Raw genomic sequence first — 115,343 nt, 5'->3', positions numbered from 1 at the left:
GCCTCTTTCTGACCCTGGTCGGTACCCCGCTGCTGATCAAGCTGCTCGCGCGCAAGGGTTACGGCCAGTACATCCGGGACGACGGCCCGCGCGAGCACGCCGCCAAGCGCGGTACGCCGACGATGGGCGGTATCGCCTTCATCCTGGCGACGGTTGCCGCCTACTTCCTGTCCAAGCTCATCACCGGCTACCCCCCGACCTACTCGGGTCTGCTGGTGCTCGGACTGATGTGCGGAATGGGCCTGGTCGGATTCCTCGACGACTACATCAAGATCGTCAAGCGGCGTTCGCTGGGTCTGCGGGCCAAGGCGAAGATGGCCGGCCAGCTGATCGTCGGCATCAGCTTCGCGGTGCTGGCGCTGATGTTCCCGGACGCCCGCGGCAACACCCCGGCCTCCACCAAGTTGTCGTTCATCACCGACTTCGGCTGGAAGATCGGCCCGATCCTGTTCGTGGTCTGGGCGCTGTTCATGATCCTCGCGATGTCGAACGGCGTGAACCTCACCGACGGTCTGGACGGCCTCGCCACCGGCGCCTCCGTCCTCGTCTTCGGCGCCTACACCTTCATCGGTGTCTGGCAGTTCCAGGAGTCCTGCGCCAACGCGGGCACCCTGACCAACCCGAACGCCTGCTACGAGGTGCGTGATCCGCTCGACCTCGCGGTGATCGCCTCCGCGCTGATGGGCGCCTGCCTCGGCTTCCTGTGGTGGAACACCTCGCCGGCCAAGATCTTCATGGGCGACACCGGTTCGCTCGCTCTCGGCGGTGTGCTCACCGGCCTCGCGATCCTCTCCCGCACGGAGCTGCTGGTCGCGATCATGGGTGGTCTGTTCGTCCTCATCACCATGTCGGTGGTCATCCAGGTCGGCTCCTTCAGGCTCACCGGCAAGCGCGTCTTCCGTATGGCCCCGCTCCAGCACCACTTCGAACTCAAGGGCTGGTCCGAAGTCCTGGTCGTGGTCCGTTTCTGGATCATCCAGGGCATCTGTGTGATCGTCGGACTGGGCCTCTTCTACGCGGGATGGGCAGCGGAAAAGTGACCTTCTCGGAGTCCATCGACTGGCAGGGCAAGCACGTCACCGTCGCCGGGCTCGGCGTCTCGGGCATCCCGGCGGCCAAGGTGCTGCACGCGCGCGGGGCCGTCGTCACGGTCGTCAACGACGGCGACGACGCACGCGCGCGTGAGCAGGCCGCCGAGTTGGAGGCGCTGGACGTCACCGTCCGGCTCGGCGACGGCGCGACCCTGCCCGAGGGCACCGAACTGGTCGTCACCGCCCCGGGTTGGAAGCCGGACAAGCCGCTGTTCGCGGCGGCCCGGGAAGCCGGCCTGGAGATCTGGGGCGACGTCGAACTCGCCTGGCGGCTCCGCGGCCCCGACGCGGCCCCCTGGCTCGCGATCACCGGCACCAACGGCAAGACGACCACCACCCAGATGCTGGCGTCGATCCTGAAGGCCGCGGGGCTGCGTACGGCCGCCGTCGGCAACATCGGCGTCTCCCTTCTTGACGCGGTGCTCGGCGACGAGCAGTACGACGTCCTCGCCGTGGAGTTGTCGAGCTATCAGCTCCACTGGGCGCCCTCCCTGCGCGCCCACTCCGCCGCCGTCCTGAACCTGGCGCCGGACCACCTCGACTGGCACGGCTCCATGGAGGCGTACGCCGCCGACAAGGGCCGCATCTACGAGGGCAATCGCGTCGCCTGCGTCTACAACATGGCCGACAAGGCCACCGAGGACCTGGTGCGCCAGGCGGACGTCGAGGAGGGGTGCCGGGCGATCGGTTTCACCCTCGGCACGCCCGGCCCGTCGCAACTCGGCGTCGTCGAGGGCATCCTGGTCGACCGTGCCTTCGTGGAGGACCGGCACAAGAACGCCCAGGAGCTCGCCGAGGTCTCCGACGTCAACCCGCCGGCCCCGCACAACATCGCCAACGCCCTTGCCGCGGCGGCCCTCGCACGCGCCTTCGGGGTGCCCGCCAGGGCCGTAAGGGACGGGCTGCGGAACTTCATCCCGGACGCCCACCGCATCGCCCACGTTGCCGACGTGGGCGGGGTCGCGTATGTCGACGACTCCAAGGCCACCAACACCCATGCGGCGGAAGCCTCGTTGGCGGCGTACGAGTCGATCGTGTGGATCGCGGGCGGGCTCGCCAAGGGCGCGACCTTCGACGAGCTGGTCGCCAAGTCGGCAAAGCGACTTCGCGGGGTCGTGCTCATCGGCCAGGACCGTGCCCTGATCCGCGAAGCCCTGGCGCGACACGCCCCGGAGGTACCCGTGGTCGACCTCGACCGGACCGACACTGGGGCGATGCTCGCGGCTGTCCAGGAGGCCTCACGCCTCGCCGTCGCAGGTGACACGGTGCTGCTGGCTCCGGCCTGCGCCTCGATGGACATGTTCGCCAACTACAACAAGCGCGGTGACGCGTTCGCGGAGGCGGTTCGCGAACTCGGCTCCTGACCGACGTAGCGGAGGCGTTGATGCCCAGTAGCCGTAGCGGCGGGCCGCCCGTGCAGCGGGCGCCCCGCCGCCCCGCCGTCTCCCGGCCGCCCCGCGACAACCCCGTACGACGGCTGTACGGCAACGCCAGGCGGGCCTGGGACCGCCCCCTGACCGCCTACTACCTGATCCTCGGCGGCAGTCTGCTGATCACCGTGCTCGGTCTGGTGATGGTCTACTCGGCCTCCCAGATCACGGCCCTGCAGATGTCGTTGCCGGGGTCCTTCTTCTTCCGCAAACAGTTCCTGGCCGCCGCCATCGGTGCCGTCCTGCTGCTGATCGCCTCCCTGATGCCGGTCAAGCTGCACCGGGCACTCGCCTACCCGATCCTCGCGGGCGCCGTCTTCCTGATGGCCCTGGTGCAGGTGCCAGGGATAGGGATGTCGGTCAACGGCAACCAGAACTGGATCTCGCTGGGCGGCTCCTTCCAGATCCAGCCCAGCGAGTTCGGCAAGCTCGCCCTCGTGCTGTGGGCGGCCGACCTGCTCGCCCGCAAACAGGACAAGAAGCTGCTGACCCAGTGGAAGCACATGCTGGTGCCGCTGGTGCCGGTCGCCTTCCTGCTGCTCGGGCTGATCATGCTCGGCGGCGACATGGGCACCGCGATCATCCTGACGGCGATCCTGTTCGGCCTGCTGTGGCTGGCGGGTGCGCCGACCCGGCTGTTCGTCGGAGTGCTGTCGGTCGCCGCCCTCATCGGCATGATCCTCATCAAGACCAGCCCCAACCGCATGGCCAGGCTCGCCTGCATCGGCGCCACCGAGCCCAAGTCCGGGGCCGCCGACTGCTGGCAGGCAGTGCACGGCATCTACGCCCTCGCCTCGGGCGGAATCTTCGGTTCCGGGCTCGGCGCGAGTGTGGAGAAATGGGGTCAACTCCCCGAAGCCCACACCGACTTCATCTTCGCGGTCACCGGTGAGGAACTGGGCCTCGCGGGGACGCTGTCGGTGCTCGCCCTCTTCGCGGCTCTAGGCTATGCGGGTATCCGCGTGGCCGGACGCACGGAGGACCCCTTCGTGAGGTATGCCGCGGGAGGCGTGACCACCTGGATCACCGCTCAGGCAGTGATCAACATCGGTGCGGTGCTCGGTCTGCTGCCGATCGCCGGTGTCCCGCTCCCGCTGTTCTCCTACGGAGGCTCCGCCCTGCTGCCGACCATGTTCGCCATCGGGTTGCTGATCGCGTTCGCGCGCGACGACCCCGCTGCGCGGGCGGCGCTTTCGATGCGGCAACCTCGCTTTGGTAGAAAGCGGGCGGGAGGCGCCGAGTCGGCACGGGCGCCTCGGAGATGGAACACGATGCGACGGCGCGCCCCATCGGCGCGCTCGTCCGGAGAGCGGTGAATTTCGGTGCATGTCGTACTCGCCGGCGGGGGGACCGCCGGCCACATCGAGCCCGCGCTCGCCCTCGCGGACGCCCTGCGCAGGCAGGACCCGGGAGTGGGAATCACGGCCCTCGGCACGGAACGGGGCCTGGAGACCAAGCTCGTCCCGCAGCGGGGATACGAGCTCGCGCTCATCCCGGCCGTTCCGCTGCCCCGTAAACCCACCCCTGAGCTGATCACCGTCCCGGGCCGGCTGCGGGGCACGATCAAGGCCACCGAGCAGGTCCTGGAGCGCACCAAGGCCGACGCGGTCGTCGGCTTCGGCGGCTATGTGGCGTTGCCCGGCTACCTCGCCGCCAAGCGGCTCGGTGTGCCGATCGTGATCCACGAGGCCAACGCCCGTCCCGGCCTCGCCAACAAGATCGGCTCCCGGTACGCGGCCCAGGTCGCCGTGGCCACGCCGGACAGTAAGCTGCGCAACTCCCGCTACATCGGCATCCCGCTGCGCCACACCATCGCCACCCTGGACCGGGCCGCCGCCCGTCCCGAGGCGCGCGCGATGTTCGGCCTCGACCCGAACCTGCCGACCCTGTTGGTCTCCGGCGGCTCGCAGGGCGCCCGCCGTCTCAACGAGGTCGTCCAGCAGGCCGCGCCCTGGCTCCAGCAGGCCGGAATCCAGATCCTGCACGCCGTCGGCCCGAAGAACGAACTGCCGCACGTGCAGCAGATGCCGGGAATGCCTCCCTACATCCCGGTAAGTTATCTGGATCGGATGGACCTCGCGTACGCCGCGGCCGACATGATGCTCTGCCGCGCGGGCGCGATGACCGTCGCCGAACTCTCCGCCGTCGGACTTCCGGCCGCCTATGTCCCGCTGCCCATCGGCAACGGCGAACAGCGGCTGAACGCCCAGCCGGTGGTCAAGGCCGGTGGCGGACTGCTGGTCGACGACGCGGAACTGACGCCCGACTGGGTGCGGGGCAACGTCCTGCCCGTGCTCTCCGACCCGCACCGGCTGTACGAGATGTCCCGCGCCGCCGCCGAGTTCGGCCGCCGGGACGCCGACGAGCTGCTCGTCGCCATGGTGTACGAGGCGATCGCCTCCCACCGACGCCAGTAGCCAGGGAAAAGGGAGTGCGCGTGGCCGGATCGACTACCGCCGAGCGCGGTGAACGTCAGCAGGAGTCGTCCGGCCCGCCTCCCGTCCGGCGGTTGAGGCCGCGTCGACTTCGTACGATCATCATCCTCGCCGTGGCGCTCGTACTCCTCGGGGCGGGTTCCGTCTGGCTGCTGTACGGCTCCCAGTGGCTCCGCGTCGAACGGGTCTCGATCTCGGGAACCAAGGTGCTGACCCCGGCGCAGGTGCGCGAGGCCGCCGACGTCCCGGTCGGATCGCCGTTGATTTCCGTCGACACCGATGCGATCGCGGCACGACTGCGCCGTAAGTTGCCCCGAATTGACGTGGTTGATGTCTCCCGTTCCTGGCCTCATGGAATCGGGCTGAAAGTGACCGAGCGTACTCCGGTCCTACTTGTCGCAAAGGGTCGAAACTTTGTCGAAGTGGACGATGAAGGTGTCCGATTCGCCACGGTTTCCGAGGCCCCGAAAGGCGTCCCCACACTGGAATTGACGCTCTCCCAGCCGGACTCCCGGGCCGCGAGCCTGCGCCGTTTCGGCGAGGACCGGCTGGTGCGTGAAGCGGTGCGCGTCGCCGGTGCCGTTCCGGCCGCCGTCGCCCGCGCGACGCGTTCCGTCAAGGTGCGTTCGTACGACGACATCTCGCTGGAGTTGAGCGGCGGTCGGACCGTCGCCTGGGGGAGCAGCGAGAAGGGTGCCGCCAAGGCCCGTACCCTCACCGCTCTCATGAAAGCCGCGCCGGATGCTCGGCACTTCGATGTCAGCGTCCCCATCGCCCCTGCGTCATCGGGGAGTTGACGCACATCAGCGCAGGCCAGCACCCTGGTTGGGCACTGCTATGGCTGATCACATAGGGTGAAAAGAAAAACGGGAGGTTCGGCGTGTTCGTTGAACGTGCGCCACTTGTCGACTTAGTGTCCTGTTCAGAAGACTCCAGGGAACAGACACACTGGTAACCCTAAACTTCAGCGTTAGGGTTCGGGTCGGCGCTACGGACCGTCCCAATCGGCATCAGTCGTTGGATCGCGAGGCAGCAGTGCTTCGTTGATTCGGCGACACGTAACTCGAGGCGAGAGGCCTTCGACGTGGCAGCACCGCAGAACTACCTCGCAGTCATCAAAGTCATCGGTGTCGGCGGCGGTGGTGTCAATGCCATCAACCGGATGATCGAGGTCGGTCTCAAGGGTGTCGAGTTCATCGCCATCAACACTGACGCCCAGGCGCTGTTGATGAGCGACGCCGACGTCAAGCTCGACGTCGGCCGCGAACTCACCCGCGGACTCGGCGCCGGAGCCAACCCGGCCGTCGGCCGCAAGGCCGCCGAGGACCACCGTGAGGAGATCGAAGAGGTCCTCAAGGGGGCCGACATGGTCTTCGTGACGGCCGGTGAAGGCGGCGGCACCGGCACCGGCGGCGCGCCCGTCGTGGCCAACATCGCACGCAACCTCGGCGCCCTCACCATCGGCGTGGTCACGCGCCCGTTCACCTTCGAGGGACGGCGCCGCGCCAACCAGGCCGAGGACGGCATCGCCGAACTCCGCGAAGAGGTCGACACCCTCATCGTCATCCCGAACGACCGGCTGCTGTCCATCTCGGACCGCCAGGTCTCCGTCCTCGACGCCTTCAAGTCGGCCGACCAGGTCCTGCTCTCCGGTGTCCAGGGCATCACGGACCTCATCACCACGCCCGGTCTGATCAACCTCGACTTCGCCGACGTCAAGTCGGTCATGTCCGAGGCCGGCTCGGCCCTCATGGGCATCGGCTCGGCCCGCGGCGACGACCGCGCGGTGGCCGCCGCCGAGATGGCGATCTCCTCGCCGCTCCTGGAGGCGTCCATCGACGGCGCCCGTGGTGTGCTGCTCTCCATCTCCGGCGGCTCCGACCTCGGCCTGTTCGAGATCAACGAAGCAGCCCAGCTGGTCAGCGAGGCCGCCCACCCCGAGGCCAACATCATCTTCGGCGCGGTCATCGACGACGCCCTCGGCGACGAGGTCCGCGTCACCGTGATCGCCGCCGGCTTCGACGGGGGGCAGCCGCCCGCCCGCCGGGAGACGGTGATGGGTTCGTCCTCGAACTCGGCGCGCCGCGAGGAGCCCACTCCGGTACGGCAGACCGAGAGCCGCCCGTCCTTCGGCTCGCTCGGCAGCGTCACGCCGAAGGAGGACCCGGAGCCCGCGACCGAGCCGGCCGCCGATCTCCCGGTCAGCCCGCCGGTCCCACCGTCGCGGACCTACTCCGACAGCGCGGCCGAGGAGCTGGATGTGCCGGACTTCCTGAAGTGATAGGACAGCGCGAGAGCGTGAGCGGCGCGCACTTCGCCTTCACCGACCGGTGGGGCGGGGTGAGCGCCGCTCCGTATGAGGAGCTCAACCTCGGCGGGGCGGTCGGCGACGACCCCGGGGCCGTAAGGACCAACCGCGAGCTGGCCGCCAAGTCGCTCGGCCTCGATCCCGCCCGGGTGGTCTGGATGAACCAGGTGCACGGGGCGGGCGTCGAGGTCGTCTCCGCGCCGTGGGGTGACCGGCCGGTGCCGGAGGTCGACGCGATCGTCACCACCGAGCGTGGTCTCGCCCTCGCCGTCCTCACCGCCGACTGCACCCCCGTGCTGCTCGCCGACCCGGTCGCCGGGATCGTCGCGGCGGCCCACGCGGGCCGGCCCGGCATGGTCGCCGGAGTGGTCCCCGCCGCGCTACGCGCGATGACCGAGCTCGGCGCCGACCCCGCCCGGATCGTCGCCCGCACCGGACCCGCCGTCTGCGGCAAGTGCTACGAAGTGCCCGAGGAGATGCGCGCCGACGTCGCGGCCGTCGAACCCGCGGCGCACGCCGAGACTAGCTGGGGCACGCCCGCGGTCGACGTGACCGCCGGAGTGCACGCACAGCTCGACCGGCTCGGGGTGCGTGACCGGCAGCAGTCGCCGGCGTGCACGCTTGAGTCCGGAGACCACTTCTCGTACCGCCGCGATCGCGCCACGGGGCGACTCGCGGGATATGTCTGGCTGGACTGATGGGGCATGACGGACCGTAAGGACGAACTCGCCGAGAACCTGGCGAAGGTGGAGGAGCGCATCGCCGCCGCGTGCGCGGCCGCCGGGCGGGGGCGCGAGGAGGTGACCCTCATCGTGGTCACCAAGACCTACCCCGCGAGCGACGTGCGGACGCTGTCGGAGCTCGGCGTGCGTCATGTCGCCGAGAACAAGGACCAGGACGCAGCGCCCAAGGCCGCCGAATGCTCGGATCTGCCGCTTACTTGGCACTTTGTCGGTCAGTTGCAGACCAACAAAGTACGATCCGTGGTCGGCTACGCGGATCTTGTGCAGTCCGTCGATCGTTCGAAGTTGGTGACGGCCCTCTCGAAGGAGGCTGTGAAGGTCGGGCGCGAAGTGGGATGTCTCATCCAGGTCGCCCTCGACGCCGGGTCGAGCGAGCGAGGGGAGCGGGGCGGCGTAGCACCGGGCGGAATCGAGGAGTTGGCGGATCTCGTGGCTCGGGCTCCGGGGTTGCGGCTCGACGGGCTGATGACCGTCGCTCCGCTCACCGGCGAGTACGCGGGACGCGAACAGGCGGCGTTCGAGCGGTTGATGGATTTGTCGACCGACCTGCGCCGAGCCCATCCGGCTGCGAACATGGTCTCGGCAGGGATGAGTGCGGACCTCGAACAGGCCGTGGCGGCAGGGGCGACACATGTGCGCGTCGGCACCGCGGTACTCGGAGTCCGCCCCAGGCTCGGGTAACGTCGCCAGGAAGTCGGACCACAGCAGAAAATATGGTCATTGCCGCCGGAAGGCGGTCATAACGACCTCGTGGATCGCGGGCACTTGGCAGTCGTCAGTCGATCCACCACAGAGCGGAGGACTCAGAGAATGGCCGGCGCGATGCGCAAGATGGCGGTCTACCTCGGCCTCGTGGAGGACGATGGGTACGACGGCCGCGGTTTCGATCCCGACGACGACTTCGAACCGGAACTCGATCCGGAGCCCGAGCGGGACCGACGACGGCATGAACCGTCTCACCAGTCACATCAGGCACTTCAGCCCGAAAGGGATGAATCGGTCAGAGTCGTGCAGCCCTCGGTGGCGCGCGACCCGGTGCCCCGATCCTCTTCGCTCGCGGCGGAATCGGTGCGCCCCGCGCGCATCGCGCCCGTGGCATCCATCACACAAGAGCGCGCAAGCCTGGAGAAGAACGCACCGGTGATCATGCCCAAGGTCGTGTCGGAACGAGAGCCTTACCGAATCACCACGCTCCACCCCCGGACCTACAACGAGGCCCGTACCATCGGGGAACACTTCCGTGAGGGCACCCCGGTGATCATGAATCTGACTGAGATGGATGACACAGACGCCAAGCGACTTGTCGACTTTGCGGCCGGTTTGGTGTTTGGTCTTCACGGCAGCATCGAGCGGGTGACGCAGAAGGTGTTCCTGTTGTCGCCTGCTAACGTCGATGTCACGGCGGAGGACAAGGCCCGCATCGCAGAGGGCGGGTTCTTCAACCAGAGCTGAGACGCACGACCGGAAACAGCAGTACAAGTAGTACCCAGCAGCACGGAACAGGGGAGAGGGAAGCACCAGCAATGAGCGTGGTCCTGGATGTCGTCTACATCGCGCTGATGTGCTTCCTCATCGTGCTCATCTTCCGGTTGGTCATGGACTACGTCTTCCAGTTCGCCCGCTCGTGGCAACCCGGCAAGGCGATGGTGGTCGTTCTGGAGGCCACCTACACTGTCACTGATCCACCGCTCAAGCTTCTGCGGCGGGTTATCCCGCCGCTGCGTCTCGGGGGCGTGGCGCTCGACCTGTCCTTCTTCGTACTGATGATCATCGTCTACATCCTGATCTCCGTCGTGAGCCGGCTGTGAACGATACGGTCTTGCCGAATGCCGACGACTACGTTGAGGTGAAGAGATGCCGTTGACCCCCGAGGACGTGCGGAACAAGCAGTTCACGACCGTCCGCCTCCGAGAAGGCTATGACGAGGACGAGGTCGATGCCTTCCTCGATGAGGTCGAAGCCGAACTGACCCGCCTGCTCCGCGAGAACGAGGACCTGCGCGCCAAACTGGCCGCGGCCACGCGCGCTGCTGCCCAGAACCAGCAGAACATGCGCAAGCCCCCGGAGCAGCAGGACCAGCAGCAGGGCGGAATGCAGCAGGGCGGCATGCAGCAGGGTGGTATGCCCGGCCAAGGGATGCCGCAGCAGGGCATGCGTGGACCAGGTCCCGGCGCGCCCGTGCCTGCCGGCATATCTGGTCCGCCGCAGCAGATGGGCGGCCCCATGGGTGGCCCGCCCCAGCTGCCGAGCGGTGCGCCGCAGCTGCCCGCCGGTCCCGGCGGTGGCCAGGGTGGCCCGCAGGGTCCCGGTCCGATGGGCCAGGGTCCCATGGGTCAGGGCCCGATGGGCCAGGGCACCATGGGCGGTCAGCCGCCCATGCAGCAGCAGATGGGTGGTCCGATGGGCGGCCCCATGGGCGGTCCGATGGGCGGCCCCGGTCAGGGCCCCGGTGGCGACAGCGCCGCCCGTGTCCTCTCGCTGGCTCAGCAGACCGCCGACCAGGCGATCGCCGAGGCTCGTTCCGAGGCCAACAAGATCGTGGGCGAGGCTCGTTCGCGTGCTGAGGGTCTTGAGCGTGACGCCCGTGCCAAGGCTGACGCCCTGGAGCGGGACGCGCAGGAGAAGCACCGCGTCGCGATGGGCTCCCTGGAGTCCGCCCGCGCGACGCTGGAGCGCAAGGTCGAGGACCTGCGTGGCTTCGAGCGGGAGTACCGCACGCGTCTGAAGTCGTACCTTGAGTCGCAGCTGCGTCAGCTGGAGACCCAGGCCGACGACTCGCTGGCTCCGCCGCGTACCCCGGCGACCGCGTCGCTGCCGCCGTCCCCGGCGCCGTCCATGGCTCCGGCCGGTGCGAGCGCGCCGTCGTACGGCAACCCGGGCATGGGTGGCGGTCCTTCGCCGGCCGCTCCGTCCTACGGCGGTCAGCAGCAGATGTCGCCCGCGATGACCCAGCCGATGGCGCCGGTACGGCCGCAGGGCCCTGGTCCGATGGGCCAGGCTCCCTCGCCGATGCGCGGGTTCTTGATCGACGAGGACGACAACTGACGGCCTCTAGTACGCCTTAGGCGTCGGCAGCGTTCAGGGCGGGGCCCCGGGTTTTTGATCCGGGGCCCCGCCCTTTAGCTGCTTGGCCTGAGCCGGGCGCCTTTGGATGTGCCGCGTTTTGTCGTGGGGCGGGTGCGGGTTGGTTGTGGCTGGTCGCCCCCACGCGGCGGAGCCGCATATCGACACAGCCCCGCGCCCCTTAAGGGGCGCGGGGAGCCGGGCGGTTACGCCTTGCGCAGGCGGAACGTCAGGGACAGGCCCTCGTCGGTGAACGGCTCGCCGTAGGAGTCGTCCGCCTCGCCCTGGGCGAAGTCGGTCGCCAGGACCTCGTCGGCGATCAGGGGGGTGTGCTCGGTCAGGGCCGCGATCACCGCCGGGTCCGTGGCCGTCCAGCGCAGGACGATACGGTCGGCGACGTCGAGGCCGCTGTTCTTGCGGGTCTCCTGGATCAGGCGGATCGCGTCGCGGGCGAGGCCCGCCTGGCGCAGTTCCTCGGTGATCTCCAGGTCGAGGGCGACCGTGGCGCCCGAGTCGGACGCGACCGACCAGCCCTCGCGCGGGGTCTCCGTGATGATCACCTCGTCGGGGGCCAGCGTGATCGTCTCGCCGTCGACCTCGACCGACGCCGTGCCCTCGCGCAGGGCGAGGGAGAGCGCGGCCGCGTCGGTGTTCGCGACGGCCTTGGCCACGTCCTGGACGCGCTTGCCGAACCGCTTGCCCAGGGCGCGGAAGTTGGCCTTCGCGGTGGTGTCGACCAGGCTGCCGCCGACCTCGCTGAGCGATGCCAGGGATGTGACGTTCAGCTCCTCCGTGATCTGGGCGTGCAGCTCAGGGTCGAGGGCGTCGAAGCCGGTCGCGGCGATGAGGGCACGGGACAGCGGCTGGCGGGTCTTCACGCCGGACTCCGCGCGCGTGGCACGGCCGAGCTCCACCAGCCGTCGTACCAGGACCATCTGCCTCGACAGCTCCGGGTCGATGGCGGACAGGTCCGCCTCCGGCCAGGTGGCCAGGTGCACGGACTCCGGGGCGCCCGGGGTGACCGGCACGACCAGGTCCTGCCAGACCCGCTCGGTGATGAACGGGGTCAGCGGGGCCATCAGCTTGGTGACCGTCTCGACGACCTCGTGCAGGGTGCGCAGCGCGGCCTTGTCGCCCTGCCAGAAGCGACGACGGGACCGGCGTACGTACCAGTTGGACAGGTCGTCGACGAACGCCGAGAGGAGCTTGCCGGCGCGCTGGGTGTCGTACGACTCCAGAGCCTGCGTCACCTGGTCGGTCAGGGCGTGGAGTTCGGACAGCAGCCAGCGGTCCAGGACCGGGCGGTCGGCCGGGGCCGGGTCGGCAGCGGAGGGCGCCCAGTTCGACGTACGGGCGTACAGGGCCTGGAAGGCGACCGTGTTCCAGTACGTCAGGAGCGTCTTGCGGACGACCTCCTGGATGGTGCCGTGGCCCACCCGGCGGGCCGCCCAGGGGGAGCCGCCGGCCGCCATGAACCAGCGGACCGCGTCGGCGCCGTGCCGGTCCATCAGCGGGATCGGCTCCAGGGTGTTGCCCAGGTGCTTGGACATCTTGCGGCCGTCCTCGGCGAGGATGTGGCCGAGGCAGACGACGTTCTCGTACGACGACTTGTCGAAGACCAGGGTGCCGACGGCCATCAGCGTGTAGAACCAGCCGCGGGTCTGGTCGATGGCCTCGCAGATGAACTGCGCCGGGTAGCGGGCCTCGAACAGCTCCTTGTTCTTGTACGGGTAGCCCCACTGCGCGAACGGCATCGAACCCGAGTCGTACCAGGCGTCGATGACCTCAGGCACGCGCGTGGCCGTCTTCTGGCACTGGGGGCAGGCGAAGGTGACCGCGTCGATGTACGGGCGGTGCGGGTCCAGGCCCGACTGGTCGGTGCCCGTCAGTTCGGTCAGCTCGGTGAGGGAGCCGACGCAGGTGAGGTGGTCGTCCTCGCAGCGCCAGATCGGCAGCGGGGTGCCCCAATAGCGGTTGCGGGACAGCGCCCAGTCGATGTTGTTGTTCAGCCAGTCGCCGTACCGGCCGTGCTTGACCGTGTCCGGGAACCAGTTGGTGTTCTCGTTCTCCTGGAGGAGGCGGTCCTTGGCGGCGGTGGTGCGGATGTACCAGGACGGCTGCGCGTAGTAGAGGAGCGCGGTGTGGCAGCGCCAGCAGTGCGGGTAGCTGTGCTCGTACGGGATGTGCCGGAAGAGGAGGCCGCGCTGCTGGAGGTCCTCGGTGAGCCGTTCGTCGGCCTTCTTGAAGAAGACGCCGCCCACGAGGGGGACGTCCTCCTCGAAGGTGCCGTCCGGGCGGACCGGGTTCACGACGGGCAGGCCGTAGGCGCGGCAGACCTTGAGGTCGTCCTCACCGAAGGCGGGGGACTGGTGGACCAGGCCGGTACCGTCCTCGGTCGTGACGTATTCCGCGTTGACGACGAAATGGGCCGGCTCCGGGAACTCCACGAGCTCGAACGGACGTTGATAGGTCCAGCGCTCCATTTCGGCGCCGGTGAAGGACTGGCCGGTGGTCTCCCAGCCCTCGCCGAGCGCCTTGGCGACGAGCGGCTCGGCGACGACGAGCTTTTCCGCGCCGTCGGTCGCGACGACGTAGGTGACCTCCGGGTGCGCGGCGACCGCCGTGTTGGACACCAGGGTCCAGGGGGTCGTCGTCCACACCAGGAGCGCGGCCTCACCGGCGAGCGGACCGGAGGTGAGCGGGAAACGGACGTACACGGACGGGTCCACGACCGTCTCGTAGCCCTGAGCAAGCTCGTGGTCCGAGAGGCCGGTGCCGCAGCGCGGGCACCAGGGGGCGACACGGTGGTCCTGGACCAGCAGGCCCTTGTCGAAGATCGTCTTCAGCGACCACCAGACGGACTGGATGTACTCCGGGTCCATCGTGCGGTAGGGGTCCTGGAGGTCGGTCCAGTACCCCATGCGGGTCGTGAGCGCCTCGAAGGCGTCCGTGTGGCGGGTCACCGACTCGCGGCACTTGGCGTTGAACTCGGCGATGCCGTACTTCTCGATGTCCTGCTTGCCGGAGAAGCCGAGCTCCTTCTCCACCGCGAGCTCGACCGGAAGGCCATGGCAGTCCCAGCCGGCCTTGCGGGCCACGTGGTAGCCGCGCATGGTGCGGAAGCGGGGGAAGACGTCCTTGAAGACGCGCGCCTCGATGTGGTGGGCGCCGGGCATGCCGTTGGCTGTGGGCGGGCCCTCGTAGAACACCCACTCGGGGCGGCCCTCGGATTGCTCCAGGGTCTTGGCGAAGATCTTCTGCTCGTGCCAGAAGTCGAGCACGGCGTGCTCCAGCGCGGGCAGGTCGACCTGGGCGGGCACCTGGCGGTACGTCGGCGTTGTCATCAGCGGGCTTCCTCCGGCGGACTTGCTGCCTTCCGTCCGGAGGGACGAGAGCTTCCTTCTCTACGCCGGTTTCGGCGCGCTCCCGCGGTACCACCCTCCTTGGCCCGCCGACACCTGGTGTGCGTCGGTGAGCCCCCTCATTGGGGCCGCGATGCCGGGTCTACGCCCCCTGGCGGCCCGTGGGCGGGGCCCACTGTCCAAGGACTTTCTTCCGGCGGCTCCGGGGTGATCTTCACGTCGCGCTCGCCCCCGGGCTTCCACCGTCCCCGGGTCGCTCTGGGCTGCGTACGTCGCTACTCGTCCCCATCCACGCTTTTCGCTCCGCCCAGTGTACGGCGCCCCGGGGACAGTGGCCGACCGGTTTTCGGGGACCGGGCCGGGCGGCCGCCGTAGCGCTCGGAGTGCCCCGAATGGAGCGGCACGGCTGTTCGGATTCTGGGACGGACGGTCCGGCGGATTACCCGGCGGGGAGCTGGGCACAACGCTTGCATGCCTCGTGCCGGGTACGCGCGCGGCGGGCGAATCGGGCGGCGTGGCCCGTTGCCGCGGGACTCAAGTCGATTTATCGTCCCAGCACGATTCGCGTGCAAGATCACAATGTGTGAAGGGGCCGCGGCATGGTGGCGAAGAAGACCGCCGTAGAGCAGTCGGCGTCGGGCCGGTCCACACATGCGCGTGCCTCCGGCGGGGCGGCCAAGGACCGGGGTGCGGGAGCGGGTGCGGGTGCGAAGAAGAGCACGCGCGGGGCGGCGTCCGGAGCGGCAGCGGCCGCCGTGGCGTCAGGCAAGGGCACGGCCAAGGCCGTGAAGGCGGTGGGGGCCGGAGCGAAGAGCGCCGCCAAGAAGGCGGCGCCACGGAGAGCGAGCGCCGCCAAAACGGCCACCGGCTCCACCGCGGCCTCCGCCCGGCGGGGCGCCTCCAAGGAGGGCGGCGCGAGGGGGAGACCGAGGGCCGAGCCACCTGTCGGCGAGAAGGCGGAGACCACCAAGGGCATCGGTAAGGCCGCGGTCACGAAGAAGGCTTCGGTGACCAAAAAGGCTTCGGTCACCAAGAAGGCTGCGGTCACCAAGAAGGCCGCGGTCACGAAGAAGGCCGCGGTCGCCAAGAAGGCCGCGGTCACGAAGAAGGCCGCGGTCACGAAGAAGGCCGCGGTTGCCAAGAAGGCTGCGCTTTCGAGAGAGGCTTCGGCCACCAAGAAAGCCGCGGCCACCGAGAAGGCTCCGGCCACGAAGAAGAAGGCCGTCGCCAAGAAGGCCGTCGCCAAGAAGGCTTCGGCCAGGAGCACGGCCGCGACGAAGAGCGCGTCTAAGAAGACGGCCGCGAAGGACACCGCGGTCAGGGAGACGGTCGCCACGGAGGCCGGTGCCCCGCAGGGGGACGCCGGGCAGGGGACCTCCGGGAAGAGCACCCCCACGAAGCGGGCGGCCAGGAAGAGCACGGCCAAGAAGGCGGGCGCGGCTGAGGCCGCGAAGAAGACGGGAGCCACGACGGTGGTTGCGAAGAAGACCCCTGGCACGGCCACGGCGGCGAAGACCGCCGTACCCAGCGCGCGCATCGCTGCGGTGGAGCCCGGCGAGCTCGCGGTGCGCCCCGGTGAGGACCCGTGGACGCCCGAGGAGGTCGCGGAGGCCCGCGCGGAGCTGACGTCCGAGGTCCTGCGGCTGCGCACCGAGATCTCCACATCCGAGGAGTCTCTGGTCGGGCTCATGCGGGATTCCGGGGACGGCGCCGGCGACGACCAGGCCGACACCGGCACGAAGAACATCACGCGCGAGAGCGAGATGGCGCTCGCCGCCAACGCGCGCGAGATGCTCACCCAGAGCGAGCGCGCCCTCGCACGCCTCGACGCCGGCACCTACGGACTGTGCGAGAACTGCGGCAACCCCATCGGCAAGGCACGGATGCAGGCCTTCCCGCGCGCGACCCTGTGCGTGGAGTGCAAGCAGAAGCAGGAACGCCGGTACTGAAGGCGCTTGGCGGCGTGTCGTACCCTCGTCCTCAGTCAGGTACCTAGGTCGAGGGACTCACGTGACAGAGGCGGAGCGCATCATCGGTACGCCGGATACCCCAGAGGCGGCGGGGGCCGAGCCGGAGCAGGACCAGACGGCGCGGCCCAGGGGCAGGCGCCGTATCGCCGTGCTGTTCGCGGTCGCGGCCTTCGCGTACGCCCTCGACCTGGTCAGCAAGATGATCGTGGTCGCCAAGCTGGAGCACCACGAGCCGATCGAGATCATCGGGGACTGGCTGAAGCTGGAGGCGATCCGCAACGCGGGCGCGGCCTTCGGCTTCGGTGAGGCCTTCACCGTGATCTTCACGGTGATCGCGGCCGCCGTGATCGTGGTCATCGCCCGGCTCGCCCGGAAGCTCTACAGCCTGCCCTGGGCGATCGCGCTCGGCCTGCTGCTCGGCGGCGCGCTCGGCAATCTCACCGACCGGCTCTTCCGCTCGCCTGGGGTGTTCGAGGGCGCGGTCGTCGACTTCATCGCGCCCAAGCACTTCGCGGTCTTCAACCTCGCCGACTCGGCGATCGTGTGCGGCGGCATCCTGATCGTGCTGCTGTCGTTCAAGGGGCTCGACCCGGACGGGACCGTCCACAGGGACTGAGCGCCGGTTTTCCACAGGCTCGTTCGGGGTGCCGGATCCAGTCCGGCATACTCGACGGGTGAGCACGATTCCCGAGATCCGTAACCTGCCCGTGCCCGACGGCTTGGAGGGCGAGCGCGTAGACGCCGCCATCTCCCGCATGTTCGGCTTCTCCCGTACCAAGGCGGCCGAGCTTGCCGCCGCGGGGAAGGTCACGGTCGACGGGTCGGTGGTCGGGAAGTCCGAGCGGGTGCACGGCGGGGCCTGGCTGGAGGTCGAGATGCCGCAGGCGCCCGCGCCCGTGCAGATCGTCGCCGAGCCGGTCGAGGGCATGGAGATCGTGCACGACGACGATGACGTGGTCGTGATCGTCAAGCCGGTCGGGGTCGCCGCGCACCCCAGCCCCGGCTGGAGCGGCACGACCGTGATCGGCGGGCTCGCCGCCGCCGGTTACCGCATCTCGACCTCCGGTGCCGCCGAGCGCCAGGGCATCGTGCACCGGCTCGACGTGGGCACCTCGGGGCTGATGGTCGTGGCCAAGTCGGAGCGGGCGTACACCTCGCTCAAGCGGCAGTTCAAGGAGCGCACGGTCGACAAGCGGTACCACACGCTCGTCCAGGGCCACCCGGACCCGACCAGCGGCACCATCGACGCGCCCATCGGGCGGCACCCCAACCACGACTACAAGTGGGCGGTCACCGCGGAGGGCAAGCCGTCCGTGACGCACTACGACCTCATCGAGGCGTTCCGCGCGGCCTCCCTGCTCGACGTGAAGCTGGAGACCGGACGCACCCACCAGATCCGTGTCCACATGGCGGCCCACCGCCACCCCTGCGTCGGCGACCTGACGTACGGCGCCGACCCGACCCTCGCCAAGCGGCTCCGGCTGACCCGGCAGTGGCTGCACGCCGTGCGGCTCGGCTTCGAGCACCCCGGGGACGGGGAGTGGGCGGAGTTCGCGAGCGACTATCCGGATGACCTGCAGCAGGCTCTGGACCTGGTGCGTGAGGAGACCTACGGGTGACCACGGGCGCGTACGAGGTGCGGGTCGCCGACGACCCCGCCGACCGGGAGGCCTGCTTCGCGGTGCGCAAGGAGGTCTTCGTCGGCGAGCAGGGTGTGCCCGAGGACATCGAGTACGACGCCTACGACGCCGTGGCGGTCCATGTGCTGGCCGTGCGGGGGGACGGGGTGCCGCTCGGAACCGGGCGGCTGCTGTACGGGGAGGCGGCGGCCGGGAAGACCGGCGGCGACCTGTCGGTGGGGTCGCTGGGCCGGCTCGCGGTGACGCAGACGGCGCGGGGGCTCGGGGTGGGCGCGGCCCTGGTGCGGGCGATCGAGGACGCGGCCCGCGCGCGTGGACTGGCGGCCGTGGATCTGCACGCCCAGACGCACGCGCTGGGGTTCTACGAGCGCCTGGGGTACGTGACGTACGGGCCGGAGTTCCCGGATGCGGGGATTGCGCACAGAGCCATGCGTCGCGCTCTCTGACGGTCGGCGGAAGCGGCGGCCGCGATGGTCCGCGCGCCGACGGGCAGACTGAAGTGACCGTTGGTTCGTCGATCTGCCCGGAGTTCTGACCGTGGATCAGTTGGCCCTGTTGTTCGTGCTGTTGCTGGGGGCTTTGATCAGTGTCCCGGTGGGGGACCGGTTCGGGTTGCCGGCGCCGGTGCTGATGACGTTGCTCGGGATCGTGCTCGCGGTCCTGGACTTCGTGCCCAATGTCGACATCCCGCCCGAACTGATCCTGCCCATCCTTCTGCCGCCGTTGCTCTACGCGGCGGTGCGGCGCACGTCCTGGCGACAGTTCGCGGCCAACAAACGGCCGATCTTCCTGCTCGCCGTGGCGCTCGTGTTCGTCACGACCGCGTGTGTGGCCGTCGTGGCCCACACCATCGTGCCGGGGCTGCCGATCGCCGCCGCCGTCGCGCTCGGTGCGCTGGTCGCGCCGCCCGACCCGGTCGCCGCGACCGCGGTCGCGGGCCAACTCGGGCTGCCCCGCCGACTGGTGTCCATCCTGGAGGGCGAGGGGCTCTTCAACGACGTGACGGCGATCGTGCTCTATCACGTGGCCGTCGCCGCCGCGGTCAGCGGGTCGTTCAGAGCGGGGGAGGCCGTCTTCGAGCTGGTGCTCTCCGCGGTGGTCGCAGTCGTCGTGGGGCTCGTGCTGGGCTGGGGCGCCAACAAGCTGATGGACATGCTGGGCGACGCCACCCTCCAGATCGGGCTGACGGTCCTCGTGCCGTACGCCTCCTATGTGCTCGCCGAGGAGCTCCACGGCTCCGGTGTGCTCGCCGTGCTGACCACCGCCCTGTTCCTCGCCGAGTACTCCACCGATGCCGACGACGTGATGACCCGGCTCGCCGGGCACACCTTCTGGAACATCGTCGACACCCTTGTCACCGGGGTGGCCTTCGGGCTGATCGGACTCGAACTGCACAACGCGATCCGGACCGCGTCCGGGCGGTGGGGCGAGATGCTCGGCTGGGCCGCGGCGATCGTGGGCGTGGTCGTGGTCGTACGGCTGCTGTGGCTGCTGCCGGCCACCTGGCTCACCAAGCGGATGCACGCGAAGCGGAACTACGACGAGGAGATCCCGATGGGATGGCGGGAGACCGTCATCATGTGGTGGTCCGGGATGCGGGGCGTGGCGTCCGTCGCCCTGGCGCTGGCCATTCCGCTGGAGACCGACTCCGGCACGGGCTTTCCCGACCGGGACGAGATCATCTTCATCGCGTTCGGGGTGATCATGGCGACGCTGGTCCTCCAGGGGTTGACGCTGCCATGGCTGGTGAAGCGGCTGCGGGTGCGGTCCGACACCGAGCGGGAGAAGGAGTTCGAGAAGACTCTCGCCGTTCGGGCGGCGAAGGCGGCCAAGCGGCGGCTCAAGGAGATCGAGAGCGTGGAGGAGCTGCCGGAGGAGCTGTCCGAGCGGATGCTGCGGCGGGCGTTCGAGATCGGGGTGCGGATCTCTCCAGAGATGGGGGACGAGGAGCGCCGGGAGGCCCGGCGGCGGCTCAAGCGGGTGCGGCGGATCCAGGGCGAGATGCTGAGCGCGGCGCGGCATGAGGTGCTGGCGGCGCGGAGTGAACCGGGGGCCGATCCCGAGATCGTGGACCGGGTGCTGCGGCATCTGGATGTTCGTAGTCTGCGGTGAGCTCGCGGGAATCGGGGTGAGCACGCCGATCGGATGTTTGTAGGGTGCAGTTATGGCTCGCAACATAGTGATCAGTGGTGGCGGTACGGGAATCGGGCTCGCGGCTGCGCAGGTGTTCGCTGCGGAAGGGGACCGGGTGCTGCTCCTCGGGCGGCGCGCCGGGGTGCTGGAGAAGGCCGGGGTACCGGGGGCGTTGACGTACGCCGCCGATCTGAGTGACGTCGACGAGGTGCGTGGGGTCGTCGGGTTCGTGGGGCGGGAGCTCGGGACCGTGGATGTGCTGATCCACAGTGCCGGAGGGACCGGGCAGCTCGAACCGGCCGTGGAGAGTGCCGATCCGCTCGATGCCGTCGCACACAACTGGACCGTGAACTTCCGGCTCAATCTGCTGACCGCGGCGCTGCTCACCGAGGGGTTGAAGGACCGGCTCGCCTCGCCGGGTGGGCGGGTGCTGTTCGTCAGCTCCATCGCCGCGTATCGGGGGTCCGGGAGCGGGGCGTACGGGGCGGCGAAGGCGGGGTTGCATCCGTATGCCCATGATCTCGCACGGGAGTTGGGGCCTCGGGGGATCACGGCGAATGTGGTGGCGCCGGGGTATGTCGAGGACACGGAGTTCTTCGGGGCGGCGATTGATGGTGCGCGGCGGGAACGGCTTATTGGTGACACGTCTACCGGGCGGGCGGGGAGGCCGGGAGACATCGCCGCGACGCTTCATTGGCTGGCGTCACCTGGGGCCGGGCATGTGACTTCGCAGGTTGTGCAGGTCAATGGAGGGGCTGAGAGGGGGCATTGATGGTGGGTGGGTGCGGGTCCGTCGTGGCTGGTCGCGCCCACGCGGCGGAGCCGCATATCGACACAGCCCCGCGCCCCTGGGTGGGTGCAGTCACCGGCGCCACGACGGACCGTCTAGCCGCGGCCTGTTCGAGGGGGCTCGTGGGCCCTGCGAGGGGGCTCGCCGTCCCTTGTGTGGCCGTCCAGGCGCTGGAATCCCGGGGCCAGTGTCGCGTCCGCCGTGTTGACCCGGGGCAGGGCGTATGGGTGGTTGTCGGTCAGCCAGCGGATCATCTGTTCGCGGACCGCGACCCGTACCGTCCAGATGTCGTCGGCGTCCTTGGCGGTGACCAGGGCCCTGACCTGCATTGTGTTCGGGGTGGTGTCGGTGACGGCGAGGCCGTAGTCGCGCCCGTCCCAGGCGGGGCATTCGCGGAGGATGTCGCGCAGCCGCTCGCGCATCAGCTCGACCGGGGCCGTGTGGTCGACGTGGAAGTAGACGATGCCGGTCATCTGCGGGGTGCCGCGGGACCAGTTCTCGAACGGCTTCGAGGTGAAGTACGACACCGGCATGGTGATCCGGCGCTCGTCCCAGGTCCGTACCGTCAGGAAGGTCAGCGTGATCTCCTCGACGGTGCCCCACTCGCCGTCCACCACCACGGTGTCGCCTATGCGCACCATGTCGCCGAAGGCGATCTGCAGCCCGGCGAACATGTTGCTGAGCGTCGACTGGGCGGCGACACCGGCGACGATGCCGAGAATTCCGGCCGAGGCCAGCAAGGAGGCACCGGCCGCGCGCATCGCGGGGAAGGTCAGCAGCATCGCGGCCACCGCCACCACGCCGACGACCGCCGCCACCACCCGCATGATCAGCGTGACCTGGGTCCGCACCCGGCGCACCCGGGCGGGGTCGCGGTGCACGCGCGCGTAGCGGGTGTACGTGGACTCCACGATCGCGGCGGCGATCCGGATCACCAGCCAGGCGGCCGCGCCGATCAGCACCAGCGTCAGCGTCTGCCCGATGCCGGCACTGTGCCGTTCCAGCACCTTCGCCTCGTCGTACGAGCCTCTGAGCATGGCCGCGCAGAGCACGAGCTGGTAGGGGATGCGGCCACGGCGCAGCAGACCCCACAGCGGGGTCTCACTGTGGCGTTCGTCGGCCTTGCGCAGCAGACGGTCGGTGGCCCAGCCGATCACCAGGGTGAGCAGAGCCGAGCCGCCGACCACGATCAGCGGGCGGAGTACGTTCTCCATGACCCCGAACCTAACCGGACCGGGGCGGTCATGAACATGTGACTTCCGCCCCGAAGTGGGTACGGCCCCTTCTCCCGGCCGTGCGAAGGCGCTGTCAGTACCGGCTGGCACCATGGGCTCATGAACATCATGCTCTTTCACTCGACCTACGGCCTCAGGCCCGCCGTCCGTCAGGCCGCCGACCGGCTGCGGGAGGCCGGGCACGAGGTGTGGACGCCGGACCTCTTCGAGGGGCGCACGTTCGAGACGGTCGAGGAGGGCATGGCCTTCAACGAGGGCATCGGCAAGGACGAACTCCTCAAGCGGGCCGTCCTGGCCGCCGCGCCCTACTCCGAGCGCGGTCTCGTCTACGCGGGCTTCTCGCTCGGTGCCTCGATCGCGCAGACCCTCGCCCTGGGCGATGAGAAGGCCCGTGGCCTGCTGCTCCTGCACGGCACGTCGGACATCGCGCCGAACGTGACGGTGGACGGGCTTCCGGTCCAGCTGCATGTGGCCGAACCGGACGCCTTCGAGACCGACGACTGGCTGAGCGCGTGGTATCTCCAGTTGGGCCGCACCGGTGCCGATGTGGAGGTCTACAGATACGCAGGGGCCGGTCACCTCTACACCGACCCCGACCTCCCGGACTACGACGAGGAGGCCGCCGAGGCCACCTGGCGGGTGGCCCTCGGCTTCCTCGACACCCTCTAGACCGGCTCTAGACCGGCGTGTACGTCCGCTCGACCTTCTGCGTCCCGGTCCGCGTGCGGTACGAGCGCGCCCAGGACGAGGTCGCGTCGGCCTTCGTCTTGTCGGACAGGACGTAGTAGTCCATCTGCGCCCGGTCGGCGGTGATGTCCAGGACGCCGTAGCCGTGGCGGTCGGTGTCGACCCAGTGGACGTGCCGGTTGGCGACCTGGATGATCGGTGCCGCGAGCGCGGTGACCGTGCCCTCGGGGACCTTCAGGATGTCGTCGAGGTTGTCCGAGGTCACCGAGGTGACGACGAACTCCGTGGCGGCGGAGGCCGACAGCGGGTAGGTGCCGGCGTCCACCGGCACGTCGTTGGCCCACGCCATGTGGATGTCGCCGGTCAGGAAGACGGTGTTGCGGATGGCGTTGGAGCGCAGGTGGGCGAGGAGTTCACGGCGGTCGTCCGTGTAGCCGTCCCACTGGTCGGTGTTGAGGGCGAGGCCTTCCTTCGGCAGGCCGAGCAGCTCGGCGAGCGGCTTCAGCAGGTCCGCGGAAAGGGAGCCGATCGCGAACGGCGAGATCATCACGGAGTTGCCGATCAACCGCCAGGTCGTGTCGGAGGACTTCAGGCCCGTCTTGAGCCAGTCGAGCTGGGCGCGGCCCGTGATCGTGCGGTCCCGGTCGTCGACCGAGCCGCTGCCGACGGAGACCTGCTGCGAGCGGAAGGACCGCAGGTCGAGCAGCGACAGGTCGGCGAGCTTGCCGAAGCGCAGGCGGCGGTAGGTGGTGCCCGCTGTCGCCGTGCGCACCGGCATCCACTCGAAGTAGGCCTGCTTGGCGGCGGCCTGACGGGCCGTCCAGGTGCCCTCCGCGCCCTCGGTGTGGTTCTCGGCGCCGCCCGACCAGGCGTCGTTGGCGAACTCGTGGTCGTCCCAGATCGCGACGACCGGGGCGACCGCGTGCAGCGCCTGGAGGTCCGGGTCCGTCTTGTACTTGGCGTGCCGGACGCGGTAGTCGGCCAGGCCGAGGATCTCGTGGGTCGGCGCGTGCTGCCGTACGACGGTGTCGCGGGTGCCGTACTCGCCGGTGCCGTACTCGTAGATGTAGTCGCCCAGGTGCAGCCAGGCATCCAGGTCGCCGCGGGCCGCGAGATGGCGGTACGACGAGAAGTAACCGGCCTCCCAGTTGGCGCACGAGACCACGCCGAAGCGGAGGTTCGCCACGGCCGCGTCCGCCGCCGGCGCGGTGCGGGTGCGCGCCGCCGGGGATGTCGTGCCGCCCGCGGAGAAGCGGAACCAGTAGTCGGTCGCGGGTGCGAGGCCGCGTACGTCCGCCTTGACGGTGTGGTCGGAGGAGGCGGTCGCGGTGACGGAGCCCTTGGCGACGACGGTCGTGAACGCCTTGTCCTTGGCCACCGTCCAGGAGACCTCGGTGTCCGGGCCGAGCCCGGATCCGGGTTCGGCCTCAGGAGTCGGTGTCACCCGGGTCCACAGCAGGATGCCGTCCGGTAGCGGGTCGCCGGAGGCGATGCCGTGCAGGAAGGCGGGGGCTTCGGCCGCGCGGGCCGGCAGGGCGACGGTGAGCGGGGCGGCCAGGACGGCGCCGGCCGCCGCGGCCTTGACGACCGTACGGCGGCGCGGGGACAGGGAGTTGGTTTCGGCTGATCTGTATCGACTGGTCACGGCCGATCAGGTTACTGATCGGTATTAACGAGAGCGGGCGAACTCGTGAAAGTTCGCCCGCTCTTTTACCGAAGGGTGTACGCGACGAGGCGTCAGGCCTTCAGGGCCGCGTCGATCGCCGTGGTGAAGTCGGCCACCGTCATGGGTGCGTTGCCGTCGGCACCGGTCAGCGTCTTGCCGTTCATCTTCAGGGTCGGGGTGCCGGTCACGCCGTCCTTGTTGAACTTCTCGGACATCACCAGGGCCCACTTGTCGTAGGTGCCGTTCTTCACGGCGTTCTGGAAGGTCTTGTTGTCCTTCAGCTCCGGGACGGTCTGCGCGATCTTGATGAGGTAGGCGTCGTCCTTGAACTTGTCGGTGTCCTCGGAGGGGTGCCACTTCGTCGAGTACATCGCGGTCTTGTACTCGAGGAAGGCCTCGGGGCTGACGTTCAGGGCCGCGCCGAGCGCGCTCAGGCCGTTCTTGGAGCCCTCGCCGCCGAGGTTGCCGTCGAGGAAGGAGGCGCCGACGTACTGGATCTTGAACTTGCCGGCGTCGTAGTCCTTCTTGACCGTAGAGCCGACCGTCTGCTCGAACTGGGCGCAGACGGGGCAGCGCGGGTCCTCGTACATGACCAGGGTCTTCTTGGCCGTGCTCTTGCCCATGACGACGGTCGTGCCGTTGGTGCCCGTGGTGTTGGCCGGCTTGACCAGCTTGTCGTTCTTGGCTTCTTCCCAGTAAGTGGGCTTGTTGTTCTGGACGACTGCGTAGCCGATGCCGCCGGCTATCGCCAGGACGCCGACCACGGCGCCGGCGACGATGATCTGCCGCTTCATCTTGTCGCGCTTGGCCTGGCGCTCGCGCTCGATGCGCAGCCGCTCGCGGGCGGCGGTCTTCGCCTGCTGGCTGTTCCGCTTGCTCATGGTGGTGTTCTCCGTAAGGGGGACGCGCACACGTCGTGTGCGGGGGTACGTGAAGGGGGACTGGTGGTGCTCAGGCGGAAGCGGCCGAGCACGGCGGTCCACGCCGTCCCAGGGAGTGCACGAGGATCTCGTCGAGAACCACGGCGGTACGGCGGCCGGGGCGCACCGGGCGGCCCGGCTCGGGCGCCGACCGCACGGTCAGTGCGGCGGCCGCCAGCAGGAGCGGCCGGAAGGTGGTGGCGGCCACGGCCCGCAGGAGCTGGGCCAGGGCCCGCTCACCGCGGCGCAGCCAAGCGGCCGCGAACAGGCCCACACCGATGTGCGCGCCGAGCAGCAGCCAGGCGGTCTGCGGGTCGGCGTGGGCCAGCAGGCCGCCGAGCCGGTCGGGGTCGGTGCCGGTCATCCGGGCCAACGGCGAGCCGACGCTGGTGCCGTCGCCGCAGAACACGTCCCAGCCGACCGAGCGCAGCGGGCCCGCGACCGGGCCGCCCGCGGCGCCGTAGCAGACGTGCTGGCCGGTGGTGAAGACGGTGTCGGCGGCCAGCTCCAGCGGGATCAGCACGGCGGCGATCCGCCCGAAGCCGCGCTCGCGGCCGGCCAGCGCGTAGGCCAGTGCGAACACGGCGACGGCGACCGCCGCCACCGTGTTCAGCGGCAGGGGAGCCCGGGACAGCAGCACGTGCGACGCGGTGCTGAGTGTCACGACGAGTGCCGTGAAAAGCGCCGCGCGGAGCGCTCGTAGCCGGGTCCCGGATATGTCCATAGCGTGGAGAGTGTGACACGTGGGCCTGTAAGAGACCCCTAAAGGGTCTCTGTGAACGGCCCGTCGTTATCGACCGGTCACAGACCGGGGATCCGGCCGTTGCGGAACAGGTCCACGAAGGTCTGGTGGTCGGCACGCGCGCGTGCGCCATAGGTGTGCGCGAAGTCGACCAGAAGGCCGGCGAAGCCCTCCTCGTCGGCCGCGATCGCCGCGTCGATGGCCCGCTCGGTGGAGAAGGGCACCAGGGACTCGCCGGAGGTGTCGTCCGCCGCCCCGTGCATGGTGGCCGTGGCCCGGCCGAGGTCGGCGACGACCGCCGCGATCTCCTCCGGGTCGTCGATGTCGCCCCAGTCCAGGTCCACGGCGTACGGCGAGATCTCGGCGACCAGTTGGCCCGCACCACCCAGCTCGGTCCAGCCCAGCCACGGGTCGGCGTGCTGCTGCAGGGCGCGCTGCGAGATCACCGTGCGGTGGCCCTCGTGCTGGAAGTAGTCGCGGATCGCCGGGTCGGTGATGTGCCGGGAGACCGCCGGGGTCTGGGCCTGCTTGATGTAGATGACGACGTCGTTCTCCAGGGCGTCGCTGTGGCCCTCCAGAAGGATATTGTACGACGGCAGCCCCGCCGAACCGATGCCGATGCCCCGGCGGCCCACGACGTCCTTGACGCGGTAGGAGTCCGGGCGGGCCAGGGAGGTCTCCGGCAGGGTCTCCAGATAGCCGTCGAAGGCCGCGAGCACCTTGTAGCGGGTCGCCGCGTCCAGCTCGATCGAGCCGCCGCCCCCCGCGAAGCGGCGCTCGAAGTCGCGGATCTCCGTCATCGAGTCCAGCAGTCCGAAGCGGGTCAGCGAGCGGGCGTCGCGCAGCGCGTCCAGGAGGGGGCCCTCGGCGGTGTCCAGGGTGAAGGGCGGCACCTCGTCGCTCTTGGCGCCGGTGGCCAGGGCGTGGATCCGCTCGCGGTACGCGCCCGCGTACACCTGCACCAGCTCGGTGATCTGGTCGTCGCCGAGCGCCTTGGCGTAGCCGATGAGCGCGATGGAGGCGGAGAAGCGCTTGAGGTCCCAGGTGAAGGGGCCGACGTAGGCCTCGTCGAAGTCGTTGACGTTGAAGATCAGCCGGCCGTTGGCGTCCATGTACGTGCCGAAGTTCTCCGCGTGCAGGTCGCCGTGGATCCACACGCGCGAGGTGCGCTCGTCCAGGTACGGGCCGCCCCTCTTCTCCGCGTCCAGGTCGTGGTAGAAGAGGCACGCCGTACCCCGGTAGAACGCGAACGCCGAGGCCGCCATCTTGCGGAACTTCACGCGGAACGCGGCCGGGTCGGCGGCCAGGAGCTCGCCGAAGGCGGTGTCGAAGACAGCGAGGATCTCCTCGCCGCGGTGCTCGTCGTTGAGCTGCGGTACCGACATCGCGGGGTGCCTCCTGGTGCATGTGTACGACAGCGTTTCTGCCGTCTCTCCAACGGGCGGGCCCGGGTGAAAGTGCCCATGACCCTCGTTGTGAAGGTACGCGGGGCGGCCCCCTGAGTGTCAGTGCCGAGGCATAGACTTCGACGCTGTCCCCCGAACTGTCCGCCCCCCTGTCGCCCAGCGTTTTCCATGGAGGCCACGCCGTGTCAAAGCCGCCGTTCACGCACCTGCACGTCCACACCCAGTACTCCCTGCTGGACGGTGCCGCGCGGCTCAAGGACATGTTCAACGCGTGCAACGAGATGGGCATGACCCATATCGCCATGTCCGACCACGGCAACCTTCATGGGGCGTACGACTTCTTCCACACCGCGAAGAAGGCCGGGGTCACCCCGATCATCGGGATCGAGGCGTATGTCGCCCCCGAGTCCCGGCGCAACAAGCGCAAGATCCAGTGGGGCCAGCCGCACCAGAAGCGGGACGATGTCTCCGGTTCCGGTGGTTACACCCACAAGACGATGTGGGCCGTGAACTCGACCGGCCTGCACAACCTCTTCAAGCTCTCCTCGGACGCCTACGCCGAGGGCTGGCTGCAGAAGTGGCCCCGGATGGACAAGGAGACGATCTCCCAGTGGTCCGAGGGGATCGTCGCCTCCACCGGCTGCCCCTCCGGCGAGCTCCAGACCCGGCTGCGTCTCGGCCAGTACGACGAGGCCCTGAAGGCGGCCGCCGAGTACCAGGACATCTTCGGCAAGGACCGCTACTTCCTGGAGCTGATGGACCACGGCATCGAGATCGAGCACCGGGTCCGTGACGGCCTGCTGGAGATCGGCAAGAAGCTCGGCATCCCGCCCCTGGTGACCAACGACTCGCACTACACGTACGCGCACGAGTCGGTCGCCCACGACGCCCTGCTGTGCATCCAGACCGGCAAGAACCTCTCCGACCCGGACCGCTTCAAGTTCGACGGCACCGGCTACTACCTGAAGTCCACCGACGAGATGTACGCCGTCGACTCCTCGGACGCCTGGCAGGAGGGCTGCGCCAACACCCTCCTGGTCGCCGAGATGGTCGACACCACCGGCATGTTCGAGGCCAAGAACCTCATGCCGAAGTTCGACATCCCCGACGGCTACACCGAGGTCACCTGGTTCAAGGAGGAGGTCCGCCGCGGCATGGAGCGCCGCTTCCCCGGCGGTATCCCCGAGGACCGCCAGAAGCAGGCCGACTACGAGATGGACGTCATCATCCAGATGGGGTTCCCCGGCTACTTCCTCGTGGTCGCCGACTTCATCATGTGGGCCAAGAACAACGGCATCGCGGTCGGTCCAGGGCGAGGCTCCGCGGCCGGCTCGATCGTCGCCTACGCCATGGGCATCACCGACCTCGACCCGATCCCGCACGGCCTGATCTTCGAGCGGTTCCTCAACCCCGAGCGCGTCTCCATGCCCGATGTCGACATCGACTTCGACGAGCGCAGGCGCGTCGAGGTGATCAGGTACGTGACGGAGAAGTACGGCGCCGACAAGGTCGCCATGATCGGCACCTACGGCAAGATCAAGGCCAAGAACGCGATCAAGGACTCCGCGCGCGTACTGGGCTACCCGTACGCGATGGGCGACCGCCTCACCAAGGCCATGCCCGCCGACGTCCTCGGCAAGGGCATCGACCTGAACGGCATCACCGACCCCTCCCACCCGCGCTACAGCGAGGCCGGCGAGATCAGGTCGATGTACGAGAACGAACCGGACGTGAAGAAGGTCATCGACACCGCAAAGGGCGTCGAGGGCCTGGTCCGGCAGATGGGTGTGCACGCGGCCGGCGTGATCATGTCCAGCGAGCCCATCGTCGACCACGCGCCGATCTGGGTGCGGCACACCGACGGCGTGACCATCACGCAGTGGGACTACCCGCAGTGCGAGTCGCTCGGCCTGCTGAAGATGGACTTCCTGGGCCTGCGCAACCTCACGATCATGGACGACGCCATCAAGATGGTGAAGGCCAACAAGGGCGTCGACCTGGAGATGCTCGCCCTCCCGCTGGACGACCCCAAGACCTTCGAACTGCTCTGCCGCGGTGACACCCTCGGCGTCTTCCAGTTCGACGGCGGCCCGATGCGCTCACTGCTCCGCCAGATGCAGCCCGACAACTTCGAGGACATCTCCGCCGTCTCGGCCCTCTACCGGCCGGGCCCGATGGGCATGAACTCGCACATCAACTACGCCGAGCGCAAGAACAAGCGCCAGGAGATCACCCCGATCCACAAGGAGCTGGAGGAGCCGCTCGAGGAGGTCCTCGCGGTCACCTACGGCCTGATCGTCTACCAGGAGCAGGTGCAGAAGGCCGCCCAGATCATCGCCGGGTACTCGCTCGGCGAGGCCGACATCCTGCGCCGCGTGATGGGTAAGAAGAAGCCCGACGAACTGGCGAAGAACTTCACCATCTTCCAGGCCGGCGCCCAGAAGAACGGCTACAGCGACGAGGCCATCCAGGCACTGTGGGACGTCCTGGTCCCCTTCGCCGGCTACGCCTTCAACAAGGCCCACTCCGCCGCGTACGGACTGGTCTCCTACTGGACCGCGTACCTCAAGGCCAACTACCCGGCCGAGTACATGGCCGCGCTGCTCACCTCGGTCAAGGACGACAAGGACAAGTCGGCGGTCTACCTCAACGAGTGCCGGCGCATGCGCATCAAGGTGCTCCCGCCGAACGTCAACGAGTCGGAGCACAACTTCGCCGCCCAGGGCGACGACGTGATCCTCTTCGGCCTCGAAGCGGTGCGCAACGTCGGTACCAACGTGGTCGAGTCGATCATCCGCAGCCGCAAGGCCAAGGGGAAGTACGCCTCCTTCCCCGACTACCTCGACAAGGTCGAGGCGGTCGCGTGCAACAAGCGCACCACGGAGTCGCTGATCAAGGCGGGCGCGTTCGACACCATGGGGCACACCCGCAAGGGCCTCACCGCGCACTTCGACTCGATGATCGACAACGTGGTCGCGGTCAAGCGCAAGGAGGCCGAGGGCCAGTTCGACCTCTTCGGCGGGATGGGCGAGGAGGACACCAGCGAGCCCGGCTTCGGACTCGACGTGGAGTTCACCACCGAGGAGTGGGACAAGACCTATCTGCTCGCCCAGGAGCGCGAGATGCTCGGTCTGTACGTCTCCGACCACCCGCTCTTCGGCCTGGAGCACGTGCTGTCCGACAAGGCCGACGCGGGCATCGCCCAGCTGACCGGCGGCGAGCACTCCGACGGGGCCGTGGTGACCATCGGCGGCATCATCTCGGGCCTCCAGCGCAAGATGACCAAGCAGGGCAACGCCTGGGCGATCGCCACCGTCGAGGACCTCGCCGGTTCCATCGAGTGCATGTTCTTCCCGGCGACCTACCAGTTGGTGTCGACCCAACTCGTCGAGGACGCCGTGGTGTTCGTCAAGGGCCGCCTCGACAAGCGCGAGGACGTGCCCCGCCTGGTCGCGATGGAGCTCCAGGTCCCCGACCTGTCCAACGCGGGCACCAACGCGCCGGTCATCCTCACCATCCCGGCGCTGAAGGTCACGCCGCCGATGGTCAGCAGGCTCGGTGAGATCCTCAGCCATCACAAGGGCGAGAGCGAGGTCCGCATCCGGCTCCAGGGCCCCAGCAAGACCACGGTCCTCCGGCTGGACCGGCACCGGGTGAAGCCGGACCCGGCCCTCTTCGGTGACTTGAAGGTGCTGCTCGGACCGTCCTGCCTCGCGGGCTGAGAGAGTTGCAGAGGGGCGCACCCGCAACCGGGTGCGCCCCTCTGTGTGCCTGGATCTCAACAACCCTTTATGCAGATGTCAGTTGTGGCCGAAGCTCTTCTGCCGGCCTTTGCGGGCGACATCGCCGGGGGTCACCTGCGTGGCGCGCTGCTCGGTCTGCGCCTCCATCGAGGACTGCTGTGCCTCCTCGCGGCCACGCTCGGACTGCGGCTGCTTGCGGTTCTGCTTCTTGTTCTTGGCCATGGTGATCTGCCTCCTGAAGGGGATCTAGGGGCCAGGGCCGGGACCAGATTCACATAGGCTGACAGGAGGCGCATTTCGGATAATTACCGTGTGTGACAGGGGATGTCGCGTGCCGATACCCCGAAACGCCACGCCGAAGATCGAGTTCGGGCCGTTAACCCTCGCGTCGTCGGGCAGACTCGAAGCAAGCCCGAAGCCCGAAGCAAACCTCCCGGAAAGAGGGTGGATCGCGTGGACCGCTGCATCGTCCTGGTGGACGCCGGGTATCTGCTGGGGGCCGCCGCGAGTCTCCTTGCCGGGGAACCCTCCCGCTCCCGCATCACCGTCGACCACACCGCCCTGGTCCAGGGCCTGCGCGACCGGGCCGAGTCCGACACGGAACGGCCCCTGCTGCGCATCTACTGGTTCGACGGCGCCCCCGACCGCGTTCCGCAGCCCGAGCACCGTCGGCTGCGCGTGATGCCCCGGGTCACCGTCCGGCTCGGCGCCCTGACCCGCAGCGACGGACGCTGGGCCCAGAAGGGCGTGGACGCCGCCATGCACGCCGAGCTCACCGAGCTGGCCCGCAACCGCGCCTGCTCCGACGTCGTGCTCGTGACCGGCGACGGGGACCTGCTGCCGGGCATGATGGCCGCCAAGGAGCACGGGGTCGCCGTACACCTGTGGGCCGTGCAGGCCGCCGACGGGGACTACAACCAGTCCGAGGACCTGGTCGCCGAGGCGGACGAGCGGCGCGTCCTGGACCGTACGTGGATCACCAAGGCCGTACGGGCGAAGGACCTCGGCGGGGTCTGCGCGCCGCCGCCGGTACCGCGGCCCGAGATCGCCGCGATCCTCTCGGCGCCGCTGCCGGAGTCCGCGCCCGCGTCCGGGCGGACCGCGGAGGAGGGCGAGCACGCTCAGGCGGCCGCCTCGGAGAACGGCACACAGGAGCGGGTGCCCGCCCCGAAGGGGGTGCCGACGCCCAAGGACCTGGCCGCGCTGCGGGCGCCCGGTTCCCAGCCCGCCCCGCATCCGGCGAGCGCGACCCTGCGCTGGTCCTCCGACAAGGGCTGGGTCGACCGGCCCGGGGGCGCCGCCGAGCCGCCCGAGGTCGCCTCCATGCCCACGCTCGCGCAGCTCACCACGGCGGAGCAGCGATGGGCCGACCGGGAGGAGGACATCACCACCGTCGGCGGGGACCCCTTCGAGGTCGGGCAGGTCTTCGCGCGGCGCTGGATGGAGCGGCTCGGGGACCAGGGGCATCTGCAGCGGTTGTCCGGGATGTATCCGCGGGTCCCGCACCGGATCGACGGTGAGCTGCTGCGGTACGCGGCGCGGTTCGGGCTGCTCGCCCACAAGGACGACCAGATCGACGAGCACGACCGCTATGCGATCCGGGCCGGGTTCTGGCGGGAGATCGACGTGCGGACGGCCGCGGAACACGCGCCCGCCGGTGAGTGAGTATTGCGGCGTATTTCGGTATGAGAGACGCCCCGGGAACGGCGGAGCGTTCCCGACCCCGTAGTCTCGTCCCTTGTGAGTACGCGCGCGGCACAGGCACTTCGGCACGGCGGTGATGTCGTGTGTGCGGTGCGCGGGCTGACCAAGACCTATCCGGCGGTGCGCGGCCGGCGGGGGGCTCCGGCGACGCCCGAGGTGCGGGCCACCGACGACGTACGGCTGGACATCCGGCGGGGTGAGATCTTCGGGCTGCTCGGGCCGAACGGCGCCGGGAAGACCACGCTCGTACGGCAGCTCACCGGGCTGATGAGGCCCGACCGCGGCAGTGTCGAGATCCTCGGGCACGACATCGTGCGCCATCCCGACCGGGCCTCCCGCATCCTCGCCTATCTCGGCCAGGAGTCCACCGCCCTGGACGAACTGACCGTCTCGCTCGCCGCCGAGACCACCGGACGGCTGCGCGGCCTGGAGGCACGGCAGGCGCGGGCCGAGCGGGACGCCGTACTCGACGAACTGGGGCTCGCCCCCCTCGCCGGGCGGCCGATCAGGAAGCTGTCCGGTGGGCAGCGGCGGCTCGCGTGCTTCGCGTCGGCGCTCGTGGGGGAGCGCCCGCTGCTCGTGCTCGACGAGCCGACCACCGCGATGGACCCCGTGGCGCGGCGCGCCGTGTGGTCCGCCGTGGACCGGCGGCGGGCCGAGCGCGGTACGACCGTGCTGCTCGTCACCCACAACGTCATCGAGGCGGAGACGGTCCTGGACCGGGTCGCCGTCCTCGACCAGGGGCGGGTGATCGCCTGTGACACCCCCGCCGGACTCAAGGAACAGGTCGCCGGAGAGGTCCGCGTCGAACTCGTGTGGCGTGAGGCGGTCCCGCTGCACGTGCCCGAGGTCGCCGCGCTCCAGGACCGTGCCGTGGCCTCCGGGCGCCGCTGGACGCTCCGGCTCGCCCCGGACGAGGCCCGCGCGGTCGTCGCCACCGTCACCGGCGGGGCCGCCTTCGCCGCGCTGGACGACTTCACGCTCACCACGCCCAGCCTGGAGGACGTGTACCTGGCGTTGGGCGGGGCCGCGCAGCAGGGGCTGGTGAAGGCGTGAGCACTTTGAGTACGCGGACGGCCGTATCCGTACGTCACAGGGCGACCGCCGGAGCGAAGAGGAGCAGAGCCACGTGAGTGTCGTACCCGCCGAGGTTCTGCCGGGCGCCCTGGCCGTCGAGGAGACGGGCCGGGACGCGGCCGCCGAGCTCGGGCCGCGCGCGCGGCTGTGGCCGTCGCTGGTGGCCGTGTACCGGGCTCAGTTGTCCCGCGCGCGCGTCGCTCGCATCCCGCTGCTGTTCGTGGCGACCTTCCAGTCGATCGGGATCATGATCCTGATGCGGGGGGTGGTGGACGATGCCGGCGAGGCGCGGTCCGTGGTCGCGGGCGCCTCGGTGCTGGTCGTCGCCTTCGTCGCGCTGAACCTGCTCGCGCAGTACTTCGGGCAGTTGCGGGCCAGTGGGGGGCTTGATCATTACGCCACTCTGCCGGTGCCGCCCGCTGCGGTCGTCCTGGGCGCCGCGGGGGCGTACGCCTCCTTCACCGTGCCCGGGACCGTCGTGACCGCCGTCTTCGGGTGTGTGCTGTTCGGGCTGCCGCTGGCGCATCTGTGGGTGCTGGTGGCGGTCATTCCGCTGGCCGGTGCCGCTCTGGCGGGGCTCGGCGCCGCGCTCGGACTGCTCGCGCCCCGGCCGGAACTGGCCACGCTGCTCGGACAGCTCGGCATGTCCGCCGCGCTGCTGCTCGGGGTGCTGCCCGCCGACCGGATGCCCGAGGTGGTGCGGTTCGCCCGGGATCTGCTGCCTTCGACCTACGGCGTCGAGGCCTTCGCACGGACCTTCGGGCCGCATCCGGACTGGGCCTTCGTGCTCGGTGACCTCGCCGTGTGCGGATGCGTGGGCGTGGTCTCGCTGGCCGTCGCCACCTGGGCCTATCGGCGGGCGGCCGTCCGGTGACGCGCCGCACAGACGGGCCTGGCACGATGTCAGGGTGACCGCACCGTTGACTCCTCCTCCGCCGCCGCACGAACCGTCCTCGTCCTCGCACGATGCGTGGCAGGCCCCTCAAGGCGGGTACGCGGCTCCTGCCGAAGCTCCGTACGGGCAGGGTGGGCCCGGGATGAAGACCGAGCTGATCGAGGCCGCGGTGATCACGGTCGCCGTGGCGGTCGGCGGGGTGCTGCTCGGGGTGCTGTGGTGGTGGCTGGCGCCGCATGTGCCGCTGGTCGGGGACGTGGACGAGCAGGGGAGCTGGGTCGTCTACCTCAAGGACACCGAGGGGGAGCAGGCGGTGGGGGTGGACGGGACGTTCACCCTGCTGGCACTCGTGTTCGGTTTTGTGAGCGCGCTCGTCGTGTTTCTGTGGCGGCGGCGGGGTGGTGTGCCGTTGGTGGTGGGGCTGGCGGTCGGAGGGCTGCTGGGGTCGCTGCTCGCGTGGCGGATGGGGATGTGGCTCGGGCCGTCGTCCGATGTGCTCGCCCATGCGAAGTCCGTGGGCAAGGGGGTGACGTTCTCCGCGCCGCTGAAGCTGGGGGCGAAGGGGGCGTTGCTGGCCTGGTCGTTGATGGGGCTCGTCGTGCATCTGGGGCTTACGGCGTTGTTCGGGCCGCGTGATCCTGAGCCTGTGTATGGGCAGGCGGTTCCCGAGGACGGGTACGGGGCGCCTGTGCAGTAGGGGATGTTTTTCGCCCCCGCCGCCCCTACCCGTCCCATCCCCAGCGGCGCTGCCCCTTCGACCCCGGGTTCCTGGGGGCTGCGCCCCCAGACCCCCATCGGCCCTTTAAGGGGCCTTGTCCTCAAACGCCGGACGGGCTGAAAGTGCCTGGGCCCGCGTTCATCAGAGGTGAAGGCCCCAGCGGGTGGGTGGGGGTTTGGGACGGGCTCTACGCCGGGCGGCTGCCGTGGTTCGAGCGGCCCTTCTTGGTGCGCCACTTGCGTTTGCGTGTTTTCTTCGACATGCCCTCTGCTTAGTCCAGGAAGGGGGCCTCGTCGAGGGGTCACGCGCGGGCGATTGGTGCCAGGGTCGCGTTCGTGAGGTGGGCCAAGGCGGTCGGTGCGAGTTCCACCTCCAGGCCTCTGCGGCCCGCCGAGACACAGATGGTGTCGTGGGCGGCGGCCGAGGCGTCCAGGACCGTGGGGAGCCTCTTGCGCTGGCCGAGCGGGGAGATACCGCCTCGGACGTAGCCCGTGGTGCGTTCGGCGAGGACAGGGTCGGCCATCGCCGCCCGCTTGCCGCCTGCTGCGGTCGCCAGGGCCTTCAGGTCCAGTGAGCCGGCCACCGGGACCACCGCCACCGTCAGCGCCCCGTCCACGTCCGCCACCAGGGTCTTGAAGACGCGCTCCGGGGAGACTCCCATCGCCTCGGCCGCCTCCTCGCCGTAGGACGGGTGGGAGGGGTCGTGGTCGTAGGAGTGGACCGTGTAGGGCACCTCGGCGGCGGTCAGGGCCACCGTCGCCGGAGTGCCCCCCGACTGCTGTTGCTTCTTCGGCTTCTTCGGCATCTTGCGGTTCCGGCCTCAGTTCAGACTCGTCGGGCCACGCGTCAGCTCTGACGCCGGCAACGACGGAAGGTTACGGATGATCGACGTCTCCGCGCGCAGGAGTTTCAGTTCGTCGCGGAGGCGGGACGCCGTGTCGGGGGCCTGGAGGAGCCGCTGCTTCGAGGGGATGTCCAGCATCATCGCCGCCGCCACCAGGTAGGAGACCACCGACGGTTCGTCGGGCAGGTCCGCGCCGGAGGACAAGGAGCGCTCCCTGGCTCCCGCCAGGCGCTTCTGGTACTGGCGGAAGGCCCGCAGCACCCCTTCCGCCAGCGCCCCGGACCCGTCGCCCGTCTCCTCCGGCAGCACCTCCAGTTCGGCCGTCAGATACGGGCCCGAGGAGTCGACGGACAGCAGCCGGACCCTGGTCGTGCCGGTCGCCAGGACCTCGAACGTGCCGTCCGCCCGCTCCCGTACCGTCGCCGCGTCCGCCACACAGCCGACCGCGTGGAACGCCTTGAGCGGGTCCTCGCCGAAGCCGGCCGCGGGACCGCGCTCGGCCACCGTCGTCCGGTCCGGCATCCCGGGTGCGCTGGGCGCCACCTCGTGGCCGTCGCGGATCGCCACGACGGCGAAACGGCGCGGCTCCTCCTCGGGCGTCTTCAGCAGTTCGCGCATCATGGCGCGATAGCGCTCCTCGAAGACGTTGAGAGGAAGCACGAGCCCCGGGAAAAGCACCGAGTTCAGGGGGAAGAGCGGGAGCCGCACACTGGTCACGGCGCCAAAGCCTAATGGCCGCCGGGGCGGACACGTCCCCCGTGCTCACTCCGTGGATGGATCAGGGCGTGCCGACGGACCTCTTCGCGGACCTCAAGGAACCGGCCCAGCGGGTCCTCCGACTCCCGGCTCCACGGGAACGAGGTCGCGCACGGGCCGATCATGCGCAGCTGCTCCAGGGCGTCCGTCCAGCGGCCGAGGCGCACCAGGACGTACACGAGCTTGTTGCGGATCTCGGCCGGCCACGGGTCGGCCGCAGCGAACATGGCGGACAGGTCGATGGCCCGGTCGGCCGCCGCGTCCAGCCGCTCGCGCGACACGACGGTGGCGCCGCCGTCGGTCAGACAGGCGAGGGTCGCCCGCGCGGGCAGCGCCTGGACGAGGGAGCCTGCCGGGGCGTCCTGTGCGGCCCGGTCGGCGAAGTCGAAGCACTCGCGGTGCGAACCGCGCCAGGAGGTGGCCAGATAGCGCAGGGCGGCGACATGACAGCCGTAGTGGAGCGGGGCGCGCCTGAGGGCCGCCTCCCACAGTTCGCCGAAGTAGGTGGGACCGGCCTGCGAGCCGCGCGCGTGGTCCAGCGCGAGCCGCCACGGCACCGGGTCGCGGTCCTCACCGCGCGCGGCTCCCGTGATCAGGGGGTTCACCTCGCGCAGCAGCTCCGCCCGGGCCGGTGAGCCCCAGGCGCGATCCACCGCGAGCTGGGCGCCGAGCAGCAGCTGGTCGGGGTCGTACGGGGCTTCAGCGCGCCAGACGTCGTACCACTCGTGGCGGGAGCGGGCGAAGGCGGCCAGCCGTCGGACGTACCGGTCGCGCAGCTCCCAGGCGGCGTCCTCGCGGGTCGCGGCGAGCAGCTCGGCCGCCCGCCCGTAAGCGCCCTGCCCGGCCGCGACCAGCGCGGGTCCGAGCCGGTCGTCGGGCGCGTCGAGCAGCACCTCGTCGTCGGCGGGCAGACCGCCGGTGACGTACGGAGGCATCGGTGACGCGCGGATGAAGGGGGGCAGCAAAGCCATGGTGCCGACCATTGAAAGACCGCGGCCCGGCGTTGCGCCAGTGCGCACGTGCAACTCATGGAAAGTTGTACGCCGAACAGTCAAGGCGCGGTAAAGGCGTGACCTTCGTTCACCTTCCGCACCACAAACCTCCCTAACTCCGCCGCAACAGCCTCGTGGCCCCCGCCGCCACCGTGGTCGCCAGGATCCAGCCGACGAGGACCATCGCCGCCGCCAGCCACTGCCAGCCCCCGCGCAGCTGCCAGAAACCGACCTGCCCCAGATCGATCACCGGGAGCAGCAGGTCCAGGGCGAAGAGGGCCGGATTCCAGGCCGGATGGTCGCCGCCCTTGAGCGGCGGATGGCTCGCGTGTGCGAACGCCACGGAGCTCGCCGCCCACAGCACCGCCATCCATACGGCGGCCCGGCCGGGCCGGTACCCGTAGGCGACCGTCCAGTCCTGCACGAATCCCCACAGCTTGGCGGCCGGCGGCAGACTCTCGCGGCGCCGGCGCTGCTTGGCGAGGAGCACCTCGCGCGCGTCCTCGTCCTCGCCGCCCGTCCGCAGCACGGCGGCGAGCCTCTCGTACGGCTCCGGGTTGTACTCGGCGGTCGCCGCCGCCACCCACTCCAGCCGCTCGGCCAGCGGGAAGGGGCCGTGCGGTACGAGGTTCTCGTAGACGAAGCCGCCCATGTGGAGATTGCCGGGCCCCGGCCAGGCGCTCGCCCGGTCCACGAGGTTGCCGACCCGCGCCCCCGACAGGACCACCTTGCCGCGCTGCGGCTTCTCGCCCAGGAAGCGCAGCTCGGGCGCCTGGACACGGCGCAGCGACAGCTCCTGCTCGTCGGTGAAGGTGAACCGGGCCCGCTCCAGGTCGACCGCGTCACCGAACCGCCCGTCGTCAAGGCGGACCCCGCCCTGGCACTCGAAGCGCTGGATCCGCGTCCCGCGCGCGGGAGTCGCCCCGCTCAGCATGGAGGCGCCGACGCCCGCCGGGGTCAGATACAGCGTGCGCTCGACGGTCAGCTGCGGAGCGTTCAGCGCGAGCCGGGTGTACGGGTTGTTGAGCCGGGCGCCGCGCAGGCTCAGCGAGACGCCGATGGTGGCGCTGCGCAGGCTCAGCTCGCCGTGCGACTCCAGGAGCTCGGCCTGGAGGTCCTGGCCGACGGTCATGCCGTCCGCGGCGATCGAGCGGCCGCTGCGGTCGCGGTAGACGATGGCCTGGTTCATCAGCAGGTCGGTGCCGATGTGCGCGTCGGTCAGCCGTACGCCGTTGTGGAACCGGCAACGGGGCAGGTGCAGGTCGCCCTCGGTGTGCACCCGGGCGGCCTCCAGGCGCGGCACCGAGCAGTCCACGAACCGTGCGGTGGTGAAGTGGGCCTCCGGCAGCAGGATCTCCCGCTCGAAGCGGCAGCCCTTCATCTCCACGTACGGCACCACCGTGCCGCCCGCGAGGTCCAGCGTGCCGCTGATCTGCACGCCGGTGAGCTTCAGGGACGACACCCGGCCCGCGAGCGCGGGCGGACCGTCCAGGAGCAGCCAGCAGACGATACGCGCGCGTACCGTCCGCTCGGGCCCCCACGGATGCCCGCCGTGCGGATCGTCGACGACGGTGTCGCCGCTGCTCAGGTCGTACACCGTGCCATTGCGGAAGGCCTGCCACATGCCGGCCTCGGCGGCGGTCAGATCGTCCGGCAGGTCCCCGTTCCGGATGCCGGCCCCCTCGGTCACGTCTCTTCCATCCCCCTTGGCTGCTGACGGGTTTCGCACAACCGTTCATGCCCGCTCAGTGACCCCCCGAACGCTAGACGTGAAGGGGATCTTCCGGGTTGCGTATCAGCCAATGGAATGCGCGAACGGCCGCTGACGAGGGTCTGAGAGAATTGACCGCGTGATCTCCCGAATCGATCTGCGCGGCGACGCCCTCCCCGAGGGCCCCGCCCTGCGCGACCTGCTGCCCCGAGCCGACTTCGACGTTCAGGCCGCCCTGGAGAAGGTGCGTCCGATCTGCGAGGCCGTGCATCATCGGGGTGACGCGGCGCTGATCGACTTCGCGGAGAAGTTCGACGGGGTGCGCCTTGAGTCGGTGCGGGTCCCGGCGGAGGCGCTGGACAAGGCCCTCGAAGAGCTCGACCCCGCTGTGCGCGCGGCCCTGGAGGAGTCCATCCGCCGCGCCCGTCTCGTCCACCGCGAGCAGCGCCGTACGACCCACACGACCCAGGTCGTGCCGGGTGGCTCGGTCACCGAGAAGTGGGTGCCGGTCGACCGGGTCGGGCTGTACGCACCAGGCGGTCGCTCCGTCTACCCGTCCTCCGTGATCATGAACGTGGTGCCCGCGCAGGAGGCCGGGGTCGAATCGATCGCCCTGGCTTCGCCCGCCCAGGCCGAGTTCGACGGACTCCCACACCCCACGATCCTCGCCGCGTGCGCCCTGCTGGGCGTCGACGAGGTGTACGCCGCCGGTGGCGCCACCGCCGTCGCGATGTTCGCGTACGGCACCGAGTCCTGCCCGCCCGCCACCATGGTCACCGGGCCCGGCAACATCTGGGTCGCCGCCGCCAAGCGCTACTTCACCGGCAAGATCGGCATCGATGCCGAGGCCGGACCGACCGAGATCGCGGTCCTGGCGGACTCCACCGCCGATCCGGTGCACGTGGCGTCGGACCTGATCAGCCAGGCCGAGCACGACCCGCTGGCCGCGGCCGTCCTGGTCACCGACTCCGTCGAGCTGGCGGACGCGGTCGAGAAGGAGCTGGAGCCGCAGGTCGCGGCCACCAAGCACATCGAGGACCGGATCGTTCCCGCGCTGAAGGGCAGGCAGTCCGCGATCGTCCTCGTCGACGGCATCGAAGAAGGCCTCAGGGTCGTCAACGCCTACGGCGCCGAGCACCTGGAGATCCAGACGGCCGACGCTCCCGCCGTGGCCGACCGGGTCCGCAACGCGGGCGCGATCTTCATCGGCCCCTGGGCCCCCGTGTCCCTGGGAGACTACGCCGCCGGGTCCAACCACGTGCTCCCGACCGGCGGTTGCGCCTGCCACTCCTCGGGCCTGTCCGTGCAGTCCTTCCTGCGCGGTATCCACATCGTCGACTACACGAAGGACGCGCTGGCCGACATCGCCCAGCACGTGGTGACGCTGGCGGAGGCGGAGGACCTGCCCGCGCACGGCGCGGCGATCAAGGCCCGGTTCGAATGGAAGGTACCCGGAAGCAAGTGACCGGCATCGACGATCTCCCCGTACGGGACGAGCTGCGCGGCAAGTCCCCCTACGGCGCGCCCCAGTTGGACGTCCCCGTACGGCTGAACACCAACGAGAACCCCTACCAGCTGCCCGAGCCGCTGGTCGAGCGCATCACCGAGCGCGTCCGTGAGGCGGCCCGCGACCTCAACCGCTACCCGGACCGGGACGCGGTCGAGCTGCGCACCCGGCTCGCCGAGTACCTGACGAACACGTCGGGGCACGAGGTCGGCCTGGCCAACGTCTGGGCGGCGAACGGCTCCAACGAGGTCATCCAGCAGCTGCTGCAGACCTTCGGCGGACCGGGCCGTACGGCGATCGGCTTCGAGCCGTCGTACTCGATGCACGCCCTCATCGCGCGCGGCACCGGTACGGGCTGGATCTCAGGACCGCGCGACGCGGACTTCACGATCGACGTCGAGGCGGCCGTGCGGGCGATCGCCTCGCAGAAGCCGGACGTCGTCTTCGTCACCACTCCCAACAACCCCACCGGCAACGCGGTCCCGCCCGAGACGGTCCTCGCGCTGTACGAGGCCGCGCAGGCCGCGAAGCCCTCGATGGTCGTGGTCGACGAGGCGTACATCGAGTTCAGCCACGGCGACTCGCTGCTGCCACTGCTCGAAGGACGGCCGAATCTCGTCATCTCCCGGACGATGTCGAAGGCGTTCGGGGCGGCTGGCCTGCGCCTCGGCTACCTCGCCGCACACCCGGCGGTCGTGGACGCGGTTCAGCTCGTACGGCTGCCCTACCACCTGTCGGCCGTGACGCAGGCGACCGCCCTCGCCGCCCTGGAGCACACCGACACGCTGCTGAAGTACGTCGAGCAGCTGAAGGCCGAGCGGGACCGGCTGGTGAGCGAACTGCGCGTGATCGGCTTCGAGGTCGTGGAGTCGGACGCGAACTTCGTGCAGTTCGGTCTCTTCGATGGCCCCGGGGGTTCGCACGCGGCCTGGCAGAAGATCCTCGACCGGGGTGTCCTGGTCCGGGACAACGGCATTCCGGGGTGGCTGCGGGTGTCGGCCGGAACCCCCGAAGAGAACGACGCGTTCCTCGACGCGGTACGTGAACTGAAGAAGGAGCAGAGCACATGAGCCGTGTGGGACGCGTGGAGCGAGTCACCAAGGAGACGTCGGTGCTCGTCGAGATCGATCTCGACGGCAGCGGCAAGGTCGACGTGTCGACAGGGGTCGGCTTCTACGACCACATGCTCGACCAGCTCGGCCGGCACGGTCTGTTCGACCTCACCGTGAAGACCGAGGGCGACCTGCACATCGACTCGCACCACACCATCGAGGACACCGCCCTCGCGCTCGGCGCCGCCTTCAAGCAGGCGCTCGGCGACAAGGTGGGGATCTACCGCTTCGGGAACTGCACGGTCCCCCTGGACGAGTCCCTCGCCCAGGTCACCGTCGACCTCTCCGGCCGCCCCTACCTCGTGCACACCGAGCCCGAGAAGATGGCGCCGATGATCGGCGAGTACGACACCACGATGACCCGCCACATCCTGGAGTCCTTCGTCGCCCAGGCCCAGATCGCCCTGCACGTGCACGTGCCCTACGGGCGCAACGCGCACCACATCGTGGAGTGCCAGTTCAAGGCACTGGCCCGGGCCCTGCGGTACGCCTCCGAGCGCGATCCGCGCGCGGCCGGCATCCTCCCCTCCACGAAGGGCGCGCTGTGAACGGTCTGTCGACCCTCCTGATCGTCGTCGGCCTCTTCCTGGCCGGCGGCATCTACTCCTTCGTCAAGCAGCAGATGCCGAAGGGGCTCATCGTGCTGCTCTCCATCGCCGCCGGGATGTGTCTGATCGCCGGTGTCGTGAGGCTGGAGGTGTGGAATTGAGCGCTTCTCCTTCGAAGAAGGTCGTTGTCTTCGACTACGGCTTCGGCAATGTGAGGTCCGCCGAGCGCGCCCTCGCGCGCGCGGGGGCCGAGGTCGAGATAACGCGTGACTACGACAAGGCCATGAACGCCGACGGCCTGCTGGTGCCGGGCGTCGGCGCCTTCGCCGCCTGCATGAAGGGGCTGCGCGAGGCGCGCGGCGAGTGGATCATCGACCGTCGGCTGTCCGGCGGGCGCCCGGTGATGGGCATCTGCGTCGGCATGCAGATCCTCTTCGCGCGCGGCATCGAGCACGGCGTCGAGTCCGAGGGCCTGGACGAATGGCCCGGCTCGGTCGAGCCGCTGCAGGCCGACATCGTGCCCCACATGGGCTGGAACACCGTCGACGCGCCGGCCGGCTCCCAGCTCTTCGCAGGCCTTGACGCGGACGCCCGCTTCTACTTCGTGCACTCCTACGCCGTCCACGACTGGTCGCTGGAGACGCGCAACCCGTCGATGCAGGCGCCGCGCGTGACCTGGTCGACGCACGGCAAGCCCTTCGTGGCCGCCGTGGAGAACGGTGCCCTGTGGGCCACGCAGTTCCACCCCGAGAAGTCCGGCGACGCCGGTGCCCAGCTCCTCACCAACTGGATCGGAACACTGTGAGCAAGCTCGAACTCCTGCCCGCCGTCGACGTCCGCGACGGCCAGGCCGTCCGCCTCGTGCACGGCGAGTCCGGTACGGAGACCTCGTACGGCTCCCCGCTGGAGGCCGCCCTGTCCTGGCAGCGGGCGGGCGCCGAATGGCTGCACCTGGTCGACCTGGACGCGGCGTTCGGCACCGGCGACAACCGGGAGCTGGTCCGCCAGGTCACCGAGGCGATGGACATCAAGGTGGAGCTGTCCGGCGGCATCCGGGACGACGCCTCCCTGGCGGCCGCCCTCGCCACCGGCTGCACCCGGGTGAACCTCGGCACCGCCGCCCTGGAGAGCCCGGAGTGGGTCGCCAAGGTCATCGCCGAGCACGGCGACAGGATCGCGGTGGGTCTCGACGTACGCGGTACGACCCTCAAGGGCCGCGGCTGGACCAGCGAGGGCGGCGACCTCTACGAGGCGCTGGGGCGGCTCGACAAGGAGGGCTGCGCCCGGTACGTCGTCACCGACATCGCCAAGGACGGCACCCTCCAGGGCCCCAACCTGGAGCTGCTCCGCAACGTCTGCGCCGCCACCGACCGCCCGGTGGTGGCCTCCGGCGGCGTGTCCTCGCTGGACGACCTGCGGGCCATCGCCGAGCTGGTACCCCTCGGTGTCGAGGGCTCCATCGTCGGGAAGGCCCTGTACGCGAAGGCGTTCACCCTGGAAGAGGCCTTGGAGGCGGTGGCTCAGTGAGCGATCTGCGACGTGTCACGACCGGCGCGCCCTGGGAGGAGACCTTCGGGTACTCCCGCGCGGTGGAGCTGCCCAACGGCCTGGTGCTGGTCTCCGGCTGCACGTCGGTCGTGGACGGCCAGATCGCCGGGGGCGGGCCCTACGAGCAGACGGTCAACTCCTTCAACGTCGCGTTCGCGGCGCTGGAGCAGCTGGGTCTCGGCCGGGACGACGTGGTGCGGACCCGCCTGTACATCACCCATGCCCGGGACGTCGACGAGGTCGGACGCGCTCACAAGGAGCTGTTCGACACCATCCGGCCCGCCGCATCCCTGATCATCGTCTCCGGCTTCGTGGACCCCGGTCTGGTGGTCGAGGTCGAGGTGGAGGCGTTCCGAGGAGTGTCCTCAGCATGACCCTTGCCGTACGAGTCATTCCCTGCCTGGACGTGGACAACGGCCGGGTCGTCAAGGGCGTCAACTTCCAGAACCTGCGCGACGCGGGCGACCCCGTCGAGATGGCCAAGGTGTACGACGCCGAGGGCGCCGACGAGCTGACGTTCCTGGACATCACCGCCTCGTCGGGCAACCGCGAGACGACCTACGACGTGGTGCGCCGCACCGCCGAGCAGGTGTTCATCCCGCTGACCGTCGGCGGCGGGGTCCGCACGGCCGAGGACGTGGACAAGCTGCTGCGGGCGGGCGCGGACAAGGTCGGTGTGAACACCGCCGCCATCGCCCGTCCCGACCTGATCCGCGAGATCGCCGAGCGGTTCGGCCGACAGGTGCTGGTGCTGTCGGTGGACGCGCGGCGCACTCCGGAAGGCGCCTTCGAGGTCACCACCCACGGCGGTCGCAAGGGCACCGGCATCGACGCCGTCGAGTGGGCCCACCGGGCCGCCGAGCTGGGCGCGGGGGAGATCCTGCTCAACTCGATGGACGCGGACGGCACCAAGGACGGCTACGACCTGGAGATGATCGAGGCCGTCCGCAAGCATGTGACGGTCCCGCTGATCGCCTCCGGCGGCGCGGGGAAGCTGGAGCACTTCCCGCCGGCCATCGGGGCCGGGGCGGACGCGGTGCTGGCGGCCTCGGTGTTCCACTTCGGCGATCTGCGGATCGGCGAGGTCAAGGAGGCGCTGCGGGGGGCGGGTCACCCCGTTCGCTGATCTTCCAAAGTGCGAAAGGAAAGTTGCGCAAAATATATTGTGCAACTTTTCTTTCGTATCTACGGTGAGGGCATGCCACGCGAGCAGAACCGCCCGATCACCGATCTCGGCACGCTGAAGGCCCTCGCCCATCCGCTGCGGATGCAGCTCTACCGGGGGCTGTGCGTGGCCCGGGTCGCCACTGCCTCGCACCTCGCCGACCAGGTCGACGAGGCCGTCTCGCTGGTCAGCTACCACCTGCGCAAGCTGGCCGAGCACGGGCTGATCGAGGAGGCGGAGCCGCGCAGCGGGGACGGTCGGGAGCGCTGGTGGCAGCTCTCGTCGGAGGGCGTGAGCATCCGCGACAAGGACTTCCGGGACGCGCCGGAGAGAGCGGCCGCGCACCTCGCGGCCACCCGGCTCTTCCACGAGCAGCGAGCCGACATGTACCGCCGCTACCTCGACGAGCGCCCCACCTGGAGCGCCGAGTGGAACGCCGCGGCTCCGGACAGCGAGTCCCTGCTGCGGCTGACCGCGGCCGAACTGGAGGAACTGCGCGAGGAGTTGCTGGCGCTCGCCAGGAAGTACGACGAGAAGGGCCGGGCCGCCGAGGCAGCGGGCGAGACGGAGGGGCGCGAGAACGTCGCGCTGCACATGTACGGCTTCCCGTTCCGGGTCTGAAGTCCGCGTCTGAATGTCGCGTCTGAGCCCGCGTCTGATCCGTCTCTGAGAGGACCCGCGTCCGTGACCACCACGCTCACCGCCTCGGCCGACGTCGTCGACACTCCGGCCCACCGCGACGGGAACGTCTGGCGCTGGCTCGCCGCCTACACCGCCTCCATGATGGGCGACAGCGTCTACTACATCGCCCTGTCCTGGGCCGCCGTACAGGCCGGGACGCCCGCGCAGGCCGGAGTCGTGATGTCGGTCAGCGCGCTGCCGCGGGCCGTGCTGATGCTGGGCGGGGGAGTGATCGCCGACCGGTTCGGGCCGCGCAGGGTCGTCATCGCGAGCGACGCGGTGCGCTGCGCGGCTGTGCTCGCGGTGGCGGGGCTGCTGTTCCTCACCGGGCCCGGCCTGTGGCCGCTGGCCGTGCTCGCGCTGGTCTTCGGTGTGGTCGACGCCGTGTTCATGCCGGCCGTGGGCGCCCTCCCCGCGCGCGTGACGACTCGCGGGCAACTCGCGCGCGTACAGGGCATGCGGGGTCTGGGAATCCGCTTCGCGAGCGTGGTCGGAGGACCGCTGGGCGGGCTCGCGGTGGCGGTCGGTGGCGCGTCGGCCGCCTTCGCCTTCGCGGGACTGCTGATCGCGGTGTCGGTGCCGTTGCTGGTCTCCGTGCGGATACGGGAGGTGCCGGCCGCTGGCCGCGACGAGGAGACGGCGGCTCGGCGGGGCACGGCCTGGCGGGACCTCGTGGACGGGCTCGGCTACATCCGTCGGCACCCCGTGCTCGGCCCGCTGATGGTGGCGATCGCCCTCGGTGACCTCGGCTTCGTCGGGCCGCTCAACGTGGGGCTGGCCCTGCTCGCCGAGGAGCGCGGCTGGGGTGCCTCCGGGATGGGCTGGGTGCTCGCCGGGTTCGGCGTCGGCGCCGGAGCCGCCTCCCTGGCGCTGGCAGTACGCGGGCGCGTGCCGCACGCCGGGCAGGTGATGGCATACGCCTGTCTCAGCGGGGCCATCGCGATCGGCGCCCTGGCCTTCGTCCCGAGCGTCGTCGCGGCCGTCGGTGTCGCCCTGCTCGTCGGACTGCTCGCCGGGCTCAGCGGCGCCATGTGCGGCGCCCTGCTGCAGACCCAGGCCGACCCCGCCTTCCTCGGCCGTGTCACCGCCGTCTCCTCACTGGTCAGCCTCGGCTTCGCCCCGCTCGGCATGCCGCTGTCCGCCGCCGCGATCGGGGCGTGGGGCACCGCCCCGGTTTTCGTGGTCAGCGCGGCGGTGTGCGGCCTCGGGGGCGTGATCGCCCTGTGCGTACGGGGGCTGCGCGGGGCGGAGCTGCCCGGGTGACGAGTGCAGCGCTGGGGCTGAGGCGAGGTTCGGGTCTACTGCTCGGGGTCGGGCGGCGTGCGGGGCTGCGCCGGGCTGGGGTGCCGGTGCGCCTGACGGCGCTGGGCTGGGGTGCGGCGGTGTGCGGGGTCCGTGCTGGGGCGAGTGTTGCTCGGGTGGGGTGCGGGGTCGGTGCCGGGCTGGGGTGCCAGGTGCGCGGGACGGCGCTGGGCTGGGGTGCGGCGGTGTGCGGGGTCCGTGCTGGGGCGAGTGTTGCTCGGGTGGGGTGCGGGGTCGGTGCCGGGCTGGGGTGCCAGGTGCGCGGGACGGCGCTGGGCTGGGGTGGCGCGGTGCGCAGGATCCATGCTGCGGCGAGTGTCGCTCAGGTGGGGTGCGGGGGCGGTGCTGTGGTGAGGTGCCCGGCGTGCGGGGCCTGAGCTGAGTCGGGCGCCCCGGTGGCATACCGGAACCGCGCCATGCCGAGCACCCGGCTGACGTACAACACCGGACCGCTCAGATGGCCGCGCCCGACGCCGACCCCGCTCGCCGGGCCTGCCTCAGATACCCAGCTCCTTCGCCTCGTGCAGCCTGGCGATCGCCTCCTTGTCGCCGTCCAGCTCCACCTTGGCCGCGCCATGCCGGCCGTACAGGAACAGCAGCAGCTCCGAGGGCTCGCCGGTCACCGTCACGACCGGGGCGCCACGGTGTGCGACTGCCGTCTGGCCGTCCGGGCGGCGCAGCACCAGGCCGGTCGGGACGCCGCGGCCCATCAGCCGGGCGGTGCGCTCCAGACGGGACCACAGGGCGTCCTGGAAGACGGAGTCCAGCTCGCGCGGCGCCCAGTCGGGGCGGGCCCGGCGGACGTCCTCCGTGTGGACGTAGAACTCGACCGTGTTCGACAGCTCCTCGACCTGCTTGAGCTGGAACGGCGAGAAACGCGGCGGGCCGGTGCGGATGAGCTGGATCAGCTCCTCGTACGGCTTCTCGGAGAACTCGGTCATCACCCGGTCCAGACGGGACGCCAGCTGCTTGATCAGCAGGCCGCCGGCGGCGTCGGGGCGGCGCTCGCGCACCACCACGTGCGCCGCGAGATCGCGGGTGAGCCAGCCCTCGCAGAGAGTGGGGGCGTCCGGACCCTCGGCCTCCAACAGGTCGGCGAGGAGAAGTCGTTCACGCTTGGCGAAAGTCGACATGCAGCCAGCCTACGACCGTGTTCGGGGTCCGCCCAGTGGACACCCCACAGTCACTGTCAGTGGTGCGCGGCAGAATGGCAACCATGACCAGCACGCCCCCGCCCAGCAGCCTCGACCCGGAGATCGCCGAGCGCCTCAAGCGCAGCGCCGACGGGCTCGTCCCCGCCATCGCCCAGCAGTACGACACCGGTGAGGTGCTCATGCTCGGCTGGATGGACGACGAGGCGCTGCACCGCACGCTGACCACCGGCCGCTGCACCTACTGGTCGCGCAGCCGCCGTGAGTACTGGGTCAAGGGCGACACCTCCGGCCACTTCCAGTGGGTCAAGTCCGTCGCCCTCGACTGCGACGCCGACACCGTGCTGGTCAAGGTCGACCAGGTCGGCGCCGCCTGCCACACCGGCGCGCGCACCTGCTTCGACGCCGACGTGCTGCTCAAGGAAGCCCCGGGTGCCGATTCCGGCGTGCCGGGCTCGGATCAGTAAGGTCAGCCGCCATGGACCTCGATACCTTCCGCAAGCTCGCCACCGACCGGCGCGTCATCCCGGTCACGCGCAAGCTGCTCGCCGACGGTGACACCCCGGTCGCCCTCTACCGCAAGCTCGCCGCCGAGCGCCCCGGCACCTTCCTGCTGGAGTCCGCGGAGAACGGCCGCTCCTGGTCCCGCTACTCGTTCGTGGGCGTGCGTTCGGCCGCGACCCTGACGGCCCGCGACGGCCAGGCCCACTGGCTCGGCACCCCGCCGGTCGGCGTCCCGGTCGACGGCGATCCGCTCGCCGCCCTGCGCGCCACCATCGAAGCCCTGCACACCCCGCACCAGGAGGGCATGCCGCCGTTCACCGGCGGCATGGTCGGCTATCTCGGCTACGACATCGTCCGCCGCCTGGAGAAGATCGGCCCCGGCGAGCGCGACGACCTGAACCTCCCCGAGCTGACCATGCTCCTGACCAGCGACCTCGCAGTCATGGACCACTGGGAGGGCTCGGTCCTGCTGATCGCCAACGCGATCAACCACAACGACCTCGACACCGGCGTGGACGAGGCCCACGCGGACGCGGTGGCCCGCCTGGACGCGATGCAGGCCGACCTGTCGCGGGCGGTCGCCCAGCCCCCGGCGGTGCTCCCGCCCTCCGAGCTCCCCGAGTACACCGCCCTGTGGGGCGGCCCCGACTTCCAGGCGGCCGTCGAGGACGTCAAGGAGCGCATCCGGGCCGGCGAGGCCTTCCAGGTCGTCCCCTCCCAGCGCTTCGAAACGCCGTGCGCGGCAAGCGCGTTGGACGTCTACCGAGTCCTGCGGGCGACGAACCCGTCGCCGTACATGTACCTGTTCCGCTTCGACGGATTCGACGTCGTGGGCTCGTCCCCCGAGGCCCTGGTCAAGGTCGAGGACGGACAGGCCATGGTCCACCCCATCGCCGGCACCCGCTGGCGCGGGGCCACCCCGCAGGAGGACCAGGCCCTCGCCGACGAGCTGCTGGCCGACCCCAAGGAGCGCGCCGAGCACCTGATGCTGGTGGACCTCGGCCGCAACGACCTGGGACGGGTCTGCGAGCCGGGTTCGGTGGAGGTCGTCGACTTCATGTCCGTCGAGCGGTACTCCCATGTGATGCACATCGTCTCCACGGTCACCGGCAGGGTCGCGCAGGGCCGCACCGCCTTCGACGTCCTGACGGCCTGCTTCCCGGCCGGCACCCTCTCCGGCGCGCCGAAGCCCCGCGCGATGCAGATCATCGACGAACTGGAGCCCTCCCGGCGCGGGTTGTACGGCGGCTGCGTCGGCTACCTCGACTTCGCGGGCGACTCCGACACGGCGATCGCCATCCGTACGGCACTGCTGAGGGACGGCACGGCCTATGTCCAGGCCGGTGCCGGCATCGTCGCCGACTCCGACCCGGTCGCCGAGGACACCGAGTGCCGCAACAAGGCGGCGGCGGTCCTGCGGGCGGTCCACACGGCGAACCGGCTCGGCAAGTAGGGGTCTTCACCGGAGAATGGGGCGCTTCTCACGGAACCCCGGGTGACCGTTCGCCCGGGGTTCGGGTGATAGTGGGGTACGTGACTGCTGTACCTCACCCCCGTTCCGAAGCCGCAGGACCCGCCAGGGCCGGCCGCCTCAGTCTTGCCGTGGCACTGCTGTCGGGTGCGCTCGGCGCGGCCGTAGCGCTGCTCGCGACCCGCCAGCAGTGGTCCGAGGGCACCGCGACCGTGGCCGGTGGCGACTTCCCCCTGACCGCCAGGGGCAGTGACGTCACCGGCGTCCCGGCCGCCCTGGCCATAGTGGGCCTCGCCGCTCTGGTCGCCGTCTTCGCCGTACGCAGGGCCGGGCGCCTTCTGGTCTCCGTGGTGCTCGCGCTCTCCGGCGCCGGCATCGTCGTCGCGGCCCTGCTCGGTGCGGGTGATTCGTCCGCGCTGGACGAGGAGGCGGCGAAGGCCTCCGGAGACACGTCGGCGACGGTCTCCGCGCTCAGCCATACCGCTTGGCCCTATGCCGCCGTGGCGGGGGGTGCGCTGATTCTTGTGGCGGGACTTCTTGCCCTTCGGTACGGGCGGTTGTGGCCGGCCATGTCGGGGCGGTACGAGCGGGACGGGGCGCCCAAGGTGCGGCGTAAGGCTGTCGTCGTGGATCCTGATCGGCCTGAGGACATCTGGAAGGCGCTCGATCGTGGGGAAGATCCGACGGGGGCGTAGCGGTCGGTTTCTGGCTGCGGGCCGGTGGGGGCTTGTCGCGCCCGCGCGGCGGTAGCCGCACATCGATACAGCCCCGCGCCCCTATAGGGCGCACCAAAGCGACCCCCGAATACATCGCGACCCTGCGTACGGAAGAATGGGCGCAGACATCACGTACTTCAGCACCTAGGAGCAAGCAATGGCGGGCAGCAGCCACGGTCACACCCCGGCCGCCTGGACCGGTGTCACGATCGCCTTCATCGGTTTCTGCGTCGCGGGCGCCTTCATGGTGATGGCTCAGCCCGCGGGCTTCTGGGCCGGTATGGCCATCGTGGTCATCGGTGGTGTCATCGGCTGGATCATGAGCGCGATGGGGATGGGCATGTCCAAGGACGCCCACAAGCCGCTCGTCACCTCGCAGCCCGAGCAGGCGGACGCCAAGAGCTGACACGCGGACACGAAACTCGTGGAGGGGTGGCCCGGCAGAAATCGCCGGAGCCGCCCCTCACGCGTTCGACGCAAGGGCGGGGGAGAATGCCAGACGTGAATACCGACAGTCAGCGAGTGCTGCCCCGGACCGGCCCGCTGGGACGCCTGGCCGTCCCCGGCGGGATCCTCGCGGCCGTCGCCGGGGCCTTCGCGTACGTGGGGACCGTGGACCCCAACCGGCCCGGCCACTACCCCGTCTGCCCGCTCTACCAGCTCACCGGCCTCTACTGCCCCGGCTGCGGCGGCCTGCGCAGCGCGCACGCGTTCATTCACGGCGACTTCCCGGCCGCCCTCCAGGACAACGCGATCGCCGTTGTGGGCTATCTGGGCTTCGCCGTGCTGTGGACCGTCTGGGTGGTCCGCGCGGCGCGGGGACGGCCGCTGCGGCTCGGTCTCGGGCCGGTGCACCTGTGGACGCTGGGCACATTGGTGCTGGTCTTCACCGTTGTCCGGAACTTGCCGTTCGGTGGCTGGCTACACCCTTGATCAACTGGCGAACGTCCAGGTAGTGGGACCGGCGTCAACCGGATGTGAGGCGTACGCCCTCCTCCGGATACCATCGCAGTGACCATCTGTTTTCATCGGTCGCTGGAACTGTCAACCGTCTGGAAGGGGGCCGCTCGCGTGAGTGTGCTCGACGAGATCATCGACGGAGTCCGTGCCGACCTCGCGGAACGGCAGGCGCGCGTCAGCCTCGACGAGCTCAAGGAGCGCGCGGCGAAGGCTCCCGCTGCCAAGGACGGCGTGGCCGCACTGCGCGGCGAGGGCGTCAAGGTCATCTGCGAGGTCAAGCGCTCAAGCCCTTCCAAGGGCGCGCTGGCCGCGATCGCCGACCCGGCCGGCCTCGCCGCGGACTACGAGGCGGGCGGCGCGGCCGTCATCTCCGTCCTCACCGAACAGCGCCGCTTCGGCGGCTCGCTGGCAGACCTGGAGGCCGTCCGCGCGCGCGTGGACATCCCGGTCCTGCGCAAGGACTTCATCGTCACGTCGTACCAGCTCTGGGAGGCCCGGGCCTACGGCGCCGACCTCGCGCTGCTCATCGTGGCGGCCCTGGAGCAGCCCGCCCTGGAGTCCCTGATCGAGCGCGCGGAGTCCATCGGACTCACCCCGCTCGTCGAGGTGCACGACGAGGACGAGGTCGAGCGCGCGGTGGACGCCGGCGCGAAGATCATCGGCGTCAACGCGCGTAACCTCAAGACCCTTGAGGTCGACCGCGGCACCTTCGAGCGCGTCGCCCCCGAAATCCCGGCCGGCCTGGTCAAGATCGCCGAGTCCGGCGTGCGGGGCCCGCACGACCTGATCGCCTACGCCAACGCCGGCGCCGACGCGGTCCTGGTGGGCGAGTCCCTGGTGACCGGCAAGGACCCCAAGACGGCGGTGTCGGACCTGGTGGCGGCGGGCGAGCACCCGGCTCTTCGGCACGGCCGCGGCTGATCACCGGCTAGAGTTGGCCCGATGACTCTCACCACGACGACCGCAGACAGGCACGCGCGCCTCGCGCGCGGCTGCCGTCCGCGCGGCTGTCGCGCGCCCGCGAGAAGGGTGCACGGCCGCCGCGTGCGGTACGTCATCGGTGACGAACCCGGGCAGGTGAACGGCCGTCGATGGCAGCGCCCCTCCAGGGGCGCGGGGCTCTGTCTGATTTGCGGCTACCGCCGCGCGTGCGCGACCAGCCACAACGGTCCCGCAGCCGACTGACTGTCTCCGCCCCCACGGCGAATAGTGTCTTTTCCACGCACTCACCGTGAGGTATCCGCATGCCCAGCGAGTTCTTCATCCCCGACCCCGAGGGTCAAGTCCCCAGCCCCGAAGGCTACTTCGGAGCGTTCGGCGGCAAGTTCATCCCGGAGGCCCTCGTCGCCGCCGTGGACGAGGTCGCCGTCGAGTACGACAAGGCCAAGCACGACCCCGAGTTCGCCCGCGAGCTCGACGACCTGCTGGTCCACTACACCGGCCGCCCCAGCTCCCTCACCGAAGTCCCCCGCTTCGCGGAGCACGCGGGAGGCGCCAGGATCTTCCTGAAGCGGGAAGACCTCAACCACACCGGCTCCCACAAGATCAACAACGTCCTCGGTCAGGCCCTGCTCACCAAGCGCATGGGCAAGACCCGGGTGATCGCGGAGACGGGCGCCGGTCAGCACGGCGTCGCCACGGCCACGGCCTGCGCGCTGTTCGGCCTCGAATGCACCATCTACATGGGCGAGATCGACACCCAGCGCCAGGCCCTCAACGTCGCCCGGATGCGCATGCTCGGCGCCGAGGTCATCGCCGTGAAGTCCGGCAGCCGCACACTGAAGGACGCGATCAATGAGGCGTTCCGCGACTGGGTCGCCAACGTCGACCGCACCCACTACCTCTTCGGTACCGTCGCAGGACCGCACCCCTTCCCGGCCATGGTCCGCGACTTCCACCGCGTGATCGGCGTCGAGGCCCGCCGCCAGATCCTGGAGCGGGCCGGCCGTCTCCCCGACGCGGCCGTCGCCTGTGTCGGCGGCGGCTCCAACGCCATCGGCCTCTTCCACGCCTTCATCCCCGACGCGGACGTACGCCTCATCGGCTGCGAGCCCGCCGGGCACGGCGTGGAGACCGGTGAGCACGCGGCGACCCTCACCGCGGGTGAGCCCGGCATCCTGCACGGCTCCCGTTCCTACGTCCTCCAGGACGAGGAGGGCCAGATCACCGAGCCGTACTCGATCTCGGCCGGTCTGGACTACCCGGGCATCGGTCCCGAGCACTCCTACCTCAAGGACTCCGGCCGCGGCGAGTACCGCGCGGTCACCGACGACGCGGCCATGCAGGCCCTGCGCCTGCTGTCCCGTACCGAGGGCATCATCCCGGCCATCGAGAGCGCGCACGCGCTGGCCGGCGCCCTGGAGGTCGGCAAGGAGCTCGGCAAGGACGGCCTGATCGTCGTCAACCTGTCCGGTCGCGGCGACAAGGACATGGACACGGCCGCGCGGTACTTCGGCCTGTACGACACGGACGCGGCCGTCGCCGCGGACGAGGCCGGAACCGGCGCGGAGATCGAGGGGGACGCCAAGTGAGCGGGAACATCCAGCTGCTGTCGGACACCCTCGCCGCCGCCAAGGCCGAGGGCCGGTCCGCGCTCATCGCCTACCTCCCGGCCGGGTTCCCGACCGTGGACGGCGGTATCGAGGCGATCAAGGCCGTCTTCGACGGCGGTGCCGATGTCGTCGAGGTGGGTCTGCCGCACAGTGACCCCGTCCTCGACGGTCCGGTCATCCAGACCGCCGACGACATCGCCCTGCGCGGCGGCGTGAAGATCGCCGACGTCATGCGGACGGTGAAGGAGGCGTACGAGGCCACCGGGAAGCCGGTGCTCGTGATGACGTACTGGAACCCCATCGACCGCTACGGCGTCGAGCGCTTCACCGCCGAGCTCGCCGAGGCGGGGGGTGCGGGCTGCATCCTGCCCGACCTGCCGGTGCAGGAGTCGGCGCTGTGGAGGGAGCACGCTCAGAAGCACGGGCTCGCCACGGTCTTCGTGGTCGCGCCCAGCAGCAAGGACGCGCGGCTCGCCGAGATCACCGCGGCGGGCAGCGGGTTCGTGTACGCCGCCTCCCTGATGGGCGTCACCGGTACGCGCGAGTCGGTCGGGGCGCAGGCCCAGGACCTGGTCGAGCGCACCCGGGCCGCCGACGCCGGTACCGGCCTGCCCGTCTGCGTCGGGCTCGGTGTCTCCAACGCCCAGCAGGCGGCCGAAGTCGCCGGCTTCGCGGACGGCGTGATCGTCGGCTCGGCCTTCGTGAAGCGGATGCTGGACGCGCCGGACGACAAGGCCGGGGTCGAGGGCGTGCGTGAGCTCGCTGGCGAGCTGGCGAAGGGCGTGCGCCGACAGGTGTGACCCACGGCGCCTGTCATGGCGTAACGGAAAAATCGGTCACTCGAACGGGTGGACCTGGGGCCGGGGAGGCGCGGTGCGCCTCCCCGGTTCGTTTCCGGGGTGTGAGCGAGAAGAACCGTGAGGGAAAGCGCACCGCCCGGGAGCGGCTGGCGGAGGAGCGCGAGAAGCAGAGGGCCGCGGAGAAGCGACGCCGGGTGCTGGTCGTGGGTGCGAGCGTCGTGTGCGTGCTGGGTCTCGCGGCGGTGATCGGCGTCGTCGCGGCCAACTCCGGCAAGGACAAGGACAGCGACTCCTCGGGCCCGGTCGTGGCGCCCTCGGGGGCCAACGGCCAGGACAGCCTCGCCATCCCGGTCGGCGAGGAGAGCGCCAAGTCGACGCTCGTCGTCTGGGAGGACTTCCGCTGCCCGGCCTGCAAGGCCTTCGAGACCGCGTACCGGCCGACGATCCATGAGCTCACCGAGTCCGGCAAGCTCAAGGTCGAGTACCACCTGGCGACGATCATCGACGGCAACATGGGCGGCACCGGCTCGCGCAACGCGGCCAACGCGGCGGCCTGCGCCCAGGACGCCGGGAAGTTCACGGGGTACCACGACGTGCTCTACGAGAACCAGCCCGCGGAGACCAGCGACGACTACGCCAAGGACGAGAAGCTGCTCGAACTGGCGAAGAAGGTCGACGGCCTGGACACGCCGGCGTTCCGCACCTGTGTCGAGAAGGGCACCCACGACAGCTGGGTGGAGAAGTCCGCGGCCGCCTTCCGCAACGGCGGCTTCTCCGGCACACCGACCGTGCTGCTAAACGGCAAGAACATCTACCAGGACCAGACCATGACCCCGGCGAAGCTGAAGCAGCAGGTGGAGGCCGCCGCCAAGGGGTGACCGGGGGTAAGGCGGCGGGCGGGTTCCCTCACCCGCCTGTTATGGACCCGTTGCCGGGCCGCCTGCCGTGGGCCCGGCCCGGCAGGGTAGCGTCGACCCTGCCATGGAAATTGCCTACATTCCCAGTCCGTCGCGCGGGGTGATCCACCTCGGTCCCATCCCGCTGCGTGGCTACGCGTTCTGCATCATCATCGGCGTCTTCGTAGCCGTCTGGCTCGGCAACAAACGCTGGATCGCCCGTGGCGGGCGGGCCGGCACGGTGGCCGACATCGCGGTCTGGGCCGTGCCGTTCGGACTGCTCGGCGGTCGCCTCTACCACGTCATCACGGACTACGAGCTGTACTTCAGCGAGGGCCGTGACTGGGTGGACGCCTTCAAGGTCTGGGAGGGCGGTCTCGGCATCTGGGGCGCGATCGCGCTCGGGGCGGTGGGCGCGTGGATCGGCTGCCGTCGTCGTGGCATCCCGCTGCCCGCGTACGCCGACGCCATCGCGCCCGGTATCGCCCTCGCGCAGGCCATCGGCCGCTGGGGCAACTGGTTCAACCAGGAGCTGTACGGCAAGCCGACGGATCTGCCGTGGGCCCTGCACATCACGTCCTCCACGGACGGACGGGTGCCGGGGTACTACCACCCGACGTTCCTGTACGAGTCGCTGTGGTGCATCGGTGTCGCGCTCCTCGTCATCTGGGCCGACCGCCGCTTCAAGCTCGGCCACGGGCGGGCGTTCGCGCTGTACGTCGCCGCGTACTGCACGGGGCGCGGCTGGATCGAGTACATGCGCATCGACGACGCCCACCACATCTTGGGGCTCCGCCTCAACGTCTGGACCGCGATCGTCGTGTTCCTGCTCGCGGTGACCTACATCGTGCTGTCGGCGAGGAAGCGGCCGGGGCGCGAGGAAGTGGTCGAACCGGGTGCGGACGTCTCCGACGGTGAGGTCGAAGAGGGCGAGAAGGCCGACGGTGACAAGAAGGCCGAGTCCGAGGTCGAGTCCGCCGAGGTGACGGACGAGACCAAGACCGAGGCCGAGACCGAGTCAGCGAAAAAGACCTGACGGTTGGTCGTACGTCGATGAGGGCGCCCTGGGATTGATCCTGGGGCGCCCTCGCCGTATGTCAGGGGCGGTGGGTCAGGGCGAGGGTGCGGTGGGCCTGCGCGACCACCGCCGCGTCGATGAAGGTGCCGTTCGGGAGGGCTTGGGCTCCCTGGTGGGCTTCCGCTGCCTTGAGGATGGATTCCGCCTGCTCGATTTCCTGTGCTGTGGGGCGGTAGGCGTCCTCGATGACCGGGAGTTGGCGGGGATGGATGGCTGCTCGGCCGAGAAAGCCGAGGGCGCGGCCTCGGGCGCAGGAGGCTCTGAGACCGTCCAGGTCCTTGGCGTCGGGATGGACCGACTGGGGTGGGGGAGCGAGGCCGGCTGCTCTCGCGGCCACGACGACCCGGGAGCGGGGCCAGTCCAGGCCGCTGTCGTGTCGTACACAGAGGTCGGCCCGTAGGTCCGCCTCGCCCAGGGCGATGCCCCGGAGGGCGGGGTGGGCGGTGGCGATGTCGTAGGCACGTTCGATGCCCAGAGCTGATTCCAGGAGGGCGTACAGGGGTGGGGCGCCTCCTTCGGACGGGGCCGTCGTCTCTGCGATGCGTGTGATCTGGCCGGGGGCGGTGACCTTGGGGAGGCGTAGGCCGCAGACGCCCGGGAGTTGGGCGATCGCCGCCAGGTCCGCCGTTGCCAGGGGGTTGTCCAGGGCGTTCACACGGACATGGACCGGGGTCGGCTGGGGGTCGGTGAGGCGTTCCGCCGTTGCCTCGCGGGCGTACTGCTTGCGGTCGGGAGCCACCGCGTCCTCCAGGTCGATCACCACCACGTCGGCGCCGACGGTCAGGGCCTTGCTGACGGTCTCGGGGCGGTCGCCGGGGACGTACAACCAGGTGAGTGCCGTCATACGGCGCCCTCCTCGCGCAGGGTCGCCAACTCGGCGTCGGTCAGGCCCAGTTCTGCCAGGACCTGGTCCGTGTCCGCGCCGTGCGGACGGCCCGCCCAGCGGATCGCGCCGGGGGTCGAGGAGAGCCGGAAGAGGACGTTCTGCATACGGAGGGGGCCGAGGTCGGGGTCGTCGACGGTGGTGACCGTGTCGAGGGCCTGGTACTGCGGGTCGGTCATCACGTCCCGGATGTCCTGGATGGGGGCGACCGCGGCCTCCGCCTTCTCGAAGGCCGCGAGGACCTCGTCGCGGGGGCGTTGGGCGATCCAGGAGCCGACCGCCTTGTCGAGGACGTCCGCGTGTTCCGCTCGTTGCGCGCCCGTCGCGAACCACGGTTCGTCGATCAGTTCAGGGCGGCCCACCAGGCGCATCACACGTTCCGCGATCGACTGGGCCGAGGTGGAGACGGCGACCCAGGTGCCGTCGGCCGTGCGGTAGGTGTTGCGCGGGGCGTTGTTGGCGGAGCGGTTGCCGGTGCGCTCCTGGACGTGGCCGAGCTGGTCGTACCAGGTCGGCTGAGGGCCGAGGACCGTCAGGATCGGCTCGATGATCGCCATGTCGACGACCTGGCCCTCGCCGGTACGGTCGCGGGCCGCGAGGGCGGTCATGACGGCGTAGGCGGTGGCGAGGCCCGCGATGGAGTCGGCGAGGCCGAAGGGCGGCAGGACCGGGGCCGCGTCCGGTTCGCCGGTGATCGCCGCGAAGCCGCTCATCGCCTCGGCGAGGGTGCCGAAGCCGGGGCGGCGGGAGTAGGGGCCGAACTGGCCGAAGCCGGTGACCCGGGTGAGGACCAGACGGGGGTTGACGGCTTGCAGCTCCGGCCAGCCCAGGTCCCACTTCTCCAGGGTGCCCGGGCGGAAGTTCTCGATGACGACGTCCGCCGTCTCGGCGAGGCGGAGGAAGGTGGTGCGGCCGGCCGGTTTCGAGAGGTCGAGCGTGATCGTGCGCTTGTTGCGGCCCAGGAGTTTCCACCACAGGCCGATGCCGTCCTTCGAGGGGCCGTGGCCGCGGGACGGGTCGGGTTTGGCGGGGTGCTCGATCTTGACGACCTCCGCGCCGAAGTCGCCCAGCATGGTGGCGGCGAGGGGGCCGGCGAAGAGGGTGGCCAGGTCGAGGACGCGGAGACCGGTGAGAGGGGGGCGGGGCCGGAATTCCTCGGCCGTTCGGGCTTCCTCGGTCATGGGCGGTGTGCCTCCCGGTGGGTGAGGTGGGCCAGGGTGTCGAAGCCGGTGCCGTTGAAGTCGGCGACGGAGGTGGCGAGGCGGTTCTTGAGGGGGGTCGTCCAGCGGTCGGGGAGGTTGTCGGGGCTGCCGGCGAGGAGGCCGGCGATGCTTCCCGCTGTCGCGCCGTTGGAGTCGGTGTCCCAACCGCCGCTCACCGCTTTGCAGATGGAGCCGGTGAAGTCGCCGTTCGCGTGCGTGAGGGCGGCGGCGATGAGGGCGGTGTTGGGGAGCGCGTGGACCCAGTGGTGGGTCTCGGCGTGGGTGGCGTGGAGTTCGTCCACGACCCTGTCGAAGTCGTCGTGCCGGTGGGCCAGTTGGATGGCGTGGGTGATCGCCTTGGTGAGGCGGGAGTTCGGGGGGATCACGGTGAGGCCGGTGCGGAGGCAGGTCTGGATGTCGGGGGTGGTCGTTGCCTGTGCGATCACCGCCGCTGTGAACATCGCCGCGTAGACGCCGTTCGCCGTGTGGGTGAGGGTGGCGTCCCGGTGGGCCTGTTCGGCTGCGGCGGCCGGGTCGCCGGGGTTGGTCCAGCCGTGGACGTCCGCGCGGATCAGGGCGCCGATCCATTCACGGAAGGGGTTGCGGTGGCGGGCCGTTCGTGGGGGTTCCAGGCCCTGGAGGAGGTTGCGGTAGGCGATGCGTTCCGCGGTGAAGGTGCGGCCGGCGGGGAGTTCGTCGAGCCAGAGCTTTGCCACGTCGGTGGTGGTGAAGTGTTTGCCGTGGCGTTGGAGCAACAGGAGGTTCAGTAGGGGGTAGTTGAGGTCGTCGTCCTCGGGCATGCCGTCGATGTTCTCGGCGAGGGAGGTGGTTGCTGAGCGGCGGTTCCAGGGGTACGTCGTGGTCAGTTCCGGTGGGACTCCTCGTGCTGTGAACCAGGTGTTCAAGGGCCAGTTGCCGGTTGATTCGGCGAGTTGACGGATGGCTTCGAGGGGGAGTTTTTCTACGGGTTTGCCCAGGAGGCAGCCTGCTGCTCGGCCCAGCCAGGCTGCTTCCAGGCCGGCCTGGGTGGGGCCTGGGGTGGGGTGGGCTTCGCTTGCCAGGGCAGGACAGAGAACCGCGATCCTGGCCAGGTCAGTGGGCTCGTCCTCCGCCAACTTGCTCGGCAGGTCCGCCAGTTCGTCCAGCAGGTCTTCTGCCAGCTGTCGTAGGTAGCGGGATGCCGGCTCCGGCGAGGCGCCTGCTCTTACCGGGGCTTGCCTTCCTCCCGCCGCCCGCCACCTCGCCGCGATCGCCGACGGCTCCCGGCCGTCCTGGGTCGCCTGGCGGAGTTCGTGGCCGATCAGGTCCTCCGGTTGGACCCAGGTCAGTCGGAGCATCCTGGGCCTCCGAGGGCGGTGAATGCCGACTCGTGGGCTCTGCGGCGGCGTACGTCCTGTTCGAAGATCTGTTTGGTGACGGCGGTCAGGGTCGTTGCCGGTTCCCACAGGTCCAGGCGGCTCGCCTCTGCGACCCTCTTCGACCAGTCGTCCGGCACCGGGGAGCCCAGGGCGCCTGCCATCGCGCCCGCCATCGTGGCGATCGAGTCGCAGTCCCTGCCGTAGTTCACCGCGCCGAGGACGGCCTGGCGGTAGTCGCCGGCGGACACGAGCAACATGGCGAGGGCGATGGGGAGTTCCTCGATCGCGTGCACGCGGGAGGGACGGCGGGCGGCCAGAGAAGGGGTGCGGTAGTCGGGGCCGACCGTGTCGTAGGGGGACACCGCCTCGCGAAGGGGGCGGAGCGCCGACTCGAAGTCCGTGTGGTGGGTGGCCACTTCGCAGACCTGGTCGATTGCGGTTCGGGTGCCGTCCTTCGCCAGGGCGAGGCAGGTCGTGATGATCGAGTCCGGTGTCGCGCCCGGTGTCGCCGCCGCGGCCACCGCCGCCGCGAAGACTCCCGCCGCCTCACGGCCGTACGACGACTGGTGGGCGCCGGCGATGTCCAGGGCCTCGGTGTAGGCGGCTTGTGGGTTGGCCGCGTTGACCAGGCCCACCGGGGCCATGTACATCGCCGCACCGCAGTTGACGATGTTGCCGACGCCTGCCTCGCGGGGGTCCGTGTGCCCGTAGTGGAGGCGGGTGACCAGCCATTTCTCCGCGAGGAAGATACGGTGCAGGGGGAGGGCCGTCGCCTCCAGTTCCGGGATCCAGCGCGGGTTCGTCATCAGGTCGGGGACCAGGCGGTCGGCGATCGCGTAGGCGTCGAGGTGATCGCGGACCTTGGCGTAGACACGGATCAGCGCGTGGGTCATCAAGGTGTCGTCGGTGATGTGGCCGTCGCCCTTGTGGTACGGGGCGATGGGGCGGGCGCTGCGCCAGGCGTCGCCGTTCCAGGGGCCGACGATGCCGTGGACGCGGCCGCCGTGGCGTTCGAGGATCTGGTCGGGGGAGTAGCCCTCGACGGGGCCGCCGAGGGCGTCGCCCACCGCCGCGCCCACGAGGGCTCCGGTGATCCGGTTCGCAAGGCTGATCTCTGATTCGTTTCCTGGGCGTTTGGGCTGCATGTTCCGAATCATCCCCCTGCGAGGGGCGGTTGTGCGGCTTCCAGGAGTCCGGCGAGTTCCACGAGGTCCGTGCCGGTGAGACGGGGGAGGGCGCAGCCGGAGAGGGTGCGGCAGGTGGCCTGCCAGGTGGCGGGGATCGCGGCGGTGCCTCCGAGTGCGCCGGTCAACGCGCCCACCAGGGCCGGGGCCGAGTCGGCCACCCGGGAGAGACAGGCTGCCGCGGGGATCGCCTCGGCGATACGGCCCTGAGCGGCGGTGGCCAGGGCCAGGGCCACGGGCACCGTTTCGGCGGCCGCGATGCCGTAGCTGTAGACGTGGTCGACGATTTCGTGTTCCAGGGCGGGGATCAGGGCGAACGCGCTGTCGGCGGACCGGGCGAGGCGCAGGGCGTGGCGGGCGTTGCGGCCGATCTCCGTCTCTTCCGGGAGTTCGGTGAGGGCGGCCGCCACGCAGAGCTCCACGGGTGCGCCGGTCAGGGCGAGGGAGAGGGCCGCGGCCATCGCTCTCGCTCCGTGTACTCCGTCGCCGTCCTGGGTGTAGCGGGCGTCGAACTCGGCGAGGTCGGCGGCGAGTCGGGGGCTGCCGGGGTGGGCGACCGCGAGGACGCAGGCTCGGATGCAGGCCGCGTCGTCGAAGTAGTGGGGGTTGTCGTGGCCGGTGGCGGGTGGGCGCAGGCCGGTGGCGAGGTTGCCGAGGCCTGCTCGTACGGAGATGCGGGCGCGGAGGGGGAGGACGGCGGACTCGATCTCGGGGGCGCGGTCCGCCGCGGCGGCGACTTCGGCGGCGATGGCGTTCCAGGTGAGGTCGATGGCGGCTCTTGTACGGCGTTCTTTCGTCAGGTCGCCGAGGGCGGTGTCGTCGCCTGCCCTGAGGAGGGCTTCCGCGGTGAAGGCCGCCCATTCGGCGTCGTCGGAGGGGCCGAGGCGGAGGGGCTCGGGGGGCTGGTTGAGGGCGATGGGGACGGGGAGGGTGGTGGTGGCGTTCTGTTCTGCGAAGGTGTCGAGTTCGCGGGTGAGGCGGCGGGTCCAGTCGGGCATGCGGGCGGCTCTGTGACGGGCGGAGGGCCAGCCGGCGGCGTCGCCTGCGGCGAGGCCCAGGAGGAGGGCTGCGGTTCTTCCGGCCTCGGCTTCGCCTTCGGCCTTCTTGTACCCACCCGCACCATCCGTTTCGCTATCGTCGTCGGGTGCGGGTGGCCCCTGCGGGGGGTTCTCGCCGTCGGCGGCCGCGGGTTCCAGCGGCCTGGGCATGCCGGACGCGGTCTCGCCCCATGGGCCGGGCGGCCTCACCGGCCCTCCCCGGCCACCAGCAACTCCGCCACGTCCAGCACGTGATGGCCCGCCATCGACGGGAGGCAGCTGCCTCTCGCCGGGCCGATCGCCGTGGCCCATTCGGTCGGGATCGCCGACGCGCCTCTCGTTGCGCCCGCCAGCGCTCCCGCCACCGCCGCCGTCGTGTCCGCGTCTCTCCCCATGTTGACCGCCGTCAGGACCGCCTCGCGGAAGTCGCCGTCCGCCGCCGCGTACGCGCCGAAAGCCAGGGCCACCGCCTCCGGGGCCAGGTCGGTCCAGGGGTAACCACCGATGACGACGGCGGAGCGGACCGCGCGTTCGCCCCGGTGGGCCACCGCCACGGCACGGCGCAGGGAGCGGGCCGTCCAGCTGTCGTCCGGGATCACGGCCAGCGCGGAGGCGACGACGGCGATCGTGGGGGCGCCCGCCATCGCCGCCGCCACCCCTGCCGCCACCGCCTGGCCGCCGTAGATGCCCTCGCCGTCGTGGCTCACCGAGCCGTCGACGGCCACCAGACGGGCCGCCTCGGCCGGGCGGCCCGCCGCGAAGACGCCGAAGGGGGCCGCCCGCATGGCCAGGCCGTCGCTCCAGGCGTGGCGGTGCTGGGCCGAGATGGGAGCCGCGAGGCCCCGGCGGAGGTTCTCCAGCGTGCCGCGCTCACTGAAACCGGCGCCCCGGAAGGGACCCTCGTCGCGGTCCGCGATCCACTCGTGCCAGGCCGCCTCCACGTGGGGCGCGGTGAGGGCCGAGCCGTGGCGGGCCAGGAGCAGCCCGGAGAAGATCGCGTACTCCGTGTCGTCCGTGCCGGCCGGCTCGTCCACGACATAGCCCTCGATACGGCCCCAGCGGGCGCGGATCTCCGACGGCTTCATGTTCTCGGCGGGGGCGCCGAGGGCGTCCCCGACCGCCAGGCCCAGCAGGGCGCCGCGGGCCCGCTCGCGAAGATCGGCGGCGTTGTGCGGCGCCGGGGTCGAGGGAACGCAGCCGATCGATGTCATACGCGGGCCTTTCCACAGAGACACCTTTGCGAATGTGTCCCACCATCGGCGGTTGACCCGAGCCTCCCCGGCCTCAACGTCACCCGGTCGACATCTGTGCAGCCCTGCTATCGAATGAGCGCTCGATGGTAAAGGTGCAGGTTAGCGCAGCCTCTCCTTGCTGGCGGGCGGGAATGGGCGGACGTACTGTAGGTGTTGTTGAGAATTAGAATCTGTCCAAAGTTAGCTTTGGCTTAGCTTTCCTGGGGGGCCGGAATGGCTGTCATCGACATGGAAGCGCCACTGCACGAGGCGCACCGCGACAACCACACGCATCGGGATGTGAACGGCGGCTGGCTGCGGCCCGCCGTCTTCGGGGCCATGGACGGACTCGTCTCCAACCTCGCCCTGATGACCGGTGTCGCCGGCGGGGCCGTCGGTCATCACACCATCGTGCTGACCGGACTCGCGGGGCTCGCCGCCGGCGCCTTCTCCATGGCCGCCGGTGAGTACACCTCCGTCGCCTCGCAGCGCGAGCTCGTCGAGGCCGAGCTGGATGTGGAGCGGCGGGAGCTGCGGAAGTATCCGCAGGACGAGGAGGCCGAGCTCGCCGCGCTGTACGAGGGGAGGGGGGTCGAGCCCGCGCTGGCCAGGGAGGTCGCCCGGCAGCTGTCGAAGGATCCCGAGCAGGCCCTGGAGATACATGCCCGTGAGGAACTCGGCATCGACCCCGGTGATCTGCCCTCGCCGCTCGTCGCCGCCGTGTCCAGCTTCGGATCCTTCGCCCTGGGTGCCCTGCTCCCCGTGCTCCCGTATCTGCTCGGTGCGACCGCGCTCTGGCCCGCCGTGCTGCTCGCCCTTCTCGGACTGTTCGTGTGCGGTGCCGTCGTGGCCAGGGTGACCGCGCGGACCTGGTGGTACAGCGGACTGCGGCAGCTCGTGCTGGGAGGCGCGGCGGCCGGTGTGACGTACGCCCTGGGCAGTTTGTTCGGAACGGCCGTAGGATAGTTCGGCTGCTACTTATGCGATGGGCCGCATAAGTAGCCGTTACTCGCTGGTTTCGAATGCTTAACCACTGGGCATGAGCCGTAAGCGCTGCGGGCAATGACGCTTGCGGCGCACTCGTGGAGTGGGCGACGACGCCTCCTCCGCCCCTGGGCCGATGGACGACGATCTGACCGATCAGTCCGCTTCGGTCCCCACATACTTCAAGCCATGTGTGCGACACCCCCCTCGCACGCCATGGCGTCCGCATGTTGGAACGGAATATCCAGTTTCCGAGAACCGCTCCATCATGTAACCTGCACGAAATTTTGCACACACGCAGAGGGCCAACGTCGTCCCTCGGCAAGCTGAATATGCCAATTGACGACGACGGGAGAGCCGATGCGTACGCCGCGCCAGCCGTCCCAGCACTCCACGAGTGGCCAGAAGTGGTCGTTCATGGATGCTCGCCCTGCTGCGCAGGGTATGTACGACCCCCGCAACGAGCGCGACGCCTGTGGCGTCGGCTTCGTGGCCACCCTCACCGGCGAGGCGAGCCATGCGCTGGTCGAGCAGGCGCTCACGGTTCTGCGCAACCTGGAGCACCGCGGTGCCACCGGCTCCGAGCCCGACTCGGGTGACGGCGCGGGCATCCTGTCCCAGGTTCCGGACGCCTTCTTCCGCGAGGTCGCCGGCTTCGAGCTGCCCGCGGCCGGCGCGTACGCCGTCGGTATCGCCTTCCTGCCCGAGGAGGGCACCGAGGACACCGTCTCGAAGATCGAGACGATCGCCGCCGAGGAGGGCCTCACCGTCCTCGGCTGGCGCGAGGTCCCGGTCGCCCCCGAACTGCTCGGCGCCACGGCCCGCTCGACGATGCCGGTCTTCCGCCAGATCTTCGTCGGCGACGGCTCCTCGACGGACATCTCCCTCGACCGCAAGGCGTTCGTGCTGCGCAAGCGCGCCGAGCGCGAGGTCGACACCTACTTCCCGTCACTGTCCGCGCGGACCATCGTCTACAAGGGCATGCTGACCACCGGCCAGCTGGAGCCCTTCTTCCCGGACCTGTCCGACCGCCGCTTCGCCTCCGCGATCGCGCTCGTGCACTCCCGGTTCTCCACGAACACCTTCCCGTCGTGGCCGCTCGCGCACCCGTACCGCTTCGTCGCGCACAACGGTGAGATCAACACCGTCAAGGGCAACCGCAACTGGATGGCGGCCCGCGAGTCCCAGCTGGTCTCCGACCTGCTCGGCAATGACGACAAGGCCCTCGAGCGCGTCTTCCCGATCTGCACGCCGGACGCCTCCGACTCGGCGTCCTTCGACGAGGTGCTCGAACTCCTGCACCTGGGCGGCCGTTCGCTGCCGCACTCCGTGCTGATGATGATCCCGGAGGCGTGGGAGAACCACGACTCCATGGAGTCGGCCCGTCGCGCCTTCTACCAGTTCCACTCCAACCTGATGGAGCCCTGGGACGGTCCGGCCTGTGTCACCTTCACCGACGGCAAGCAGGTCGGCGCGGTCCTCGACCGCAACGGCCTTCGCCCCGGCCGCTACTGGGTCACCGACGACGGCCTCGTCGTCCTGGGCTCCGAGGTCGGCGTCCTCGACATCGACCCCGCCAAGGTCGTCCGCAAGGGCCGTCTCCAGCCCGGCCGGATGTTCCTCGTCGACACCGTCGAGCACCGCATCATCGAGGACGACGAGATCAAGGCCGGCCTCGCCGGCGAGCAGCCCTACGCGGAGTGGGTGGAGGCCGGCGAGATCGAGCTCGGCGACCTGCCCGAGCGTGAGCACATCGTGCACACCCACGCCTCGGTCACTCGCCGCCAGCAGACCTTCGGCTACACCGAGGAAGAGCTGCGCGTCCTGCTCGCGCCGATGGCCAAGGCCGGTGCCGAGCCGATCGGTTCGATGGGTACGGACTCGCCGATCGCCGCGCTGAGCGAGCGTCCCCGCCTGCTCTTCGACTACTTCACCCAGCTGTTCGCACAGGTCACCAACCCGCCCCTGGACGCGATCCGCGAGGAGCTCGTCACCTCGCTGCGCTCGGCCCTCGGCCCGCAGGGCAACCTGCTCGACCCGAGCGCCGCCTCCTGCCGCTCCGTCGTGCTGCCCTTCCCGGTGATCGACAACGACGAGCTGGCCAAGCTCATCCACATCAACGCCGACGGCGACATGCCCGGCTTCAAGGCCGCGACCCTCTCCGGCCTGTACCGGGTCTCCGGCGGCGGCGACTCCCTCGCCGCCCGCATCGAGGAGATCTGCGCCGAGGCCGACGCCGCCATCGACAACGGCGCCCGGTTGATCGTCCTGTCGGACCGGCACTCCGACGCCGAGCACGCGCCGATCCCGTCGCTGCTGCTCACCGCGGCCGTCCACCACCACCTCATCCGCACCAAGCAGCGCACCCAGGTGGGCCTGCTGGTCGAGGCCGGTGACGTCCGCGAGGTCCACCACGTCGCCCTGCTGATCGGCTTCGGCGCCGCGGCCGTGAACCCGTACCTGGCGATGGAGTCCGTCGAGGACCTGGTCCGCGCGGGCACCTTCCTGTCGGACATAGAGGCCGAGCAGGCCATCCGCAACCTGATCTACGCCCTGGGCAAGGGCGTTCTCAAGGTCATGTCGAAGATGGGCATCTCGACCGTCGCCTCCTACCGCGGCGCCCAGGTCTTCGAGGCCGTCGGTCTCGAAGAGGGCTTCGTCCAGAAGTACTTCAGCGGTACGGCCTCCAAGATCGGCGGCGTCGGCATCGACGTCATCGCCAAGGAGGTCGCCGCCCGGCACGCCAAGGCGTACCCCGCCTCCGGCATCGCGCCGGCCCACCGCGCACTGGAGATAGGCGGCGAGTACCAGTGGCGCCGTGAGGGCGAGCCGCACCTGTTCGACCCGGAGACGGTCTTCCGCCTCCAGCACTCGACACGCGCCAACCGCTTCGACATCTTCAAGAAGTACACGGACCGCGTGAACGAGCAGTCCGAGCGGCTGATGACCCTCCGCGGGCTCTTCGGCTTCAAGTCGGACCGGCCCTCGATCTCCGTCGACGAGGTCGAGCCGGTCTCCGAGATCGTCAAGCGCTTCTCCACCGGCGCCATGTCGTACGGCTCCATCTCGCGCGAGGCGCACGAGACCCTCGCCATCGCCATGAACCAGCTGGGCGGCAAGTCCAACACCGGTGAGGGCGGCGAGGACCCGGACCGTCTCTACGACCCGGCCCGGCGCAGCGCCATCAAGCAGGTCGCCTCCGGCCGCTTCGGTGTGACCTCCGAGTACCTGGTCAACGCGGACGACATCCAGATCAAGATGGCCCAGGGCGCCAAGCCCGGCGAGGGCGGCCAGCTGCCCGGCCACAAGGTCTACCCGTGGGTCGCCAAGACCCGGCACTCGACCCCGGGTGTCGGTCTGATCTCCCCGCCGCCGCACCACGACATCTACTCCATCGAGGACCTGGCGCAGCTGATCCACGACCTGAAGAACGCGAACCCGCAGGCGCGGATTCACGTGAAGCTGGTCTCCGAGGTCGGCGTCGGCACGGTCGCCGCGGGTGTGTCCAAGGCACACGCGGACGTCGTCCTGATCTCCGGTCACGACGGTGGTACGGGTGCCTCGCCGCTGACGTCGCTGAAGCACGCCGGTGGCCCCTGGGAGCTCGGCCTGGCCGAGACCCAGCAGACCCTGCTGCTCAACGGCCTGCGCGACCGCATCGTCGTCCAGACCGACGGCCAGCTCAAGACGGGCCGTGATGTCGTCATCGCCGCGCTGCTCGGCGCCGAGGAGTTCGGTTTCGCGACCGCGCCGCTCGTCGTCTCCGGCTGCGTCATGATGCGCGTCTGCCACCTCGACACCTGCCCGGTCGGCATCGCCACCCAGAACCCGGTGCTCCGGGACCGGTTCTCCGGCAAGGCCGAGTACGTGGTGAACTTCTTCAAGTTCATCGCCGAAGAGGTCCGCGAGATCCTCGCCGAGCTGGGCTTCCGCTCCATCGAGGAGGCCGTCGGCCACGCCGAGGCCCTCGACGTGACCCGCGCGGTCAACCACTGGAAGGCGCAGGGCCTGGACCTGGCCCCGCTCTTCTACGTGCCCGAGCTGCCCGAGGGCGCCGCGCTGCACCAGGTCGTCGAGCAGGACCACGGCCTGGAGAAGGCGCTCGACAAGGAGCTCATCAAGCTCGCCGCCGACGCCCTGGCCGCCGACTCGGCGACCGACGCCCAGCCGGTCCGTGCCCAGGTCTCGATCCGCAACATCAACCGCACGGTCGGCACCATGCTCGGCCACGAGGTGACGAAGAAGTTCGGTGGCGCGGGCCTGCCCGACGACACCGTCGACATCACCTTCACCGGCTCGGCCGGCCAGTCCTTCGGCGCCTTCCTCCCGCGCGGTGTCACGCTGCGCCTGGAGGGCGACGCCAACGACTACGTGGGCAAGGGCCTCTCCGGCGGCCGTGTCATCGTCCGCCCGGACCGGGGCGCCGACCACCTCGCCGAGTTCTCGACGATCGCGGGCAACACCATCGCGTACGGCGCGACCGGCGGCGAGCTGTTCCTGCGCGGTCGGACCGGTGAGCGGTTCTGTGTCCGCAACTCCGGTGCGCTGGTCGTCTCGGAGGGCGTGGGCGACCACGGCTGCGAGTACATGACCGGCGGTCACGCGGTGGTCCTCGGCGAGACGGGCCGCAACTTCGCGGCCGGTATGTCCGGCGGTGTCGCCTACGTGATCGACCTCGACCGGGACAACGTCAACGTCGGCAACGTGAACGCCGTGGAGGCGCTCGACGACGCGGACAAGCAGTGGCTGCACGACGTGGTGCGCCGCCACCAGGAGGAGACCGCGTCCACGGTCGCCGAGAAGCTCCTGGCCGAGTGGGACACCGCCGTGGACCGCTTCAGCAAGATCATCCCCAGCACGTACAAGGCAGTGCTCGCCGCCAAGGACGCCGCCGAGCAGGCGGGACTCTCCGAGTCCGAGATCACCGAGAAGATGATGGAGGCGGCGATCAATGGCTGACCCGAAGGGCTTCCTGAACCACGGCCGTGAGGTCGCCAAGTCCCGCCCCGTCGACGTACGTCTGAAGGACTGGAACGAGGTCTACGTCCCCGGCTCCCTGCTGCCGATCATCAGCAAGCAGGCCAGCCGCTGCATGGACTGCGGCATCCCGTTCTGTCACAACGGCTGTCCGCTCGGGAACCTCATCCCCGAGTGGAACGACTACGCCTACCGCGAGGACTGGGCGGCGGCCAGCGAGCGTCTGCACGCGACCAACAACTTCCCGGAGTTCACCGGGCGGTTGTGCCCGGCTCCCTGCGAGTCGGCGTGTGTGCTCGGCATCAACCAGCCGGCCGTGACCATCAAGAACGTCGAGGTCTCGATCATCGACAAGGCGTGGGACAGCGGTGATGTCGCGCCGCAGGCCCCGGAGCGCCTGTCCGGCAAGACCGTCGCGGTCATCGGGTCCGGTCCGGCCGGCCTCGCCGCCGCGCAGCAGCTCACCCGGGCCGGTCACACCGTCGCCGTCTACGAGCGCGCGGACCGCATCGGAGGCCTCCTCCGGTACGGCATCCCCGAGTTCAAGATGGAGAAGCGGCACATCAACCGCCGTATCGAGCAGATGCGCGCGGAGGGCACCCGCTTCCGTACCGGTATCGAGATCGGCCGCGACCTCAAGGCGACCGACCTGAAGAAGCGGTACGACGCCGTCGTGATCGCCGCCGGTGCCACCACCGCGCGTGATCTCCCCGTCCCCGGGCGGGAGCTGAAGGGCGTCTACCAGGCCATGGAGTACCTGCCCCTGGCCAACAAGGTGCAGGAGGGCGACTACGTGGTGTCGCCCATCTCCGCCGAGGGCAAGCACGTCGTGGTCATCGGCGGCGGCGACACCGGCGCCGACTGCGTGGGCACCGCCCACCGCCAGGGCGCGGCCTCCGTCACCCAGCTGGAGATCATGCCCAGGCCGGGCGAGGAGCGGAACCCGGGTCAGCCCTGGCCGACCTTCCCGATGCTCTACAAGGTCACCTCCGCGCACGAGGAGGGCGGGGAGCGGGTCTACTCCGTCTCGACGACCCACTTCGAGGGTGACGAGGACGGCAATGTCCAGTGGCTGCACCTCACCGAGGTCGAGTTCATCGAGGGCCGGCTGACCCCGAAGCCGGGCACCGAGCGCAAGATCCCCGCCCAGCTGGTCACCCTCGCGATGGGCTTCACCGGCACCGACCGCGAGAACGGCCTGGTCGAGCAGTTCGGCCTGGAGCTCGACGAGCGCGGCAACATCGCCCGTGACGCCGAATTCCAGACCAACGTGCCCGGCGTCTTCGTCGCCGGTGACGCGGGCCGCGGCCAGTCGCTCATCGTGTGGGCGATCGCGGAGGGCCGCTCGGCCGCCCGCGGCACCGACCGCTTCCTGGCCGGCGCGAGCGAGCTGCCGGCCCCGATCCGGCCGACGGACCGCTCGCTGATGGTGTGATCACACCCGAATAGACGTCCCGTACAAAGGCGTACGGAACACTGACGGCGCCTGCCCTTTCAGTCCCCGACCGGACGCTGGGCAGGCGCCGTCGCCCTTTTCTACGGCACCTTGAAGGTCTCCCCGTACACCTGCCACTCCAGCGGTGTCCTCAGGTCCAGGTTCCCCTCGTTCAGGAACCGCCGCTGGGCCGTGTCGACGCGGGAGGTGTCGATGTCCGCGTCCCGGGTCTTCATGGCCGCCCGGCGGATGTCCAGAAAGGCGTCCAGGTAGGCCTTCTCGGAGCCGCCCTCGGTCGGGCTGTCGGCCTTGTGGAGGGCGCGTTCGCGCATGCCGTAGAAGCTGGTGGCGTCGGTGCCGGGGCCATGGAAGACCATGGCGTCGTAGTAGACGAACTGGCCGAGCGCTCCCAGGCCGTCGAGCTTGGCGAGGCGGACCGCGGGGTCGAAGTAGACGCGGTCGCGCTCCGCGTCCTGGGCCTTCTGGAAGGCCGGCCGGGCCGCCTCCTTCTTCCAGGCGGCCGTGAAGCCCGGGTCCAGGCCCTCGTGGGAGTCGGTGCCGTCGACCTCGCGCAGGGCGGGGATGTACGTCGCGAGAGCGTTGTCGGGGAGGGCCTTGGTGTAGCGCTCGACGAGCGTGAGCAGGTCGTGGGTGCCGGTGCAGAAGCCGATGAGGCCGGCCGTGTAGCCCTGGCCGTCGCCGATGTCCTCGATGTAGGCGTAGGCGCTGCGCCAGTTCAGGGTGGAGTTCTCGGCGCTGGCCACGAGCTGCTGGGCGAGGTCCTTCTTGGCGGGCGCGTCCAGGCCGGGCGGCAGGTCGGCGAGCACCTCGTCGTCCGCCGCGTTTCCCGCGCCCTCGGCCCAGGCCTTGGCACCCTGGGCACCCTTGGCGTCCTGGGCCGCCTGCGCCCGGTAGGCGGTCGAGAGGTCGGGGCCCGCCCCTCCCGCGCCGGAGTCCTCGGGCGCAAGGAGGTAGACCGACGCCGTGACGACCACGGGGACGGCCGCGAAGAGCAGCAGGCGGGCGCGTTTCACTGGGTTCCCGTCAGTTCGGTGACCTTGGCCCAAGTAGACACCAGGAGCACCACCAGCAGGACGGCGCACGCCCCCGCCTGCACCAGGGCGCGCCGGCCGTCCCGGGGAGCGTACGCGTAGGCGAGGGTGACGACGCCGCCGGCGAGCAGGCCGCCGAGGTGGCCCTGCCAGGACGTCAGGCCCGCGGAGAGCAGCAGCCACAGCAGCAGGCCCGCCATGAAACGGTTGACCTGGGCCATGTCGGCGCCGAGACGGCGGGCCAGCACGTAGTACGCGGCACCGAGCCCGAAGATCGCGCCGGACGCGCCGAGCGTGGGCTCGGTGGGCGCGACGAGCAGGACGAGGACCGAGCCGCCGAGCGCCGACAGCAGGTAGAGGCCGATGTAGCGGACCCGGCCGAGCTGGGCCTCGACCACGCGGCCGATGTTCCACAGCGACACCATGTTCATCACGATGTGCAGGATCCCGAACGTGCCCTCGGTGGGCGGCAGATGCAGGAACGCGCCGGTCAGCAGGCGGTACCACTCGCCGTCGACGACACCCTCGGCGTGGTAGTCGGCGGGGTGGACTGCCTGCCACACGTAGTGGCCGCCGTCCGGGCCCGCCAGGCCGGCGCCCAGCATCTCGAACCGGTCCACGAGCGCGGGGCGCACGATCTCGCCGATGTAGGCGAGCACATTGAGGCCGATGAGGATGTACGTCACCAGGGGTACGGCTGTGATCCGCCCGCCGAACGCGGTCCGGGCCTGCCGCACCGACCGCGCCCCCTCCCGTACGCACTCCGGACACTGATGACCTACGGCCGCCTCCCGCATGCAGGTCGGGCAGATGTACCGCTCGCAGCGGGTGCAGCGGACATGGGACTCCACCGTGGGATGGCGATAACAGGTGGTGACGGTGGATTCGGGTTCCACGGCCGGCTCCTCGGAGTGACGGGGGTGATGATCGAGCCGGTGGGGGCGGCGGCGAACAAAATATCGAACGCAGGTGAGGGGTGGCAGCGGCGGGGCCATGGTCGTGATCAGCCGCTTGTGCCTTTGCCCGCCCCGTTGGCTTCGCCGTACGGCCGTGCCACCCTGTGAGTGATCCGACGGGGAGGCGACGACGTATGGACGGCGCACGATCGGTGAACCAAGCGGCTCGTGGCGGAGAGTCCGGCAAGGGCGAGAAGCTCGCCGACTGGGCGGACGGACGGCTCGGCCTGTACGCGCTGGCCAAGGCCAACATGCGCAAGGTCTTTCCGGACCACTGGTCGTTCATGCTGGGCGAGATCTGCCTCTACAGCTTCCTCATCCTGATCCTGACCGGCGTCTATCTGACGCTGTTCTTCGAGCCCAGCGGGGTCGAGGTCGTCTACCACGGCTCCTACGAGCCCCTCAACGGCGTGGTGATGACCAGGGCGTACGAGTCCACGCTCGACATCAGCTTCGATGTGCGCGGCGGTCTGCTGATCCGGCAGATCCACCACTGGGCGGCGCTGGTCTTCGTCACCGGCATGCTCGTGCACATGATGCGGGTGTTCTTCACCGGCGCCTTCCGCAAGCCGCGCGAGCTCAACTGGGTGTTCGGCTGGACCCTGTTGTTCCTCGGCATCATCACCGGCCTGACCGGCTACTCGCTCCCCGACGACCTGCTGTCCGGCACCGGCATCCGCTTCGCCGACGGGGCGATCCTGTCCGTCCCGATCGTCGGGACGTATCTGTCCTTCTTCCTGTTCGGCGGGGAGTTCCCGGGCCACGACATCATCCCGAGGCTCTTCCCGATCCATGTGCTCGTGCTGCCCGGGATCATGCTCGGCCTGGTGGTCGCCCATCTGATCCTGGTCTTCTACCACAAGCACACCCAGTACCCGGGTCCCGGCCGCGACAACAAGTCCGTGGTCGGCATGCCCTTCCTGCCGGTCTACATGGCGAAGGCGGGCGGCTTCTTCTTCCTGACCTTCGGCGTGCTCGCGCTCATGGGCGGCCTCGCCCAGATCAACCCCGTGTGGGCGTTCGGCCCCTACAGCCCGCAGCTGGTGACCACCGGCGCCCAGCCCGACTGGTATCTCGGCTTCTCCGAGGGACTGATCCGGGTGATGCCGGGATGGGAGATCAACCTCTGGGGCCACACCCTGGAACCCGGCGTCTTCATCCCCTTCTCCCTCTTCCCGCTGATCCTGCTCGCGCTCGGCCTCTATCCCTTCGTCGAGGCGTGGATCACCGGCGACAAACGTGAGCACCACATCCTGGACCGGCCGCGCAACGTGCCCGTCCGCACGGGGCTCGGCGTCGCCTGGCTCAGCCTCTACGTCGTCCTGTTGATCGGCGGCGGCAACGACATCGTGGCCACCCATCTGCATCTGTCCATCAACACGATCACCTGGTTCGTGCGGGTGTCCGTGTTCGTGGTGCCCGTGCTGGCCTTCATCGTCACGAAGAGGGTCTGTCTCGGGCTGCAACGCCGGGACCGGGACAAGGTGCTGCACGGGCGGGAGACCGGCACCATCAGGCGGCTCCCGCACGGCGAGTTCACCGAGGTGCACGAGCCCCTCCCGCAGGGGCAGCTGCACACCCTCACCCAGCACGAGCAGAACCCGCCGTACGAGATCGGGCCGCTCGTCGACGCGAACGGGGTGCGGCGGCCGGTCACCCGCTCCCAGCGGGTGCGGGCCGGGCTCGCGCGGGCGATGTTCGGGCCCGATACGCGGATCGAGAAACCGACTGCGGAGGAGTACCGGGAGATCACCAGCGGCGACCACCACCACTGAGCACCGTTTCGCGGCACTCGTCGGGGGTGCCCCACGCGGTGCGCAGCGCGCGGGCCTTGGTGAGCCACAGGGACAGGTCGTACTCCGCCGTGTACCCGATCGCGCCGTGCAGCTGGAGCGCGGTGCGGGCGGTCCGGTACGCCGCCTCGCAGGCCGTGACCTTCGCGGCGGCGACGTCCTCCTCGGTCATGGTCAGGGCGGCGCCGAAGAGCAGGGGGCGGGCGAACTCCAACGCGATCTTCGCGTCGGCGAGTTGGTGTTTGACGGCCTGGAAGGAGCCTATGGGGGTGCCGAACTGGGTGCGCCGCTTGACATGGGCGACCGTCTTGTCCAGGAGGGCGAGGCCTACGCCGAGGGCCTGGGCGGCGGTGGTGAGGCGGGCCATGAGCAGGGCGGGGCCCAGGGGCGGGCCGGTGGCGAGGAGCTCGCCGCCGTGGGGGGTCGGAAAGAGGCGGCGGGCGGGGTCCAGGGAGGGGCGTGGGGGGTGGTCGGGTGGGGGAGCGAGGCGGAGCTCGGTGGGGGTGCCTGCGTCCAAAGGTGCCGGCGGACGGGCTGAGATCGTCAGCCGTAGGTCTGCCATGTCTGCGTCCAGGGCGTACGGCCCTGTGGTCAGGGTTGCCGTCGACTCGCCGGACGCCAGCGAGGGGAGTAAGCGCTTCGCCGGGCCGGTGTCGTCCAGCGAAGCGAGCAGCGTCGCCGCCGTCACCGTCTCCACCAGGGGCCCCGGCACCGCATGGCGCCCCAACTCGACGAAGGCCACCGCGAGTTCTACGGGGCGTGGGCCCAGGCCCTCGTAGGTCTCCGGCACCGCCAGTGCGAACACCCCCGCTTCGGCGATACGGCCCCACAGCGCACGGCCGCTGGTGTGGTCGCCGTGGCTCCAGTCCCGTGTGACGGTCGGAGTGTCCGCGGACGTCAGCATCGCGTCCAACGAGGCGGCGAACGCGCGCTGTTCGGGGTCGAGGAGGAACCGCATCACCGACGGCCCTTCGGCAGGCCCAGCAGGCGTTCCGCGATGATGTCCCGTTGGATCTCGTTCGTGCCGGCGTAGATCGGGCCGGCGAGGGCGAAGACATAGCGCTCGGACCAGTCCGGGTCCTCTTCCTCACCGAGGAGATCCAGGGCCGTCTCCGTGAGCGCGATGTCGTACTCGGACCAGAAGACCTTGTTGAGGCTGGACTCCGGGCCGAGTGCCTCACCGTCCAGGAAGCGGGAGGCTGCCGCGTAGGTGAAGAGCTGGTGGGCGCGGGCGCCGATCAGGGCGTCGGCGACACGGGTGCGGGTGTCCTGCGGGCTGTCCTTCGCGTGCCACAGCGCGAACAGCCGGTCCGCGCTCGCCAGGAAACGGCCCGGTGAGCGGAGCGTCAGGCCCCGTTCGTTGCCCGCCGTCGACATCGCGATCCGCCAGCCCTGGCCCGGTTCGCCGATGACGTCCTCGTCCGGCACGAACACCTCGTCCAGGAAGAGCTCGGCGAAGGCGGGCTTCCCGTCCAGGCGGCGGATCGGGCGGACGGTGACGCCGGGGGCGCGCAGGTCGAACATCAGGTAGGTCAGGCCCTGGTGGGGTTTCGGGGTGTCCGGGTCGGTGCGGAACAGGCCGAACGCACGGTCCGCGAAGGCGGCGCGGGAGGACCAGGTCTTCTGGCCGCTGAGCAGCCAGCCGCCGTCCGTGCGCACCCCCTTCGACCTCAGGGACGCCAGGTCCGAGCCCGCCTCCGGCTCCGACCAGGCCTGCGCCCAGACCACCTCGCCGGTGGCCATCGACGGCAGCACGCGCGCGCGTTGCTCTTCGGTGCCGTGGTCGAAGAGCGTCGGGGCGAGGAGGCTGACGCCGTTCTGGCTCACGCGGCCGGGCGCCCCCGCCGCGTAGTACTCCTCCTCGAAGACCAGCCAACGGACCAGCCCGGAGTCCCGGCCGCCGTACCGCGCGGGCCAGTTGACCACCGACCAGCGGTCCGCGGCGAGTTCGGCCTCCCAGGCGCGGTGGGCAGCGAAGCCCTCCTCGGTCTCCAGGGAGGGCAGAGGAGAGACGGGCACATGCGCGCGCAGCCACGCGCGGGCCTCGGCGCGGAAGGCCTCCTCTTCCTGCGTGAACGCCAGATCCATGGCCACCCGTCCTTCCCTAACAAGTGTTTGGTAGGTTAGCGTGGCGCTATGACAGGCGTCGAGAGCCCGGTGTACGAACCGGGGCACGGGCTGCTGAAGGGGCGCACCGCCGTCATCACCGCGGCCGCCGGCGCGGGCATCGGCGGGGCGACCGCGCGCCGCTTCCTGGAGGAGGGCGCGCGCGTGCTGATCAGCGACGCGCACCCGCGGCGGCTGAAGGAGTGCGAGGCGCAGCTGGCCCGGGAGTTCCGGGGCGCCGTGACGTCCCTGGCGTGCGATGTCACCGATGAGGCACAGGTGGGGGCGCTCTTCGATGCGGCCGTACGGGAACACGGGCGGCTCGACATCGTCGTCAACAACGCCGGCCTCGGCGGGACCTCGACGCTCGTCGACATGACCGACGACCAGTGGACCCGCGTCCTGGACGTCACTCTGAACGGCACGTTCCGGTGCACCCGGGCAGCCCTCCGGCTGATGAAGGACTCGCGTGGCGGGGTGATCGTCAACAATGCCTCCGTCGTCGGCTGGCGCGCCCAGGCCGGGCAGGCGCACTACGCCGCCGCGAAGGCCGGCGTGATGGCCCTGACCCGGTGCGCGGCACTGGAGGCGGCCGAGTACGGCGTACGGGTCAACGCCGTGTCGCCGAGCCTCGCCATGCACCCCCACCTGGTGAAGGTGACGTCGGCCGAGCTGCTGGAGGAGCTCACCGCGCGCGAGGCCTTCGGGCGGTACGCCCAGCCCTGGGAGGTGGCCAACGTCATCGTGTTCCTGGCGTCCGGCTACTCCTCGTACATGACCGGCGAGGTCGTCGCCGTCAGCAGCCAGCACGCATAGGACGACAATGACTTCGTGCCGACCAAGAAAAAGCCCCAGGTGAGCGCCGCAGCCGGTAAGCCCGCGGCTGCCGCCGCTCGGCCTCGCCGCCGTGAACTCCTCGACACCGCAGCCGAGGTCTTCGCCGAGCAGGGCTACAACGCCACGACCGTACGCAAGATCGCGGACCACGCGGGCATGCTCGCGGGCAGCCTCTACTACCACTTCGACTCCAAGGAATCGATGCTGGAGGAGATCCTGCAGACCTTCCTCGACGAACTCTGGGACGGCTACGACGCCGTCCTGGGCGCCGAGTCGGGGCCCCGCGAGACGCTGGAGGCGCTGGTCACCGAGTCGTTCCGGGAGATCGACCGGCACCGCGCCGCCGTCGCGATCTACCAGAAGGAGAGCAAGCAGCTGGTGGCGCAGGAGCGGTTCGCGTTCCTCGCCGAGTCACAGCGCAGGTTCGAGAAGGCCTGGCTGTCCACGCTGGAGCGCGGGGTCGCGGCCGAGGTGTTCCGGGCCGACCTCGACGTACGGCTGACCTACCGGTTCGTGCGCGACACCGTGTGGGTCGCCGCGTCCTGGTACCGGCCAGGCGGACAGCACAGCCCGGAGGAGATCGCCCGGCAGTACCTGTCGATGGTGCTGGACGGGATCGCCGTACGCGAATAGCCCTTACAGGTGAGGGAGTTGCCATGACCGAGGCCTACATCGTCGAAGCGGTCCGTACGCCCGTCGGGCGGCGCGGGGGAGGACTGAGCGGTGTCCACCCGGCCGATCTGGGCGCGCATGTGCTCAAGGCGGTCGTCGAGCGGGCCGGTGTCGACCCTGCCGCCGTCGAGGACGTCGTCTTCGGGTGTCTGGACGCGGTCGGGCCGCAGGCCGGGGACATCGCGCGGACCTCCTGGCTCGCCGCCGGGCTGCCCGAGGAGGTGCCCGGGGTGACCGTGGACCGGCAGTGCGGGTCCTCGCAGCAGGCCGTGCACTTCGCCGCGCAGGGCGTGCTGTCCGGGACGCAGGACCTGGTCGTCGCCGGGGGCGTGCAGAACATGTCGATGATCCCGATCGCCTTCGCGACCCGGCAGGCCGCCGAGCCGCTCGGGCTGACCCAGGGACCCTTCGCGGGCAGCGAGGGGTGGCGGGCGCGGTACGGGGACCGGGCGGTGAACCAGTTCGTCGGCGCCGAGACGATCGCCGGCAAGTGGGGGATCAGCAGGCAGGACCAGGAGGAGTTCGCGCTGCGGTCCCACCGGCGGGCGCTGCGGGCCATCGACGAGGGGCGCTTCGAGCGGGAGACCGTGGCCTACGGCGCTGTCTCGGTCGACGAGGGGCCGCGCCGGGACACGTCCCTGGAGAAGATGGCCGGCCTCAAACCGGTGATCGAGGGCGGCACCATCACCGCCGCCTGCTCCTCGCAGGTCTCCGACGGGGCGGCGGCCATGCTGCTCGCCTCGGAGCGGGCGGTGCGCGAACACGGCCTCACCCCACGCGCACGCGTGCACCACCTCTCCGTGCGCGGCGAGGACCCCATCCGCATGCTCACCGCCCCCATCCCGGCCACCGCGCACGCCCTGAAGAAGACCGGCCTCACCATCGGCGACATCGACCTCGTCGAGATCAACGAGGCCTTCGCCCCGGTGGTGCTGGCCTGGCTGAAGGAAACAGGAGCCGACCCGGAGAAGGTCAACGTCAACGGCGGCGCGATCGCCCTCGGGCACCCGCTGGGAGCCACAGGAGTGAAACTCATGACGACCCTGCTGCACGAACTGGAACGCACGGGCGGGCGGTTCGGGCTCCAAACCATGTGCGAGGGCGGGGGGCAGGCGAACGTGACGGTCATCGAGAGGCTGTGAGCCGTTCGCGTGTCTCCTCCGCCTCCTTCATGATCCGCTCCACCAGCTCCGCGCACGACGGCAGGTCGTCGATCACCCCGGCGACCTGCCCGGAGGCCATGACTCCGAGATCCGTACGGCCGTCCACCATCGCCGACCTGAGCAGCATCGGGGTGTTGGCGGCGAGGAGGACCTGGCTCCAGGAGAGGTCCTTGCCGTGGCGCATCGCCAGGCCGTCGTGGATCAGCCGGCGCCAGCTCAGCCCCGACAGCCTGCGGAAGCCGGCCGCTCTTCTCAGGGCGTGCCAAAGGGCCCTGGCCCGCCCGGAGTTCTCCAGCGCGGTCACCAGATCCGTACGGAGCATGCGGTGCGGGAGACCGTCCACCGCCCGGGTCACCGTCACGTCCTTGACCGCCGCCGTCAGATAGCGTGCCTTCACCGCGTCCGGCACCGTCGAGTCCGAGGTGAGCAGGAAACGGGTGCCCATGGCCACGCCCGCCGCCCCGTACGCCAGCGCCGCGACCAGACCCCGCCCGTCGAAGAAGCCGCCCGCCGCCACGACCGGGATGTCCACCGCGTCCACCACCTGCGGCAGCAGCACCGTCGTCGCCACCTCCCCGGTGTGCCCGCCGCCCTCGCCGCCCTGCACGATCACCGCGTCCGCGCCCCAGGCCGCGACCTTCTCGGCATGCCGCCGGGCCCCGACGGACGGGACGACGACGACACCCGCCTCCTTCAGCTCGGCGATCAGCTCGGCGGAGGGCGCGAGGGCGAAGGACGCCACCCGCACGCCCTCGTCGACGATCACGCGCACCCGGTCCCCGGCGTCCGCCGCGTCGGCCCGCAGATTGACCCCGAAGGGCGCGTCGGTGCGCGACCTCACCTCCCGTACGGCGTCCCGGAGTTGGTCGAGTGTCATGGTCGCGGAGGCCAGGATGCCGAGCGCGCCCGCGTTCGCCGTCGCGGAGACCAGACGGGGCCCCGCGACCCATCCCATCCCGGTCTGCACGATCGGATGCCGGACCCCGACCAGCCGGGTGAGCGCGGTCTCCATCAGCCGCCGACCTCCCTGGACCGGGTGTCGTGCGGATCGATCACCTCGCGGACCAGCTCCAGCTCGCGAACGGTCGGTTCCCTGGTGTACGGCACCTCGTCCGGGACCACCAGTTCAAAACCGGTGGCCTCCGTGACCTGCTCCACGGTGACCCCCGGATGCAGCGAAGCCAGCCGCATCGAGTGGTCCGGCGTCGCGAAGTCGAACACGCCCAAGTCGGAGACGACCCGGGGGATCCGGTGATGAGGGGCACCGTCCGCACGGTCGTACCCCACCCCGCACACCATGTCGACCTTCGCCACGAAGACCCGCCGTGAGTGCCTCGGCACCCAGTAACTGGTCGGGTTGTTCAGGGTGTTGACCGGCGCCCCCCGCACCCCCAGCAACTGCCGCTTCGGCCGCGCCCAGTCGCCGATGCAAGAGATGTTCTGGTTGCCGTACCGGTCGATCTGGCTCGCGCCCATCATCACGTGCCGTCGGCCGCCGGTGACGAGGGCGAGGTGCTGCCGGTACGGCAGCCAGCCCTCGACGGTGCCGTCGTCCCGCACGAGCATCGCCTCCCCGTCGGTCAGCAGGAGGTCGGGGGAGAAGGTGCGCCGGGCCAGCCGGGCGCCGACGGAGGGGATCAGGCCCATCGGACTGGCGACGATCTCACCGGCACCGCGCCAGGCGTCGGCGCAGGCGATCACGCAGTACTCGCTCCGTGTCACGGTCATGGTGTCCTCCCCGGGAGGTAGCGCTCGGCGAACTCCGGCCAGGGCGTGGTCGCGTACTCCTTCTGCACGGCCTCGTCGCGGCCGTAGTCCGGTGCGCAGGACGTGAAGTGCGCTCCGTTCGGGGCCTCGACGACCCCCGTCACCGAGTGCCGCTTGATCAGGAGCGACTGGGGGGCCGCCGCCTTCGTCAACTCGGCGGTGTCGACGACCTGTTCGCACGAGGCGTAGGCCGTCTCCGCCGCCTCGCAGAACAGGTCGTCGAAGTACGGGTCGGGGCCCAGGTACTGGCCGTTGCCCAGCCGGTCGGCGCGGTTGACGTGGACGAGGGCCGCGTCGAGACGCAGCGCCGGCATGGCGACGAAAGTCTCCCCGTCGTCGTAGGGCGAAGTCACCGTCCGCAGCCCGGGGTTGACCCGCATCACATCTGACCCGATACCTGCCCGCGCCGGCAGGAACGGCAGCCGGTTCGCCGCGGCCCGCAGTCCCCACATGAACATGGCCTCGTCGATCTCCATGAGCTCGAAGGCGCCGCGCTCACGGGCCGCCCGGTAGTGCGGTTCGAGGGGGATCGAGTCGAGGGTGACGAAAGCGGCGACCAGTTTCCTGATCCGTCCGGCGGCCGCGAGCATCCCGACGTCGGGGCCGCCGTAGGAGACGATCGTGAGGTCGGTGATCTCGGTGCGCAGCAACGCGCGGACCAGGGCCATCGGCTTGCGGCGGGAGCCCCAGCCGCCGATGCCCAGGGTCATGCCGCTGCGCAGGCGGGAGACGGCCTCGTCGGCGGTCATCGTCTTGTCGGTCATGCCTCTTCCTTCCCGAACCGGTCCCGGATCCGGTCGGCGACCCCGCTGACGCTCGCCTCGAACGTGAAACCCTGCTCGAAGCGGTAGCCGCGACGGACGTCGACGGGGTCGATGCCGTTGATGGCGGCCTTGGCGAGACGCAGCAGCTCCCCGTCCTTGGCGGCGATCTCGCCCGCCAACTCCAGTGCGGCATCCGGTAGTTCGTCGCGAGGCACCACCCGCCACACCGACCCGTGCCGGTGCAGCTCGGCCGCCGTCACCGTGCGCGAGGTGTAGTACAGGGCACGCATCAGATGCTGGGGCACCAGCCGGGACAGATGGGTGGCCGCGCCCAGCGCCCCGCGGTCCAGCTCGGGCAGCCCGAAGACGGCGTCCTCGCTCGCCACGATCACGTCCGCGTTGCCCACGAGCCCGATCCCGCCGCCCAGGCAGAACCCCCGCACGGCCGCGACGACCGGCACCTCGCACTCGTACACCGCCGAAAAGGCCTCGAAACAGCCGCGGTTGGCGCCGACCAGCGCCGCCGGCCCCCGCGCCTGGAGCTCCTTGATGTCCACACCGGCGTTGAACCCGCGCCCCTCGGCCGCCAGCACCACACACCGGACCCCGGGATCCCGGCCCGCGGTCCGCACGGCGTCGGCCAGCGCGAACCAGCCGTCCACCGGAAGCGCGTTCACCGGAGGGAAGTCGACCGTGACGACCGCGATCCCATTCTTTTCCGACCCCTTTTCCGGGGACGAGGTGGAGACACCCATGGAAGCATCAGCTACCTTTCCACCAAACGTTTGTTAGGTGAGAAGGGTAGCGGCGAATGGAGCTGAACGGGAGGGTCGTGGTCGTCACCGGCGGGACGCGCGGAGTGGGCGCCGGGATCGCCAGTTCCTTCGCGGCGGCCGGGGCGGAGGTCGTCGTATGCGCGCGAAGGCCGCCCGAAGTACCGCTGCCGAAGGTGGAGTTCGCCCCGCTCGACGTCCGGGACGCCGACGCCGTACGGCAGTTCTTCGTCGAACTCCCCCGTGTGGACGTCCTGGTGAACAACGCGGGCGGGGCGCCGTATCGCATGCTGGCCGACATGGAGCCCGAACGGCACGTCCGCGTGCTGGAGTTGAATCTCCTGGCTCCTCTGACGGTCTCGCTGGCCGCGTACGAGCACCTGAAGCGGGCACGGGGTTCGATCGTCATGATCGGGAGCGTCAGTGGCGGCCGGCCCTCGCCCGGCGCGGCCGCGTACGGGGCGGCCAAGGCGGGCCTGGAGAACCTCGCCCGCTCGATGGCCGTGGAATGGGCGCCGGAGGTGCGCGTGAACACCCTGGTCGTCGGCATGGTCGCCACCGAGCGGTCCCATCTGTACTACGGCGACGAGGAAGGCATCGCGGCGGTCTCCCGCACGGTCCCGCTCGGCCGCCTCGCCGAGCCGTCGGACGTGGGGGCCGCGGCCGTGTTCCTCGCCTCGGATGCCGCCGCCTATATCAGCGGGGCCTCGTTGCTGGTGCACGGCGGCGGGGAGCGCCCGGCGTTCCTGGATGCCGTAACCGTCAACAAGGAGACGTGAGATGACCGGAATCTGCGACGGCCGGGTCGTCGTCGTCACCGGCGCGGGCCGAGGCCTGGGCCGCGCCCACGCGCTCGCCTTCGCCGCCGAGGGCGCACGGGTCGTCGTCAACGACCTCGGCGTCGGCCTCGACGGCACCCCGGCCCCCGACAGCCCCGCCTTTCTCGTGGCCGAGGAGATCCGCGCGGCGGGCGGCGAGGCGGTGGCCCACGGCGGCGACATCGCGACACCCGACGGTGCCGCCTCCCTCATCCAGGCCGCCCTGGAGACGTACGGCCGCCTCGACACCCTCGTCAACAACGCCGGCTTCCTACGCGACCGGATGCTGGTCAACCTGGACGAGGACGACTGGGACGCGGTGATGCGCGTACATCTGAAGGGCCACTTCCTGCCGCTGAAGCACGCGGCGGCGCATTGGCGGACGGAGGCGAAGACGGGCCGTACGCCTGCTGCCCGGATTGTCAACACCAGCAGCGGGGCAGGGTTGTCGGGCTCGGTGGGGCAGGGCAATTACAGTGCGGCGAAGGCGGGAATCGTAGGCCTCACCCTGGTCGCCGCCGCGGAACTGGCCCGCTACGGCGTCCAGGTCAACGCGATCGCCCCGGCGGCGCGGACCAGGATGACCGAGCGAACCTTCGCCGGCACAATGACCGCCCCCTCCGACGGCTTCGACGCGATGGCCCCGGAGAACGTGTCCCCCCTGGTGGTCTGGCTGGGCTCGGAGGCGAGTGGCGGGGTGACGGGCAGGGTCTTCGAGGTGGAGGCCGGACGGATCACGGTGATGGAGGGCTGGAGGCCAGGCCCAAGTGCGGACAAAGGGTCGAGATGGACCCCGTCAGAGGCGGGAGACACGGCAAGGAAGCTGCTTGGCGAGGCGGCGGCGCCGGGCCCGGTCTATGGGGCGTGAGGGCAACCCAGTCAGGGGCGCGGGGCTGTATCGATTTGCGGCTTCCGCCGCGTGGGCGCGACCAGCTACAACGCACCCGCAGACGGCACACAGCGCTACGTGTCACACTCCAGAACCGTCCGGCACAACGCACACCGCGCCCGCACCCGCCCCCGCACAGGCACCCGAATCCGCTGATGACAGGTAGGGCAGGGAAACGACACCCTCAGCCGCCCGCCTCCGTCAGGGGTGAACGTGTAAGGGACCCCGGGCTGCGGCCCTGGACCCGCATGCCGCCGGTCCCGCGCATACCGCCGCCGCCCCGCCCAACCGGCAGCCGTGAGCGGCGGTTGCTGCTCGTCCTCCCGAGCCCTCACCATGCCCTTGGTGTACGCCGTATACGCCTGCGGACTGGTGAACCACACCGAGGGATCCTCCCCGAACACCAGCGCCCGCTTCGCCAGCACATACCCGAACTCCTCCGGCGTGAGATACCCCAGCTTCTGCGAGGACGCCGCGTCCTCCCGGTACGCGTCGAGCAGCAGCCACCCCGCCCCCAGATACGTCGCCGCGGTGTCCGTGAGGATCTCGTTCTCCCGCACACCCGGGAACGACAGCCCGAGCCGGTGCAGATACACATGCATGACCTCATGGGCCAGCGCCGCTCCGATGTCCCGCCGATGCGTGCGGAAACGGTCGTTCAGCTCGACGAAGTACTCGGGGCCCGCGGTGAGTTCGACGTTCGCCGCGTGGGTCATCTCCCGGAAACCGACGACGAGCCGCGCGTCCGGCAGCCGGTAGTGGTGCACCAGCTCCCGGGCCACCCGCTGGGCACCGAGATGGAGATCGTCGGTGTCGCAGAACGCCACGTCCACCGGTGCCACGCTCGTCGCGAACGTCTGGACGGTGTCGTACGAGAGCCGTCTCCAGAGCGCCGTGATCGAGGCCCGCACCTGCTCCAGATGCGGGTAGCCGTGCTCGACCGGTCCGTCGTTCGCCACGCCCGTACCCCCAAGACGCCCTGAACCCGATTCCACTCTACGAGGTCGTGAGCGGATTCTCGTGGGCCGGACCAGGGGCGCGGAGCAGGAGCCCAAGCCCGTCCGCCGGCGCCTCCTCCAGTTCCAGCACCCACACCTCGTTGCCGCCCTCCCTCAGCACCGGACCGGGCACGTACATCGACCGCTGCGGGCCCACGGACCAGTACCGGCCGAGGTTGAAGCCGTTGACCCACACGAAACCCCGGGTCCACCCCGGCAGCTCCAGCACCGCGTCCCCGGCGCCCCGCACGCTCATCTCACCGCGGTACAGCCCCGGCGAGCCGTCCCCCGGGACCCTCCCGAAGCCGATCCCCGCCACCGAGTCCAGCGCGTCCAGCCGCAGCCCCCGCGCCCGCACCCCGTGCAGGAACTGGCGCTCGTGCAGCAGCCCCCCGGTGATCCCCTTGCCCTCCCCGCTCCGGGGCCCGTAGTTGACCCGCCCCAGCGACTCCACCCACAGCTCCACACGCGCGTGCCCCGCGACCGGCTCCTTGAGCTGCGCGTCGTCCTCGGTGAGCACCCCGGCCCGCTCCCCGTCGACGTACACCACCGCGAGATCCCTGAGGCCCCGCGCGGTCAGCGGGTACGGCTGTCGCGGCCCCGGCACGGTCACCTCGTAGCGCACGAGCCCCCGGTCGACGTCCAGTTCCTCGAAGCCCGGCGGGACAGGGCCCTCACAGGGCGGCCCACCGCGCTCCTCCAGTACGGCGGCCAGGGAAACCCACTCGGTCAGGTCCACGGCACAATCTGGGTCCAACACCCCAGGCGCGGGCGGCAGTTCCGTGACCGGGCCGTACTCGGCCAGCACCTCCCGCAGGCGCCAGAACTTCTCCGTGGGCCTGCCGTACTCGTCGATCGGCGCGTCGTAGTCGTACGACGTCACGTCCGGCTCCAGCGGCCCGTCGTGCAGCGCGCCCCCGCCCCGGTTGGCGCCCGCCCAGCCCGCGAAGTTGGTGCCGCCGTGCGCCATGTACAGGTTCACCGAGGCGCCGCACTCCAGGATCTCCCGCAGCGTCGCCGCCGCGTCCCGCCCGTCCCGGACCACATGCCTGCCGCCCCAGTGGTCGAACCAGCCGCACCAGAACTCCATGCACATCAGCGGGCCGTCCGGACGGTGCCGGCGCAGCGTCTCGAAGGCCGAGCGGGCTCCGGAGCCGAAGTTCACCGTGGCGAGGACACCGGGCACCGAGCCGCCGGTGAGCATGTGGTCCTCGGGGCCGTCCGAGGTGCACAGGGGCACGGACACCCCCTGAGCGCGCAGCAGTTCGGCCAGCCATCGCAGATACCCGGCGTCCGAGCCGTAGCTGCCGTACTCGTTCTCCACCTGCACCATGAGCACCGGGCCGCCGCGGTCGATCTGCCGCTCCACGACCTGGGGGAGCAGCCGCCGGAACCAGCGCTCCACCTGTGCCAGGTACCGCTCGTCGCTCGTGCGCGCATGGCCTTGGAGCCAGTGCGGCAGCCCGCCGTTCTCCCACTCCGCGCAGATGTACGGGCCCGGGCGGACGATCGCCCACAGCCCGGCCCGCCGGGCCGCGTCCAGGAACCGGCCCAGCGCCGCCACGTCCCGGAAGTCACCAGGGTGCGGTTCGTGGAGGTTCCACGGCACGTACGTCTCCACACAGTTGAGCCCCAGCGCCCGCAGCATCGCCAGCCGGTGCCCCCACTGCGCCTCGTGCACCCGGAAGTAGTGCAGCGCGCCGGACAGCAGCCGCACCGGCCGCCCGTCCAGCAGGAAATCGGTTTCACCCACCGTGAACTCGCTCATAGGCTCCAGCGTCACCGTTGGCGGCGATCAGGTCCATGGACAAAGATCGACGCTGCTTGGACCGAAGCGCAGGCAAGGAGCGCGATGTACCACACCTGGATGCGGTTCCTCACGCCCAGCCCCGTCCATCACCGCCTCGGCCTGGTCTGCCTCGGCGTCGGACTCCAGTACGGCGCGCTGCCCACCGTCGGCCCCCGCACCCTCGACAGCCATGTCGCCGTCGTCATCAGCACCGGCACCGGCTGGTACGAGACTCCCGACGGCCGGCGCCGGACGGTCACCGCACCCGCCCTGCTCTGGCTGACACCCGGCATCCCGCACCACTACGCGCCCGACCCGGACACCGGCTGGGACGAGGGGTTCGTCGGGTTCACCGGGCCCGCGACCGCCACGTACACCGAACTGGGCCACATCGAGCCGGACCGCCCCGTCGTGGCCCTGTCCGACGCCACCGGCCCGCGTGCGGTGATCGGCCGTATCGCGCGGGCCGCCCGCCGCGACAACCCCCTCCTGGAGGTGGAGACCGGCGCCGCGGTCCATGAGCTGCTCGTCGCCCTGCGCCGCGCCCGCGCCGACCTCGCCCCCGACGGCGACCCCGTCCTCAAGGCCCTCGCCCGCGACGCCTGCAAACCGATGTCCGTCGCCGACCACGCCGCCCGGCACGGCATGACCACCGCCGAACTGCGCACCGCCGTCCGCCGCGGCGCCGGCTGCAGCCCCAAGGACTACCTCCTCGGCATCCGTCTTGGCCGCGCCAAGGAACTCCTCGCCGCCACCGAACTCCCCGTCGCCTCCGTCGCCCGCCGCGTCGGCTACGACGATCCGGCCTACTTCTCCCGCCTGTTCACCCGCCGCGTCGGCATGGCTCCCATCCGCTTCCGCGCCCAGGAGAGCCGCGCCGTCCCGGGCGGCTGGAGCAACCAGGTCCCCGATCCGGACGATCCACCGCGGATCTGAGCGGCCTGGCGGACCGGGGGCGCGGGCGGGGCGGGCTGGTGCGCCGCGGTCTGAGCGGCCTGGTGTGGCGGGGGTTTGGGTGTTCGGGTCGGCGGGTGTGTTGGTGGTCTGGGTGGGCTTGCTCCGAGATCGGGTCGGTGCGGGCGGGGGGCTGAGCGGTCTGGTTCGTGATCGGGCTGGTGTGTCGGGGATCTGGGTTTGTTCCTGGTTTTGGACCGGGCTGGTGCGTCGGGGGTCTAGGTGGGCTTGGGCCGGGATCGGGTCGGTGCGCCGAGGGTCAGGGCGGACTTGGTCCGGGAGTCGGCCGGTGCGGCAGGGGCTGGGCGGACCGGGCCCGGATCAGCCCCCGGTGCACCGGAGGCTGATCACCCAGGGCCCCGCTCCGGCCGGTCCGCATACGAACTGCCGGCCCTCTGCCCCGTAGGGTTGTCGCTCATGACCACCAGCAACACCGGATCCGGTGACGTCGACCCCGCGGTCCGCGAGGAGCTCGCCCGGCTGCGCGACAGCATCGACAACATCGACGCGGCCGTCGTCCACATGCTCGCCGAACGCTTCAAGGCCACCCAGCAGGTCGGCCACCTCAAGGCCCGCCACCAGCTGCCGCCCGCCGACCCGGCCCGCGAGGCCCGCCAGATCGAACGGCTGCGCACCCTCGCCGAGAACGCCAAGCTCGACCCGGCCTTCGCTGAGAAGTTCCTGAACTTCATCATCGCCGAGGTGATCAGACACCACGAGCGCATCGCCGAGGACACCGTGAACGGCTCCGCTCCCCTGGCCAATTGACCTCGCGGGACATCCCGGGGACGTGACACGGCGGCCCGTACACGACATGCTGCCCCGTGCACTCCTTGTCAGCCCGCGAGCACTCCGCGTCAGTACGCGGGCGTAGGCTGGTTGTCCGCGAGGGAGGGACGTGGGGCCATGCCGTCGGATGCCAAAATCCTCATCGTCGACGACCACGAGGACACGCTCTACGCCCTGGAGAGCGCCCTGGCCCCGCTGGGCTACCAGCTCGGCCGGGCCACCAGCGGCGACGAGGCCCTCAAGCAGGTGCTCAGGGGCCAGGTCGGCCTCCTGCTGCTCGACGTGCGGATGCCCGGCGTCAGCGGCCTCGACGTGGTCCGCTACATGCGGCGCCTGGAGCAGACCCAGCACATCCCCGTCGTCCTGCTCACCGGCTTCGGCGCCGACCACGAACTGACCTCCACCGCCTTCGGCCTCGGTGTCGCCGACCTCGTGATGAAACCCATCGACCCGTGGGCACTGCGCACCAAGGTCCGCTACCTCTTCGACGCCCACCTGCGCCACCTCGCCCTCGAACACGAGGTGCGGGAGTTACGAGCGCTCGTCAAGGACCACACCGACGACCAGGACGAGGACCATGACGCGGACGGGGACCCCACCGCCCACAGGGCCCTGCCCCACCCGGACGCCCGCGTTCCGGTGCAACGCGGACAAGGGGCGCGCACCGGGAAGCTCAAACAGGACCGGACATAAGGCGTGTACCGATCCGCCTCTGTGAGTTGGCCCTGCCATCAGGCAGCATGTCGTGCATGTCCGTACTGACGCGCGACGAAGCGCAGACCCGTGCCAAGCTCCTCGACGTTCACCGCTACACCATCGCGCTCGACCTCACCACGGGCGACGACACCTTCGAGTCCCTGACCGTCATCCGGTTCACCACGCGCGCGGAAGCGGACACCTTCGTCGAGCTCAAGCCGGCCGAACTGCGAGAGGCCACCCTCGACGGCCACCCTCTCGACCCGGAGACCCTCGACGACAACCGGCTCCCCCTCAAAAGCCTCACGGCCGGCGAACACGAACTGCGGATCGCCGCAAGCATGCGCTACTCCCGCACCGGCGAAGGCATGCACCGCTTCACCGACCCCACCGACGGCGAAACCTACGTCTACACCCAGCTGTTCATGGACGACGTCCAGCGCGTCTTCGCCGCCTTCGACCAGCCCGACCTCAAGGCCGTCTTCGACCTCACCGTCACGGCCCCCGACGGCTGGAGCGTCCTCGCCAACGGCATCACCACCGACCTCGGCGAGGGCCGCTGGCAGGCCGCCCCCACCCCCCTGATCTCCACCTACCTCGTCGCCGTCGCCGCCGGCCCCTGGCACTCGGTACGCACCGAACACCGCGGCCTGCCCTTCGGCATCCACTGCCGCCGCTCCCTCGCGCCCCACCTCGACCCGGACGCCGACGAACTCTTCGAGATCACCAGGCAGTGCTACGACCGCTACCACGAGAAGTTCGAGGAGCCCTACCCCTTCGACTCCTACGACCAGGCGTTCGTCCCCGAGTTCAACGCCGGCGCCATGGAGAACCCCGGCCTTGTCACCTTCCGCGACGAGTTCGTCTACCGCTCCGCCGTCACCGACACCGAACGCCAGACCCGCGCCATGGTCATCGCCCACGAAATGGCCCACATGTGGTTCGGTGACCTCGTCACCCTGCGCTGGTGGGACGACATCTGGCTGAACGAGTCCTTCGCCGAGTACATGGGCTACCAGACCCTCACCGAGGCCACCCGCTTCACCGACACCTGGGTCGACTTCGGTGTCATGCGCAAGGGCTGGGGCTACGACGCCGACCAGCGCCCCTCCACCCACCCCGTCGCCCCCGAAGCCGTCGAGGACACAGCCTCGGCCTTGCTGAACTTCGACGGCATCTCCTACGCCAAGGGCGCCTCCGCACTCCGGCAACTGGTCACCTGGCTCGGCGAGAAGGACTTCCTCGCCGGCATCAACACCCACTTCACGCGGCACAGGTTCGACAACGCCACCCTCGCCGACTTCATCGACTCCCTCGCCTCCGCCACCGAACGCGACGTCCACGCCTGGGCCGACGCCTGGCTGCGCACCACCGGCGTCGACACCCTGCGGCCCGTCGTCACCCGCGGCGAGGAAGCCACGTACACCCTCCACGTTGAGCACAAGGGCAGCCGCCCGCACCGCATCGCCGTCGGCCTCTACGACCAGGACGTCGCCGACGAGGGCCGCCACCTGGTCCTGCGCGAACGCCTCGACCTCGACGTCCCGCAGACCGACTCCCAAGGCCCGCTGCCCATCGGCAAGCGCCCCGCACTCCTGCTCCTCAACGACGGCGACCTCACCTACGCCAAGGTCCGCTTCGACACCGAGTCCTTCAAAGCGGTCACCGAAAGCCTCTCCGGGCTGCCCTCGCCGCTGACCCGCGCGGTCGTCTGGAACGCCCTGCGCGACGCCGTCCGCGACGGCGAACTCCCTCCCTCGGCCTACCTGGAGGCCGCCCGCGCCCACCTCCCGCACGAGACCGACCTCGCCCTCGTCCAGGGCGTCCTCGCCTTCGCCGCCACCTACGTCGCCGACCGCTACGTCACCCCCGAAGAGCGCCCCGCCGCCCTCTCCCTCCTCACCTCCCTGTGCCGCGACCTCATCCGCCGCACCGAGGACGGCGACAACCCCGGCCTGCGTCTGATCGCCGTCCGCCACCACATCGACGTCGCCGCCCACCCCGACACCATCGCCGCCTGGCTCGCCGACGGCACCGTCCCCGGCGGCCCCGAACTCGACCCCGAACTGCGCTGGCGCGTCCTCGCCCGCCTCGCCGTCCTCGGCGCCACCGACGAGACCGCCATCGCCGCCGAACTGGAACGCGACCCCTCCGCCACCGGCCAGGAAGGCGCCGCCCGCTGCCGCGCCGCCCTCCCCACCCAACAGGCCAAGGAGCAGGCCTGGGAGGCCATGTTCACCCACGACAACCTCTCCAACTACCTGTTCACCGCCACCGCCCAGGGCTTCTGGCAGCCCGAACAGGCCGACCTCCTACGGCAGTACGTACCCCGCTACTACCAGGACGCCGTCGCCCTCGCCGCCCGCCGGGGCCCCGCGATCGCCGTCGCGGCCGGACGGGAGGCGTTCCCCCACTACGCCATCGACGCCGACAACCTGGCGCTCGGCCGGGCCTGTCTGAACGACGCCGACCCCACCCCGGCCCTGCGCCGCAGGCTGATCGACCAACTGGACGACCTGGGCAGGGCATTGCGGGTGAGGCAGGCGTAGAGCGGACTCTCCCCGTACAGGAGTACCCCCTTTCGGGTCAGGATCGTTGAACTCTCCGGGCGCGCCCAGACAACCGCGTCCAAGCTGGAAGTCCCCAGCGCCCCCGGAGGTCGACGATGAACACGCCGCCCCTGGCCTCGGGCCCCGAAGGCCTTACCGCCCTCGGCCCGTTGCTCGACACGGTCCTGGACGCGCTGGGGGAGGGGGCACGCCGGAGGGGCGGGCCCCTCCCGGCCGGGGGCCCGCCGGAGGTGGCGGAGCGGGTACGGGCCGCGGTGGGGGACGTACTCCCAGAGGAGGGCGATCCGGAGGCGCTACGGCACCTGGTGCGTGCCTTGGCGGAAGGCGCGGCGGACCCGGCCCATCCGCTCTGCGCGGCCCACCTGCACTGTCCACCTTTGGCGGTGGCCGCCGCCGCTGACCTGGCCGCTTCTGTTCTCAACCCGTCCCTGGACTCATGGGACCAGGCCCCGGCAGCATCGGAGCTGGAGTCACTGGTGACAGGGACACTTGCAAACGAGGTCTACCCGGACCCACCCAGGGGCGCGGGGCTGTATCAATATGCGGCTCCGCCGCGGGGCGCGACCAGCCCCCACCGACCCGACGCCTTGGTCACAACCGGTGGCACGGAATCCAATCATCTCGCCCTCCTCCTGGCCAGAGAGTCACATGGCCCCGGAGTCCGCCTCATCTGCGGAGAGAACGCCCACCACTCCCTCCCGAGGTCAGCCTGGCTCCTGGGCCTGCCCGACCCGGTGATCGTCCCCACCCCCCACGGCACCCTCGACCCCGCTGCCCTCGACAAAGCCCTGAACGGACCGTCGGTCGTCGCCGCGACCGCCGGCACCACCGACGCCGGCCTCATCGACCCCCTCCCCGAGACCGCCGCCCTGTGCGCAGAGCGCGGGGCGAGACTGCACATCGACGCGGCCTACGGTGGAGCGCTCCTCTTCAGCCCCCGACACCGAGCGCGGCTCGACGGACTTGCCGCGGCCGACACAGTGACCCTCGATCTCCACAAACTCGGCTGGCAGCCCATCGCCGCAGGCCTCCTCGCCGTCCGCGACAAGAACGACCTCGCCGCCCTCCACCAACGCGTCGACTACCTCAACGCCGACGACGACACCGAGGCCCGCCTCCCCGACCTCCTCGGCCGCTCCCTGCGCACCACCCGCCGCCCCGACGTCCTCAAGCTCGCCGTCACGCTGAAGACGCTGGGCCGCGAGGGACTTGGCGCCCTCGTGGACCAAGTCTGCAAGCAGGCAAGGGAGTTCGCCCACCTCGTCCACGAACACCCCGGCTTCGAACTCCACGCCCCGCCCACCATCAGCACGGTCCTCTTCCGCCCCGCGGGTGCCACCGACGACGCCGTCGCCGCCGTACGAAGGCAACTCCTCGAAGACGGCCGCGCCGTCCTCGGCCGAGCCCGCGCAGCGAACCGGCTCTGGCTCAAGGTCACCCTCCTCAACCCCACCACCCGGCCGGCCGACCTCGCCGGACTCCTGAAACTCGTGGAAGGAACCACCCCCCGATGAACCCCCACCCCCCACACCACGAGCCCGACGCACCCCGCGACCTCGTCGGCATCGGCATCGGCCCCTTCAACCTCTCCCTCGCCGCCCTCGCCCAGCCCCTCACCGCACTCGACGCCGTCTTCTACGAACAGCGCCCCACCTTCGACTGGCACCCCGGCCTGCTCATCGACGGCGCCACCATCCAAGTCCCCTTCCTCGCCGACCTGGTCACCCTCGCCGACCCCGCCAGCCACTGGACCTTCCTCAACTACCTCAAGGAACGCGAGCGGCTCTTCCCCTTCTACTTCGCCGAGCGCTTCCACATCCAGCGCGCCGAATACGACGCCTACTGCCGCTGGGTCGCCGAGAACCTCCCCGGACTGCACTTCCGCCACCAAGTCGACGCCGTCCGCTTCAACCCCGAACGCGACGCCTTCGAGGTCGACTTCACCCAGCTCGACTCCCACGGCCAGGCCGAGGCACTGGGCCGTACCCACACCAAGAACATCGTCCTCGGAATCGGCACCGAACCCCACGTACCCGAACCCCTCAAACCCCTCGTCGAGGCCCCCGGCGTGCCCGTCATCCACGCCACCGACTACCTCGCCCACCGACACACGCTCCTCGCCGCCGAACACGTCACCGTCGTCGGCTCAGGACAGTCAGGCGCCGAGGTCTTCCTCGACCTGCTCCGAGGCCGCCCCCAGGGCCGCGAGCAACTGCACTGGATCGGCCGTACCGAAGCCTTCGCGCCCATGGAGTACTCCAAGCTCGGCCTCGAACACTTCACCCCCGACTACACCCGCTACTTCCACGCCCTCCCCGAAGGAGTCCGCGACCGCCTCACCACCACCCAGTGGCAACTCCACCGGGGCATCGACACCGCCACCATCGCCGACATCCACGACGAGCTCTACCGCCGCACCCTGCACGGAGGCTGGCCCGACGCCGTCCTCACCCCCGGCGTCCGCGTCCGCACCGCCGGCAGAATCGCCACCACCAAGATCGAGCTCCACCTGGAACACATCCAGCAGAACACCCGCTCCCGCCTCACCACCGACGCCGTCGTCCTCGCCACCGGCCACCGCGAGCGCCCCCTCGACCGCATCCTCGCCGGACTCGACCCCTACCTGCGCCGCGACAGCCGCGAACGCCCCCGCATCGACGAAAAGTTCCGCCTCGTCCTCGACCCCTCCGTCACCGGCGCCGACTGCCACGTCTACGTCCAGAACGCCGAACGCCACACCCACGGCGTCGGCACCCCGGACCTCGGCCTCGCCGCGTGGCGCAGCGCGACCATCCTCAACACGCTCACCGGCAAGGAGACCTACCCCCTCCCCACCCGCACCGCCTTCACCACCTTCGGCCTCGAAAACCGGCTGCCACAGATCCCACCGGCCCGCAAGGCTCCCGTCCTCACACCCCTGGTCGAAGGACGCTGAGAACGCCGGCGACGGCGCACGGATCGACGTCGCCGGCGTGGACCTCTAGAACACCGGCGTGCCGTCCCGCGTCAGCTTCCAGTCCACCGACGCGAAGTCCTTCGGATCCAGCACACCCTTCGCCGTCACCCACTCCGCGATCCGCGTACGGATCTCCGTCGACTCCGACCACAACTCGGTCGCGGAGGCCACATGCGGGAACGCACCGCCGCCGTTCGCGCGGTAGTTGTTCACCGCGAACACGAACTTCTGCGCGTCGTCCAGAGCGGCACCGTTGTAGGTGAGGTTCTTGATCCGCGAACCGGCAGCCTGCGCGATGTCGATCTCGTACCGAAGGCCCGACACATAGTCGTAGTTGTAGTCCGGACGGTTGGCCGCGTTCGTCAGCTTCTCCACATCGACCACCGCACCCGCCGCCGTCTGCACGAAGTACTCCGCCGAATACTCCAGATACGCCTTGATCTGCGCACCCGTCATCAGCTTCGCGACCAGCGTGTTGTCGTACACGTACAGACTGGACAGGTCCCGGATCGTCACCTTGCCGGCCGGGATCTCCGACGTACGGGAGAAGGGAGAGGCCTGCGCGATCACCGGCAGCGAGGCGTACTCGGTGGACGCCAACGCCGCCCTGACCACATCCTCCTGGACCTTCGTGATCAGGTCGATGATCGGGGCGTCCTTGTAGCGCGCCTCAACAGTCGTCAACGTCTCCGTCGCCGTACCCACGACCTGGTTGACATACGCGACGACGACATCGTGGTCGTCCTTCAGCAACTTGGTGATCTTCGGGTCATCGGCCACGGTGTTCGAGTTGAGCACCCTGGACGACACGGACTCGACCGACCAGCGGCCCTTCTCGAAGACCAGCTCGAAGTCGAACAACGACAGCCGCTCCGCGTACGCCAACGGCTCCGACAACACAACCGTCTTACCGCTCTTCGTGTTGGTGACCTTCAACTCCGGGATCTCCACATGCGCGTGGCCCACCAGGATCGCGTCGATCCCCGGCACCTGCTGCGCCACCAGCGCCGCCGAGTTCTCGACATACGGCAACTGGTCACCGTACGACGACGTGCCGGACGACCCCGAGTGCGCCGACACCACCACCACGTCCGCGCCCATCGACCGCAGCCTCGGAACCCACTTCGCCGCCTGCTCCTCAAGCCCCGGGAACGTCAACTTGCCCTGCACATAGGCCTTGTCCCAGATCGCGATACCCGGGTTCGTCAGACCCAGCACCGCCACCTTCACCGGCGGGGCACCCTTCACATGGAACTTCTTGATGAAGTACGGCGGGAAAGCGGGCCTCAGCGTCTTCGCGTCCAGCGCGTTGGCACCAAGGAGCGGGAAATCGCACTGCTCCTCGAACTTCCGCAGCGTCTCGATGCCGTAGTTGAACTCGTGGTTCCCCAACGCCACCGCGTCGTACCCGATCGCGTTCATCGCCGCCGCCATCGGGTGCACCGGACCACCCTTCGCGGTGATCGGATCGACCTTCGCGTAGTAGTACGTCAACGGCGTGCCCTGGATCGTGTCGCCCGCGTCCAGCAACAGCGTGTTACGACGACCCTTCTCCGCGCGCACCTGGTTCACCAGCGTCGAGATCCGCGACAGACCCTGCGCGTTGCCCGCGGTGTCCTTGTACTCCGCGTCCTTGAAGTAGTCCCAGTTGAAGACATGACCGTGCAGGTCGGTGGTGCCCATGACCGTGAGCGAGTACCGCTTCACGTGCTTCTTCCTGGTCTCCGCAGCCTGCGCGGCGGGAGCCCCCACGGCACCCGCCAGCCCGACGGCCGCCCCGGTCACGGCGGACTTCTCAAGGAACTTCCTGCGGTTCAACGGCATGTCTGCTTCTCCTCGGCGAACGGCCAACAACGCGCGTAGATTCTGACCCGCACATGCCGAACCGCAACAGGCCCCGCAGGTTTCGATCTGATGACCCAACAGGCAAAAACTGACACAGTGGATCGTTATGACCGTTCCCTACGGCACCCCCGACGCGCCCCGCATCGCCGTCCGCGGCGAAGCCCACCTCGAAGTCGACCCCGAACTCGCCCGCATCGGCATCACCGTCGCCTCCCGCGGCAAAGACCGCCGCACCGCCCTCGACGACCTCACCCGCCGCAACACCAACGTCCTCGACCTGCTCAAGTCCTACGGCGACGCAGTCGAACGCCTGGAAACCGGCTCCTTCTCCGTGACACCCGAACTGAAGGAACACGGCCGCGGCGAACGCGTCCACGCCTACCACGGCCGCGTCCACATCACCGCGGAACTGACAGACTTCACCGCACTGGGCGAACTGACCACGAGGCTGGCCGACCAGGAACTGACCCGGATCGACGGCCCATGGTGGGCCCTGCGCCGCGACTCACCGGCACACCGGGAAGCGAGGCAGCAAGCGGTACGAGAAGCCGTGCAGCGGGCCAAGGAATACGCCGAGGCACTGGGCACCTCACTGGCATCCCTGGTCGAACTCGCCGACATCGGCGCCGAAGGCCCCGAACCGCGCTTCGTCGGCAAAGCAAGCCGCTCCCGCTCCATGGCCTACGGCGAAACCCAAACCGCCGACACCACAGCCGCCCCCCTCGACCTCGAACCCCAGCGCCAACACGTCCACGCCCAGGTCAACGCACGCTTCACGATGGCACCACCGAGACTCTGACAGCGGATTGACTTTGCACTCGGAATGCTCATCGGAGCACCCCCGCGCACACTTCAACACTTGTCAATAACCCTTCACCCAAAGGTTGTTGAGTGGTCATGCGCGCCCAATTCCCTACCCGCCGGTAAGGTCTAGGGTCGAATCATGCGCCGAGCAAAGATCGTCTGCACCCTGGGCCCCGCCACCGACTCATACGACCAGATCAAAGCCCTGGTCGACGCCGGAATGGACGTAGCCCGCTTCAACCTCAGCCACGGCAGCTACGCCGAACACGAGGAGCGCTACCACCACGTCCGCAAGGCCTCCGACGAGTCCGGCCACAGCGTCGGCCTCCTCGCCGACCTTCAAGGCCCGAAGATCCGCCTCGGCCACTTCGCGGAAGGCCCCGTACTCCTTGAACGCGGGGACGCTTTCACCATCACCGTGGAAGAGGGGGCAGCAGGCGACCAACGGTCCTGCGGAACGACGTACGCCGGACTCGCCTCGGACGTCGGAGTGGGCGAGCGCATCCTCGTCGACGACGGCAAGGTCTGCCTGGAGGTCACGTCGGTCGACGGACCCCGCGTCCACACCCGGGTGGTCGAGGGCGGCATGGTCTCCGACCACAAGGGCCTCAACCTCCCGGGCGTGGCGGTCTCGGTGCCCGCCCTCTCCTCAAAGGACGAGGAAGACCTCCGCTGGGCCCTGCGCATGGGCTTCGACGTGATCGCGCTGTCCTTCGTCCGCAGCGGGCGCGACATCGAGGCCGTCCACCGGATCATGGACGAGGCGGGGCGCCGGGTTCCAGTGATCGCGAAGGTGGAGAAGCCGCAGGCGGTCGAGGCGATCGACTCCATCGTGGCGGCCTTCGACGGCATCATGGTCGCCCGCGGCGACCTGGGCGTGGAGATGCCGCTGGAGCAGGTGCCGATCGTCCAGAAGCGCGCGATCAAACTGGCCAAGCGGAACGCCAAGCCGGTGATCGTCGCGACCCAGATGCTGGACTCGATGATCGAGAACTCCCGCCCGACGCGCGCGGAGGCCTCGGACGTCGCCAACGCGGTCATCGACGGCACGGACGCGGTGATGCTGTCCGGTGAGACGAGCGTCGGCAAGTACCCCATCGAGACGGTCCAGACGATGGCGAAGATCGTGGAGGCCGCGGAGGAGGACATCCTCGCGAAGGGGCTGCCGCCGCTGACGGAACGCAACAAGCCGCGGACACAGGGCGGGGCGGTGGCACGGGCGGCGGCGGAGATGGGCGACTTCCTCGGCGCGAAATTCCTGGTCGCGTTCACGCAGAGCGGCGACACGGTGAGGCGGCTGTCCCGGTACCGGTCCCCGATCCCCCTCCTGGCCTTCACCCCGGAGCCGGCGACTCGCTCACAACTGAATCTGACGTGGGGCGTGGAGACGTTCCTGGGCCCGCACGTCGACTCCACGGACGCGATGGTGGACCAGGTGGACGAACTGCTGCTGAAGTACGGGCGCTGCGAGAAGGGCGACGTGGTCGTGATCACGGCCGGTTCGCCGCCCGGGGTGTCCGGGTCGACGAACCTGGTCCGGGTGCATCACATCGGCGAGGACGACAGTCCCAAGTAGGGGTCAGTACTTGGGGCCTACGTGGGTGTCCATGAGGGCTACTGAGGGTTTGCGGGCGATCGAGATGTTGAACGGGTCGCTTCCGCGAGCGAGGGTGGTCCACTCGACACCCACCTTGTCGAGAGTGTCGGTGAAGAGTCGCCGGATGTCGTCGGACTTGTTGGAGAAGAAGTACCGGGGGTATTCGTAGCGCTTGCGCTCGCCGGCGACGAGGCGGGTCGTCCAGTTGGTGATGCGGCACCCGTCGGAGTGGATGAGACCGCGGATGAACTCCCAAGGGTGAGCGTCGACGAGCTGCTGTTGCCACGGTTCGAGGGCGATGGTGCGCTCATGCTTCTTGCCGGGGCCGTGCTGGGGGAACAGGCACCATAGGTGCATGGAGTGCAACTTCAACTCCCGACATCCCTGGCGTCGGACTCGGCAGACTGAGTTGCCGGGGAATACCGATCGCATGGCCTTCTCGCACTCGTCCATGAGTCCCGGGTATGTGTCATCGCAGGTGACGGACAGGCTTGGCGAGCGCATTGATCGGTTCTGAACGATGTAGCCATCACCCGGATACAGGCCGAGTAGGTAGGCGTAAGCCTGCGAGTCGAGCGCGAGGTCACAACGAGGGCAAGGCGGAGGCGTGCGCCCTGGACACTCGCCACGTTTCGCACGGTCCAAGTGCTTCCAGTGGCCGATCGTGCCCACCGGGATCTCGAGCCTCCTGGCGACGTCTGCGTTCCTCACGCCGTCACGCAGCAGTGCGAGCGCCCGTTGTCGAACCTCAGTGCCGTGAAAGTTCATACGGCTACTCTGAGTGAGTGATCGCGACCGTGCGCAGCAAAAAGCGGATGTTCACGAGAACGTGGACATCCGCTTCTTGATCAGAGGTGCCGGGTGCGGGATTCGAACCCGCACGTCCTTTCGGACAATCGCTTTTGAGGCGATCATGTCTGCCCTTCCATCAACCCGGCTAGGCGACAGGCCAGAAGCATACCGGGTCACCGCAGCTCCCCGCCTCTAGGTAGGCTGCATGAGCAGCAGTACCTGCCCGGCCCGTAACAAGGAGCCCCCGTGACCGCCCCCGAGTCGCCCCAGCCCGTAGACGCGCCCGACGACGACAAGTCGCACGTGCCTCCGCTGACGACCCGTGTCGTCATTGCCGAGGATGAGGCACTGATCCGGCTCGACCTCAAGGAGATGCTGGAGGAAGAGGGCTACAGCGTCGTGGGCGAGGCCGGTGACGGTGAGCAGGCCGTCGAGCTCGCCCGTGAGCACAAGCCGGACCTCGTGATCCTCGATGTGAAGATGCCCAAGCTGGACGGGATCTCCGCCGCCGAGAAGATCGCCGAAGAACGGATCGCCCCCGTTCTCATGCTCACCGCGTTCTCGCAGCGTGACCTCGTCGAGCGGGCGAGGGACGCCGGTGCCATGGCCTACCTCGTCAAGCCCTTCAGCAAGAGCGACGTCGTGCCGGCGATCGAGATGGCCGTTTCCCGGTTCACCGAGCTCAGGGAGCTGGAGAACGAGGTCGCCGACCTCACCCTGCGCCTGGAGACCCGCAAGCTCGTCGACCGGGCGAAGTCGATTCTGCAGACGTCGTACGGGCTGACCGAGCCCGCCGCCTTCCGGTGGATCCAGAAGACGTCGATGGACCGCCGTATGTCGATGCAGCAGGTCGCGGAGGCCGTCATCCAGGACGCCGACGAGAAGAAGGCCAACAAGGGCTGAGCTCAACGGCCACCACAGACAAGGGCCCGCGTCCCCAGCAGGGGGCGCGGGCCCTTGTCGTACGGCCGGAAATCAGTCTTCGCCGAGGTACGCCTTGCGGACGGACTCGTCGTGGAGCAGGTCCTGGCCGGTGCCGGAGAGGACGATGTTGCCGACCTCCATGACGTGTCCTTGGTCGGCCAGGGACAGCGCCGCCTGGGCGTTCTGTTCGACCAACAAAATCGTCGTGCCCTGGGACTTCAGTTCGACGATCGTCGACATGATCTTCTGCATCATGATCGGCGAGAGGCCCATGGAGGGCTCGTCGAGCATCAGGAGCTTCGGCTGGGACATCAGCGCGCGGCCCATCGCCAGCATCTGCTGTTCGCCGCCGGAGAGGGTGCCCGCGGCTTGGTTGCGGCGTTCGCCGAGGATCGGGAAGAGGTCGTAGGAGCGCTGTATGTCTTTCTCGATCCCCTCCTTGTCCTTCCTGAGGAACGCTCCGAGTTGGAGGTTCTCGAAGATGGTCAGGCGCGGGAAGATGTGTCGGCCTTCGGGGGAGTGGGCGAGTCCGAGCGCGACGATCTTGTGCGCGGGCACACCGCTCAGCGGCTTTCCGTCGAACAGGATTTTTCCGGAGGTGGGCTTCAGCAGACCGGAGAGTGTCCTGAGTGTTGTCGTCTTGCCGGCGCCGTTGGTGCCGATGAGGGTGACGACCTGGCCGGCTTCGACGCTGAAGGAGATGCCTTTGACGGCTTCGATTTTGCCGTAGGAGACCCGGAGGTCCTCGACTTCGAGGAGTGCGGTCACTGGGCGTCTCCCTTGGTGCTGGTGCTCTGCGCGTCGGTGACGGTCTCCGCGGCTTCGACCTCGGCGGCTTCCGCTTGGCCCGGGTCGCCGTCGAAGGGCTCGCCGAGGTAGGCGGCGATGACGCGTTCGTCGGCCTGGACGACCTCCGAGGTGCCTTCGACGAGCTTTTCGCCCTGGACGAGGACGGCGACGCGGTCGCTGAGGTTGAAGACGAAGCGCATGTCGTGCTCGATGAGGAGGACGGCGACGCCTTGGTCGCGGATGGCGAAGACCAGTTCCTCGGTGGCGCGTGTCTCCTGGGGGTTCATGCCGGCCGTCGGCTCGTCGAGCAGGAGCAGGCCGGGTTCGGAGGCCAGTGCGCGTGCGATCTCCAGCTTGCGCTGTTCGCCGTAGGGGAGGTTGCGGGCGAGGTGGTCGCGCTTGGCGTCGAGGCCGATGAACTCCAGGAGTTCCATGGCGCGTTCTTCGCTGGCCTTTTCCGCCTTCTTGAAGCCGGGGCCGCGGAGGAGGGCGGACCAGAGGCCTTCCTTGGTGCGGGTGTGGCGGCCGACGAGGACGTTTTCCAGGACCGTCATGTTGGCGAACAGGCGGATGTTCTGGAAGGTGCGGGCGATGCCGGCCTGGGTGACGAGGTGCGGCTTGGGGGGCAGCACCGTGCCCTTGTAGGACACGGTCCCCTCGGTGGGGACGTACAGGCCGGTGAGGCAGTTGAAGAAGGTTGTCTTGCCTGCGCCGTTGGGGCCGATGAGGCCGACGATCTCACCGGCGTTGACGGTGAAGTCGACCGAGCGGACGGCGGTGAGGCCGCCGAAGCGCATGGTGACGTTGCGGGCTTCGAGTACTGGTGTGGTCATGGTGCTCACGCCCCCGCCTTGGTGACGGCGGCCGGTGGTTCGTCGGACAGCGTCGTTGTGTCTGGTACGTCGAGTTGGCCGGTCTCGTGGAATTCGAGCTGGCGGCGGCGGTTGGCGATGATGCCTTCGGGGCGGAAGCGCATCAGCAGGATGAGGGCGATGCCGAAGGCCAGCAGTGACTTGTCCTGGAGGAACACCAGCTTCTCCGGGAGCAGGTACAGCAGTGCCGCGCCGAGGATGGGGCCTGCGACCGTGCCCATGCCGCCGAGGACGACCGCGGCCAGGAGGAAGGCGGAGTTCGGGGGCGTGGAGCCTGCGAACTGATACGGCGTCGGGACGACGCTGTAGGTGACGTGGGCGCTGACGGTGCCGGCGAGGCCGGCGAGGGCGGCGCCGAGGGCGAAGGCGATGAGCTTGACGCGGAAGCCGTTGATGCCCATGGCGGTGGCGGCGGTCTCGTCTTCGCGGATGGCGATCCAGGAGCGGCCGATGCGGGAGTCGGCGGCGCGGGTGTAGACGAGGACGACGATGGCCATGATGAGGACCATCAGCAGGTAGTAGTTGGCGAACCGGCCGAGGGTGAAGCCGCCGATGTCGTGGGCTTCGCCGAGGTTGAACCCGAGCAGGTTGAGGTCCGGGATGGACGGAATGCCGTTGGGTCCGTTGGTGATGTCGGGGCCGGAGTCGCCGTCCATGTTGTTGACGGCGATGCGGAAGATCTCTCCGAAGCCGAGGGTGACGATGGCGAGGTAGTCGCCGCGCAGCCGCAGGGTCGGGGCGCCGATGAGGACGCCGAAGATCAGCGATGCGGCGGCGCCGGTGAGGGCGGCGGCCCAGAAGGGGAAGTGGACGCCGGAGAAGGTGGAGAACTCGGAGCCGGAGACGAGGGCGGCGGTGTAGGCGCCGACGCCGAGGAAGGCGACGTATCCGAGGTCGAGGAGGCCGGCGAGGCCGACGACGATGTTGAGGCCCAGGGCGACGGTGCCGAAGATCAGGATGTTGACGCCGATGTTGGCGTAGTGGTCGTCGGTCTGGGTGAAGGGGAATGCGATCGCGGCGGCGAAGCCCATGGCGAGCGTGAAGCTGCGGTTGTGGGCGACGATCCGGGAGAAGCGGTCGATGAGGCCTGCGGTGTGCATGGCCCAGACGGCGAAGACGACGACTATGAGGTAGCCGATGAAGAGTTCGCCGTATTCGGTGTCGATGCCGTAGGTGAAGACGGCGAGACCGATGATCGTGACGATGGTGATGACCGCGCGCTCCAGCCAGGGGCTGAGGGGCTGGGGTGCGGGGATGTTGTCGGGCTTGGCGAGGTAGGCCCGCAGGAGTGCGTCGGTGTTGGCGACGTCGCGCTCGGGGAGGGCGAGGGCGCCGATGACGGGCAGGAGGGAGGCGATGGCCGCGATCCAGCCGCCGGGTTCGAGGTTGGCGAGGCCGCCGAGTTCGGCCGCGATCGAGATGATCGTGTACCAGGTGACGCCGAAGCCGCCGAGGGCGGTGAGGACGAGCGGGGCGTTGTTACGGGCGGGGATGAGACCGCTCAGGGCGCGGATGCCGTACGACGAGAGGGCGAACAGCGCGGTGAGGACGCCGGCGATGAAGGTCAGCCATTGGAGGCCGCCGGGGTAGCCGGTGACGGTGAGGTCGCCGGGGAACTCGGCGGTCCAGGTCCAGGCGAGGAAGGTGGAGGCGGCGGTGGCGATGCCTCCGGCGAGGAGGAGTGCGCGGGCTGCCGACAGGGGCAGCGGGATGAGTCCGCGGGTGGTGGTGTCGGTCATCGTGATCACGCCCTGTCCGCGACGCGTTCGCCGAGCAGGCCTTGTGGCCTGACGAGGAGAACGATGATGAGGAGGGCGAAGGCCCAGACGTTGGCCCAGCTCTGGCCGCCGAGTTTGTCCATGCCGGGGATGCCGTCGATGTAGGCGGAGGCGAGGGTTTCGGCGACGCCGAGGACGAGGCCGCCGAGCATGGCGCCGTAGATGTTTCCGATGCCGCCGAGGACGGCGGCGGTGAAGGCCTTGAGGCCCATCAGGAAGCCCATGCGGTAGTCGATGTTGCCGTACTTGAGGCCGTAGGCGACGGCGGCGACGGCGGCGAAGAAGCCGCCGATGGCGAAGGCGATGACGATGATGCGGTTGGTGTCGATGCCCATGAGTTGTGCGGTGTCCGGGTCCTGTGCGGTGGCCTGCATGGCGCGGCCGGTGCGGGACTTGCGGACGAAGAAGGCGAGGGCGGACATGCAGATGATGGCGGCCACGATGAGGAAGATGTCGGCGTCCTTGATGGTGATGGAGCCGATGTCGTGGGTGGTGTCGAGGCCGGGGAAGGCGACGGCGCGGTCGGCGCCGGGGTAGAAGTTGCGGACGACTTCCTGGAGGGCCAGGGAGAGGCCGATCGCGGTGATGAGCGGTGCGAGCCGTGGTGCTCCGCGCAGGGGCCTGTAGGCGAACCGTTCCGCTCCGACCGCGATGAGGATCGCGACGATGCCGCCGCCGACGAGCATCAGGGGGACGGCGACGGCCATCGAGATGCCGTCGGGAAGGATGTAGAAGTAGACCGTGAAGGCGCCGAAGGCGCCGGTCATGAAGATCTCGCCGTGCGCGAAGTTGATGAGCTGGACGATGCCGTACACCATCGTGTAGCCGATGGCGATCAGCCCGTACATCGAGCCCAGAAGCAGCCCGTTGGCCAGCTGCTGCGGCAGGGTGTTCACCGCGTGGCCTCCATTGTCGCTGGTGGTCGTGTGCACTGGTGGTGTGCAGGGTGGGGTGTGGCAAGGGCCGCGCGGTCGGGGTCCCCTTCCGCGCGGCCCGTGGTGGTGTTGCCGTGTGCTGCGGGGCCTGGGCTAGCCGAGGTCGGCGGTGCCGGTCTTCACGGCCTTCCACTCACCCTTGGTGACCTGGTAGACGGTGAGCTGCTTGTTGGTGGTGTCGCCGTACTCGTCGAAGGAGACCTTGCCGGAGATGCCTTCGAAGTCGGACTTCTGGACCTGGTCGACGACGCTGGAGCGCAGGGTGTTGATGTCGCTGGGGACCTTGCCGTCGTTGGCGTCGACGGCGGCCTTCACGGCCTTGATGATGGCGGTGGCGGCGTCGTAGGAGTACGCGCCGTAGGCGCCGTAGTCACCCTTGTAGCCCTTGGCCTTGTAGGTCTCGATGAAGGTCTTGGCGGCGGGCAGGGTGTCGGCGGGGACGCCGACGGCGGTGGCGAGGTCGCCTTCGGAGGCGGCGCCCGCGGTCTCGATGTAGGTGGAGGCGAACATGCCGTCGCCGCCGAAGAGCGGGATCTTGACTCCGCCGTCCTTCATCTGCTTGGTGATGAGGGCGGATTCGTCGTACTGGCCGCCGTAGTAGAGCAGGGAGGCCTTGGAGGTCTTGATCTTGGTGACGAGGGAGCCGAAGTCCTTGTCGCCGGTGTTGACGTGGTCGGTGCCGACGACCGTGCCGCCGAGCTTCTTGAACTGCTCGGTGAAGATCTTCGCGAGGCCGGCGCCGTAGGTCTGCTTGTCGTCAACGACGAAGACGGTCTTCTTCTTGAGGCCGTTGTACGCGTAGTCGGCGGCGAAGCTGCCCTGGAGCTCGTCGGTGGTGGCGGTGCGGAAGTACGTCTTGTACGGCCGCTTCTTGTCCGTCTGCCAGTTCTTGCCCTGGGTGAGCTCGGGGTTGGTGTTCGAGGGGGAGATCTCGGCCATGTTGGCCGAGGCGAACACCTGCTGCATGGACTGGGCGACGCCGGAGTTCAGGGGGCCGACGGCGCCGACGGCGGTCTTGTCGCCGGTGATCGCGGTGGCGTTGGACTGGCCGGTGGCAGGCTGCGCCTTGTCGTCGTAGGCCTTCAGTTTGAAGGTGACGCCGGGGACGAGCTTGTTCTTGTTGGCGTCGTCGACGGCGATCTGGGCGCCGTACTGGATGCCGAGGCCGGTCGTGGAGTTCTCGCCGGACAGCGGGGCGTCCACGCCTATCGTCAGGGTGGTGTTGCCGCCGTTGCTGCTGTCGCCGCCACTGTCGTCCCGGGAGCCGCAGGCGGTGAGTGTGAGAGCCCCCGTCGCCATGACGGAGGTCAGGATCACCATGGAACGTCGCACAATCAGTCCTTTCCGCAGGCACGCGCGCCCTTGTGGGTGCGACTGGTGCCCGCGCTTTACCGAACTCCCGATGGAGCGGTGACTGGCCGTGACTCTAAGCCCGGTTTGCAGGTAGGGGCATCGCTGTGGGCGGGCTTGTGACTTTCTTGTTATGACGTCGTGGATGGTGGGCCTGCGGGAAGAGGCCTCTCGGCCGTTTTAAGTTCCCTTTCAGTCCGCATCTTGAGAACCTGCACTTCCGCTTGGCCGTGCGGTCGATGGCGGTGCTGTCGAAGCGCAGGCGCCCTGGATGAGCTCGGCAAGGTCGTGGGAGTACCCGCTGCCGAAGATGAAACTGTGGTGTTGTATTGCGCGCGTGTTACGCAGCGTTACGTCGAGAAAGGGTAGGTCGGCATTCAGGGGCAGGCCCGAGCAATCGGATACCGCTATCTCCACGGTGACCCGCCGTGTGGTGCCGGCGTGCACGGTGAAGGCCTCGGGCAGGGCGTGGGCGGTGAGGCCGGTGAAGGCGGCGCCGGTGACCTGGAGGGTGACGGGCGGCCCGTGTTGGACGTCGACGGCGAATCGGAAGCGTCCGCTGGTGGGGTGGGTGCCGGGGGTCTCGGGGAGGTCGGCGGATCCGAGGTACCGCCAGGCGGTGACGTTGGCGGGCCAGGGGACGGGGGTGTCCTTGGGCTTGGGGGGAGGGTTCTGCGAGAGGGTGTGGGGGAGGAGGACTCCGGCCGCGAGCAGGGCGGTCACCGTCGTGGCGAGGGTGGTCCTGCGGGCCCGCGGTGACATCCTCTTCCATCGCGTGCTCAAGTGGTCCGTCAGCCGGGGCTCGTCGGCGCCGATGACGTCGTAACTCTTCTCCGTCTCGGGTGAGTTGACGGGTTCGACGGGGCCGATGCCGGTCATGGGAGAACGGTAGGGGAGTCGGGGGCCGGTGCCCAGTCGCTGTGTGCGCGTATGGCTAGCGGGTGGGCGTGTCCCGCAGCAGGCAGGTCAGTCGGGCGGTGCAGACCCGTTGTTCCGCCTCGTCGCTGATGACGATTTCGTAGGTCGCGGTGGAGCGCCCCCGGTGTACCGGTGTGGCGACTCCGGTGACCAGGCCCGAGCGCACGCCCCGGTGGTGAGTGCAGTTCAGGTCGACGCCCACGGCGATCTTCGAGCTTCCGGCGTGCAGCATGGAGCCGACGGACCCGAGGGTCTCGGCGAGCACGGCCGAGGCGCCGCCGTGCAGCAGGCCGTAGGGCTGGGTGTTGCCCTCTACGGGCATGGTGCCGACGACCCGGTCGGCGGAGGCCTCGATGATCTGGACGCCCATGCGGGTGCCCAGGTGTCCGGCGGAGAACATGGCGACGAGGTCGACGCCGAGGGTGGCGTACTCGTCGATGACTTCCTGAGGGAAGGTGACGTGCTGCTGCTCGCCCATGGGGCCGGGCTCCGTTCGTCATGGTCGCTACGACTGGCTGTGCTGAGCAAACGCTCAGTCGGTTGCCGATTGTTCCAGACGTACGACGACGGACTTGCTGGCCGGGGTGTTGCTGGTGTCGGCGGTGGCGTCCAGCGGCACCAGGACGTTGGTCTCGGGGTAGTAGGCGGCCGCGCATCCCCGCGCGGTCGGGTAGTGCACGACCCGGAACCCGGGCGCCCGGCGTTCCACCCCGTCCTTCCACTCGCTGACGAGGTCGACGTACGACCCGTCGGCCAGCTGGAGTTCGCGCGCGTCCTCGGGGTTGACCAGGACGACCCGGCGGCCGTTCTTGATGCCCCGGTAGCGGTCGTCGAGGCCGTAGATCGTGGTGTTGTACTGGTCGTGCGAGCGCAGTGTCTGCAGCAGCAGCCGGCCCTCGGGCAGTTCGGGGAACTCGACTGGCGCGGCGGTGAAGTTGGCCTTGCCGGTGGCGGTGGGGAAGCGGCGCTCGTCGCGCGGGGCGTGCGGCAGGGTGAAGCCGCCGGGCTGCGCCACGCGCGCGTTGAAGTCCTCGAAGCCGGGGATCACGCGGGCGATGCGGTCGCGGATGGTGGCGTAGTCCTTCTCGAACTCCTCCCAGGGGGTGACGCTGTTCTCGCCTAGGACTCGGCGGGCCAGCCGGCACACGATGGCGGGCTCGGAGAGCAGTTGTCCGCTTGCCGGCTCCAGGCGGCCCCGGGAGGCGTGCACCATGCCCATGGAGTCCTCGACGGTCACGAACTGCTCTGTGCTCTTCCCATTCGGGCCGACCTGGAGGTCGCGCTCGGTGCGGCCCAGGGTGGGCAGGATCAGGGCACGCGCGCCCGTGACCGCGTGTGAGCGGTTGAGCTTGGTCGACACGTGCACGGTCAGCCTGGCGCGGCGCATGGCCGCCTCGGTGACGTCGGTGTCGGGGGAGGCGGAGACGAAGTTGCCTCCCATGGCGAAGAAGACCTTGGCCTCGCCGTCGCGCAGGGCGCGGATGGCGCGGACGACGTCGAAGCCGTGCTCGCGCGGCGGGGCGAAGCCGAACTCCTTCTCCAGGGCGTCCAGGAAGGCGGGCGCGGGGCGCTCGAAGATGCCCATGGTGCGGTCGCCCTGGACGTTGGAGTGGCCGCGGACCGGGCAGACGCCGGCGCCGGTGCGGCCGATGTTGCCGCGCAGGAGAAGGAAATTGACGACCTCGCGGATGGTCGGCACGGAGTGCTTGTGCTGGGTGAGGCCCATGGCCCAGCAGACGATGGTCCGCTCGGAGGCGAGGACCATGGAGAGGGTTTCCTCGATCTCCTGCTGGGACAGGCCGGTCGCGGTGAGTGTCTCGTCCCAGTCGGCGGAGCGGGCCACCGCCGCGAACTCCTCGTAGCCGTGGGTGTGTTCGGCGACGAAGGCCTCGTCGACGGCGCCTTCCGTCTCCAGGATCAGCTTGTTGAGGAGGCGGAACAGTGCCTGGTCGCCGCCGATGCGGATCTGCAGGAACAGGTCGGTGAGCGCGGCGCCCTTGAGCATGCCCTGGGGGGTCTGCGGGTTCTTGAAGCGCTCCAGGCCGGCCTCGGGCAGCGGGTTGACGCTGATGATCTTCGCGCCGTTGGCCTTGGCCTTCTCCAGGGCGGAGAGCATGCGGGGGTGGTTCGTGCCCGGGTTCTGTCCGGCGACGATGATCAGGTCGGCCTTGTAGAGGTCGTCGAGCAGGACGCTGCCCTTGCCGACGCCGATGGTCTCGCTGAGTGCCGAACCGGACGACTCGTGGCACATGTTGGAGCAGTCCGGAAGGTTGTTCGTGCCGAGCTCGCGGGCGAAGAGCTGGTAGAGGAACGCGGCCTCGTTGCTGGTGCGTCCCGAGGTGTAGAAGACCGACTCGTCGGGAGAGTCGAGGGCGGCGATCTCCTCGGCGATGATGTCGAAGGCGCGCTCCCAGGACACCGGCTCGTAGTGCGTGCCGCCCTCGGGCACGTACATGGGGTGGGTGAGCCGGCCCTGCTGTCCCAGCCAGTAACCGCTCCTGGTCGCGAGATCGGCGACCGGGTGCGCGGCGAAGAACTCCGGGGTGATCCGGCGCAGGGTGGCTTCCTCGGCGACCGCCTTCGCGCCGTTCTCGCAGAACTCCGCCGCGTGCCGGTGGTCGGGCTCGGGCCAGGCACAGCCCGGGCAGTCGAAGCCGTCCTTCTGGTTCACACGCAGCAGCGTCAGCGCGGTGCGCTTCACGCCCATCTGCTGCTGGGCGATACGCAGGGTGTGACCGATGGCCGGCAGGCCGGCCGCCGCGTGCTTCGGCTCGGCGACCTGCGGTGCGTCCTGAACCGGGTCCGCCTTGGGCGGCTTCGTTGCCATCGCGCACTCTCCTTCGCCTGCACGTGCGAGGTACGTCTTCGATCCTCCCACGTGGTGCTGACAACGATGGCCGCCGGGCTGGGGGAGGGGCGTGAGCATTGGTTGCGGTGTGCTGCTTGCGCTCTCCGCCGGGTGCGCGTCTCCACTTCTGCCGGGTGTGCGTCGCTGCGTCGCTGTTCTGCGGGTATGCATCGCTGTGGCCGCTGTTCTGCCGGATGCGCGTCGCTGCGGTCGCGTTGGTCGGGCCGCACCGCTTCCGTCTTCTTTCCGCCGCCTGGCGATCAGCCACCGCTTCTTTCCGCCGCCATGGCGATCAGCCACCGCGGTGCGTCCCTGCGGTGCCGTACCCACCGTGGCGTCCGAGTGTCAGTGGCGCGTGGCAGGATCGGGGACGTGGCAGAGACAGCAGCGAAGAAGACCGACACCAGCCCCGGCGGCAGTCGCCCGCGCCTGATGCTCATGGACGGGCACTCGCTGGCCTATCGCGCGTTCTTCGCGCTGCCCGCGGAGAACTTCACCACCGCGACCGGCCAGCCGACGAACGCGATCTACGGCTTCGCGTCGATGCTGGCCAACACCCTGCGCGACGAGGCCCCCACCCACTTCGCGGTGGCCTTCGACGTGTCCCGCAAGACCTGGCGCTCCGAGGAGTTCACGGAGTACAAGGCCAACCGCTCCAAGACCCCGGACGAGTTCAAGGGCCAGGTCGAGCTGATCGGCGAGGTCCTCGACGCGATGCACGTCTCGCGGTTCGCGGTCGACGGCTTCGAGGCCGACGACGTCATCGCCACACTCGCCACCCAGGCCGAGGCCGAGGGCTTCGAGGTGCTGATCGTCACCGGTGACCGGGACTCCTTCCAGCTGGTCAGCGAGCACACCACCGTGCTGTACCCGACGAAGGGCGTCTCCGAGCTGACCCGGTTCACCCCGGAGAAGGTGTTCGAGAAGTACGGCCTGACGCCCGCCCAGTACCCCGACTTCGCGGCCCTGCGCGGCGACCCGTCCGACAACCTCCCGGGCATCCCCGGAGTCGGCGAGAAGACCGCGGCCAAGTGGATCAACCAGTTCGGCTCGTTCGCGGAGCTGGTCGAGCGCGTCGAGGAGGTCAAGGGCAAGGCCGGGCAGAACCTCCGCGACCACCTGGAGGCCGTCAAGCTCAACCGCCGCCTCACCGAGATGGTGCGCACGGTGGAGCTGCCGAAGACGGTCACCGACCTGGAGCGCCTGCCGTACGACCGCAAGACGCTCGCGATGATCCTCGACACCCTGGAGATCAGGAACCCCTCCCTGCGGGAGCGGCTGCTGGCCGTCGACCCGGGCGCCGAGGAGGCCGAGGGCACCCCGGTCGTCGCGGCGGGCGTGGAGGTGGACGGCAAGGTGCTCGGCACCGGCGAGCTGGCCGGCTGGCTCGCCGAGCACGGCACACAGCAGGCCCTCGGCCTGGCCACCGTCGACACCTGGGCTCTGGGCACCGGCTCGGTCGCCGAGGTCGCGCTCGCCGCGTCCGGCGGGGCTGCCGCCTGGTTCGACCCGTCCCAGCTGGACGAGGCCGACGAGGCCGCGTGGGCGGCCTGGCTCGCCGACGCCGGCCGGCCCAAGGTCCTGCACAACGCCAAGGGCGCCATGCGGGTCTTCGCCGAGCACGGCTGGAGCATCACCGGTGTCGGCATGGACACCGCGCTCGCCGCGTACCTCGTCAAGCCGGGCCGTCGGTCCTTCGACCTGGACGCGCTGTCGCTGGAGTACCTGGGCCGGGAGCTGGCGCCCGCCGCCGCGGCCGACGGGCAGCTCGCCTTCGGCGCGGACGACGGGGCCGAGGCCGAGGCGCTGATGATCCAGGCGCGCGCCGTTCTCGATCTGGGCTCGGCCTTCGAGAGCCGCCTGGAGGAGGTCGGCGCGGCGGATCTTCTGCGCGACATGGAACTGCCCACGTCCGCCCTGCTGGCCCGTATGGAGCGGCACGGCATCGCGGCCGACCGGGCCCACCTGGAGGCCATGGAGCAGATGTTCGCCGGCGCGGTCCAGCAGGCCGTGAAGGAGGCCCACGCGGCCGCCGGACACGAGTTCAACCTCGGCTCGCCCAAGCAGCTCCAGGAAGTCCTCTTCGGCGAGCTGGGCCTGCCGAAGACCAAGAAGACCAAGACCGGGTACACGACGGACGCCGACGCGCTGGCCTGGCTCGCCACCCAGACGGACAACGAGCTGCCGGTGATCATGCTCCGCCACCGTGAGCAGGCCAAGCTGCGGGTGACCGTGGAAGGCCTGATCAAGACGGTCGCGGCGGACGGGCGCATCCACACCACGTTCAACCAGACGGTCGCGGCGACGGGGCGTCTGTCGTCGACCGACCCGAACCTCCAGAACATCCCCGTCCGTACGGACGAGGGGCGGGCCATCCGGCGTGGGTTCGTGGTCGGCGAGGGGTTCGAGTCGCTGATGACCGCGGACTACAGCCAGATCGAGCTGCGGGTGATGGCCCACCTGTCCGAGGACGAGGGGCTCATCGAGGCGTTCACCTCGGGGGAGGACCTGCACACCACCGCCGCCTCACAGGTGTTCGCCGTCGAGCCGGGGGCGGTCGACGCGGAGATGCGGCGCAAGATCAAGGCGATGTCGTACGGGCTGGCGTACGGACTGTCGGCCTTCGGGCTGTCCCAGCAGCTGAACATCGACGCCGGTGAGGCGCGGGCTCTCATGGACGCGTACTTCGAGCGGTTCGGCGGGGTGCGGGACTATCTGCGCCGGGCGGTCGACGAGGCGCGTGCGACGGGGTACACGGCGACGCTCTTCGGGCGCCGGCGCTACCTCCCTGACCTCAACAGCGACAATCGGCAGCGTCGTGAGGCGGCCGAGCGGATGGCTCTCAACGCGCCGATCCAGGGCACGGCGGCGGACATCGTCAAGATCGCCATGCTCAAGGTCGACGGGGCGCTGCGGGAGGCGGAGCTCACGTCCCGCATGCTGCTCCAGGTCCACGACGAAATCGTGCTGGAGGTCGCGCCGGGGGAGCGGGAGGCGGCGGAGGAGGTCGTGCGGCGGGAGATGGCGGACGCGGTGCACCTGAGCGTGCCGCTCGGGGTTTCGGTGGGGGACGGTTCCGACTGGGAGTCTGCCGCGCACTAACCTGCGGCGCCTGTGCGGTGCGGGTGCGGCTTGGTGGGGGCGGGCGTTTTGCGCAGTTCCCCGCGCCCCTGAATGCCTGCGGTTCGGTGGGTGGGTCGGGGCC

Annotated in this window: 101 protein-coding genes and 1 tRNA gene (1 of these 102 running past the window's edge); 63 read left to right on the top strand and 39 right to left on the bottom strand. The window is 69.9% G+C overall.

The genetic code is table 11. From position 1 onward, the window contains the following. The 11 genes from mraY to ACI2L1_RS20530 all read left to right on the top strand — a co-directional run. Positions 1-1,040 carry the 3' portion of a phospho-N-acetylmuramoyl-pentapeptide-transferase gene (mraY, locus tag ACI2L1_RS20580; protein ID WP_404740767.1) on the top strand. 34 nt of this gene lie to the left of the window's left edge, so only the last 1,040 of its 1,074 coding nucleotides appear in the window; its start codon lies off the left edge, out of view; it ends in the stop codon at positions 1,038-1,040. Then, the gene (gene murD / locus ACI2L1_RS20575) at positions 1,022-2,455 is read left to right on the top strand and encodes a UDP-N-acetylmuramoyl-L-alanine--D-glutamate ligase (protein WP_404740766.1); all 1,434 of its coding nucleotides are present in this window, start codon (positions 1,022-1,024) and stop codon (positions 2,453-2,455) included. Before mraY ends, murD begins: the two co-directional genes overlap by 19 nt. Positions 2,456-2,475: 20 nt before the next feature. After that, a complete protein-coding gene (gene ftsW / locus ACI2L1_RS20570; RefSeq protein WP_404740765.1) occupies positions 2,476-3,837 on the top strand; it encodes a putative lipid II flippase FtsW in 1,362 nt (453 codons plus the stop codon). A 6-nt stretch (positions 3,838-3,843) separates the two neighbouring features. After that, a complete protein-coding gene (gene murG, locus ACI2L1_RS20565; protein WP_404740764.1) occupies positions 3,844-4,938 on the top strand; it encodes an undecaprenyldiphospho-muramoylpentapeptide beta-N-acetylglucosaminyltransferase in 1,095 nt (364 codons plus the stop codon). Between the two features lie 20 nt (positions 4,939-4,958). Beyond that, entirely contained in the window at positions 4,959-5,753 is a 795-nt protein-coding gene (gene ftsQ, locus ACI2L1_RS20560; protein ID WP_404740812.1) for a cell division protein FtsQ, read from the top strand. Between the two features lie 287 nt (positions 5,754-6,040). Then, positions 6,041-7,237: a cell division protein FtsZ gene (gene ftsZ / locus ACI2L1_RS20555; protein ID WP_404740763.1), complete on the top strand. Its 1,197-nt coding sequence runs from the start codon at positions 6,041-6,043 to the stop codon at positions 7,235-7,237. After that, complete coding sequence (gene pgeF, locus ACI2L1_RS20550) at positions 7,234-7,962, top strand: peptidoglycan editing factor PgeF (protein ID WP_404740762.1); 729 nt, start codon at positions 7,234-7,236, stop codon at positions 7,960-7,962. The genes ftsZ and pgeF overlap by 4 nt, the downstream gene beginning before the upstream one ends. Before the next feature lie 6 nt (positions 7,963-7,968). Then, entirely contained in the window at positions 7,969-8,688 is a 720-nt protein-coding gene (locus ACI2L1_RS20545; RefSeq protein WP_404740761.1) for a YggS family pyridoxal phosphate-dependent enzyme, read from the top strand. A 129-nt stretch (positions 8,689-8,817) separates the two neighbouring features. Beyond that, positions 8,818-9,459, top strand: coding sequence for a cell division protein SepF (locus ACI2L1_RS20540; RefSeq protein WP_404740760.1), 642 nt, complete (start codon positions 8,818-8,820; stop codon positions 9,457-9,459). Positions 9,460-9,530: 71 nt separating this feature from the next. Further along, the gene (locus tag ACI2L1_RS20535; protein ID WP_362662074.1) at positions 9,531-9,815 is read left to right on the top strand and encodes a YggT family protein; all 285 of its coding nucleotides are present in this window, start codon (positions 9,531-9,533) and stop codon (positions 9,813-9,815) included. A 46-nt stretch (positions 9,816-9,861) separates the two neighbouring features. Continuing rightward, entirely contained in the window at positions 9,862-11,052 is a 1,191-nt protein-coding gene (locus ACI2L1_RS20530; RefSeq protein ID WP_404740759.1) for a DivIVA domain-containing protein, read from the top strand. 224 nt (positions 11,053-11,276) lie between these two features. On the opposite strand, the gene ileS is transcribed toward ACI2L1_RS20530, so the two are convergent. Then, complete coding sequence (ileS, locus tag ACI2L1_RS20525; RefSeq protein WP_404740758.1) at positions 11,277-14,414, bottom strand: isoleucine--tRNA ligase; 3,138 nt, start codon at positions 14,412-14,414, stop codon at positions 11,277-11,279. 617 nt (positions 14,415-15,031) lie between these two features. Here ileS and ACI2L1_RS20520 point away from each other — a divergent pair. The 6 genes from ACI2L1_RS20520 (at position 15,032) to ACI2L1_RS20495 (ending at position 20,947) form a co-directional block, all read left to right on the top strand. Continuing rightward, positions 15,032-16,381: a TraR/DksA family transcriptional regulator gene (locus ACI2L1_RS20520; protein WP_404740757.1), complete on the top strand. Its 1,350-nt coding sequence runs from the start codon at positions 15,032-15,034 to the stop codon at positions 16,379-16,381. 61 nt (positions 16,382-16,442) lie between these two features. After that, a complete protein-coding gene (gene lspA, locus ACI2L1_RS20515) occupies positions 16,443-17,018 on the top strand; it encodes a signal peptidase II (RefSeq protein WP_404740756.1) in 576 nt (191 codons plus the stop codon). A 58-nt stretch (positions 17,019-17,076) separates the two neighbouring features. Continuing rightward, entirely contained in the window at positions 17,077-18,021 is a 945-nt protein-coding gene (locus tag ACI2L1_RS20510) for an RluA family pseudouridine synthase (protein ID WP_404740755.1), read from the top strand. Then, on the top strand, positions 18,018-18,488 hold the full coding sequence (locus tag ACI2L1_RS20505) for a GNAT family N-acetyltransferase (RefSeq protein ID WP_404740754.1): 471 nt from the start codon (positions 18,018-18,020) through the stop codon (positions 18,486-18,488). Before ACI2L1_RS20510 ends, ACI2L1_RS20505 begins: the two co-directional genes overlap by 4 nt. Before the next feature lie 91 nt (positions 18,489-18,579). After that, entirely contained in the window at positions 18,580-20,154 is a 1,575-nt protein-coding gene (locus ACI2L1_RS20500; RefSeq protein ID WP_404740753.1) for a Na+/H+ antiporter, read from the top strand. A 52-nt stretch (positions 20,155-20,206) separates the two neighbouring features. After that, positions 20,207-20,947: an SDR family NAD(P)-dependent oxidoreductase gene (locus ACI2L1_RS20495; protein WP_404740752.1), complete on the top strand. Its 741-nt coding sequence runs from the start codon at positions 20,207-20,209 to the stop codon at positions 20,945-20,947. A 113-nt stretch (positions 20,948-21,060) separates the two neighbouring features. On the opposite strand, the gene ACI2L1_RS20490 is transcribed toward ACI2L1_RS20495, so the two are convergent. Next, positions 21,061-22,179 (bottom strand): mechanosensitive ion channel family protein, encoded by a 1,119-nt coding sequence (locus tag ACI2L1_RS20490; protein WP_404740751.1) that lies wholly within the window; start codon positions 22,177-22,179, stop codon positions 21,061-21,063. 120 nt (positions 22,180-22,299) lie between these two features. Between ACI2L1_RS20490 and ACI2L1_RS20485 the strand changes: the two genes are divergently transcribed. Continuing rightward, the gene (locus ACI2L1_RS20485) at positions 22,300-22,869 is read left to right on the top strand and encodes a dienelactone hydrolase family protein (protein ID WP_404740750.1); all 570 of its coding nucleotides are present in this window, start codon (positions 22,300-22,302) and stop codon (positions 22,867-22,869) included. A 7-nt stretch (positions 22,870-22,876) separates the two neighbouring features. Here ACI2L1_RS20485 and ACI2L1_RS20480 read toward each other — a convergent pair whose 3' ends face one another. The 4 genes from ACI2L1_RS20480 to ACI2L1_RS20465 form a co-directional block, all read right to left on the bottom strand. Then, complete coding sequence (locus ACI2L1_RS20480; RefSeq protein ID WP_404740749.1) at positions 22,877-24,532, bottom strand: alkaline phosphatase D family protein; 1,656 nt, start codon at positions 24,530-24,532, stop codon at positions 22,877-22,879. Positions 24,533-24,624: 92 nt separating this feature from the next. Then, positions 24,625-25,434 carry a thioredoxin domain-containing protein gene (locus tag ACI2L1_RS20475; protein WP_404740748.1) on the bottom strand — a complete coding sequence of 270 codons (810 nt, stop codon included), beginning with the start codon at positions 25,432-25,434 and terminating at the stop codon, positions 24,625-24,627. 70 nt (positions 25,435-25,504) lie between these two features. Continuing rightward, positions 25,505-26,197 carry a hypothetical protein gene (locus ACI2L1_RS20470; RefSeq protein WP_404740747.1) on the bottom strand — a complete coding sequence of 231 codons (693 nt, stop codon included), beginning with the start codon at positions 26,195-26,197 and terminating at the stop codon, positions 25,505-25,507. Positions 26,198-26,274: 77 nt separating this feature from the next. Continuing rightward, a complete protein-coding gene (locus ACI2L1_RS20465) occupies positions 26,275-27,600 on the bottom strand; it encodes a DUF2252 domain-containing protein (protein WP_404740746.1) in 1,326 nt (441 codons plus the stop codon). A gap of 203 nt (positions 27,601-27,803) precedes the next feature. On the opposite strand from ACI2L1_RS20465, the gene dnaE reads away from it, so the two are divergent. Then, complete coding sequence (gene dnaE, locus ACI2L1_RS20460) at positions 27,804-31,343, top strand: DNA polymerase III subunit alpha (RefSeq protein WP_404740745.1); 3,540 nt, start codon at positions 27,804-27,806, stop codon at positions 31,341-31,343. Between the two features lie 78 nt (positions 31,344-31,421). On the opposite strand, the gene ACI2L1_RS20455 is transcribed toward dnaE, so the two are convergent. Then, entirely contained in the window at positions 31,422-31,586 is a 165-nt protein-coding gene (locus ACI2L1_RS20455) for a hypothetical protein (protein ID WP_328746601.1), read from the bottom strand. Positions 31,587-31,817: 231 nt separating this feature from the next. Here ACI2L1_RS20455 and ACI2L1_RS20450 point away from each other — a divergent pair, with 231 nt between their 5' ends. The 4 genes from ACI2L1_RS20450 to ACI2L1_RS20435 all read left to right on the top strand — a co-directional run bounded on the left by ACI2L1_RS20450 (position 31,818) and on the right by ACI2L1_RS20435 (position 35,737). Then, on the top strand, positions 31,818-33,029 hold the full coding sequence (locus ACI2L1_RS20450) for an NYN domain-containing protein (RefSeq protein WP_404740744.1): 1,212 nt from the start codon (positions 31,818-31,820) through the stop codon (positions 33,027-33,029). A 120-nt stretch (positions 33,030-33,149) separates the two neighbouring features. Then, entirely contained in the window at positions 33,150-34,124 is a 975-nt protein-coding gene (locus ACI2L1_RS20445; protein WP_404740811.1) for an ABC transporter ATP-binding protein, read from the top strand. 73 nt (positions 34,125-34,197) lie between these two features. After that, positions 34,198-35,019 (top strand): ABC transporter permease, encoded by an 822-nt coding sequence (locus ACI2L1_RS20440; protein WP_404740743.1) that lies wholly within the window; start codon positions 34,198-34,200, stop codon positions 35,017-35,019. A gap of 34 nt (positions 35,020-35,053) precedes the next feature. Then, the gene (locus tag ACI2L1_RS20435) at positions 35,054-35,737 is read left to right on the top strand and encodes an AAA family ATPase (RefSeq protein ID WP_404740742.1); all 684 of its coding nucleotides are present in this window, start codon (positions 35,054-35,056) and stop codon (positions 35,735-35,737) included. A 322-nt stretch (positions 35,738-36,059) separates the two neighbouring features. On the opposite strand, the gene ybaK is transcribed toward ACI2L1_RS20435, so the two are convergent. From ybaK to ACI2L1_RS20415, 4 genes are all read right to left on the bottom strand, one after another. Continuing rightward, positions 36,060-36,563: a Cys-tRNA(Pro) deacylase gene (gene ybaK / locus ACI2L1_RS20430; protein ID WP_404740741.1), complete on the bottom strand. Its 504-nt coding sequence runs from the start codon at positions 36,561-36,563 to the stop codon at positions 36,060-36,062. A gap of 15 nt (positions 36,564-36,578) precedes the next feature. Then, entirely contained in the window at positions 36,579-37,319 is a 741-nt protein-coding gene (locus tag ACI2L1_RS20425) for an LON peptidase substrate-binding domain-containing protein (protein ID WP_404740740.1), read from the bottom strand. A gap of 11 nt (positions 37,320-37,330) precedes the next feature. Next, positions 37,331-38,341: a hypothetical protein gene (locus ACI2L1_RS20420; RefSeq protein ID WP_404740739.1), complete on the bottom strand. Its 1,011-nt coding sequence runs from the start codon at positions 38,339-38,341 to the stop codon at positions 37,331-37,333. Between the two features lie 121 nt (positions 38,342-38,462). Then, positions 38,463-40,040: an oxidoreductase gene (locus ACI2L1_RS20415; RefSeq protein ID WP_404740738.1), complete on the bottom strand. Its 1,578-nt coding sequence runs from the start codon at positions 40,038-40,040 to the stop codon at positions 38,463-38,465. A 160-nt stretch (positions 40,041-40,200) separates the two neighbouring features. On the opposite strand from ACI2L1_RS20415, the gene hisD reads away from it, so the two are divergent. The 10 genes from hisD (at position 40,201) to ACI2L1_RS20365 (ending at position 47,885) form a co-directional block, all read left to right on the top strand. Further along, positions 40,201-41,526: a histidinol dehydrogenase gene (gene hisD, locus ACI2L1_RS20410; protein ID WP_404740737.1), complete on the top strand. Its 1,326-nt coding sequence runs from the start codon at positions 40,201-40,203 to the stop codon at positions 41,524-41,526. Next, complete coding sequence (locus ACI2L1_RS20405; RefSeq protein WP_404740736.1) at positions 41,523-42,638, top strand: histidinol-phosphate transaminase; 1,116 nt, start codon at positions 41,523-41,525, stop codon at positions 42,636-42,638. Before hisD ends, ACI2L1_RS20405 begins: the two co-directional genes overlap by 4 nt. Beyond that, entirely contained in the window at positions 42,635-43,228 is a 594-nt protein-coding gene (hisB, locus tag ACI2L1_RS20400; RefSeq protein ID WP_020137489.1) for an imidazoleglycerol-phosphate dehydratase HisB, read from the top strand. Before ACI2L1_RS20405 ends, hisB begins: the two co-directional genes overlap by 4 nt. Then, positions 43,225-43,389 (top strand): hypothetical protein, encoded by a 165-nt coding sequence (locus tag ACI2L1_RS20395; RefSeq protein WP_404740735.1) that lies wholly within the window; start codon positions 43,225-43,227, stop codon positions 43,387-43,389. Before hisB ends, ACI2L1_RS20395 begins: the two co-directional genes overlap by 4 nt. After that, positions 43,386-44,033, top strand: coding sequence for an imidazole glycerol phosphate synthase subunit HisH (gene hisH, locus ACI2L1_RS20390; RefSeq protein WP_404740734.1), 648 nt, complete (start codon positions 43,386-43,388; stop codon positions 44,031-44,033). Before ACI2L1_RS20395 ends, hisH begins: the two co-directional genes overlap by 4 nt. Continuing rightward, entirely contained in the window at positions 44,030-44,755 is a 726-nt protein-coding gene (priA, locus tag ACI2L1_RS20385; RefSeq protein ID WP_404740733.1) for a bifunctional 1-(5-phosphoribosyl)-5-((5-phosphoribosylamino)methylideneamino)imidazole-4-carboxamide isomerase/phosphoribosylanthranilate isomerase PriA, read from the top strand. The genes hisH and priA overlap by 4 nt, the downstream gene beginning before the upstream one ends. After that, positions 44,752-45,150, top strand: coding sequence for a RidA family protein (locus ACI2L1_RS20380; RefSeq protein WP_404740732.1), 399 nt, complete (start codon positions 44,752-44,754; stop codon positions 45,148-45,150). Before priA ends, ACI2L1_RS20380 begins: the two co-directional genes overlap by 4 nt. Next, on the top strand, positions 45,147-45,902 hold the full coding sequence (gene hisF / locus ACI2L1_RS20375) for an imidazole glycerol phosphate synthase subunit HisF (protein WP_404740731.1): 756 nt from the start codon (positions 45,147-45,149) through the stop codon (positions 45,900-45,902). The genes ACI2L1_RS20380 and hisF overlap by 4 nt, the downstream gene beginning before the upstream one ends. Positions 45,903-45,974: 72 nt before the next feature. Next, the gene (locus ACI2L1_RS20370; RefSeq protein ID WP_404740730.1) at positions 45,975-46,562 is read left to right on the top strand and encodes an ArsR/SmtB family transcription factor; all 588 of its coding nucleotides are present in this window, start codon (positions 45,975-45,977) and stop codon (positions 46,560-46,562) included. A 63-nt stretch (positions 46,563-46,625) separates the two neighbouring features. Further along, positions 46,626-47,885, top strand: a complete 1,260-nt coding sequence (locus ACI2L1_RS20365) for an MFS transporter (protein WP_404740729.1) — start codon at positions 46,626-46,628, stop codon at positions 47,883-47,885. Positions 47,886-48,421: 536 nt separating this feature from the next. Here ACI2L1_RS20365 and ACI2L1_RS20360 read toward each other — a convergent pair. Then, positions 48,422-49,057 (bottom strand): TIGR03085 family metal-binding protein, encoded by a 636-nt coding sequence (locus ACI2L1_RS20360; RefSeq protein ID WP_404740728.1) that lies wholly within the window; start codon positions 49,055-49,057, stop codon positions 48,422-48,424. Between the two features lie 83 nt (positions 49,058-49,140). Here ACI2L1_RS20360 and hisI point away from each other — a divergent pair, with 83 nt between their 5' ends. The 11 genes from hisI (at position 49,141) to lgt (ending at position 58,010) form a co-directional block, all read left to right on the top strand. Beyond that, entirely contained in the window at positions 49,141-49,542 is a 402-nt protein-coding gene (gene hisI / locus ACI2L1_RS20355) for a phosphoribosyl-AMP cyclohydrolase (protein WP_404740727.1), read from the top strand. Positions 49,543-49,553: 11 nt separating this feature from the next. Further along, a complete protein-coding gene (locus tag ACI2L1_RS20350; protein WP_404740726.1) occupies positions 49,554-51,032 on the top strand; it encodes an anthranilate synthase component I in 1,479 nt (492 codons plus the stop codon). Between the two features lie 71 nt (positions 51,033-51,103). Next, a complete protein-coding gene (locus ACI2L1_RS20345; protein ID WP_404740725.1) occupies positions 51,104-51,745 on the top strand; it encodes a TIGR02234 family membrane protein in 642 nt (213 codons plus the stop codon). Between the two features lie 178 nt (positions 51,746-51,923). Further along, positions 51,924-52,172 (top strand): HGxxPAAW family protein, encoded by a 249-nt coding sequence (locus ACI2L1_RS20340; RefSeq protein ID WP_404740724.1) that lies wholly within the window; start codon positions 51,924-51,926, stop codon positions 52,170-52,172. An 86-nt stretch (positions 52,173-52,258) separates the two neighbouring features. Continuing rightward, positions 52,259-52,699: a DUF2752 domain-containing protein gene (locus ACI2L1_RS20335; protein WP_404740723.1), complete on the top strand. Its 441-nt coding sequence runs from the start codon at positions 52,259-52,261 to the stop codon at positions 52,697-52,699. Between the two features lie 138 nt (positions 52,700-52,837). Further along, entirely contained in the window at positions 52,838-53,647 is an 810-nt protein-coding gene (gene trpC, locus ACI2L1_RS20330) for an indole-3-glycerol phosphate synthase TrpC (RefSeq protein ID WP_404740722.1), read from the top strand. Between the two features lie 21 nt (positions 53,648-53,668). After that, a complete protein-coding gene (gene trpM / locus ACI2L1_RS20325) occupies positions 53,669-53,911 on the top strand; it encodes a tryptophan biosynthesis modulator TrpM (protein WP_404740721.1) in 243 nt (80 codons plus the stop codon). A gap of 59 nt (positions 53,912-53,970) precedes the next feature. Beyond that, positions 53,971-55,257 carry a tryptophan synthase subunit beta gene (gene trpB / locus ACI2L1_RS20320; RefSeq protein WP_404740720.1) on the top strand — a complete coding sequence of 429 codons (1,287 nt, stop codon included), beginning with the start codon at positions 53,971-53,973 and terminating at the stop codon, positions 55,255-55,257. Continuing rightward, positions 55,254-56,078, top strand: a complete 825-nt coding sequence (gene trpA / locus ACI2L1_RS20315) for a tryptophan synthase subunit alpha (protein WP_404740719.1) — start codon at positions 55,254-55,256, stop codon at positions 56,076-56,078. The genes trpB and trpA overlap by 4 nt, the downstream gene beginning before the upstream one ends. A gap of 101 nt (positions 56,079-56,179) precedes the next feature. Beyond that, positions 56,180-56,956, top strand: a complete 777-nt coding sequence (locus tag ACI2L1_RS20310; protein WP_404740718.1) for a DsbA family protein — start codon at positions 56,180-56,182, stop codon at positions 56,954-56,956. Between the two features lie 103 nt (positions 56,957-57,059). Continuing rightward, complete coding sequence (gene lgt, locus ACI2L1_RS20305; protein WP_404740717.1) at positions 57,060-58,010, top strand: prolipoprotein diacylglyceryl transferase; 951 nt, start codon at positions 57,060-57,062, stop codon at positions 58,008-58,010. A 61-nt stretch (positions 58,011-58,071) separates the two neighbouring features. Here the strand turns inward: lgt and ACI2L1_RS20300 are convergent, their stop codons facing one another. Genes ACI2L1_RS20300 through ACI2L1_RS20275 form a run of 6 tightly spaced genes read right to left on the bottom strand, consistent with a single transcriptional unit; the run spans position 58,072 to position 64,927 of the window. Continuing rightward, a complete protein-coding gene (locus tag ACI2L1_RS20300; protein WP_404740716.1) occupies positions 58,072-58,896 on the bottom strand; it encodes an HpcH/HpaI aldolase/citrate lyase family protein in 825 nt (274 codons plus the stop codon). Continuing rightward, positions 58,893-60,116, bottom strand: coding sequence for a CaiB/BaiF CoA transferase family protein (locus tag ACI2L1_RS20295; protein WP_404740715.1), 1,224 nt, complete (start codon positions 60,114-60,116; stop codon positions 58,893-58,895). The genes ACI2L1_RS20300 and ACI2L1_RS20295 overlap by 4 nt, the downstream gene beginning before the upstream one ends. Continuing rightward, positions 60,113-61,474 (bottom strand): ADP-ribosylglycohydrolase family protein, encoded by a 1,362-nt coding sequence (locus ACI2L1_RS20290; protein ID WP_404740714.1) that lies wholly within the window; start codon positions 61,472-61,474, stop codon positions 60,113-60,115. Before ACI2L1_RS20290 ends, ACI2L1_RS20295 begins: the two co-directional genes overlap by 4 nt. Then, positions 61,462-62,640 (bottom strand): ADP-ribosylglycohydrolase family protein, encoded by a 1,179-nt coding sequence (locus tag ACI2L1_RS20285; RefSeq protein WP_404740713.1) that lies wholly within the window; start codon positions 62,638-62,640, stop codon positions 61,462-61,464. The genes ACI2L1_RS20290 and ACI2L1_RS20285 overlap by 13 nt, the downstream gene beginning before the upstream one ends. A gap of 8 nt (positions 62,641-62,648) precedes the next feature. Then, positions 62,649-64,028 carry an ADP-ribosylglycohydrolase family protein gene (locus ACI2L1_RS20280; protein ID WP_404740712.1) on the bottom strand — a complete coding sequence of 460 codons (1,380 nt, stop codon included), beginning with the start codon at positions 64,026-64,028 and terminating at the stop codon, positions 62,649-62,651. Continuing rightward, positions 63,923-64,927 carry an ADP-ribosylglycohydrolase family protein gene (locus ACI2L1_RS20275; protein WP_404740711.1) on the bottom strand — a complete coding sequence of 335 codons (1,005 nt, stop codon included), beginning with the start codon at positions 64,925-64,927 and terminating at the stop codon, positions 63,923-63,925. The genes ACI2L1_RS20280 and ACI2L1_RS20275 overlap by 106 nt, the downstream gene beginning before the upstream one ends. A gap of 255 nt (positions 64,928-65,182) precedes the next feature. Here ACI2L1_RS20275 and ACI2L1_RS20270 point away from each other — a divergent pair, with 255 nt between their 5' ends. The 3 genes from ACI2L1_RS20270 (at position 65,183) to ACI2L1_RS20260 (ending at position 72,344) form a co-directional block, all read left to right on the top strand. Then, positions 65,183-65,914: a VIT1/CCC1 transporter family protein gene (locus ACI2L1_RS20270; protein ID WP_404740710.1), complete on the top strand. Its 732-nt coding sequence runs from the start codon at positions 65,183-65,185 to the stop codon at positions 65,912-65,914. A gap of 378 nt (positions 65,915-66,292) precedes the next feature. Beyond that, the gene (gene gltB, locus ACI2L1_RS20265) at positions 66,293-70,891 is read left to right on the top strand and encodes a glutamate synthase large subunit (protein ID WP_404740709.1); all 4,599 of its coding nucleotides are present in this window, start codon (positions 66,293-66,295) and stop codon (positions 70,889-70,891) included. Further along, a complete protein-coding gene (locus ACI2L1_RS20260) occupies positions 70,884-72,344 on the top strand; it encodes a glutamate synthase subunit beta (protein WP_404740708.1) in 1,461 nt (486 codons plus the stop codon). Before gltB ends, ACI2L1_RS20260 begins: the two co-directional genes overlap by 8 nt. Before the next feature lie 101 nt (positions 72,345-72,445). On the opposite strand, the gene ACI2L1_RS20255 is transcribed toward ACI2L1_RS20260, so the two are convergent. Both ACI2L1_RS20255 and ACI2L1_RS20250 read right to left on the bottom strand, forming a co-directional pair. Further along, positions 72,446-73,378 (bottom strand): chitosanase, encoded by a 933-nt coding sequence (locus ACI2L1_RS20255; protein WP_404740707.1) that lies wholly within the window; start codon positions 73,376-73,378, stop codon positions 72,446-72,448. Then, positions 73,375-74,292: a rhomboid family intramembrane serine protease gene (locus ACI2L1_RS20250; protein WP_404740706.1), complete on the bottom strand. Its 918-nt coding sequence runs from the start codon at positions 74,290-74,292 to the stop codon at positions 73,375-73,377. The genes ACI2L1_RS20255 and ACI2L1_RS20250 overlap by 4 nt, the downstream gene beginning before the upstream one ends. 194 nt (positions 74,293-74,486) lie before the next feature. On the opposite strand from ACI2L1_RS20250, the gene ACI2L1_RS20245 reads away from it, so the two are divergent. Then, complete coding sequence (locus tag ACI2L1_RS20245) at positions 74,487-76,127, top strand: cytochrome bc complex cytochrome b subunit (RefSeq protein ID WP_404740705.1); 1,641 nt, start codon at positions 74,487-74,489, stop codon at positions 76,125-76,127. On the opposite strand, the gene ACI2L1_RS20240 is transcribed toward ACI2L1_RS20245, so the two are convergent. Beyond that, the gene (locus ACI2L1_RS20240) at positions 76,102-77,103 is read right to left on the bottom strand and encodes an acyl-CoA dehydrogenase family protein (RefSeq protein WP_404740704.1); all 1,002 of its coding nucleotides are present in this window, start codon (positions 77,101-77,103) and stop codon (positions 76,102-76,104) included. The genes ACI2L1_RS20245 and ACI2L1_RS20240 overlap by 26 nt on opposite strands. Next, positions 77,103-78,233 carry an acyl-CoA dehydrogenase family protein gene (locus ACI2L1_RS20235; protein WP_404740703.1) on the bottom strand — a complete coding sequence of 377 codons (1,131 nt, stop codon included), beginning with the start codon at positions 78,231-78,233 and terminating at the stop codon, positions 77,103-77,105. Before ACI2L1_RS20235 ends, ACI2L1_RS20240 begins: the two co-directional genes overlap by 1 nt. A 48-nt stretch (positions 78,234-78,281) precedes the next feature. On the opposite strand from ACI2L1_RS20235, the gene ACI2L1_RS20230 reads away from it, so the two are divergent. From ACI2L1_RS20230 to ACI2L1_RS20220, 3 genes are read left to right on the top strand one after another with little or no spacing between them, the layout of a single operon-like run. Next, the gene (locus ACI2L1_RS20230) at positions 78,282-79,067 is read left to right on the top strand and encodes an SDR family oxidoreductase (RefSeq protein ID WP_404740702.1); all 786 of its coding nucleotides are present in this window, start codon (positions 78,282-78,284) and stop codon (positions 79,065-79,067) included. Between the two features lie 15 nt (positions 79,068-79,082). After that, positions 79,083-79,721, top strand: coding sequence for a TetR/AcrR family transcriptional regulator (locus tag ACI2L1_RS20225; protein WP_404740701.1), 639 nt, complete (start codon positions 79,083-79,085; stop codon positions 79,719-79,721). Positions 79,722-79,744: 23 nt separating this feature from the next. Next, complete coding sequence (locus ACI2L1_RS20220; RefSeq protein ID WP_404740700.1) at positions 79,745-80,902, top strand: acetyl-CoA C-acetyltransferase; 1,158 nt, start codon at positions 79,745-79,747, stop codon at positions 80,900-80,902. On the opposite strand, the gene ACI2L1_RS20215 is transcribed toward ACI2L1_RS20220, so the two are convergent. The 4 genes from ACI2L1_RS20215 to ACI2L1_RS20200 are packed head-to-tail and all read right to left on the bottom strand — an operon-like array spanning position 80,886 to position 84,209. After that, positions 80,886-81,935 carry an NAD(P)H-dependent flavin oxidoreductase gene (locus ACI2L1_RS20215; protein ID WP_404740699.1) on the bottom strand — a complete coding sequence of 350 codons (1,050 nt, stop codon included), beginning with the start codon at positions 81,933-81,935 and terminating at the stop codon, positions 80,886-80,888. The genes ACI2L1_RS20220 and ACI2L1_RS20215 overlap by 17 nt on opposite strands. Beyond that, the gene (locus tag ACI2L1_RS20210) at positions 81,935-82,651 is read right to left on the bottom strand and encodes a CoA-transferase subunit beta (RefSeq protein WP_404740698.1); all 717 of its coding nucleotides are present in this window, start codon (positions 82,649-82,651) and stop codon (positions 81,935-81,937) included. Before ACI2L1_RS20210 ends, ACI2L1_RS20215 begins: the two co-directional genes overlap by 1 nt. Continuing rightward, positions 82,648-83,454 (bottom strand): CoA transferase subunit A, encoded by an 807-nt coding sequence (locus tag ACI2L1_RS20205; protein ID WP_404740697.1) that lies wholly within the window; start codon positions 83,452-83,454, stop codon positions 82,648-82,650. Before ACI2L1_RS20205 ends, ACI2L1_RS20210 begins: the two co-directional genes overlap by 4 nt. Further along, the gene (locus tag ACI2L1_RS20200; protein ID WP_404740696.1) at positions 83,451-84,209 is read right to left on the bottom strand and encodes an enoyl-CoA hydratase family protein; all 759 of its coding nucleotides are present in this window, start codon (positions 84,207-84,209) and stop codon (positions 83,451-83,453) included. Before ACI2L1_RS20200 ends, ACI2L1_RS20205 begins: the two co-directional genes overlap by 4 nt. Before the next feature lie 56 nt (positions 84,210-84,265). Here ACI2L1_RS20200 and ACI2L1_RS20195 point away from each other — a divergent pair, with 56 nt between their 5' ends. Beyond that, positions 84,266-85,006 carry an SDR family oxidoreductase gene (locus ACI2L1_RS20195; RefSeq protein ID WP_404740695.1) on the top strand — a complete coding sequence of 247 codons (741 nt, stop codon included), beginning with the start codon at positions 84,266-84,268 and terminating at the stop codon, positions 85,004-85,006. Position 85,007: 1 nt separating this feature from the next. Beyond that, on the top strand, positions 85,008-85,913 hold the full coding sequence (locus ACI2L1_RS20190; protein WP_404740694.1) for an SDR family oxidoreductase: 906 nt from the start codon (positions 85,008-85,010) through the stop codon (positions 85,911-85,913). A gap of 95 nt (positions 85,914-86,008) precedes the next feature. On the opposite strand, the gene ACI2L1_RS20185 is transcribed toward ACI2L1_RS20190, so the two are convergent. Then, on the bottom strand, positions 86,009-86,893 hold the full coding sequence (locus ACI2L1_RS20185; RefSeq protein WP_404740693.1) for a hypothetical protein: 885 nt from the start codon (positions 86,891-86,893) through the stop codon (positions 86,009-86,011). A gap of 37 nt (positions 86,894-86,930) precedes the next feature. Then, positions 86,931-88,700, bottom strand: a complete 1,770-nt coding sequence (locus ACI2L1_RS20180) for a beta-galactosidase family protein (protein WP_404740692.1) — start codon at positions 88,698-88,700, stop codon at positions 86,931-86,933. 84 nt (positions 88,701-88,784) lie between these two features. Here ACI2L1_RS20180 and ACI2L1_RS20175 point away from each other — a divergent pair, with 84 nt between their 5' ends. The 6 genes from ACI2L1_RS20175 (at position 88,785) to ACI2L1_RS20150 (ending at position 96,665) form a co-directional block, all read left to right on the top strand. Beyond that, positions 88,785-89,657 (top strand): helix-turn-helix domain-containing protein, encoded by an 873-nt coding sequence (locus tag ACI2L1_RS20175; protein WP_404740691.1) that lies wholly within the window; start codon positions 88,785-88,787, stop codon positions 89,655-89,657. 435 nt (positions 89,658-90,092) lie between these two features. Beyond that, entirely contained in the window at positions 90,093-90,443 is a 351-nt protein-coding gene (locus ACI2L1_RS20170) for a chorismate mutase (protein ID WP_404740690.1), read from the top strand. Between the two features lie 138 nt (positions 90,444-90,581). Next, positions 90,582-91,157, top strand: a complete 576-nt coding sequence (locus ACI2L1_RS20165) for a two-component system response regulator (protein WP_404740689.1) — start codon at positions 90,582-90,584, stop codon at positions 91,155-91,157. A 56-nt stretch (positions 91,158-91,213) separates the two neighbouring features. After that, the gene (pepN, locus tag ACI2L1_RS20160) at positions 91,214-93,709 is read left to right on the top strand and encodes an aminopeptidase N (protein ID WP_404740688.1); all 2,496 of its coding nucleotides are present in this window, start codon (positions 91,214-91,216) and stop codon (positions 93,707-93,709) included. 116 nt (positions 93,710-93,825) lie between these two features. Next, positions 93,826-95,244, top strand: coding sequence for a pyridoxal phosphate-dependent decarboxylase family protein (locus ACI2L1_RS20155; RefSeq protein ID WP_404740687.1), 1,419 nt, complete (start codon positions 93,826-93,828; stop codon positions 95,242-95,244). After that, complete coding sequence (locus ACI2L1_RS20150; RefSeq protein WP_404740686.1) at positions 95,241-96,665, top strand: lysine N(6)-hydroxylase/L-ornithine N(5)-oxygenase family protein; 1,425 nt, start codon at positions 95,241-95,243, stop codon at positions 96,663-96,665. The genes ACI2L1_RS20155 and ACI2L1_RS20150 overlap by 4 nt, the downstream gene beginning before the upstream one ends. Positions 96,666-96,710: 45 nt before the next feature. Here the strand turns inward: ACI2L1_RS20150 and ACI2L1_RS20145 are convergent, their stop codons facing one another. Then, positions 96,711-98,510, bottom strand: coding sequence for a bifunctional metallophosphatase/5'-nucleotidase (locus ACI2L1_RS20145; RefSeq protein ID WP_404740685.1), 1,800 nt, complete (start codon positions 98,508-98,510; stop codon positions 96,711-96,713). Between the two features lie 127 nt (positions 98,511-98,637). Between ACI2L1_RS20145 and ACI2L1_RS20140 the strand changes: the two genes are divergently transcribed. After that, positions 98,638-99,330 carry an SIMPL domain-containing protein gene (locus ACI2L1_RS20140; RefSeq protein WP_404740684.1) on the top strand — a complete coding sequence of 231 codons (693 nt, stop codon included), beginning with the start codon at positions 98,638-98,640 and terminating at the stop codon, positions 99,328-99,330. 144 nt (positions 99,331-99,474) lie between these two features. Beyond that, positions 99,475-100,911: a pyruvate kinase gene (gene pyk, locus ACI2L1_RS20135; protein ID WP_404740683.1), complete on the top strand. Its 1,437-nt coding sequence runs from the start codon at positions 99,475-99,477 to the stop codon at positions 100,909-100,911. A gap of 3 nt (positions 100,912-100,914) precedes the next feature. Here pyk and ACI2L1_RS20130 read toward each other — a convergent pair whose 3' ends face one another. Together ACI2L1_RS20130 and ACI2L1_RS20125 are read right to left on the bottom strand one after the other, a co-directional pair. Then, a complete protein-coding gene (locus tag ACI2L1_RS20130) occupies positions 100,915-101,700 on the bottom strand; it encodes a helix-turn-helix domain-containing protein (RefSeq protein WP_404740682.1) in 786 nt (261 codons plus the stop codon). Between the two features lie 87 nt (positions 101,701-101,787). Further along, positions 101,788-101,870: transfer RNA gene (locus ACI2L1_RS20125), tRNA-Leu, on the bottom strand. 100 nt (positions 101,871-101,970) lie between these two features. Between ACI2L1_RS20125 and ACI2L1_RS20120 the strand changes: the two genes are divergently transcribed. Beyond that, positions 101,971-102,627 (top strand): ANTAR domain-containing response regulator, encoded by a 657-nt coding sequence (locus ACI2L1_RS20120; protein ID WP_031041938.1) that lies wholly within the window; start codon positions 101,971-101,973, stop codon positions 102,625-102,627. 72 nt (positions 102,628-102,699) lie between these two features. Here ACI2L1_RS20120 and ACI2L1_RS20115 read toward each other — a convergent pair whose 3' ends face one another. From ACI2L1_RS20115 to ACI2L1_RS20080, 8 genes are all read right to left on the bottom strand, one after another. Next, complete coding sequence (locus ACI2L1_RS20115; protein WP_404740681.1) at positions 102,700-103,416, bottom strand: ABC transporter ATP-binding protein; 717 nt, start codon at positions 103,414-103,416, stop codon at positions 102,700-102,702. Continuing rightward, entirely contained in the window at positions 103,413-104,270 is an 858-nt protein-coding gene (locus ACI2L1_RS20110) for an ABC transporter ATP-binding protein (RefSeq protein ID WP_404740810.1), read from the bottom strand. Before ACI2L1_RS20110 ends, ACI2L1_RS20115 begins: the two co-directional genes overlap by 4 nt. Positions 104,271-104,275: 5 nt before the next feature. Then, positions 104,276-106,048: a branched-chain amino acid ABC transporter permease gene (locus ACI2L1_RS20105; RefSeq protein WP_404740680.1), complete on the bottom strand. Its 1,773-nt coding sequence runs from the start codon at positions 106,046-106,048 to the stop codon at positions 104,276-104,278. A 5-nt stretch (positions 106,049-106,053) separates the two neighbouring features. Beyond that, complete coding sequence (locus ACI2L1_RS20100) at positions 106,054-106,983, bottom strand: branched-chain amino acid ABC transporter permease (RefSeq protein ID WP_404740679.1); 930 nt, start codon at positions 106,981-106,983, stop codon at positions 106,054-106,056. Positions 106,984-107,115: 132 nt separating this feature from the next. Continuing rightward, positions 107,116-108,342 carry a branched-chain amino acid ABC transporter substrate-binding protein gene (locus ACI2L1_RS20095; RefSeq protein WP_404740809.1) on the bottom strand — a complete coding sequence of 409 codons (1,227 nt, stop codon included), beginning with the start codon at positions 108,340-108,342 and terminating at the stop codon, positions 107,116-107,118. A gap of 222 nt (positions 108,343-108,564) precedes the next feature. Next, positions 108,565-109,251: a hypothetical protein gene (locus tag ACI2L1_RS20090; protein WP_404740678.1), complete on the bottom strand. Its 687-nt coding sequence runs from the start codon at positions 109,249-109,251 to the stop codon at positions 108,565-108,567. Between the two features lie 55 nt (positions 109,252-109,306). Beyond that, a complete protein-coding gene (locus ACI2L1_RS20085) occupies positions 109,307-109,768 on the bottom strand; it encodes a PaaI family thioesterase (protein ID WP_404740677.1) in 462 nt (153 codons plus the stop codon). A gap of 54 nt (positions 109,769-109,822) precedes the next feature. After that, positions 109,823-112,117, bottom strand: a complete 2,295-nt coding sequence (locus tag ACI2L1_RS20080; RefSeq protein WP_404740676.1) for an FdhF/YdeP family oxidoreductase — start codon at positions 112,115-112,117, stop codon at positions 109,823-109,825. A 393-nt stretch (positions 112,118-112,510) separates the two neighbouring features. Between ACI2L1_RS20080 and polA the strand changes: the two genes are divergently transcribed. Beyond that, positions 112,511-115,240, top strand: coding sequence for a DNA polymerase I (polA, locus tag ACI2L1_RS20075; protein ID WP_404740675.1), 2,730 nt, complete (start codon positions 112,511-112,513; stop codon positions 115,238-115,240). Positions 115,241-115,343: the final 103 nt, after the last annotated feature.

Origin of the sequence: Streptomyces sp. NPDC019531, assembly GCF_044903305.1 — a bacterium.
Classification (GTDB): Bacteria; Actinomycetota; Actinomycetes; order Streptomycetales; family Streptomycetaceae; genus Streptomyces.
Note: the sequence above shows the minus strand (reverse complement) of the source record. Positions and strands in the feature narration are given on the sequence as shown.

Coding starts and splice junctions, on each gene's coding strand:
- murD (WP_404740766.1), top strand. CDS start 1,022: ATGGGCAGCGGAAAAGTGACCTTCTCGGAGTCCATCGACTGGCAGGGC.
- ftsW (WP_404740765.1), top strand. CDS start 2,476: ATGCCCAGTAGCCGTAGCGGCGGGCCGCCCGTGCAGCGGGCGCCCCGC.
- ACI2L1_RS20545 (WP_404740761.1), top strand. CDS start 7,969: ATGACGGACCGTAAGGACGAACTCGCCGAGAACCTGGCGAAGGTGGAG.
- ACI2L1_RS20540 (WP_404740760.1), top strand. CDS start 8,818: ATGGCCGGCGCGATGCGCAAGATGGCGGTCTACCTCGGCCTCGTGGAG.
- ACI2L1_RS20535 (WP_362662074.1), top strand. CDS start 9,531: ATGAGCGTGGTCCTGGATGTCGTCTACATCGCGCTGATGTGCTTCCTC.
- ACI2L1_RS20530 (WP_404740759.1), top strand. CDS start 9,862: ATGCCGTTGACCCCCGAGGACGTGCGGAACAAGCAGTTCACGACCGTC.
- ileS (WP_404740758.1), bottom strand. CDS start 14,414: ATGACAACGCCGACGTACCGCCAGGTGCCCGCCCAGGTCGACCTGCCC.
- ACI2L1_RS20520 (WP_404740757.1), top strand. CDS start 15,032: ATGGTGGCGAAGAAGACCGCCGTAGAGCAGTCGGCGTCGGGCCGGTCC.
- ACI2L1_RS20495 (WP_404740752.1), top strand. CDS start 20,207: ATGGCTCGCAACATAGTGATCAGTGGTGGCGGTACGGGAATCGGGCTC.
- ACI2L1_RS20490 (WP_404740751.1), bottom strand. CDS start 22,179: ATGGAGAACGTACTCCGCCCGCTGATCGTGGTCGGCGGCTCGGCTCTG.
- ACI2L1_RS20485 (WP_404740750.1), top strand. CDS start 22,300: ATGAACATCATGCTCTTTCACTCGACCTACGGCCTCAGGCCCGCCGTC.
- ACI2L1_RS20475 (WP_404740748.1), bottom strand. CDS start 25,434: ATGAGCAAGCGGAACAGCCAGCAGGCGAAGACCGCCGCCCGCGAGCGG.
- ACI2L1_RS20470 (WP_404740747.1), bottom strand. CDS start 26,197: ATGGACATATCCGGGACCCGGCTACGAGCGCTCCGCGCGGCGCTTTTC.
- ACI2L1_RS20465 (WP_404740746.1), bottom strand. CDS start 27,600: ATGTCGGTACCGCAGCTCAACGACGAGCACCGCGGCGAGGAGATCCTC.
- ACI2L1_RS20455 (WP_328746601.1), bottom strand. CDS start 31,586: ATGGCCAAGAACAAGAAGCAGAACCGCAAGCAGCCGCAGTCCGAGCGT.
- ybaK (WP_404740741.1), bottom strand. CDS start 36,563: ATGCCGAAGAAGCCGAAGAAGCAACAGCAGTCGGGGGGCACTCCGGCG.
- ACI2L1_RS20420 (WP_404740739.1), bottom strand. CDS start 38,341: ATGGTCGGCACCATGGCTTTGCTGCCCCCCTTCATCCGCGCGTCACCG.
- hisB (WP_020137489.1), top strand. CDS start 42,635: ATGAGCCGTGTGGGACGCGTGGAGCGAGTCACCAAGGAGACGTCGGTG.
- hisF (WP_404740731.1), top strand. CDS start 45,147: ATGACCCTTGCCGTACGAGTCATTCCCTGCCTGGACGTGGACAACGGC.
- ACI2L1_RS20370 (WP_404740730.1), top strand. CDS start 45,975: ATGCCACGCGAGCAGAACCGCCCGATCACCGATCTCGGCACGCTGAAG.
- ACI2L1_RS20360 (WP_404740728.1), bottom strand. CDS start 49,057: ATGTCGACTTTCGCCAAGCGTGAACGACTTCTCCTCGCCGACCTGTTG.
- hisI (WP_404740727.1), top strand. CDS start 49,141: ATGACCAGCACGCCCCCGCCCAGCAGCCTCGACCCGGAGATCGCCGAG.
- ACI2L1_RS20350 (WP_404740726.1), top strand. CDS start 49,554: ATGGACCTCGATACCTTCCGCAAGCTCGCCACCGACCGGCGCGTCATC.
- ACI2L1_RS20340 (WP_404740724.1), top strand. CDS start 51,924: ATGGCGGGCAGCAGCCACGGTCACACCCCGGCCGCCTGGACCGGTGTC.
- ACI2L1_RS20335 (WP_404740723.1), top strand. CDS start 52,259: ATGCCAGACGTGAATACCGACAGTCAGCGAGTGCTGCCCCGGACCGGC.
- trpM (WP_404740721.1), top strand. CDS start 53,669: ATGACTCTCACCACGACGACCGCAGACAGGCACGCGCGCCTCGCGCGC.
- trpB (WP_404740720.1), top strand. CDS start 53,971: ATGCCCAGCGAGTTCTTCATCCCCGACCCCGAGGGTCAAGTCCCCAGC.
- lgt (WP_404740717.1), top strand. CDS start 57,060: ATGGAAATTGCCTACATTCCCAGTCCGTCGCGCGGGGTGATCCACCTC.
- ACI2L1_RS20300 (WP_404740716.1), bottom strand. CDS start 58,896: ATGACGGCACTCACCTGGTTGTACGTCCCCGGCGACCGCCCCGAGACC.
- ACI2L1_RS20295 (WP_404740715.1), bottom strand. CDS start 60,116: ATGACCGAGGAAGCCCGAACGGCCGAGGAATTCCGGCCCCGCCCCCCT.
- ACI2L1_RS20290 (WP_404740714.1), bottom strand. CDS start 61,474: ATGCTCCGACTGACCTGGGTCCAACCGGAGGACCTGATCGGCCACGAA.
- ACI2L1_RS20285 (WP_404740713.1), bottom strand. CDS start 62,640: ATGCAGCCCAAACGCCCAGGAAACGAATCAGAGATCAGCCTTGCGAAC.
- ACI2L1_RS20280 (WP_404740712.1), bottom strand. CDS start 64,028: ATGGGCCACGGCGATCGGCCCGGCGAGAGGCAGCTGCCTCCCGTCGAT.
- ACI2L1_RS20275 (WP_404740711.1), bottom strand. CDS start 64,927: ATGACATCGATCGGCTGCGTTCCCTCGACCCCGGCGCCGCACAACGCC.
- ACI2L1_RS20270 (WP_404740710.1), top strand. CDS start 65,183: ATGGCTGTCATCGACATGGAAGCGCCACTGCACGAGGCGCACCGCGAC.
- gltB (WP_404740709.1), top strand. CDS start 66,293: ATGCGTACGCCGCGCCAGCCGTCCCAGCACTCCACGAGTGGCCAGAAG.
- ACI2L1_RS20260 (WP_404740708.1), top strand. CDS start 70,884: ATGGCTGACCCGAAGGGCTTCCTGAACCACGGCCGTGAGGTCGCCAAG.
- ACI2L1_RS20245 (WP_404740705.1), top strand. CDS start 74,487: ATGGACGGCGCACGATCGGTGAACCAAGCGGCTCGTGGCGGAGAGTCC.
- ACI2L1_RS20240 (WP_404740704.1), bottom strand. CDS start 77,103: ATGCGGTTCCTCCTCGACCCCGAACAGCGCGCGTTCGCCGCCTCGTTG.
- ACI2L1_RS20235 (WP_404740703.1), bottom strand. CDS start 78,233: ATGGATCTGGCGTTCACGCAGGAAGAGGAGGCCTTCCGCGCCGAGGCC.
- ACI2L1_RS20230 (WP_404740702.1), top strand. CDS start 78,282: ATGACAGGCGTCGAGAGCCCGGTGTACGAACCGGGGCACGGGCTGCTG.
- ACI2L1_RS20220 (WP_404740700.1), top strand. CDS start 79,745: ATGACCGAGGCCTACATCGTCGAAGCGGTCCGTACGCCCGTCGGGCGG.
- ACI2L1_RS20215 (WP_404740699.1), bottom strand. CDS start 81,935: ATGGAGACCGCGCTCACCCGGCTGGTCGGGGTCCGGCATCCGATCGTG.
- ACI2L1_RS20210 (WP_404740698.1), bottom strand. CDS start 82,651: ATGACCGTGACACGGAGCGAGTACTGCGTGATCGCCTGCGCCGACGCC.
- ACI2L1_RS20205 (WP_404740697.1), bottom strand. CDS start 83,454: ATGACCGACAAGACGATGACCGCCGACGAGGCCGTCTCCCGCCTGCGC.
- ACI2L1_RS20200 (WP_404740696.1), bottom strand. CDS start 84,209: ATGGGTGTCTCCACCTCGTCCCCGGAAAAGGGGTCGGAAAAGAATGGG.
- ACI2L1_RS20195 (WP_404740695.1), top strand. CDS start 84,266: ATGGAGCTGAACGGGAGGGTCGTGGTCGTCACCGGCGGGACGCGCGGA.
- ACI2L1_RS20190 (WP_404740694.1), top strand. CDS start 85,008: ATGACCGGAATCTGCGACGGCCGGGTCGTCGTCGTCACCGGCGCGGGC.
- ACI2L1_RS20180 (WP_404740692.1), bottom strand. CDS start 88,700: ATGAGCGAGTTCACGGTGGGTGAAACCGATTTCCTGCTGGACGGGCGG.
- ACI2L1_RS20175 (WP_404740691.1), top strand. CDS start 88,785: ATGTACCACACCTGGATGCGGTTCCTCACGCCCAGCCCCGTCCATCAC.
- ACI2L1_RS20170 (WP_404740690.1), top strand. CDS start 90,093: ATGACCACCAGCAACACCGGATCCGGTGACGTCGACCCCGCGGTCCGC.
- ACI2L1_RS20165 (WP_404740689.1), top strand. CDS start 90,582: ATGCCGTCGGATGCCAAAATCCTCATCGTCGACGACCACGAGGACACG.
- pepN (WP_404740688.1), top strand. CDS start 91,214: ATGTCCGTACTGACGCGCGACGAAGCGCAGACCCGTGCCAAGCTCCTC.
- ACI2L1_RS20155 (WP_404740687.1), top strand. CDS start 93,826: ATGAACACGCCGCCCCTGGCCTCGGGCCCCGAAGGCCTTACCGCCCTC.
- ACI2L1_RS20150 (WP_404740686.1), top strand. CDS start 95,241: ATGAACCCCCACCCCCCACACCACGAGCCCGACGCACCCCGCGACCTC.
- ACI2L1_RS20145 (WP_404740685.1), bottom strand. CDS start 98,510: ATGCCGTTGAACCGCAGGAAGTTCCTTGAGAAGTCCGCCGTGACCGGG.
- ACI2L1_RS20140 (WP_404740684.1), top strand. CDS start 98,638: ATGACCGTTCCCTACGGCACCCCCGACGCGCCCCGCATCGCCGTCCGC.
- pyk (WP_404740683.1), top strand. CDS start 99,475: ATGCGCCGAGCAAAGATCGTCTGCACCCTGGGCCCCGCCACCGACTCA.
- ACI2L1_RS20130 (WP_404740682.1), bottom strand. CDS start 101,700: ATGAACTTTCACGGCACTGAGGTTCGACAACGGGCGCTCGCACTGCTG.
- ACI2L1_RS20110 (WP_404740810.1), bottom strand. CDS start 104,270: ATGACCACACCAGTACTCGAAGCCCGCAACGTCACCATGCGCTTCGGC.
- ACI2L1_RS20105 (WP_404740680.1), bottom strand. CDS start 106,048: ATGACCGACACCACCACCCGCGGACTCATCCCGCTGCCCCTGTCGGCA.
- ACI2L1_RS20095 (WP_404740809.1), bottom strand. CDS start 108,342: ATGGTGATCCTGACCTCCGTCATGGCGACGGGGGCTCTCACACTCACC.
- ACI2L1_RS20090 (WP_404740678.1), bottom strand. CDS start 109,251: ATGACCGGCATCGGCCCCGTCGAACCCGTCAACTCACCCGAGACGGAG.
- ACI2L1_RS20085 (WP_404740677.1), bottom strand. CDS start 109,768: ATGGGCGAGCAGCAGCACGTCACCTTCCCTCAGGAAGTCATCGACGAG.
- ACI2L1_RS20080 (WP_404740676.1), bottom strand. CDS start 112,117: ATGGCAACGAAGCCGCCCAAGGCGGACCCGGTTCAGGACGCACCGCAG.